We start from the raw sequence: 113,790 nt of genomic DNA on the forward strand, positions 1-113,790 counted from the left end.
GTATAAAAGGTGGCATCGGAAATGGCGTGCTTGCGGCAGAGCTCACGGGCAGAAACCCCGGCTTCAGCTTCGCGGAGGATACTGATGATCTGTTCATCGGAAAAACGCTTCTTCATGTGGACGTCCTCATGTGGCTTATGAAGACATTACTAACATCGCGGTGTATTAATCAACGGGGAGCAGGTCAATTACAGCAGAACCACTCACTGCACAAAAGGCGGCGAAACTCCTGAAGGTCTCACCGAGGACTGTCTATCGGCTCATCGACTCAGGACAGCTAGCCGGAAAGAAGGTCGGTAACAAATACCGCACAACCGATGTCGCCTGTATTGCGTATTTACATGACCCGCGCGATCCTGTTGCCGCGAGCGCGGGTGAACATAAAGGAGAGTATTTATGTCAATCACCCTCAGAGGCGGAGTGTGGCACTGTCATTTCGTTACACCGTCAGGGAAAAGAATTAGACAATCTCTTGGTACGGGGGACAAGAAACAAGCTCAGGAGTTGCACGACAGGCTGAAAGCAGAAGCATGGCGTGTAGATAAAATTGGGGAATTACCAACAAGGACGTTTGAGGAATGCTGCATCAGGTGGATTCGGGAGAAGGAGCACAAGCGGTCACTGGATGACGACAAGACCAAAATAGAATACTTCCTGCAGCATTTCTCAGGTAGGGATGTTTCGACCATCACGGCAGAACACGTCTATGATGCCGTTTCAAAGATGGTAAACCGGAAGCATATTCAGGTGTGGGAGTCGAGAAGGGATGCAGCTTTACGCAGAGGAAAGGAGCCGCCTCCGTATGTTGAAAAGCCAGTAAGTCAGGCTACAAAGAGCCAGCACCTGTCTTTTATGCGTTCTCTGCTGAAGACTGCAGCCAATGACTGGGGATGGATTAAGACGGCTCCAGTCATTAAAACCAAAAAGCCAATCAGCAAACGTATTCGCTGGCTGACCAGAGACGAGGCTGAACGGCTTATCGCCTGTATGCCGGAGTCGATAAAGCCAGTGGTGATATTTGCACTGGCAACCGGCCTGCGCCGCTCCAACATCATTGATCTGGAGTGGCAACAGGTCGATATGCAGAGAAAGGTTGCATGGGTAAATCCGGAGAACGCGAAGGCGGGCAAGGCTATCGGCGTGGCTCTGAATGATACCGCATGCAGGGTATTAAGGGATCAGATTGGGAAGAGTTCGAGGTGGGTATTCGTTCACACCAAGCCGTCTACTCGACCGGATAAAACGGTAACTCCGGCTGTACGGAAAATGCGTGTGGACGACAACAGCGCCTGGCGAATTGGCCTGGAAAAAACGGGTATTGAAGACTTCCGTTTTCACGACCTCAGACATACCTGGGCGAGCTGGTTAATTCAGTCCGGAGTACCGCTGTCAGTTCAGCAGGAAATGGGAGGCTGGGAATCGATCGAAATGGTCCGTCGTTATGCTCACCTGGCACCGAACCATTTAAGCGAGCACGCACGGAAAATAGATGCCATTTTTGGCAACCATGACACAAATACGACACAAGGAGAAAATCAGGCTGGTTTGAAACTGGCGTAAGTGCCTGTTTCTAAATGGCACGCCCTGTAGGATTCGAACCTACGACCTACGGCTTAGAAGGCCGTTGCTCTATCCAACTGAGCTAAGGGCGCACTGAGAAGAGTGAACTTCGCGGTGTGAAACGCGAGGAATTATACGGTCAATGGCAGGTGAGTCAATGCCTTTTCCGTTTTCAGGGGTAATTACCGCTAGCCGATTGTAAACAAGGCTATTTTCTCAACATTTCCTCCTGTTTCACCATAAGATTTAGCGCTGCGAAAAGGCTTAGTTGCATTTAAGTAACGCCTGCTGTTTTCCTGAACGTCCGCTCGTCACACTAGAGCCAGGTATCCCAGCCGCCTGGAGGCTGACAGAAAACAGGATAATGGAGTGACTGCGCATAACCCGATCGATACGCCCCCCCGGTTACAGTACATTTCTCAGGACATCGTCGGCATTAAGCTTGAGCCCATCGTCTCCCTCACCTCCTTGCGCCAGGCCGGCGTGGAGGTACTGAGCGTTCTGTCCGACAGGCGGCACAGCGAGGACTTTTTTTGCGATCGGTCCGCCGACTGGTCGATAACGCTGCTTGAAGCACAGCTGGCCGCGCTAAAAAATACGCCGTACGCTCATAATCTTTTTATTAATCTGCCGATAACCGTCCTGACAGAGCCTGCTTCTTATCAGCGACTTATCCGGATGAAAGGCGCGCCGCTCAATATTGAGCTGGTCGACCTCGCCTCTTTTGCGGCGCAGCCCGTCGCGCAGAAGCAGCAGGTCGTTCAGAATCTGCAGCAGCTGAGCAGACAGGGACACGCAATCTGGCTGGATGACGTGGATGACGTCTTAGTGCGGTCGTTTTTATCCTGCCGACTCCCGTTAAGCGGCATCAAGATAGATAAGGAAGCATTCTGGCGTTTACGCGACACCCCTGCCCTGAGGCAACTGGTTTCCCTTTGCTTTCAGCTGGCGGGGAAAGTGCTTATCGAAGGTATTGAGACTGAACGCGATCGTACCTGGGCACTGCAGGCAGGCGCAGACCTCGGCCAGGGATATTACTGGCCGTCCTGGACATGGCCGGAGGATTAAAACGCCATTTCCAGGAGGGAGGCCATGCGAATGACAGTGCGCCGTTACCGGCGGCGGCGTACAGGAAGTGATGCACTGGGATTTACGCGCTCACCTTTTGCTCCCCCCTTTTTCGACCGGCTCGAATTTTTGAGCCAGTCCATCAGCCAGCCCCGCAAAACAGACGCCCCGTTTATCCTTCTTGTGACGGAAGATCACTACCTGCGCACCGGTTTTCTCAACGGGCAGTTTCCCCTGAGCAGCTGCTGCGACTACGCCACGCTGGACGACGCCCTTGTCGCGCAGGCGCAATGGCCCTCCGCCCGTCTGGTTGTGGATATTGAAAGCCGGTCTACGGGGCTTCTCGATAAACTGGATCAGCTGAGAAGGCATAGCCTGTTTCCTCCTTTTCTTACGCCCTGGCTGTTAGTCCGCGCCGATAACTACGACACCCGCCTCTTCTGCAAAGCGGCGGGCCCCTTCCATGTGCTCGAACGCCAGCTGAACGCCGCGGCGCTCCAGCACAGCCTTCTGGATACGCCTCCTCCACAGGGATCCGACAAAGACTGGTTCTCGCGTAATGAATGGCCGATCCTGCAGGAACTCTCCCGGGGCAAGACGTTACGTCAGATTGCCCTAATGCAGAATCGACCCTATAGCCGCATTATCTACCGTCTCAGCTGCATCCTGGTGAAGCTCGGGTTGAGTCATCGGCAGGAATTGCTCCACCTTCTTAACAACCTCTCTGACTGCACATTTTCACTCACGCCCTAACCCCTCATTTCCTAAAGCGCTTTAGGAATTTACTTACCATTCGCGTTTCAAAAATGTTAATTTTTAACAAAAAACTCGAATTTATAACTATTCCTAATTTACGGGCTCGAACCTTGTGAAATGCCACGAATTGAACAAACGGCAGCACTTTCCTCCATCCGTTAAGTGAATGCAGAGAGCGTTAACAAGATGATAATGATGTAAAAACAAGCAGCTTAGCGACATCTCCCGGGAGGAAAAAACGAAGCGGATAGCATCTTCTCCTGTACGGAAGACGCGGACCTCCGGGTCAACTCGTGCGCTTTCAGATGAAGGTATGACGGCCTGCGAGGGCAATTGTTAACCTCATCAGCGTGGGTTTATCCCGCCAAATGATGCGTATTTTTGTTAACAATTGATCAACATACAGAGATATCTGTTATTTTTTGTTATTACATAAAGATGAAAATATGCGGTAAATGAGATAACAGGATATTTCCGCTAAAATTAAAAAAATAGCGATTCAGATCCAGAAGATAATACAAACACATAAGCGGATATTAATTTACAGGGTTTTCGGAAAAAACTTACCCTGTATAATAAGAAGCGTACCAAATCTGAATAAGAAAAATCTTTTTGCCAACACCAGCCAAATGAGATGACCGCGCTGAGGCATAGTTCTTTTCATTACGTAAACAAGGATGCTTTCGCTCTTTCCAGGGAAATACTACGGTATAGGGATCTGCACTTTATATCCTTCCGGCATTTCGAGAGTTTTACAAACTCTGCATAACGCTTTTAACAATCTGAGGCATTAAAAATGAAACCGGCATCCGTTATCATTATGGACGAACATCCTATCGTCAGAATGTCGATAGAAGTCCTGCTACAGAAAAATAAGAATATCACAGTCAAGCTCAAGTCTGGCGATAGCCATGAAGTCCTTGACTGTATCCGCAATCACCCTATCGATCTGGTGATCCTTGACATTGAACTCACGGGCACGGATGCATTCTCTTTACTCAAGAGAATCAGAAACTTAAACAAAGACATTAAGGTTCTGTTCCTCTCGTCTAAATCAGAGTTATTTTACGCGGGTCGCGCCATTCGCGCCGGGGCAAATGGCTTCGTCAGTAAACGAAAAGATTTGGGTGAGATCTACAACGCCGTAGAAATGATCCTGATGGGCTATTCCTTTTTCCCGTCGGAAACGCTGAACTTTATAAACCATTTGGGTTCAGGGAAAGGGATGGCTGTCGATATGCCATTATCGAATCGCGAGGTCACGGTATTACGTTACCTGGCGAATGGATTATCCAATAAGGAAATTGCTGAACAGCTGCTATTAAGCAACAAAACCATTAGCGCGCATAAATCCAATATTTATTCCAAACTGGGTGTGCAAAGCATCGTGGAATTAATTGATTACGCTAAAGCGCACGAACTGCTATAACCTGAATTCACTCCCTGCAGCTTATCTGAGCTGCAGGGAGTGCGGTCAGCGCTAATTATAGTTAATCATGAAGGTGGCATCTGCATCGGCCCGTCCGGGCTGAGGGTTATCGGCAGTGGCAATATAATTGGCATAAAACGACAATGTTGCATTCCCCTGCGCATCCACCGCGACCGCCTGGCTGGCCTGCTGGAGAGCCAGACGCGTTTTATCCGCATCCCTGATCTCAACGGCGACATGCGTTGCCGTACTGGCGTCATTCAGCGCCAGCAACCCGCTATTGCTCCCGTCAGCTTTTCCCGAAAACGTAATGGACGCCGCGCCCGGCGGACAGCCGGTCAGCTTGAGCGTAAACGGCATAGGCTGCGTGCGGCTCCCGGTGGTGCCGAGCTGTTTCGTGGGCCAGGTGCCCAGCGTGACGGTTTTATCGCTGTCGCTGCCCTCGGCAACGCAGGTAAAATCGACAATATTGCCGTAGAGACGAATGTTAATCTCGCCCAACGCGGTGTCCGCCTGAGCCTGGGTGCAAAGCGCAAAGAGCGCCACGGTAATAAAACGGATCCCGTTTCGCATACTGGCTCCTTAGTCGTTATCCACGCGCAGATAACCGCGCGAGGTGAAGCGCCCTTCCGCGGGCTTATTGCCCGTCACGCTCACCGGCCAGACCCGAATGCCCACCTGCGCCTGCGCGCTGTCGTCGAGGCGGAACGGTATTTTGCTCGTCAGATTGTTGGGCGTGAGCGGCGCGCCGCTCTCGTTGGCAATGATGAACCCTACGTCCGGGTTATCCGACACCAGCGCATTACTCGAGACCTTTTCAGCCTCAACGCGCATCGTCAACATGGCGTTCGCCTCTACGTTGGTGCATTTAATCGCGATGGTTTTACTCTGCGATGAAACCCCTTCCGGCTTGTTGCCCGCGCCCGCCTTGCTGAACAGGGAGGCGCCAATGTCTCCGAAATCAAACTCCACCACGTTACCGGCGTTAATAGCGCAGCTTTGCGGCACCTGGATGGTTCCGCTGTAGCTGATGGTGTAGACCGGTGTGGTTAACGGGTCAGAGGCGGTGGTGGTCACGTAAACGCGGAACATCGTGGCGCGCGGGATCACCACCATGTTAATAAAGCGCCGGGTCACCTTAAGGCGGAAGACGAGGCTGGAATCCTGCACGCCAAACGGTTTGTTTTTGGAAACGTTGGGATGGTTCCCCATCTGGATATAGTTTTTGGGCGGGTAAAACACGCCAGCATAGCTGTCCGTGATTTTCATGGCCCCGTCCAGATAGTCGTTAAGCTTCAGATACTGATAGCCGTCGCTCGTTCCCGTCACCGGGTAATCGGTCACATAGCTACGCCTGGTGGTATTCCCGGTCGTGCCCTTCGGGCAGACGGCATTCACCCCTACCCACTGCGACTTCTCGCTGAGCGTCACGACCTGTCCGACCTGGTTATTCGAGCTATTAAATTTATCCGTCAGGTCGTAATGCACCTCGGTCGGCACGCCTTTTTCATTGACGCACACGGTCGCTAATGCGTTTGTCGCGGGCAGGAGCGCCAGAAGCGACAAGGCAAGAATGTGGATTTTATTCACAGCGAATCCCCTTCAGTGTGATTGCCTGCTGCAGGCTCTGTTCAGACAAGCTGTATGGCGCACGGCACTGGGACTGCGCCCCGTCGCCCCACTGGATCAGCAGCTCGCCTTCCAGCGGCAGCCCGCTCAGGTAAATTTGCCCGTCATCCCCCACCATGCTGGTGACGCCGCTTTTGATCTCCCGAACTACCGCGCCGAACGGCACGGGCTGGCTGCCGCGCGTCACCGTCAGCAGGGCACGCACGCCAATGCGGGTATCGAAGCTGGCGCGCACCAGCGCGCCTTTGGTCGGCACCACGCTGCTCACGTTGTTTTCGATATCGGTGTTGTTGCTCATGGTGTTGGTATCCAGCGCCACGCGGTTGTACCGGTAGACGGTGGCATACGGCATCACCGCGTAGCCCCGCCAGTCGGTCTTCACGCCGGTCTGGTTTTCAATGCTGACGCCCGATGCCCCCGGGGCTTTGATCAGCACGTTGGTATCGCCCAGCGGCTGGCTGAAGGTCACGCCGTCAGCGTGGCCAACCACGCCGCCGGAGAGCTGCCAGTTGAGGTCGTGCTGGTCGCGGGAATAGTTGTACCCCACGCCCAGCGTGCCGTAGGTCGCCTGCCAGTTAGCGCTGGCGCTTCCGCTTGAGCCGTTGGTGCTGGCATGCCCCTGGGTCACGCTGTAGTTGAGGTTGCGGTCCTCCAGCAGCGTGCCGCTGACGCCGGTTTGCCAGCTGGTGTCGCCATCGCTGTTTCGGCTGGCGGATGCCGTGGCGTAGGCGCGGTCAATCGCGCTGTCCCGACGATAGCCCTGAGGGGTAAAGATACTGAACGGCACGGAGACGTTAAACGAAGCGATTCGGTCGGTGCCGTCGATCCCGACGGATTTGTTCCACGACCACGAAACGGAGTAGTTAATTCCCTTCACGCCACCCGCGTAGCCCAGCTGGTACCAGAGGTTCGTCTCGTCGGTTCCCCAGTAGGTCTGCTCGCTACCGGAGATGTAGACCGAGCCGTAATCCCCCAGCGACTGCGACACGTTGAGCTGGAAGCGGCCTTTTTTATTCCACGTCAGGTTGTGATAACTCTGCACGTCCGGCACATCGTTATCGTTCTGGCTATCGGCATACTGATAGCCTTCCATTGTGCGCCAGGCCACGTCGTCGAGGGTGTAAAACCCTTTTGTCGAGTAGCGGTAGCCCAGCAGCTGGAAGTTGGTGCCGAAGCCGTTAAGGGACTTGGCGTAGAGGAAGCGCAGCGACTGCCCTTCGTGCTTGCTGTCGTCCGCGAGCTGGCTGCGGGCGTGGGTGATATCAAGCGAGACCGCCCCCCAGTCGCCCAGGTTTTTTCCGGCCCCGACGGCCACCGCGGTATAGCGTGACGCCAGCTGCGTCCCGCCGTAGAGCGTATAACCGTTGGCAAGACCGGTAATCAGGGTGCCCTGGGTGAAGAACGGCGTGTCCTGATCGCTGTTGCCGCTGCGGTAATCCCCCGCGACGAGGTCGTACTTCCAGCGCCCCTCACGCTGCAGGAGCGGCACGGTGGAGTAAGGGACGGTATAGCGCTGCTGGCTGCCGTCCTTCTCTTCCACCGTCACGTCCAGGTCACCGCTTGAGGAAGTTGGGTTGAGATCGGTAATCGCAAAGGCGCCCGGCTGGACATAGCTTTGATAGATAACGTAGCCATTCTGACGCACCACCACTTTGGCGGGGGTCCGGGCGATCCCGCGCACGGTCGGCGCGTAGCCCTGCAGGCTGTCCGGGTACATGCTGTCGGACGAGAAGAGCCGCCCGCCGCGGAACCCCATGCTGTCGAAGACGTCATTCCCGGTATTGCTGTCGCCCAGCACCAGCTCGCTTTTCAGCGGGATAACGGTGCGCTGCGCCCAGGTGCCAATATTCTGCCACTCGCTGCGCCGCTGCCCGTTCGTCTGCGTGTAGCGCCATGCGCCGTTGTTACGCAAGCGCCAGGCGCCATAGTTCAGCCCGCTTTGTAGGTTGAGGTAATAGCTGTCGTCTTCGCTTCCCCGGTTACCGGTGAAGCTGTAGTTCACCAGCGCGGCGGGGATGCCTTCATCCCACTGTTCAGGCGGAATATAGCCCCGGGCGCTGTTTTGCAACGCCACCTGCGGCAGGCTGACGTCCAGACGCTGTGAGGCAAAGTTGAATACCGTTTCGCTGCCGGGTATGGCCGTGGTCAACGGCAAGCAGGTCTCGCCCTGCACCTTAGCCAGCTCGGGAAACGCCGCCACTTTGACGCCAAAGCGATCGAGCATCGCGCGCGTAACGCACGGTGATAGCCCGCCCGCTACCGGCGGCGTGTTTTCGGCCTGCTCAAAACGCACGTCCTGGGTACCGATAAACTCATCGTTACGCCAGATATCCACGCGATAAACGCCGGGCGCCTGCTGGTGTCCTTGTTCAAAACGCGACAAATCCGCCACGCTGGCGGTGTCGTCGGACAAGAAGGCCGGGTTGAAATAACTTTCGCTCCAGCCAGCCTGCGGCCAGAGCGCAGCCATCAGCGCCAGCGCAACCGGGCAGTAACGTCTCTGGTGGTTTTTCATCGCCCTGACTCTGCTCACAGGTTGACGCTACGCGCCGGGGTGATGGCGCCGTAGTCATTCACGCTCTGCCAGGAAAGCGAACCGCCGGCACCGGCTGGCAACACCTGCTGTGCCGAGCTTTTCGGCGCCACCATCAGGTTTTCCAGCTTCTGGCCGCCCAGCGTCAGATTGACGAGAGTGATGTAATACGGCGACGCGTTGCTGACTTTGAGATGATTACCTGCGCGTTCAAACCGCAGCTGGGAAAGCGCCTCTTCTGGCTGCATCGCCAGGTTGTTTGGGCGCACAAACAGCTTGATGCGGGACAGGATCGCCAGCTGCAGCACGTTATTGTTTTCCGTTTTCGCTTTGTTCACCGACGGGATGGCCTTCACGTTCATGTAAAACAGCGATTCGCGATCGGCAGGCAGCGCGGGCCCGGCGTAAATAATACGCAGCGTGTTTTCACTGTTTGGTTCGCTAACAAACAGGGGCGGGGTGACGGCAAAGGTCTTTTCTTTTTGCCCGCTCGCATTTTCAATCCACGCGTTAATTAAATAGCGTTCCTGCTTGTTGCTGTTGGTGATCGCCAGCGACGTTTGCTTTGCCTCTGCGGGATAAATAACGCGCGTGGCTCCCAGCGCAATACCGCCGGATGCATTAGCGCAGGTAGAAACCATCATCAAAATAAACGATAAAAACAATCCTGGTTTAATTAGGGTATTCATCACTACCGTACCTTTAATAATGTGTTCGCAGGTGTTATGGATAAATCAACGTAAACCAGACATCCGACTGAATTTTGCCTGGCTCGAGGTGTTCGGAAATAGCCCGATAGCGGGCGCTAAAATGGAACGCGAGCTCGGGGGTATCGATCGGCAGCCAGCTGACGGCCGTGGCGTTTGGGATAATCTGACGTTGCTGTTCGTCAAAGAGCGCCAGCCCTACGCCGCTGCTGACGGGTGCTTCACCCGGGCGCGATGTCGCCAGAAAAACCTGCGGATCTTCTGCGGGCGTGACGCCCTGAAACTGGATCCCCACGGTGCGCGATACATCAACGCTGCAGTCCAGCAGCCGCACGGTAAAAGGCACATTCACCGTGGAAAAGCTGCCCACGCCGGAAAATGAGTTGGTTCGGTACTGCCCCATGTCGATGCGCATATTCTGGCTGTCGGGCGCCACGGCGCAGCCGCCGTTCACCAGTTCACCTCTGAGATGAACCTTGCCGCCCTCGATCACCACGGTATGCGCCGATGCCGGGCAAGCCATCGCAAGGGTTAACAGCAGTAGTGTTCCAGTCCTTGTCATCCTTCGTTCCTGGCAATAGCGTATGACGGGCCTCGTCCCTGAGGCCTGAACATCCCTGTGCGGAGGAATTATTCGTATTTCATTACGAAGGTGGCGTCAGCGTTCGCCTGGCCTGGCGCGGTAGTGGCAGCCGTTGATTTATAGCGCGCGGTGAACTTCAGGGTGTTTGTCCCTTCGATCAGCGTCTGCGCAGCAGAGAAGGTTGCACCGTCTGGGGTCAGCACGCTGGATTTGCTGTCGAGGATCTCAATGCCCACGCCTTTCGCGGTGTTGTCGTTGTTACCGGAAGTGACGGCCAGCAGGGTTTTGTCCGTTGGGTCGATCTGACCGGTGAACGCAACCGCTGCCGTTTGAGCAACCTGCGGATCGCAGTCATTCAGTTCAATGTTGAATGGAATATTCGAGGTGGTGTCGCCCACTTTGGTAAATTTCGCGGTACGATATTGACCCAGATTAACGGTCTGCTCGGAAGAATCAGTATTTACTGAACAAGCAGCATTAACCAGCTCCCCTTTAAAATGTACGGTACCGCCATTGACGGAAACCGCATCTGCATGAGCGGCACCCGCGACCAGGGCCAAAGTTGCAATAACAGTAGAAGCAATGTTGCTGAGTTTCATGTCTATTCCTTTAAAATGTAAATAACCCTTCCCGCCAATAATCGGGAATAAGAAATACGTTCAATTGAAAAATTGAAAGCTTATTTCGGAGGAGACAAAGTAGCTCAGGAATAAACGTTTAAATATGTCAAAACGCTGCCATTTCGCCAGGTCACATCCTAATACTGCCTAAGAAATTGACCATCCCCTAAGAAGGGTTTTTGCGCCTCGCTGATAAAAACGCGTAAAGGGTGACTGACAGCGACGCTCGCTTCTGACAAAATACAGGCCATCCCCCCTTTCAAACGTTACAGACGGAATCTTCTCTCTGATGGCAGCAAAGATTATTGACGGTAAAACGATTGCGCAGCAGGTGCGCTCTGAGGTCGCGGAAAAAGTGAAGGCGCGTAAAGCGGCCGGAAAACGCGCCCCCGGGCTCGCCGTTGTGCTGGTTGGCAGCAACCCGGCATCGCAGATTTATGTCGGCAGCAAGCGCAAAGCGTGTGAAGAGGTCGGCTTCGTCTCCCGCTCTTACGATTTGCCGGAAACCACCAGCGAAGCAGAACTGCTGGAACTGATTGACACCCTGAATGCCGATAAAGAGATCGACGGTATTCTGGTTCAGCTGCCGCTGCCAGCCGGTATCGACAACGTGAAGGTGCTGGAGCGTATTGCGCCGGATAAAGACGTGGACGGTTTCCACCCGTACAACGTTGGCCGCCTGTGCCAGCGCGCGCCGCGCCTGCGTCCGTGCACGCCGCGCGGTATCGTGACGCTGCTGGAGCGCTATAACATCGACACCTACGGCCTGAACGCCGTGGTTATCGGCGCGTCCAACATCGTGGGCCGCCCGATGAGCATGGAGCTGCTGCTGGCCGGCTGCACCACCACCGTCACCCACCGCTTCACCAAAAACCTGCGCCACCACGTCGAGAACGCCGATCTGCTGATCGTCGCGGTCGGCAAGCCGGGCTTTATCCCAGGCGAGTGGATCAAAGAAGGTGCAATTGTCGTGGACGTCGGGATTAACCGTCTGGAAAGCGGCAAAGTGGTCGGCGACGTGGTGTATGAAGACGCCGCCGCGCGCGCGTCTTACATTACCCCAGTACCGGGCGGCGTAGGCCCGATGACCGTAGCCACGCTGATTCAGAATACCCTGCAGGCGTGCGAAGAATATCACGACGTAGAGGACGCGTAAGATGGCGACTTTTTCATTAGGAAAATACCCGCACGTTGAGCTGTGCGATCTGCTCAAGCTGGAAGGCTGGAGCGAAAGCGGCGCGCAGGCGAAAATCGCCATTGCCGACGGGCTTGTCAAAGTGGACGGTGCGGTGGAAACCCGCAAGCGCTGCAAGATTGTCGCGGGCCAGACCGTGAGCTTTGAAGGTCAGAGCGTGACGGTTACGGCCTGAGCCGTTTGATGCCCGGTGGCGCTGCGCTTACCGGGCCTACGTACTCTCTCCGCCACCCGGCAATTTCTCTCCCCCTCCCCTCACACCCATTAAGCTTATTTATCGATCCACTTCAAATAATCACTATTTCGTCTGTTGAAACGTGAAAATTCAGTTGCGCGTTTTTCACTCTTTGCCCACGATAAGTAGAACGTTCTACTAAAACGTTCTACTTACAATAACAGCGCCTAAAAAAGCGCTACTCGGGGGAAATCAGCATGAGTCTGATATCAGGGTTTGTTAAATCGCTGTCTAAGTTATCGATGATTGGTCGCGCCTTAATGCTGCCAATTTCACTGCTTCCCGCTGCGGGCCTGCTGCTGGCCTTCGGCGATAAGTTCCATCTGCCGCTGATGATGAACGCGGGCGGGGTGATCTTTGATAACCTGCCGATGCTGTTTGCCATTGGCTCTGCCGTAGGCCTGGCGTCGGAATCCGGCATTGCTGCGCTCTCTGCAGCGGTCTCGGTGTTTGTCACCAATATCACCATCAGCACCGTGCTGAGCATCACGCCGGAAATGGCCTCCCAGGGCGGGAAATACGCCTTGGTGGTCGGCATTCCGACGCTGCAGATGGGCGTCTTTGGCGGCCTGATCTGCGGTATTCTCGCGGCATGGTGCTATAACCGTTTCCACACCATGCAGCTGCCGGAGTTCCTCGGCTTCTTCTCCGGAAAGCGCTTCGTGGCGATTGCAACGGCGTTTCTGTCGTTCCTGATGGGGCTGCTGCTGCCGTACGTCTGGCAGCATATTCAGGCCGGTATCGACGCGCTCTCCGTGGTGGTTAACGGCGATAATCAGGCGGCGTCGACCTTTATCTTTGGCCTGGTGGAGCGCGCGCTGATCCCGCTCGGTCTGCACCATATCTGGTATCCGTCGTTCTGGTATTCGTTCGGGGATTACACCACCCAGGCGGGCCAGGTGATCCACGGCGACCAGACCATCTGGTTCAAGATGCTGGAAGAAGGGGTGAAATCCTTCAGCAGCGATACCTACCAAAACGCCGGTAAGTTCATGCAGGGTGAATTCCCGCTGATGCTGTTCGCGCTGCCCGCAGCATGCCTGGCGATGTACCACGAAGCCCACACGAAGAATAAGAAAATCGCGGCCGGTATTCTGTTCTCCGCGGCGCTCACCTGCTTCCTGACGGGGATCACCGAACCGGTCGAGTTCACTTTTATCTTCGTGGCGCCGATTCTGTACGTCTTTAACGCCATCATGGCGGGCCTGGCCTACATGACCATGTACCTGCTGCATGCGCATATCGCCAAGTCGTTCTCGGCGGGCTTTATCGACTACCTCTCGTTCGGGATCCTGCCGTCGTTTAACGGTTATCAGACCCACTTCCTGAGCGCCATTATCATCGGCATTCCAATGGGCCTGATCTACTACTTCACGTTCCGCTTCGTGATCCGTCGCTTCGACGTGAAGACGCCGGGCCGCACGGAAGTGACCGCCAACGCGGATGAGAAATCGGACTCCGAACTCGCGACCGAGATCATCACCCTGCTGGGCGGGGCGCATAACATCGACTCCGTTGGTGCCTGCATCACCCGCCTTCGCCTGGAAGTGTCAAAAAGCGAGGCGGTCGATAAAGACGGTCTGAACGGGCTCGGCGCGCGCGGCGTGGTCTTCGTCGGCGACAACGGTATTCAGGTGATTTTCGGTGCCAGAGCACAGTTTATCGCCCAGACCATGTCCACCATGATCGGCAAATAATAAGATGCCTGAACGACACGTCTCCTGTACGCTGGGAGACGTGTTTTATCTGGCTGATAATCGGCAAATTTCAGGGAGCGGTTTTGAAGAAAGTCAGCATTATTGATGTCGCAAAGCACGCGGGCGTGTCGGTTTCCACCGTCTCGCTGGTGCTGCGCCAGAAAGGGAAAATCTCAGAGGCAACGATCGGGAAGGTCAATGCTGCCATCAATACGCTGGGCTATGTTCATAACGTCGCCGCTGCCAACCTTCGCGCCAACACCTCTAATTTAATCGGCCTGATCCTGCGGGACTTCAGCGACAGCTTCTCTATTAAAGTGATGGCGAGCATTGTTCAGGAGCTGGAGAAGCAGGGTTATATGGTGTTTCTCGGTCAGCCCCTGAACGACCGTGACCATCTCGAACGCACCCTGCTCTCGTTTAAGCAGCAGGGCGTGGCGGGGGTCATCTATCTGGCGTCAGACACCCGCACCTCAACGCTGCCGGAGCACATTCGCCGCTGCCCGCTGCCGCTGGTGGTGGTTTCCCAGTCGCTGCTGGATGAAAAATGTAATCTGGTGATGCGCGATAACCGCCAGGCCGCTAACCTGGCCGCGCGCTATCTTATTGAGCGCGGACACCGCAATATCGCCTATATTGGCGGGCGCGACGGCTGTCTTATCCGCGAGCAACGCCTGCTCGGTTTTCGCAGCGCCATGACGCAAAGCGGGCTGGTCTGGCGTGACGAATCGTCTCCCGCCTGCACCGACGATACGCAGGCGGCGGCGATGGCAACGCGTCAGCTGCTTGAGAAAAACAACACCATCACCGCCCTGCTCTGCCACTCGCCGGATGCCATGATCGGTTCGATCTCCGGTATTCACCAGGTGGGGCGTACGGTGGGAAAGGATGTGTTTCTGACCCAGCAGGTCGCGCTGGTCGGTTTTGAAGATATGCTCCACGTTAACCTCACCTCCCCGTCGTTTACCTACGTCTCTTCAGCGAGCGACGAAACCGGGCGTCAGGCGGCGGGGCTGATTATCCGCAAGCTGAAAGAGCCGGATCTGCAAACCCAGCGCATTACCCTTTCCGGGCAGCTTATCGCACGCGAGTCGGCGTAAAATCAGAATTTAGCACAGGTCTGCTGGCGCGGGATTACTGCTATATTTCCATGATTTGCCATGGATAATGACAATGCCTACCGTAATTACGCACGCTGCCGTTCCGCTTTGCCTGGGCTTAGGCCTGGGAACCAAAGTCATTCCTCCCCGCCTGCTGTTTGCCGGGATTGTCCTCGCCATGCTGCCGGACGCCGACGTGCTGGCCTTTAAGTTCGGCGTGGCCTACGGCAACGTTTTCGGCCATCGCGGGTTTACCCACTCCCTGCTGTTTGCCTTTGTGGTGCCGATACTGTGCGTGCTGATTGGCCGACGATGGTTCAGGGCCAGCCTGACGCGCTGCTGGCTGTTTTTAACCGTGTCACTGCTCTCGCACAGCCTGCTGGATTCCGTGACGACCGGCGGGAAAGGCGTCGGCTGGCTGTGGCCGTGGTCTGATGAGCGCTTCTTTGCGCCGTGGCAGGTGATTAAGGTCGCGCCGTTTGCGCTGTCGCGCTATACCACGCCGTACGGGCATGAGGTCATTATCTCGGAACTGCTGTGGGTGTGGCTGCCGGGAGTCGTGCTGATGGGCTTGCTGTGGTGGAAAAGAAGGTAAAAAAAGCCGGGTGGCGGCTACGCCTTACCCGGCCTACTTTCACCTTTAGGCCCGGTAAGCGTCAGCGCCACCGGGCTTTACGAACTTACTTACGACGCCAGGTGGTGCCCTGCGGGCCGTCTTCCAGAATAATACCCATCTCGGTCAGACGGTTACGCGCCGCGTCTGCCGCCGCCCAGTCTTTCGCCTGACGCGCTTCCAGACGCGCCTTGATCAACGCTTCAATCTCCGCCACTTCGCCGTCGTCCGCCTGCGCACCGCTTTGCAGGAACACGTCCGGCTCCTGCTCCAGCAGGCCGAGCACGGAGGAGAGCTTACGCAGATGGGACGCCAGCGCATTCGCCGCGGCCATATCTTCTGACTTCAGGCGGTTCACTTCGCGCGCCATGTCAAACAGCACGGAGTACGCTTCCGGGGTGTTGAAGTCGTCGTTCATCACCTCAATAAAGCGCGCTTCGAACGCCTCGCCGCCTGCCGCAGGAACAGATTTGTCGGTACCGCGCAGCGCGGTGTACAGACGCTCCAGCGCCGAGCGGGCCTGCTTCAGGTTCTCTTCGCTGTAGTTCAGCTGGCTGCGATAGTGGCCGGACATCAGGAAGTAGCGCACGGTTTCCGCGTCGTAATATTTCAGCACGTCGCGCACGGTGAAGAAGTTACCCAGCGATTTCGACATCTTCTCGCGGTCAACCATCACCATTCCGGAGTGCATCCAGTAGTTCACGTACTCGCCGCCGTGGGCGCAGGTGGACTGGGCGATTTCGTTTTCGTGGTGCGGGAACATCAGGTCTGAACCGCCGCCGTGAATGTCGAAGTGTTTGCCCAGCTGTTTGCAGTTCATGGCGGAACATTCAATGTGCCAGCCCGGACGGCCTTCGCCCCACGGGGATGGCCAGCTTGGTTCACCCTCTTTCGACATTTTCCACAGGACGAAGTCCATCGGGTTACGCTTCACGTCAACCACGTCAACGCGCGCGCCGGCCTGGAGCTGGTCCAGATCCTGGCGAGAAAGCGCGCCGTAGGTTGGGTCCGTCGGCACCGAGAACATCACGTCACCGTTGTCCGCAACGTAGGCGTGACCGCGTGCGATCAGCTTTTCGGTGATCTCAATAATTTCGTGAATATGGTGGGTTGCGCGCGGCTCGCTGTCCGGACGCTGAATATTCAGGGCGTCAAAATCTTTGTGCATTTCGACGATCATACGATCCACCAGCGCAACGAAGCTTTCGCCGTTTTCATTCGCGCGCTTGATGATTTTATCGTCGATGTCGGTGATATTACGCACGTATTTCAGGGTATAGCCCAAAAAACGCAGGTAGCGTGACACCACGTCGAAGGCGACAAAGGTACGGCCATGGCCAATGTGACAGAGATCGTAAACCGTAATACCACACACGTACATGCCGACTTCCCCGGCATGGATAGGTTTAAATTCCTCTTTTTGGCGCGTCATTGTATTAAAGATTTTTAACATCGAAGATTCCATGTAAACACGTGTGTGGTTGAAAACCGGCTATTCTACCCGTAATTCAAACCCGAAGCAGCACACAATGCAAGGTGATCGCATCCTGTGGTTATGCTATAACAGGCCCCTATAGATGACCCGAACGCGGGTCGACGTACCACAATAACGGAACAGGATGCAAAAATGGTTACTTTCCACACTAATCATGGCGATATCGTAATCAAAACCTTTGATGACAAAGCGCCTGAAACAGTTAAAAACTTCCTGGACTACTGCCGCGAAGGTTTCTACAACAACACCATTTTCCACCGCGTGATCAACGGTTTTATGATCCAGGGCGGCGGTTTCGAACCTGGCATGAACCAGAAAGCGACTAAAGAGCCGATCAAGAACGAAGCGAACAACGGCCTGAAAAACACCCGTGGCACGCTGGCGATGGCCCGTACTCAGGCGCCTCACTCTGCTACTGCACAGTTCTTCATTAACGTGGCGGACAACGATTTCCTGAACTTCTCCGGCGAAAGCCTGCAGGGTTGGGGCTACTGCGTATTCGCAGAAGTGGTTGAAGGTATGGACGTGGTCGACAAGATCAAAGCCGTCTCTACCGGCCGCAGCGGTATGCATCAGGACGTTCCTAAAGAAGACGTTGTGATTACAAGCGTGACCGTCAGCGAGTAATTCGTGGCGACACTCTTTATTGCGGATCTGCATCTGCAAACAGAAGAACCGGCGATTACCGCCGGTTTTCTGCGTTTTTTACGCGGTGAAGCGAAAAGCGCCGACGCGCTGTACATCCTCGGCGACCTCTTTGAAGCCTGGATTGGTGATGACGACCCTGACCCGCTGCACCGTGAAATGGCCTCGGCCATTCGAGCGCTGGCCGAGTCCGGCGTTCCCTGCTTCTTCATTCACGGCAACCGCGATTTCCTGATCGGCAGGCACTACGCCCGCGAAAGCGGCATGACGCTGCTGCCGGAAGAGCAGGTGCTCGACCTCTATGGCCGCAAGGTGCTGATCATGCACGGCGACACGCTCTGCACTGACGATACCGGCTACCAGGCGTTTCGCGCCAAAGTCCACACCCCGTGGATCCAGAAGGTGTTCCTTGCCCTGCCGCTGTTTATTCGCAACCGTATCGCCGCCAGAATGCGCGCGGGCAGTAAAGCCGCCAACAGCAGCAAATCCATGACCATCATGGACGTGAACCCGCAGGCCGTGGTGGACATCATGGAAAAGCATGGCGTTCAGTGGCTGATCCACGGCCATACCCATCGTCCTGACGTACATACCCTTATCGCCAACGGCCAGCCCGCACACCGAGTGGTATTAGGCGCGTGGCACAGCGAAGGATCGATGGTGAAAGTCACGCCCGACGGCGTCGAACTTATCGCTTTTCCGTTCTGATTATCCGCGCGATTTTGCGGCGTCTTTACCCGCGCAACCGTTTTCCTTGCCGATATTCCATGCTATTCTCTGTGCCCTCGAAAGCAGTGTGTTTCGCACCACAGGAGTTTTAAGACGCATGTCTTCCCGCAATAATCCGGCGCGTGTCGCCATCGTAATGGGGTCCAAAAGCGACTGGGCCACCATGCAGTTCGCCGCCGAAATCTTTGAAATCCTGAATGTTCCGCACCACGTAGAAGTGGTCTCCGCGCACCGTACCCCGGACAAACTGTTCAGCTTCGCCGAAAGCGCCGAAGAGAACGGCTATGAGGTGATCGTTGCCGGTGCGGGCGGCGCAGCACATCTGCCCGGCATGATTGCCGCAAAAACCCTGGTGCCGGTTCTCGGCGTCCCGGTCCAAAGCGCCGCGTTAAGCGGTGTGGATAGCCTCTACTCCATCGTCCAGATGCCGCGCGGTATTCCCGTCGGCACGCTGGCGATTGGTAAAGCGGGTGCGGCAAACGCAGCCCTGCTGGCGGCGCAGATTCTGGCGACGCACGATAAAGCGTTACATCAGCGTCTGGCGGACTGGCGCAAAGCCCAGACCGACGAGGTGCTTGACAACCCGGACCCGCGAGGTGCGGCATGAAGCAGGTTTGCGTCCTCGGTAACGGCCAGCTAGGCCGCATGCTGCGCCAGGCCGGCGAGCCGCTGGGTATTGCCGTCTGGCCCGTCGGGCTGGATGCCGAGCCTGAAGCCGTACCGTTCCACCAGAGCGTGATCACCGCCGAGATCGAACGCTGGCCGGAAACCGCCCTGACGCGCGAGCTGGCGCGTCATAACGCCTTCGTTAACCGCGACGTGTTCCCGATTATTGCCGACCGTCTGACGCAGAAGCAGCTGTTTGACAAGCTCGGCCTGCCGACCGCGCCGTGGCAGCTCCTGGCCGACAAGCGCGAGTGGGACGACGTCTTCGCCATGCTGGGCGAGCTGGCAATCGTGAAGCGCCGCGTAGGCGGTTACGATGGCCGCGGCCAGTGGCGTCTGCGCGCAAACGACACTGCCGAACTGCCGGACGACTGCTACGGCGAGTGCATCGTTGAGCAGGGCATTAACTTTAGCGGTGAAGTGTCGCTGGTTGGCGCGCGCGGGCACGACGGGCACACCGTCTTTTATCCGCTGACGCATAACCTGCACCAGGACGGCATTCTGCGCACCAGCGTCGCCTTCCCGCACGCCAATGCTGACCAGCAGGCGCAGGCGGAAGATATGCTCTCGGCCATCATGCACGAGCTGGGCTACGTGGGCGTGATGGCGATGGAGTGTTTCGTTACGCCGTCCGGCCTGCTGATTAACGAGCTGGCGCCGCGCGTGCACAACAGCGGCCACTGGACGCAAAACGGCGCGTCCATCAGCCAGTTCGAACTGCATCTGCGCGCCATTACGGACCTGCCGCTGCCGCAGCCGGTGGTGAACAGCCCGTCGGTGATGATCAACCTGATCGGGACCGATCTGAACTACGACTGGCTGAAGCTGCCGCTGGTGCATCTGCACTGGTATGACAAAGAGGTGCGCGCGGGTCGTAAGGTCGGCCACCTGAACCTGAACGACAGCGACACCGGCCGCCTGAGCGCCACGCTGGAAGCGATGGTCCCGCTCCTGCCGCCGGAATACGCGAGCGGCATCGTCTGGGCACAGTCAAAGCTTAAGTAAGACATCTGCGCCGGGGAGTTGACCTTCCCCTTCCCCGGCGTACAATCCCCGCCCATTGCTGCTGAGTTTTCTTCTGGAATAACCATGAACGATGGAACGGACTATCGCGCTATCCTCGCGTCTGATACCCCTTTAATCGACGTTCGCGCGCCGATCGAATTTGCCCAGGGCGCGATGCCCGCCGCCCTTAACCTGCCGTTAATGAACGACGACGAACGCGCCGCCGTCGGCACCTGCTATAAACGTCAGGGCCCCGAGGCCGCGCTGGCGCTCGGCCACCGTCTGGTGAGCGGCGAGACGCGCGAGGCACGCATCAACGCCTGGCGGGACGCCAGCCTGGCCCATCCTGAGGGCTTTCTCTGCTGCGCGCGCGGCGGTCAGCGCTCGCATATCTCGCAGGCCTGGCTAAAAGCGGCGGGTGTCGACTACCCGCTCATCCGCGGCGGCTATAAGGCCCTGCGCCAGACGGCGATTCAGGTGACGATTGAGCAGTCGCAAAAGCCGATGGTGCTTATCGGCGGCTGTACCGGAAACGGGAAAACCCTGCTGGTGAAGCAGCACGCGCAGGGTATCGATCTGGAAGGGCTGGCGCACCACCGCGGTTCGTCGTTTGGCCGCACGCTCACCCCGCAGCTCTCCCAGGCCAGCTTTGAAAATCACCTTGCCGTCGGGCTGCTGAAAAAAGATGCCGCGCGCTGGGTGCTGGAAGACGAGGGCCGGATGATTGGCTCCAACCACCTGCCGGAGTGCCTGCGCGACCGCATGACTGAAGCCCCTATCGTTGTCGTCGAAGATCCGTTTGACGTCCGTCTTGAGCGCCTGCGCGAAGAGTATTTCGACCATATGTGGGCGGACTTTTCTGCGGCCTACGGGGAAGAGGCGGGCTGGAAGGAGTACAGCGCGTATCTGCACCACGGCCTGTTCGCCATTCGCCGCCGTCTGGGGCTGCAGCGCTTTGCGGAATTTACTGCTTTATTGGATTTCGCGCTGCTGGAACAACAGCGTTCCGGAAGCACTGAGGCGCACTTTAGCTGGCTTGTGCCGCTGCTGAACGACTATTACGACCCGATGTACGGCTATCAGCTGGAGAAAAAGGCGGAGAAGATTGTGTATCGCGGGACGTACGGCGAGGTTGCTGACTGGCTTAATAACTAAAAGAAAGCCGGGTGGCGGCTGTGCCTTACCCGGCCTACGCGTGCTTTTGTAGCCCCGGTAAGCGCAGCGCCACCGGGGAACAGACGGCTTAGAAGTCGTAACGCAGACGCACCAGGTTCATGTCGCCCAGGTTGTCGGTGCTGGAGGTGAACACGTGTTCGTAATCCACGCGGAAACCGTAATCCAGCTGGAAGCTGATACCCACGCCGTTATCGATGCGCTGGTAGTTACGGCCATTTACGTACTCAATGCGGTCACCCATGAAGTAAGGCTGGATGGATTTCACCGCGTACTGACCGATTGGGAATTTGTACCCTGCGAAGTACTCAATGCCCCACGCGTCGCCCGCGAAGTAGTCGTTAACAGACACTTTTTTGGTGGTCAGGAAGTTCTGGTACCAGCCGCCGCCTGCGGAGAAGGTCCAGTTGTCCGGCGTCCAGCTCAGCGCGGTACCGAGGATGTTCTGGTCGTAGGTTTTGCTGTCGCCGTTGTCCGGGTTACGCATGTCGGCGCGGGTGTAGTTCCACGCGGCGCCCCAGGTCAGATCGGTGGTCAGGTGGTAGTCCAGACCCAGCGAGCCGCCGCCTTTACGCTTGTAGCGCAGGCCGTTGCCCGGCAGGTATTCGCTGTCTTCAAACAGGTAGGATGCATAGATGTCGGCATCGCCCACGGTTTTCTTGTATTTCAGCATCTGGCGTGAACGGTAAGAACCGTCGTAGTCGCCGTTGATCCCGTTACCCGGTGCCTGAGCGATCATGTCGTAGTCCCAGATATCGGTTTTCGCGCCCACCACATCATAGTACACGCTGTTCTGTTGACCGAAGGTCAGCGTACCCCAGGTGTCGCTCTTCAGACCGGTGTAGAGCATACGACGCGTGGTGTCGTGAGCGCCGTTGGCATAGTGGTTATCCCAGTTGAACACCGCAGGGATGTTCACACCCAGCTCGTAGTAGCTTATCCAGCTGATGTCATCAAACAGGTAGTAATCGGCTGCGAAACGGAAGCGGGTGCCGCCGTCAAAGCCGTTACGCTTGTAGCTGTTTTTACCGTCGTTGCCGGTCATGTTCTGGAACTGAGGACGAATACTGCCGCCAACGGTGAAGTTCAGGCGGCTCAGCGGGTTACCCGCCTGCGGATCCTGCTTAAGAACGGTAATTTCCGCCTGAGAAGCGAAGGTAGTCAATGCCACTGCCGCGCCGATCGTTGCCGCCAGCGCTGATTTTTTTATAGTCATTATTTTTCCTTAATAGACACGCTGCTAAATATTTAGCGGGTGAATATTAACTGGAAATAATCGGGCTGTGTGGTCGGGTTTTTAATGTTTTGTGCTACTAAATGAGTGGGTATTATCACTTTGTGCCATTTAAACATGACGCACCGGCAGGTCTATCCGGTGCGTCATTATCACTACATCGAATCAATTCACAAACTGACGGAACAGGGCTTTGCCCTTCAGCAGCCGCGTACCGAGCCAGCCGCCGCAGAGAGAAAGCAGCCCCGCGCCGCACAGAGGCAGGGTCAGCCAGAGACGCCAGTCAGGCTCCCACGGGAAGTCGAAGACCTTTGTCTGCAGCACCCCCAGCGCCGTCTCGGCACCAATGGCCGCCACTAAACCCGCCACCAGCCCCAGCAGGGCGAACTCGCTCCAGAGCGTCATTCGCAGCAGCCGCTTACCGGCCCCCAGCGTGCGGTAAACTATCAGCTCCTGATGGCGCTGGCGCATGCCTACCTGCACCTGGGCCAGCAGCAACAGCACGCCGCAGATCGTCACCAGCACCACCATCACCTCCAGCGCCCGGCTCACCTGCTCCAGCACCTGCCCCACCTGCTTCAGGATCGCGCCGATATCCAGCAGGCTGACCGTGGGGAATTCCCGGTTTAGCTGGGTCAGCATGCCGTTGCCGTTTTCCCAGCGGAAGCTGGTCAGCCAGCTCTGCGGCTGTCCGTCCAGCGCGCCCGGCGGGAAGATAAAGAAGAAGTTGGGCCGCAGGCTTTCCCAGTCGACTTTACGCAGGCTGGTGACTTTGGCGGTAAAATCCTGGGTATCGCCGGTAAAGGTGACGCTGTCTCCCAGCTTCACGTTCAGGCGCGTCGCCAGCCCCTCTTCCATCGACACTTCCCCCGCTTTCGGCGGCCAGGTGCCGGCGGCGATCGGGTTGTGGTCAGGGCGTTTCTCCTGCCAGGTCAGGTTAAGCTCGCGGTTAAGCGACTCGTCCTTGTTCCCCTCCGTTGGCTGACCGTCGATCTGCGTCAGACGCGCGCGAACGATGGGATAGAACGACTCAGGGATGATGTGATGCTCAGAGAGGAAAGCCTTTAGCGGCGCAACCTGCTCAGGCGCGATATTGATCAGGAAATAGTTCGGGCTTTCCGGCGGCAGCTGCTGCTGCCAGCGGTCGAGCAGATCGCCGCGCAACACCAGCAGCAGCGCCAGCAGCATAAACGACAGCGAAAAGGCCGACAGCTGGCTGAGCGTAGACCAGGGCTGGTGCAGCAGGCGGTTGATCGCCAGGCGCACGGGCAGGGATTTCACGGCCAGGCGTTTCAGGACGTTGAGCAGTATCCAGCCCAGCACGCCGCACAGCAGCGCCAGCACAACCGCCCCAGCCAGCACCGCCCACAGCAGCGTGCTGCCGCCCATCAGCCAGGCCAGCAGCCCTACCGCCACCGCGATAATCACCGGCAGGTAGAACCTCAGCGGCCAGACGTTCGCCACCACGTCGTTGCGAAGCACGCGCAGCGGCTGCGTGGCAAGCAGCAGGCGGTAAGGCCGTAGCCCCACCAGCAGCGAAATCACCGTCATCGCGCCCATCGCCCACAGCCACGGCCAGAGGCTGGCGGGGGGCAACGCGGCCGGGAGCACCGGCTTCAGCATTACCATCAGCAGTTTTTCGAACAGCAGCCCCATTATTCCGCCGGTCAGCGCCGACAGGGCCAGCAGCATCAGCCACTGGCCAACAATCAGCTTGCGCAGCTGCGCCCTGCCCGCGCCCAGGGTTTTGAGGATCGCCACCAGGTCGTAACGGCTGCGGCAGTAGTGCCCCATCGCCACGGCCACCGCCGCCACCGCCAGCAGCAGGGTTAAGAGTGCCGACAGCAGCAGGAACTGCTGAGAACGTTCGAGAGATTTACCCAGCGCCCCTTCGTCCTGCTCCAGCCCGTACCAGCGGTGCTCCGGTTTTAGCTGCGGCAGCAGCCATTTCTCATACGCGTCCAGCTGGGCAGGCGTGCCGCCAAACTTATAGCGCCAGGTGACGCGGCTGCCCGGCTGTACGGCGTGGGTAGCCGCAACGTCCGCCGTGTTCATCAGCAGACGCGGCGCGAGCTGGAACGGGTTAAACCCGGAGTCAGGCTCCTGCACCACTTCCCCGGCGATTTTCAGCGTGGCATCGCCGACGTCAATACTGTCACCGGGTTTCAGGTTCAGCAGCGCCATCAGACGCGATGCCAGCAGCACCGTGCCGGGCGCGGGTTTTAGCCCCGGCGGGCTGGTTTGCAGTTCGCCGTACATCGGGTAGACGTCATCCACGGCCTTGACGCTCGCCAGCTGCGGCGTGTCGCCCGCAAACGTCATGGTCTGGAAGGTAATCTGCTCCCCCACCTTGAGCCCTTCTTTACGCGCTTCTTCAATCCAGCCCGGCGGCACGGGACGGGAGCTTTGCAGGGTCCGATCCCCGGCCATAAACTCGCGACTCTGCTGGCTGAGCCCTTTTTCCATGCGGTCGCTGACGCTGCCGAGCGCCAGCACGCAGGCCACCGCCAGGCTTAGCGCCAGCCAGACAATCAGCAGCGAGGGGGAGCGCCACTCGCGCCAGAACCAGCGGGTAATCATGCCTCCTCCTGAAGCGTACCGTTGACCAGCCGCAGTCGGCGGTCGCAGCGTGCGGCCAGCTGCGGATCGTGGGTCACGAGGATAAGCGTGGTGCCGTGCTCGCGGTTGAGCGAAAACAGCAGGTCGGCAATTCGGTCTCCGGTTTTACGGTCAAGGTTGCCGGTGGGCTCATCGGCAAACAGCACTTCCGGGCGGCCGTTAAAGGCCCGCGCCAGCGCCACGCGCTGCTGCTCCCCGCCGGAGAGCTGGGCGGGAAGATGGTCAAGACGTTTACCCAGTCCGAGCTGTTCCAGCAGCGCCTTCGCGTGAGCGCGGCTTTCACGGCTGCTTTCACCGCGTAGCAGCGCCGGAAGCTCGACGTTTTCCAGCGCGTTCAGGGTCGGGATCAGCATAAAGGACTGAAAGACAAAACCAACGTGACGCGCGCGCAGCGCGGCCCGCGCCTCTTCATCAAGCTGGTGCAGCGGCTGCCCGACAAGGTGGACCTCGCCGCTGCTGCCGTCGTCCAGACCGGCAAGAATCGCCAGCAGCGTGGACTTGCCGGAACCGGACTCGCCAATCAGCGCGAGGGTTTCAGCGCGTTTGACAACGAGTTCAACTCCGGTAAGGATGGAAAGCTCGTGTTCCCCCTGACCGACGGACTTCTTAAGATGATGAACTTCAACACTGTTTTCCGCTGGCATTTGCCCTTCCTGTTTTTGATTCTGATGACTTTCCGCGCGGCGGCAGCGGACACGTTACTGGTTCTGGGCGATAGCCTGAGCGCGGGCTATCGCATGGCGGCCAGCGCGGCCTGGCCCGCTCTGCTCAACGACAAATGGCAGAGCAAAACGACGGTAGTCAACGCCAGCATCAGCGGCGATACCTCGCAGCAGGGCCTGTCGCGCCTGCCTGCACTGCTCAAACAGCATCAGCCGCGCTGGGTGCTGGTGGAGCTTGGCGGCAATGATGGATTGCGCGGTTTCCAGCCTCAGCAGACGGAACAGACGCTGCGCACCATTTTGCAGGACATCAAGGCGGCAAACGCCCAGCCGCTGCTGATGCAAATTCGCCTGCCCGCCAACTACGGTCGTCGGTATAATGAAGCCTTTAGCGCGATCTACCCTAAGCTTGCCAAAGAGTTTGATATTCCGCTGCTGCCATTTTTCATGGAAGAGGTCTATCTCAAACCCCAGTGGATGCAAGACGACGGGATCCACCCCAATCGCGATGCTCAGCCGTTTATTGCCGACTGGATGGCAACGCGGCTGGCTCCTTTAGTTAAACATGACTCCTGATTAAGCGGAGATCCTGACAGGTAAAGTTATGCAAAAATCGGTCTTAATTACAGGATGTTCCAGCGGAATCGGCCTGGAAAGCGCGCTCGAACTGAAGCGTCAGGGGTTTCGGGTGCTGGCGGCCTGCCGCAAACCCGACGATGTCGAACGCATGAACGGGCTGGGCTTTACCGGCGTGTTGCTGGATATGGACTCGCCGGAGAGCGTTGAGCGCGCCGCCGATGAGGTGATCGCCCTGACCGGCAACCGTCTGTACGGGCTTTTTAATAACGCCGGCTACGGCGTGTATGGCCCGCTGGATACCCTCTCCCGCGACACGCTGGAGAAGCAGTTTTCGACCAACTTCTTCGGCGTCCATCAGCTCACCATGCGCCTGCTCCCCGCGATGCTGCCCCACGGTGAAGGGCGTATCGTAATGACGTCGTCGGTGATGGGGCTGATTTCCACCCCGGGCCGCGGCGCCTATGCCGCCAGCAAATATGCGCTGGAGGCCTGGTCCGACGCCCTGCGCATGGAGCTACGCCACAGCGGCATTAAGGTCAGCCTGATTGAACCCGGCCCGATCCGCACCCGCTTTACCGAAAACGTGAACCAGACGCAGGCGGACAAACCGGTCGAGAACCCCGGCATTGCCGCACGCTTTACCCTCGGGCCCGAAGCGGTGGTGGCCAAAGTGCGCCATGCTTTTGAGAGTGAACATCCTAAAATGCGCTATCCGGTGACGCTGGTCACCCATGCCGTAGGCTGGTTAAAACGCCTGCTGCCGGGCCGGATAATGGACAAAATTTTACACGGCTGAGTTGAAGCGACGACGCGCATCCCCATGTAAAGAACAAACCGACAAAAGAGAAAGCCGCATGTCCGTACAGAATATCGTCAATATCACTGAAGCAAACCTGCAACAGACCCTTGAACAGTCGATGACCAAACCGGTTCTGTTCTACTTCTGGTCAGAACGCAGCCAGCACTGTCTGCAGCTGACGCCGGTGCTGGAAAGCCTTGCTGCCCAGTACAACGGTCAGTTCATTCTCGCGAAGCTGGACTGCGACGCCGAGCCGATGGTGGCGTCTCAGTTTGGTCTGCGCGCCATCCCAACCGTCTATCTGTTCCAGAACGGTCAGCCTGTTGACGGCTTCCAGGGGCCGCAGCCGGAAGAGGCTATCCGCGCCCTGCTGGATAAAGTGCTGCCGCGCGAAGAGGAGCTGAAAGCGCAGGAAGGCATGGCGCTGATGCAGGAAGGCAAATACGGCGAGGCGCTGCCGCTGCTGAAAGAGGCGTGGCAGCTGTCGAATCAGAACAGCCAGATTGGCCTGCTGCTGGCGGAGACGCAGATCGCCCTGCACCGTTCAGAAGACGCCGAGGCGGTGCTCAGAACGGTTCCGCTGCAGGATCAGGACACCCGCTATCAGGGTCTGGTTGCCCAGATTGAGCTGCTGAAGCAGGCGGCGGACACCCCGGAAATTCAGCAGCTGCAGCAGCAGGTTGCCGACAACCCGGCGGACGCCGCGCTGGCAAGCCAGCTGGCGCTGCAGCTCCACCAGGTGGGGCGTAACGAAGAGGCGCTTGAGCTGCTGTTCAGCCATCTGCAAAAAGATTTAGCCGCCGCAGACGGCCAGGCGCGCAAAATGTTCCAGGAGATTCTGGCCGCGCTGGGCACCGGGGACGCGCTGGCGTCGAAGTATCGGCGTCAGCTGTACGCGCTGTTATATTGATGCACTTTGCCCGGTGGCGGCTTCGCCTTACCGGGCCTACAAAAGCACGAATCGTAGGCCGGGCAAACGCAGTGCCGCCCGGCACAATCAGCGCGCGTTTTTCAACTGCGTCACCACCAGCTGGTGGCGCGCGTTGTAGAACTTCCGATAGGTCAGGTAGCAGGCAATGATGGTGGAGAGGCTTGCCGTAGAAAGCAGCATAAACGTCACCATGATCTGATACTTGATCGCTTTTACCGGATCGATACCGGCAAAAATCAGCCCCGACATCATGCCCGGCAGGCTCACCAGCCCCACCGTTTTGGCGGAATCGACCGTCGGGATCAGCGATGAGCGAATGCTCTCACGGATCAGCCGCGCGGAAGCCACTTTCGGGGTCGCCCCCAGGCTGAGTTTCTCCTGCAGCTGCTGCTGTTCGCTGCTGAAGCGCTGTCCGAGGTTGTTATAGCACAGCCCAACGGCCACCATGGCGTTGCCCGCAATCATCCCGGAGATAGGGATAACCTGCATCGGCGTAAACGCAATCGAGCCTGAGAACACCAGCACCGCCAGCGTGAGCGCCGTCCCGGTGGTAATGGCGATTAACGACGAGATAAACGCCTTATCAATGTATTTACTGCGTTTTTGCGCGTTCCACGCCGCGTTAAAGCAGATAAAGAGCACCATCAGCAGCGTCAGCACCGCGTGGTTGACGTTGAAAATATACTTAAGCACATAGCCGACGATGATGAGCTGAATCACCGCCCGGCAGATGCTCCACACGATATCTTTTTCCAGCCCCAGCTTTTCCCGGTAGCTGACCACAATCGCGATCAGCACCAGCACCATCGAAAACGCCAGAGATTCGTTCGTAATATTATGCTCACCCACGGTTGGCCTCCTGCATTTTTCCGCCGTGCGGCTGGAGCGCGATCGCGTCATCCGCATGGGTTATTTCGCTAGCGTCGTGCGTCACCCACAGCACGGCAATGTTCTGCTCCCGGGCGTAGCGATGGATTATCTCGTTGACGTTGCGCTTGTTAGCATCGTCGAGCGCGCTGGTAATTTCGTCCAGCAGTAACACCTTCGGCAAAAACTGCAGGTTGCGGATCAGCGAGACCCGCTGCTTTTCACCGCCCGACAGTTCGGAAACGGACTTGGTCAGGGTGTCCGGCGGCAGATTAAAGCGCGCCAGATCGGCGGAAAACCGTTCAGGATCGGGCGTTTTGTGCCGGATTTGCCACGGGAAAATCAGGTTGTCATACACCGTGCTGTCGAACAGGCTCGGCGTTTGCACCGAATAAGAGACCTGCTGGCGGTAGGTCTCCGGTGAGAGCGTTGCAATATCCTTCCCTTCAAAGACGATTTTTCCCGACGTTGGCGTGAGCAGCGACGCAATGATTTTAAGCAGCGTACTTTTCCCGCAGCCCGAAGGGCCGGTAATCAGTCGAAACTCGCCCGGCAAGAGGCTAAAACTGACATTGTTCAAAATGGTGGTGCCGCCTGTGCGGTAGCCCACGTCCTCGAGGGTTAACACCGCGCTGTTATCCTTCATGTTATTTTCTGCCTTTATCCCAATAATGAGCAGTAGTTTACGGCGAGGAGTGATAGTAAAGCGACTTTCCTCGTATACTTAGGATCAACAAAAAGTGATTTCATTTCTGTCACAGCATGCAAAACAGGAGGTTTTTATGCTTATCGTTGTTCCCGTTCTTATTTTCGTCGCGCTGGTCATTGTCGGCGCAGGGGTCAAAATTGTCCCGCAGGGCTATCAGTGGACCGTTGAGCGCTTCGGTCGCTACACCAACACGCTCCAGCCGGGCTTAAGCCTGATTGTTCCGTTCATGGACCGCATTGGTCGCAAGATCAACATGATGGAACAGGTGCTGGACATTCCTTCCCAAGAGGTGATCTCCAAGGATAACGCCAACGTCACCATCGATGCGGTCTGCTTTATTCAGGTGATTGACGCGCCGAAAGCGGCCTATGAGGTCAGCAACCTGGAGCTGGCGATCGTTAACCTGACGATGACCAACATCCGAACCGTGCTCGGCTCGATGGAGCTGGACGAGATGCTTTCCCAGCGCGACAGCATCAACACCCGCCTGCTGCACATTGTCGATGAGGCCACCAACCCGTGGGGGATCAAAGTTACCCGTATTGAGATCCGCGACGTGCGCCCGCCTGCGGAGCTGATCGCCTCCATGAACGCCCAGATGAAGGCCGAGCGAACCAAGCGCGCCTATATTCTGGAGGCCGAGGGGGTGCGTCAGGCTGAAATCCTCAAAGCCGAGGGGGAAAAACAGTCGCAGATCCTCAAAGCGGAAGGCGATCGTCAGTCCGCCTTCCTGCAGGCAGAAGCGCGTGAACGTTCCGCAGAGGCGGAAGCCCGCGCCACCCAGATGGTTTCAGAAGCCATTGCCGCCGGTGATATTCAGGCCGTGAACTACTTCGTCGCGCAAAAATATACCGACGCGCTGAAGCAGATTGGCTCCGCGAACAACAGCAAAGTGGTGATGATGCCGCTGGATGCCAGCAGCCTGATGGGCTCTATCGCCGGTATTGCCGAACTGATTAAAGACAGCGGAAACGAGCGTAAAAAATGATTGAGCTGATTGTTGCACATCCCCATGCCTTCTGGCTAAGCCTCGGTGGCTTACTGCTGGCGGCGGAGATGCTGGGCGGCAATGGCTACCTGCTCTGGAGCGGTGTCGCCGCGGTCATTACGGGTATTCTGGTCTGGATCCTTCCGCTGGACTGGGCGTGGCAGGGCGCGCTGTTTGCCGTGCTGACGCTGGTGGCCGCGTGGCTGTGGTGGCGATGGCTTAACCGACGGGTAAACGAGCAGAAACCGGTCGATGCCCATCTCAACCAGCGCGGGCAGCAGATTGTCGGCAAGCGTTTTACGCTCGACAGCGCGCTGGTGAACGGGCGCGGTCACATGCGCGTGGGCGACAGCTCGTGGCCGGTGGTGGCCGACGACGACCTCAGCGCCGGCACGCGGGTTGAGGTCATTGCGGTGGAAGGCATTACCCTGCGGGTGAAAGCCTGCTAGGCGAGGGTTTTGCGGTGGCAGCAGCCGGCAAGATTGTCGATAATCGGGCAGTCGGCGCTGTCATCCCCCGGACAGGACTCCGCGAGCTGCAGCAGCTGTTCGCGCATCGCCTGCAGCTCGGTAATGTGGCGTTCAATCTCTGCCACCTTTTCCAGCGTGCGTTTTTTGACGTCGGCGCTGTGGCGCTTTGGATCGTTAAACAGGTTAACCAGCTCGCCGCACTCTTCCAGATTAAACCCGACCTGCCTGGCCTGGCGCAGCAGCGTCAGCTCATCAATGTGCAGTTTCGTATAGCTGCGGTAGCCGTTTTCGCTGCGCAGCGGCGGCGTAACCAGCCCCTTCTCTTCATAAAAGCGAATCGCCTTGCTGGTTAAGCCGGTTTTTTTTGCCACGTCACTGATATTCACAATTCCCCCTTGACCTTCCCCTTGATGGAAGGTTTAACCTTCATAACAGTTAGCGAAAAGCGTTACTCCGGTCAACTACTGACCAGTTCATTATACGGGAGTTTTGTTATGTCTCACACTATTGACCTGACGCTGGACGGCCTCTCCTGCGGCCACTGCGTCAAACGCGTTAAAGAAAGCCTGGAACAGCGTCCTGATGTTGAAAGCGCTGACGTGACGATCGACCATGCCGCCGTCACCGGCAGCGCCAGCGCGGATGCGCTGATCGATACCATTAAACAAGCGGGTTATGGGGCGGAGCTAAGCCACCCAAAGGCTAAACCGCTGGCAGAGTCATCGTCCCCGTCGGAAGCACTGACAGCGGCCACTCCTGAGCTTCCGGCAGCGGATGATATTGATGACAGCCAACAGCTGCTGATCAACGGCATGAGCTGCGCCAGCTGCGTCTCCCGGGTACAAAACGCCTTGCAGGCCGTACCGGGCGTCGCGCAGGCACGGGTCAATCTTGCGGAGCGTACTGCGCTGGTGATGGGCAGCGCCTCCGCCGCAGAATTAGTCCAGGCCGTTGAGAAAGCGGGCTACGGCGCGGAGGCCATCGAAGATGATGCCGAACGCCGCGAGCGCCAGCAGGAAACGGCTATCGCCACCATGAAGCGCTTCCGCTGGCAGGCGATTTTCGCCCTGCTGGTGGGGATTCCGGTGATGGTGTGGGGCATGCTCGGCGACAACATGATGGTCACCGACGACAACCGCACGCTGTGGCTGGTGATTGGCCTGATAACCCTCGCGGTGATGGTGTTCGCGGGCGGACATTTCTATACCAGCGCCTGGAAGAGCCTGAAAAACCGCACCGCGACGATGGATACCCTGGTCGCCCTCGGTACCGGCGCGGCGTGGCTCTATTCGATGAGCGTCAACGTCTGGCCCCAGTGGTTCCCGATGGAGGCGCGCCATCTCTATTATGAAGCGAGCGCGATGATTATCGGCCTGATAAACCTGGGCCATATGCTGGAAGCCCGCGCCCGCCAGCGCTCCTCGAAGGCGCTGGAACGGTTACTGGATTTGACCCCGCCGACGGCCCGCGTGGTCACGGACGAGGGGGAAAAAAGCGTTCCGCTGGCGGAGGTTCAGCCCGGCATGACGCTGCGTCTGACCACCGGCGACCGCGTGCCCGTTGACGGAAAAATAACCCAGGGCGAGGCCTGGCTGGATGAAGCGATGCTGACCGGCGAGCCTATCCCCCAGCAGAAATCCGACGGCGACGCCGTCCATGCCGGTACGGTGGTACAGGACGGCAGCGTGCTGTTTACCGCCAGCGCCGTCGGCAGCCACACGACGCTGTCGCGTATTATCCGCATGGTGCGCCAGGCGCAGAGCAGCAAGCCGGAGATTGGCCAGCTTGCTGACAGGATCTCGGCCATTTTTGTGCCGGTGGTCGTCGGCATTGCCCTGCTGAGCGCGGCGATCTGGTACTTCTTCGGCCCCGCGCCGCAGATTGTTTACACCCTGGTGATCGCCACCACCGTATTGATCATCGCCTGTCCCTGCGCTCTTGGCCTGGCGACCCCGATGTCGATTATCTCCGGCGTCGGCCGCGCGGCTGAATTTGGCGTGCTGGTGCGGGATGCGGACGCGCTGCAGCGGGCCAGCACCCTCGACACGCTGGTGTTCGATAAAACCGGCACGCTGACCGAAGGCAAACCGCAGGTGGTGGCCGTTACGACCGTCGGTATTGCGGAAGCGGACGCGCTGCGCCTCGCCGCCGCGCTGGAGCAAGGCTCCAGCCACCCGCTGGCGCGCGCCATCCTCGATAAAGCGCATGCGTCTGCCCTGCCGCCGGTGAGCAATTTCCGCACCCTGCGCGGGCTCGGCGTCAGCGGTGAAGCCGAAGGCCACGCGCTGCTGCTGGGCAACCAGGCATTGCTCCATGAAAACGGCATTGATACCGCCGCGCTGGCGAGCGAGCTGAAGGCGCAGGCGTCTCAGGGGGCCACCCCGGTTCTGCTGGCGGTAGATGGCAAAGCCGCCGCGCTGCTGGCCGTGCGCGATCCGCTTCGTCAGGACAGCGTGGACGCCCTGCGGCGCCTGCACCGTGCGGGCTACAGTCTGGTGATGCTGACCGGCGATAACCCGACGACGGCTAACGCCATTGCGAAAGAAGCCGGTATTGATGAGGTCATTGCGGGCGTCCTGCCGGACGGTAAGGCGGACGCCATCAAGACGCTGCAAAGCCAGGGCCGTCAGGTGGCGATGGTCGGCGACGGCATCAACGACGCCCCGGCGCTGGCCCAGGCGGACGTGGGGGTTGCGATGGGGGGCGGGAGCGATGTCGCCATTGAAACCGCGGCCATCACGCTGATGCGCCACAGCCTGATGGGCGTCGCCGACGCGCTGGCCATTTCGAAAGCCACGTTGCGCAACATGAAGCAGAACCTGCTCGGGGCGTTTATCTATAACTCGCTCGGCATCCCGATTGCGGCCGGTATTTTGTGGCCGCTCACCGGCACGCTGCTTAATCCGGTGGTCGCGGGTGCGGCGATGGCGCTCTCCTCCATCACCGTGGTCAGCAACGCCAACCGGCTGCTGCGGTTTACACCGAAGGATTGAACCTTGTACCCGTACGCGCTAGCATGAACCTTTCCGTTCATGGAGCGCGTATGGGCCTGTTTAATCGTATAAAAACCTCGTTTCGCGCCCTCTTTCCTCGCCGTTACGCCTGGCCCGGCCTGGATATCTCGCTTCCCGGCGGGCAGCACCTGCACCTGGTCGGCAGCATTCATATGGGTACGCAGGATATGTCTCCCCTGCCGCCCGGCCTGATTAAACTGCTGAAACACGCCGACGCGCTGGTCGTTGAGGCGGACATTTCGGGCCACGAGTCGCCGTTTGCCGGGCTTGAGAGCGATCTCCCGCTGGCGGAACGTCTGGACGAAGCCCGTCTGGCGGAACTGACGCGCGTCGCCGACGAAACCGGCGTCTCGCTCTCCATGATTGACGCCCTGCCGCTCTGGCAAATTGCGATGGTGCTGCAGGCCACGCAGGCGCAGCGTCTGGGCCTGCGCGGTGACTACGGCATTGATTATCAGCTGCTGAACGTGGCAAGGGCGCGCAGCCTGCCGATCGTCGAGCTGGAAGGAACGGACAGCCAGATTGCGCTCCTGCGGCAGCTTCCCGACGACGGTCTGATGCTGCTGGATGACACCCTAACCCACTGGCACACCAACGCGCGGCTGCTGCAGACCATGATTGGCTGGTGGCTCGATACGCCGCCTGAAGACGGCAAGCTGGCGTTACCGTCGACGTTCAGCGAATCGCTGTATGATGTGCTGATGAACGCGCGCAACAAAGCCTGGCGGGAGACGCTGCACGCGTTACCTGCGGGGCATTACGTGGTGGCGGTCGGGGCGCTACATTTGTACGGAGAAGGGAATTTGCCGTCGCTGCTGAAATAAAAAAAATGGCCAATATTTCTATTGGCCCGTCAAAGAGGAATTTCATCGTTTTTATTATGCCGAAGGAGACCTTCGGTTGAGCCGATTGTCGCTCAAAGTGACCATCACTGCCAATACTATTGCGCAAGATGGTGCTATTTTTTAGACAAACGTCAGGCGTATGCTGTTGGCATGATTGGTCTGTCGTAAGAAGGATAGCTATGACTCCCGCCGTTAAATTACTCGAAAAAAACAATATTTCTTTCCGGATCCACACCTACGATCACGATCCGAATGAAACCAACTTTGGTGATGAAGTGGTGCGCAAGCTGGGGCTGAACGCTGACCAGGTTTATAAAACGCTGCTGGTTGCGGTGAATGGCGACATGAAACATCTCGCCGTGGCGGTGACCCCGGTGGCGGGACAGCTGGATCTGAAGAAAGTCGCCAAAGCGCTGGGGGCGAAGAAGGTGGATATGGCGGATCCGATGGTGGCGCAACGCACCACGGGATACCTGGTGGGCGGGATCAGCCCGCTCGGGCAGAAAAAACGCCTGCCGACGCTGATCGATGCCCCTTCCCAGGAATTTGACACCATCTTTATATCCGGCGGCAAACGCGGGCTGGATATTGAGCTGGCCGCGGGCGATCTGGCAAAAATGCTGGACGCGAAGTTTGCGGATATTGCGCGCCGGGATTGAGAAAATTGCCCGGTGGCGCTGCGCTTACCGGGCCTACGATTCGAATGTAGGCCGGGTAAGGCGTAGCCGCCACCCGGCAACAGCCCCCCACTACTGCCAGCTCACCTCACCCTTCGGCTCATACGCGTTCACGTCAATTGGCGAATTTTGCTCGATAAACTGCTTCAGCACTTCCGCGTCGATAAAGCCGGTATTCACGTAGCCCGGTTTGTTATCAATATGAGGATAGCCGTCGCCGCCGGTGGCGTTAAAGCTTAAGGTCGCCAGACGATAGGTTTTGGCCGGATCGACCGGTTCGCCTTTGATCTTAAGATCGTTAAGCTTGCCGTCTTTCGCCACGAAGCTGACGTTGGCAAACTGCGGATAGGCCCCGGAATCCGGCTTCATCTGCGCCACTGCGGTCAGGTAGTCAATGGCCTCTTTCCCGCTCATGTCGGCATAGACCACCAGGTTACCAAACGGCTGCACCTTCAGGACGTCCTTATAGGTAATGTTTCCGCCTTCGATGGAGTCACGAATGCCGCCCCCGCTCATTACGCCAAAATCCGCGCCGGTGCGCGCCATCTGCGCTGCCAGCACCAGATGACCCATGTTGGTCTGCACGAAGCGAACCTTACTGCGGTCCCCCTCCAGACGACCGTTCAGCGTGCCGATTTTCACGTCCAGCTGCGCCTTGCCTTTGTTCTGGAACGGCGTTAGCAGGGAGAGCATCTGCTGGTTTTCAGCGATCTCTGGCGTGTAAAGTACGCGCTCACTTTTCCCGTCCGGATAGGTCACTTTCTTCTTCAGGTTGACCGGAATGAGCTGATAGCGCACCAGCTTCATCTCGCCGTTACGGAACTCAAAGTCCGCCCGGCCCACGTATTTGCCCCACTCGTGCGCCTGCACAATCCAGATACCGTTCTGACGGTCCGGCGCGCAAGGCGTGCCCGGCACGTAGTCCACCTGCTTTTTGTTCTCCGAGGCCATGCAGACCGGATCCTGTGAGTGACCACCCACAATCATCGCCAGCGAGCCCGCAGGCAGGCTGCGCGCCATCTCCACGTCGCCGGGCGCGTTAGAGCCGTGCTCGCCGTTGTCGTAGTGCCCCATGTGCGTGGTGGCGATAATCACGTCCGGCTTCTCATTCTGCTGCAATTCCTGAATCACCAGCTTCGCTTCGTCTGCTGGCTTGCGGAATTCGATATCGGTGAAGAACTCAGGGTTGCCGATTTTCGCCGTATCGTCGGTGGTTAAGCCAATCACCGCGATCTTCAGATCCTGACGCTTAAACAGCGCCCACGGCTTAAACAGGCGTTCACCGGTACTTTTCTGGTAAATATTGGCGGAAAGGAACGGGAATTTAGCCCATTTCTCCTGCTGACGCAGCACGGTCAGCGGGTTATCAAACTCGTGGTTACCCACGGCCATCGCGTCGTAGCCAATCAGGTTCATGCCGCGAAAGTCCGGCTCCGCGTCCTGCAGGTCAGATTCCGGCACGCCGGTATTGATATCGCCCCCCGACAGCAGCAGCACGCTGCCGCCCTGGGCAGCCACCTCTTTGCGAATGCCGTCCACCAGCGTTTTTTGCGCCGACAGGCCGTATTCGCCGTATTCGCTGCGCCAGAAATGGCCGTGGTGGTCGTTGGTATGCAGAATGGTAATTTTATAGGTTTTGTCTTTTTCATACGCCTGCGCGGGCAGGCTTACCAGCCCCCACGCCGCAATGAGCGCCAGCGCGACGCCCCGCTTCATTAACTTCATCTTCTCTCTCCCTGACCCATAGACAAAGGCAGAAATTACAGTGACTCACAATAATAGACAAATAAGTTTTCATAATTGCGACTTTCTTCAAATGTCGCAGGCGGGTATGTTAGTCGGATAATAATTACACCCTGCATCGCTAATAACTACAGACGTGGTACTTCTCTCTATGGCAATCAGTGAATCAACCCAGCCCGTTCCGGGCGCACCGGCGTCGCGCACCTCCTTTAAAGTATTAGGCGCAATCAGCCTTTCGCACCTGCTCAACGACATGATCCAGTCGTTGATTCTGGCTATTTATCCGCTGCTGCAATCCGAGTTTTCGTTAACCTTTGTGCAGATCGGGATGATCACCCTGACCTTCCAGCTGGCTTCCTCGCTGCTGCAGCCGGTGGTGGGCTACTGGACGGATAAATACCCGATGCCGTGGTCATTGCCAATCGGCATGTGCTTTACCCTAAGCGGGCTGGTGCTGCTGTCCATGGCCGGAAGTTTTGAAGCCGTGCTGATCGCCGCCGCGCTGGTGGGCACCGGCTCGTCCGTCTTCCACCCTGAGTCCTCTCGCGTGGCGCGCATGGCCTCCGGTGGCCGTCACGGGTTGGCGCAGTCGCTTTTCCAGGTGGGCGGTAACTTCGGCAGCTCCCTCGGCCCGCTGCTGGCGGCGGTGATTATCGCCCCGTACGGCAAAGGCAACGTGGCGTGGTTTGTGCTGGCCGCGCTGCTGGCGATTATCGTGCTGGCGCAGATCAGCCGCTGGTACGCCGCGCAGCATCGGGTAAATAAAGGGAAACCTAAAGCGAAGGTTATCAATCCCCTCCCGCGCAATAAGGTTATTCTGGCCGTTTCCGTGCTGCTGGTGCTGATTTTCTCGAAATACTTCTATATGGCGAGCATCAGCAGCTATTACACCTTTTATCTGATGCAAAAATTCGGATTATCGGTACAAAACGCGCAGATCCACCTGTTTGCCTTCCTGTTCGCCGTCGCCGCCGGTACGGTCATTGGCGGGCCTGTGGGGGATAAGATTGGGCGTAAATATGTTATTTGGGGCTCTATCCTCGGCGTGGCGCCCTTTACCCTCATTTTGCCGTACGCCAGCCTTGAATGGACGGGAATTTTAACCGTTATTATTGGTTTTATCCTCGCCTCCGCGTTTTCCGCCATTCTGGTCTATGCCCAGGAGCTGCTGCCGGGCCGTATCGGTATGGTTTCCGGGCTGTTTTTCGGTTTCGCCTTCGGCATGGGCGGGCTGGGTGCAGCGGTGTTAGGTATGGTTGCGGATCACACCAGCATCTTCCTGGTTTATAAAATCTGCGCTTTCCTGCCACTTCTTGGGATGTTGACCATATTCCTGCCTGATAACCGCCACAAAGCGTAAATTACGGGCAGCCAAAGTGTGACTTTGGCTGCCTGACACCCTTATGCCATAAGGGTTTCTTCTTTCCCCTCTCGCTGAATTTATCAAAATGCGCTTTTTTAGGCGCATATTGCCGTTTTATTCAAACTTCAACAATTATTCATAAACATAAGGGGAAAAATTGTCATAAACTATTACTCGGTTTTTTGGTTTTTCACCAAAAAGGAACACCCACAACGAAAGGAGACGGAATGCACCACGCCACACCGCTTATCACCACCATTGTTGGTGGACTTGTGCTCGCTTTTATCCTCGGCATGATTGCCAATAAACTGCGTATTTCTCCTCTTGTCGGCTATCTGCTGGCAGGTGTGCTGGCGGGACCGTTCACGCCAGGCTTCGTCGCGGATACCAAACTGGCCCCTGAACTGGCGGAATTGGGCGTGATTCTGCTGATGTTTGGCGTCGGCCTGCATTTTTCCCTGAAGGATTTGATGGCGGTAAAGTCGATTGCCATACCGGGAGCGATCGCCCAGATTGGGGTGGCGACGCTGCTGGGAATGGCGCTTTCGGCGGTGCTGGGCTGGTCGCTAATGACCGGTATCGTATTTGGGCTGTGTCTCTCAACCGCCAGTACCGTGGTGCTGCTGCGCGCGCTTGAGGAGAGACAGCTGATAGACAGCCAGCGCGGGCAAATTGCGATTGGCTGGCTGATTGTTGAAGACCTGGTCATGGTCCTGACGCTGGTGCTGCTGCCGGCCGTCGCCGGGATGATGGAAAAAGACAACGTCGGCTTCGCCTCGCTGGCGCTGGATATGAGCATCACCATCGGTAAGGTGGTGGCGTTTATCGCCATCATGATGCTGGTAGGACGCCGCCTGGTGCCGTGGATCATGTCCCGCAGCGCGGCGACCGGCTCCCGCGAGCTGTTTACCCTCTCCGTGCTGGCGCTGGCGCTGGGCATCGCGTTTGGTGCCGTTGAGCTGTTTGACGTTTCCTTTGCCCTGGGCGCCTTCTTTGCCGGGATGGTGCTGAACGAATCCGAGCTGAGCCACCGCGCGGCGCACGACACGCTGCCGCTGCGCGATGCGTTTGCCGTGCTGTTCTTCGTCTCCGTCGGGATGCTGTTCGATCCGCTGGTGCTGATCCAGCAGCCGCTGGCCGTGATGGGCACGCTGGCGATCATCATTTTTGGTAAGTCGCTCGCTGCCTTCTTCCTGGTACGCATGTTTGGCCACTCCCCGCGTACGGCGCTGACCATCGCTGCCAGCCTGGCGCAGATTGGCGAATTCGCCTTTATTCTGGCCGGTCTGGGTATGGCCCTGAACCTGCTGCCTCAGGCGGGGCAAAACCTGGTGCTGGCGGGGGCGATCCTGTCGATTATGCTGAACCCGGTGCTGTTTGCCCTGCTGGAAAAATACCTCGATAAAACCGAAACGCTGGAAGAACAGACCCTCGAAGAGGCCATCGAAGAAGAGAAGCAGATCCCGGTCGATATTTGCAACCACGCCCTGCTGGTGGGCTTTGGGCGCGTCGGTAGCCTCCTCGGCGAGAAGCTGATGGCGCAGGGGATTCCGCTGGTGGTGATTGAGACCTCACGCACCCGCGTCGACGAGCTGCGCGAGCGCGGTATCCGCGCGGTGCTGGGCAACGCGGCGAACGAAGAGATCATGAACCTGGCGCATCTGGACTGCGCCCGCTGGCTGCTGCTGACCATACCGAACGGCTATGAGGCGGGTGAGATTGTGGCTTCCGCGCGCGCGAAGTGCCCAACGATTGAGATTATCGCCCGGGCGCACTATGACGACGAGGTGGAGTACATTACCGAGCGCGGCGCGGATAAGGTGGTGATGGGCGAACGCGAGATTGCGAATACGATGCTGACGCTGCTGGAGAAACCGCCGGTTGAAGAGGCGGTGACGGGGTAAAAAAAGCCTGCTGGCGCTACGCTTAGCAGGCCTACAGGTAGCCCCGGTAAGCGTAGCGCCACCGGGGTTTTCTTTTAGCAATCAACGATCCCAGTACGCCTCTTCGAGGCTGTCTTCCCGTTCCGGCAGACCACGCGTTAAGCGCGGGGAGTGCTGGTTCAGCACCTGATAGCTCACGCGGTTCGCGTACTTACACACCTGCGCCAGCGACGAATAGGTCAGCCAGCTGAACTTGTGCTTGCTGGAGTTCGGCACGTTGGTTTTGTGGTAGGCGTTCGCGGTGATGTCGTGCAGCAGCGCGGCCAGCGCGCCGTCGCCCGCGCCGTTGGTGTTCATGATCTTCTCCGGGCCACCCATGTATGGCGCAATGTGAGAGTAGATCCGCAGCGGATTCACGCAGTCTTTGTAACGCATGCCGCGGCTGAACTCGTACTGGTTGAACTCGGCGATCGCGCCCGGCAGCAGCGGGTGCTGGGTTTTGCGTTTACTCTCTTCTTCCGTGAAGCCTGCCATATACAGCCCAACCGGACCCGCGGTGCAGAGCACCAGATCTACCCGGTCCAGCGCTTTGTCAGACGCCAGCAGCGGATCGCTTTCGCCGGTCAGCGCTTCGGCCTCTTCTTCGTTCATCGCCAGAATCGAGACGTGCTCTTTCAGGAAGGCCTGCCACCATTCTGGGTTATCGGCAATCACGAATTTGGTGCCCAGCGTGAGTACCACCGGCACATCGTACTTTTTGGCGTACTCAATCGCCTTCATGGTCGCTTCCGGCATCGGCTCGCCGGGCTTGCAGCGCACAAGGTAGGAGGTCAATACCAGCGCCGAGGCGCCCGCGATGACCTCTTCCGGAATACTCTCGGCGCGCAGCTTGTTCATGTGACCCGGGCTGATGGCAAAGGTACGCTCGCCGGATTCTCCGATCAGCGTAAAGCAGCGTCCAATCGGCCCGTCAACGCCCTGAAGGTAGTTAAGATCGGTACGGCTGGAGGTGTTGCAGAGATAGCGGTAGGCATAGCCGCCGATTTCAATGTTGCTGCACATCACGCCGAGCAGCACCGAGCGGTCGTCTGCCAGCACGGAGTAGTTATGCATGGTATTGCCGATGGTTCCCCCGGCAAACTGATGGGTAATCAGGTTTTCACGCACCAGCTCCTGGTACAGGGCTTCGGCAACGTCATCCTCAATCACCAGCGAGTGCCCGGCGCTCAGACCGTAGCGGGCGACAAACGCGTCATCCACTTTCGCTTCAATGTCCACCAGCGTCTGGTCGATACCGACGACCCAGGCCGCGCTGGTTTCATTTTCTGGCTGGATTTGCTGCAGGAGCGGATCGCGGGCATCGACGGGGAAGTAGTGTTTGGATTTGCGTTTACCGGGAAATTTCATGGCCTGAACTGTGCGAAGAATATGGGCCGGGAATGGTAGCACAAACCCGGCCCGGAGTGCGATCAGCGGCTGTTCGTGACCAGCGAAACCATCATATCGATATGTTCGGGCGAGTCGTTAAGCGCCGGAATGTACTCGTACTTTTCGCCGCCAGCCTCAAGGAAAAATTCCCGGTTTTGCACCGCGATCTCCTCCAGCGTTTCCAGACAGTCTGCCGAGAAGCCCGGCGACATCACCTGAATGTGCTTCACGCCCTTCTCACCCAGCATTTTGAGGGTTTCATCGGTGTACGGCGTCAGCCACGGCTCGCGGCCGAAGCGCGACTGGAAGGTCATCATTACCTTCTCCGGCGGCAGGCCAAGGGCGGAAACCAGCTCGCGCGTGGTATCGCGGCAGCGCTGCGGATAATCATCCCCTTCATTGGCGAAACGCTGCGGGATCCCATGATAGGAGAGCAGCAGCAGATCCGGCTCGCCGTGCTTTTCAAACGACGCGCGCGCGCTGTTGGCAAGCGCCTGGATGTAAAGATCGTTATCGGCGTAATCACGAATAAAGGTCACGCCCGGAATGCGGCGACGGGTCGCCAGAATGCGCGCCAGCTCGTCCCAGACGGCGGCCACCGTGGAGCAGGAGTACTGCGGGTAGAGCGCCAGCACGACGATATGGTCCACGCCCTGCGCCAGCAAGGATTCTACCGCGCTTTCCAGGGACGGTTTGCCGTAGCTCATGCCCAGTGCGACGGGCATATCCGGCAGGCGGGCGGCCAGCGCTTTTTCCTGGCGACGGCTGTAGACCATCAGCGGCGAGCCCTCCTCCATCCAGACGGACTGATAGAGTTTGGCGACGCGCGGCGAACGAATCGGCAGAATGACGCCACGCAGCAGCGGCCACCACAGCAGCCGTGGAAAATCCACCACGCGCGTGTCGCTTAAAAATTGTCGCAGGTAGCGTTTTACCGCGTCTGATGTAGGTGCTTCTGGAGTGCCCAGATTGGCAAGCAGGATGCCGGTTTTCGCCTGACTCATTCACGCCTCTTAACCATTTGATAGGTTGTCAATTGTAGCGGAAATGCGTTTAAACGAAACCCATTGCTGTAATAGGTAAGATGAGAATATTTCTCACCCGGGGACCCGGGTGAGAGGCGCGCAATTAGCCGAGGATTTTTTCCAGCTCTGCACGTACGTCAGCCACGGCTTTGGTACCGTCGACTTTGGCGTATTTGGTGTTACCCGCCTGCGCTTCTTTGGTGTAGTAGCCGATCAGCGGTGCGGTCATCTGATGGTATTCCACCAGGCGCTTGCGCACGGTCTCTTCCTGATCGTCTTTACGGGTGGTCAGCTCTTCGCCAGTCACGTCGTCTTTGCCTTCAACCTTAGGCGGGTTGAATTTGATGTGGTAAACGCGGCCAGAAGCAGCGTGTACGCGACGGCCAACGATGCGGTCAACGATCAGCTCGTCCGGTACGTCGAACTCCAGAACGTAATCCACGTTGATGCCCGCTTCCTTCATGGCGTCAGCCTGAGGAATGGTGCGTGGGAAGCCGTCCAGCAGGAAACCGTTACGGCAGTCTTCCTGAGCAATGCGCTCTTTGACCAGAGCAATCACCAGCTCGTCGGTTACCAGCTTGCCTGCGTCCATGATGTCTTTCGCCTGTTTACCCAGCTCGGAGCCAGATTTCACAGCGGCGCGCAGCATATCACCGGTGGAGATTTGCGGAATACCGTATTTCTCCATGATGAACTGAGCCTGAGTTCCTTTACCCGCGCCCGGAGCGCCAAGCAGAATAATACGCATTGCGAAAATCCCCTCAAATGTCGTTTCAATTTTTCAAAAGCGCTAAACAATACCACCAGAACGGGCATCGCTCAAGGAAGGCAGGAAGGCTGAAACGGTTAACGGGGGGAGATAATTTGAGGAAGTGCGGTTGATTCCCCCTCACCCTAACCCTCTCCCCAAAGGGGAGAGGGAACGATTATACCCTCTCCCCTTTGGGGAGAGGGCAGGGTGAGGGGCAGGTGTTTAGTTACGCCAGCAGCAGCGCATTCACACGTTTAATGAACAGGTTAGGATCTTCCAGCGTGCCGCGTTCGGCCAGCAGGGACTGATCCAGCAGCAGTTCGACCCACTCGGCAAAGCGGGCGTCGTCCTGGGTATCCGCCGCGCGTTTCACCAGCGGATGATCCGGATTAAGCTCAAAGATATATTTCACTTCCGGCATCGCCTGGCCCGCGGCGGCGAACAGCTTCGCCATCTGGGTGCTCATTTCGTCAGCATCGGTGGTGACAATCGCCGGGGTATCCGTCAGGCGGTGCGTGAAGCGCACCTCTTTCACGCGATCGCCCAGCAGGGTTTTCACGCGCTCAACGAACGGCTCCAGCGCCTTCTCGGCTTCTTTCGCGCTTTCGTCCACTTCATCCGCCAGCTTGTCGATGGACTCGTCCGCTTTGGCTACGGACTGGAACGCCTTACCGTCGAACTCGGTCAGGTAGTTCATCATCCACTCGTCGATGCGGTCAGACAGCAGCAGCACTTCGATGCCTTTCTTGCGCAACAGCTCCAGGTGCGGACTGCTCTTCGCCGCGGCGTAGCTGTCGGCGGTGATGTAGTAGATCTTCTCCTGCCCTTCCTTCATGCGGGAGACGTACTCTTCCAGCGACACGGTCTGCGCGGAGGAGTCGGCGTGCGTAGAGGCGAAGCGCAGCAGTTTGGCGATGGTTTCCACGTTCGCGGTGTCTTCCGCCGGACCTTCCTTCAGCACCAGGCCGAACTGTTTCCAGAAGGTCTGATATTTTTCCGCATCGTCCTTCGCCAGTTTTTCCAGCATCTGCAGCGCACGTTTGGTCAGGGCGTTGCGCAGGTTACGGGTGACGGTGCTGTCCTGCAGAATTTCACGCGAGACGTTCAGCGGCAGATCGTTGGAGTCTATCAGACCGCGCACGAAGCGCAGGTAGTTCGGCATGAACTGCTCGGCGTCGTCCATGATGAAGACGCGCTGCACGTACAGCTTCAGGCCGTGCTTGTGATCGCGGTTCCACATGTCCCACGGCGCCTGTGCCGGGATGTACAGCAGGCTGGTGTACTCCTGCTTCCCTTCCACACGGTTGTGGCTCCAGGTCAGCGGGTCGGTAAAGTCGTGGGCGATGTGCTTGTAGAACTCGCTGTATTCGTCGTCTTTAATTTCAGACTTGTTGCGCGTCCACAGCGCCTGCGCCTTGTTGATTTTTTCCCAGGAAACGACGGTTTCACCGTCTTTCTCTTCCTGTTTTTCAATCTCAACCGGCAGGGCGATGTGGTCGGAGTACTTGCTGATGATGGAGCGCACGCGCCAGTCGTTCAGGAAATCGTCTTCGCCTTCACGCAGGTGGAGAGTGATCTCGGTGCCGCGATCCGCCTTGGTGATGTCGTCAACGGTGTATTCGCCTTCCCCTTTGGATTCCCACAGCACGCCGTTTTCGGCGCTGTCGCCCGCCGCGCGGGTGCGCACGGTGACTTTATCCGCCACGATGAACGCCGAGTAGAAGCCGACACCGAACTGGCCGATGAGCTGGCTGTCTTTCGCCTGGTCAGAGCCCATGGACTCGAGGAACGCCTTGGTGCCGGATTTGGCGATGGTCCCGAGGTGGTCGATCACCTCGTCGCGGTTCATCCCGATGCCGTTATCGGCGATGGTCAGAGTGCGGTTCTCTTTGTTGAACGAGACGCGCACGCGCAGCTCGCCGTCGCCTTCGTACAGATCCGGGTTAGACAGCGCGCGGAAGCGCAGCTTGTCCGCCGCATCCGAGGCGTTGGAAATCAGCTCACGCAGGAAAATTTCTTTGTTGGAATACAGGGAATGGATCATCAGGTGCAGAAGCTGTTTTACTTCTGACTGGAAACCACGGGTTTCTTGTCCTTTCATCTAAGTCGACCTCAACAATGCCATTTAATGGGGTTGTAAAACGTTGAGTGAGAGATGGGGTTAAGGGGGGAAATTTTCAAGCGGAGGCCGCGCGCGCAGCCTCCGTTTGGTCAGAAAATAATCTTGTGACGCCCGGCCAGAGAGTGTGACAGCGTGGTGCCGTCTACCATCTCCAGCTCGCCGCCGACCGGCACGCCGTGAGCGATGCGGCTGGCGTCAACGCCATACTGCGCGCACAGCTCGGCGATGTAGTTGGCGGTTGCCTCCCCTTCCACCGTCGGATTGGTGGCGAGGATCACCTCCTTGATGGTTTCGGACTCAAGACGCTGTTCAAGGCGGTCAAGACCGATATCATCCGGGCCAATACCGTCGAGCGGAGAGAGATGCCCCATCAGCACGAAGTAGCGACCGGAAAACTGCCCGGTTTGTTCGATGGCGTAGATATCCGCAGGACTCTCCACCACGCAAATCTGGCCGTTTTCCTGACGACGCGGGTTCGTACAGATGTTGCACACGTCCTGCTCGGTAAAGGTGCGGCAATCCGCACAGTGACCAATTTCCGACATGGCGCGGGTCAAAGCCTGCGCCAGGCGCATCCCGCCGCTGCGGTCGCGCTGCAATAGCGTAAACGCCATGCGCTGCGCCGACTTCGGGCCAACGCCCGGCAGGCAGCGCAGTGCTTCCATTAACTGCGTGAGCAGCGGACTGGTTTGCATCAGAACGGCATCTTGAAGCCAGGCGGCAGCTGCATGCCGCTGGAAACGGAGGCCATTTTCTCTTTCTGGGTTTCGTCGATACGGCGAGCGGCATCGTTAAACGCGGCAGCAACCAGATCTTCCAGCATCTCTTTGTCGTCTTCGAGCAGGCTCGGGTCGATTTCCACGCGACGGCAGTTGTGCGCACCGTTGATGGTCACCTTGACCAGACCGGCACCGGACTCACCCGTGACTTCCAGCTGAGCGATCTCTTCCTGCATCTTCTGCATTTTTTCCTGCATCTGCTGAGCCTGCTTCATCAGGCCACCCAGACCGCCTTTTCCACCAAACATAGGCTTCTCTCTTCTTTCACGTTTAAGGATTACAACCGTAAGTCAGACTCACGATCAAATGGGGCGGATACTCTCTTCATCCAGATCGGCGTCGAAGAACCGGCGCAGGGTCTGAATGTTGTTATCCGCAATAATCGCCTCGCGCGCCTGCGCGAGCTTCTCTTCATAAATGGCCTGGCGCCACTCGAGCGGCGTTTTCACTGCCGGATTATCATCTTCAATGATAGTCAATTCAACCGGCGCACCCTGCAATGTGGCGAGCGCCTCGGCCAGCGCCTTTTGCGCGCCAGGGGAATTGAGGTGACGCTGGCCCGGACGCAGGTGCAGACGCACCTGATTGCCGTCCTGCTCTTTCCAGGCGTTCAGCGCAACCTGCTCGACCAGCTTCGGCAGCTGGAGTTTGCTGACCTCGGCGGCCCAGGCGTCGCGCGCAATGGACTCTTCGGCAAGCTTCGCGGAAAGCTCCGGCGTTTTTTCATGCTCCAGCGCCTTTTTCAGCGCTTTTGGCGTGGCGACCTCTTCCTTCACCGTTTCAACAATGGTGGTCGCCTTCCAGCGGTAAGCCTCTTCTTTCACCGGGGCTTTCTGCTCGAGCGCGGACGGTGCCGGACGCGACTGCACGCGCTCCGTTACCGAGGCCAGTCGTTCAAGCGCGGCGTTGTTCACCGGCCGCGCTCTTCCTGGCGCTGCCGGTTCACTCTTTTTTGGTTTGGTTACTCCCTGCGCACGCTGCAGCTGGCTGCGCGCGGCAAGCACCGAACTGGTGGCATCCGACAGCGGCACGTTCTGCTGCGGTGGCGGCGTCGGCTGCTGAGGCACCTGCTGCGGCGACATCACCGCCGTCGGGGCGACCGGGGCAAATGACTGGCGCGGCACGTCCGGCTCCGGGAGCGGCATGCGCGGGTGGAACGCCAGCGCGCGCAGCAGCGTCATTTCTACGCCCATACGCGGATCCGGCGCAAACGGCAGCTCTTTGCGGCCAATCAGCAGCGTCTGGTAATAAAGCTGCACGTCGGCAGGCGGCACGGTGCGGGCAAGTTCACGCATCCGCTGTTCAATGGCGGCCATATCCGCGCCAATCGCCGACGGAGAAAGCTGGAGCATCGCCACGCGGTGCAGCAGGCTGAGCATCTCAACCAGCAGCCCTTCCCACTCAATACCCCGGGCAGCGGCCGCGTTCACCTGCGACATCACGCGTTCGCCGTTGGCGGCAATCATGGCTTCGATAAGCGACAGCGCATGATCGTCATCCAGCGTGCCGAGCATGGTGCTGACCGCCTCGGTGGAGAGCTTGCCGTCACCGCTGGCAATCGCCTGATCGGTCAGGCTGAGCGCATCACGCAGGCTGCCGTCCGCCGCGCGGGCCAGCAGCTGCAGGGCGCGGGGTTCGTGGACAATCTTCTCTTCATCAAGAATGTGCTCAAGCTGCGCGCGGATCTGTTCGACATCCAGCGCCTTCAGATGAAACTGCAGGCAGCGTGACAGAATGGTGACCGGCAGCTTTTGCGGATCGGTGGTCGCCAGCAGGAACTTCACGTGCGCGGGCGGCTCTTCCAGCGTTTTCAGCAGGGCGTTGAAGCTGTGGCGCGACAGCATGTGCACTTCATCGATCAGGTAGACCTTGAAGCGGCCGCGCGCCGGGGCGTACTGCACGTTATCGAGCAGATCGCGGGTATCTTCCACTTTGGTGCGCGAAGCGGCGTCGATCTCGATCAGATCGACAAAACGCCCCTGCTCGATTTCCCGGCAGTTATCGCACACGCCGCACGGCGTGGCGGTGATCCCGGTTTCGCAGTTGAGACCTTTTGCCAGCAGGCGGGCAATAGAGGTCTTACCGACGCCGCGGGTACCGGAGAAAAGATAGGCGTGATGGATGCGACCTAGCGACAAGCCGTTCGCCAGGGCCGTCAGCACATGTTCCTGACCGACAACGTCAGCAAAGGTTTGTGGTCGCCATTTACGGGCTAACACCTGATAACTCATGGGCAGGCTCTGCAACGCTGGAAGGTGAATTTATGGAGGGGAATGCTATCACAACCTCACCCATTGAGCGAGGTTGTGAAAACCGGGATTAGTGACCCGGGAAAGGCACCAGGCTGTAGCTGGTAATACCTTGTTTTTCCAGACGCTGTTCACCGCCGAGATCGAACAGGTTGATGATGAAGGCCGCGTCGGTCACTTCCCCACCCAGACGGCGGATCAGCTTCACGGTCGCTTCAATGGTGCCGCCGGTTGCCAGCAGATCGTCCACCACCAGCACTTTGTCGCCAGGCTTGATCGCGTCAACGTGGATCTCCAGCTGATCGGTGCCGTACTCCAGCTCGTAGCTTTCTGCGATGGTTTCGCGCGGCAGCTTGCGCGGCTTACGCACCGGCACAAAACCCACGCCCATCGCCAGCGCAACCGGTGCGCCGAACAGGAAGCCACGGGCTTCGGTACCTACTACTTTGGTGATCCCGGCGTTTTTATAACGCTCGACCAGCAGTTCAATGCTGAGCGCGTACGCTTTCGGGTCTTCCAGCAAGCTGGTGACATCACGGAAAAGAATGCCAGGCTTTGGATAGTCCTGGATGCTTTTGATGCTGTTTTTCAGATATTCAAGCTGCTGTGCAGTTGCGGTCATCGGTTTGTGCCTAAATGAAACAGTGTTACTCACGGCGCGCAACGCGTGGGCAAAGGTAACAATCGTTTAACCTTTAACCAGGCACGCCTGTGCTCGAAAACGGTCGAATTTACTGGCTGTACGCAATAATTGCAACAGCCATTATGAGGCTTCAGTGCTTTTGTTGCTTTTCATCAACCACGGGGATCCGCCACATGAAGATAAGCAGGCAGGTCAGGATGACCAGCAGCAGGATCCGCACCCACATCATTTTCACCAGCCATAGCGAAATGGCGAAGGTGATAAGGATCACCGCGATCGCGCGCGGCTTCGCCCCGGGCGGCATAGCCCGGTGTTTTTGCCAGTGCCGCAGATAGCCGCCAAACCATGAGCGATAGAGCAGCCAGTGGTGAAAGCGCGGTGACGATCGGGCGAAGCACCAGGCCGCCAGCAGGATAAACGGCGTGGTCGGCAGCAGGGGTAAAACCACGCCCAGCGTGCCAAGCACTACCGCGAGCCAGCCAATGATGATTAAAATAGTACGCTGCATAATGCGAATCGTTATCAAACTGAACGGCTACTTTACCACTGGAGAGCGTCTTGAAAACAGCACTGCTTCTTGAGAAGCTGCAAAATCAGCTGATTGCACTGCGGGAGCAGGCCACGCCGCTGATGGGGCACGCCACGCTGAAACCGCGCTTTGACCGGCAGCTTTTTCGCACCCGCAGCACCGTATTTCAGGATTACCTTGCCGAAGCGCAGACCAACCTCGACGAGCTTCGCCATGCGGTTGAGAATAAACAGCAGGAACAGGTGGCGTGGCTTGCCGAGCATCTCACCGAGCAGATCATCGCGCTGCATCGCGAAATCGCCGCCTGGCCGCTGCGCGCCTGGGACAGCGCCTCCCCCGGGCTCGGCAAATGGCAGCGCAAGCGGCTGGAGAACCAGGAGTTCGAGCGCCGCCTGTTTGAGATGAAGCGCGAGCGCGAAGTGCGGCTGAACAACAGCGAAACGCTGGAAGAACAGCAATTACTGATGCGCGAGATCAGCGCGCTGGAAGGACGCATTGTGCGCTGCCGTCAGGCGCTGGACGAGATTGAACGCGTCATTGAACGTTTGACCCGCTAACAGGAGCCACACCCATGTCACTGGAAAATGCACCCGATGAGGTCAAGCTGGCCGTCGATTTAATTATGCTGCTGGAGAATCATGATATTCCCGCCGAAACGGTGCTGAAAGCGCTGGAGATTGTGCAGCGGGATTTTGAAGGAAAGGTGAAGGCCAGTAGCCCTCACCCTAACCCTCTCCCACAGAGAGAGGGAAAATAGATTAAGCCGGAGTGGGATCGTCACCCTTAATCTGGCGCTTCACTTCCGTATGCTCGTCACCTTTCTCATTGTGCAGGTGAACCTCAAGCTGGTTGAAGGCGATATTAATGTCGTTTTCACGGCACAGGCGATCGATAGCGCGATTAAGCTCATCAACGGTGTAGCTGCGATCGCGGAGCTCGCGAACGTATAAGCGCAGCTCGTGATCCAGCGTGCTTGCACCAAAGGTGGTGAAGAACACCGACGGCGCCGGATCGTGCATCACTTTCGGATGGTCGTTCGCCGCTTTTAGCAGAACCTCTTTCACCTTGTCCAGATCGGAACCGTAGGCCACGCCGAGGCGGATCACCACGCGCGTCGTGGTATCAGAGAGTGACCAGTTGATCAGACGCTCGGTCACGAACGCTTTGTTCGGGATGATCACCTCTTTGCGATCGAAGTCGGTAATGGTGGTGGCGCGAATACGGATCTTGCTGACGGTCCCGGAGAATGTGCCGATGGTGACGGTATCGCCGATACGTACCGGACGTTCAAACAGAATGATCAGGCCAGAAACGAAGTTACCGAAGATCTCCTGCAGGCCAAAACCGAGGCCGACCGACAGCGCGGCAGCAAGCCACTGCAGTTTATCCCACGATACGCCCAGCGAGCCAAAGACCGTCATCGCGCCGACGATAATGATCACGTAGTTGAGGATCGTGGTAATCGCATATGACGCCCCCTGCCGCAGATTCAGGCGGGACAGCACCAGCACTTCCAGCAGGCCGGGAAGGTTGCGGATCAGCGCCCAGGCCACCACCGACGACACCAGCGCAAACAGCAGGCTGCCCATGGTCACGCTTTTCATGACCGCCGCGCCCGCTTCGGTTCCGTTGTATTGCCAGAGGGTAATACTGTCGAGATAGGCGAAAACGGTAATAAGATCGGACCAGATAGCCCAGAACATCACGGCAAACAGGGCGATCATCACCAGCATGGTGATGCGCAGCGTCTGCTGGTTAACCTGTTCCAGCGCGATGGTCGGCTCTTCCTGCGGCTCCGCGCCTTCGGCTCCCTCTTTCACCTGATGCTGACGACGCGCGATGGCGCGGCGATAGGCAATACGGCGGGCCGCCACGCTCAGGCCGCGCAGCACGGTCTGATAGAGCAGGTTCCAGACGATCACCAGATAGACCGTTTCAATCCAGCGTCCGGACAGGCGGAGCGTGGTATAGAAGTAGCCCGTTGCCGTCAGCACCATCAGCGCCAGCGGAATGATCGCCAGCACCGTCACGGTCGCCAGGCGAATATTGTGGGACTCTTTATCACGCCAGCTGTCGCGGCACATCGGCCACATCAGGATCGCAATCAGCAGCAGGTTCAGCAGGATGACCAGCTGGCCCAGCACGTCATCCATCAGATGCAGCGGGGAAAGCTCAGAGACTACCGACCAGAAGTGCAGCGGCAGCAGCGCCAGGCTGATGCGCACGATCTGGCGACGCCAGTGGCTGGTCAGCTGCGCCGGCATGTTGAAATGACGCACCGCCACGCCGTCTTTTTCCAGCACCTTCCAGCACAGCCCAAACACCAGCCAGAACAGCGCCAGTTTTTTACTGAACGCCCACAGCAGATCGCTGACGTTGAGCTGCATGGTGAGCAGAATCAGGCCCACGGCCAGAATAATCAGGCACACCGGCAGGGCGCGAATGAGATCGATCAGAATCGCTTTAGGCGTATGGAGCTGGCTGTCGTTGCGCAGCTGCCCCACTTCGGAGGCCAGCTTCGCCTGGTATTTTTTCAGCCATTTCAAACGCCAGCGAATCAGCCCCGCGATGAGAAGCAGCGGTAAACCCGCCAGCAAGGCAATCGTCACCGCAGGCCAGGCTTTCTCCCAGTTCACGGTAATCTTCATGCTCTTGATCTGCGTTTTCAGCGTCTCAGGGAAGGATTTAATCCAGTCCCAGTCCATCGGCTTGTTGCTGTTTACCCAGAAAATCTGCTGGGTCAGGATCTCCTGCAGGCTTTTCGAGACGCTCACCAGCTGCTGCTGGTTGATCTGCAGGTTGATGGCCATCATCAGCTGGTTACCCAGCTGTTTGTTGAGCTGGTCCAGCAGTTCGCGACGCATATCGACAACCTGGAGCAGCGCGTCGTGCACTTCCGGGTTCACGTCGCTGGAATGCCCTTCTTCAATTTTGGCGACAAAGGTATCGCTCTGGAAAAGAGCATCGCGCTGCTGGTTGACGTCAAACTGTTCCAGACGTAAATCCGCAATGCGGTTGGTCATGTCTTCCAGCTCATCGGCGGACGGGAGCGTCTGCTGCTGCTGGTAGAGAATACGCGACAGCAGGAGGCTGCCCTTCAGGACCGCGATCTGCTCTTTGATGTTGCGTTCCGCCTGCAGCGCGCGATCCAGCCAGTTCTTCACTTTAATATTTTGCTGAACCAGCGAGTTGCCGTTTTCCGTCGCCAGTATCAGGCGCTGGCTAAGCTGGTGGTTGGCCTCAAGCTCCTGCTTCACCAGCGGGTTGGCCTGAATGCGGGCGGTTTCGTCAGGCGATACGGCCTCCTGGGCCGTTTTTTCCGTTAGCGTCAGGCGCTTGCTGTTGACCGCTTCCTGCAGCAGCTGAAGCTGGTGTTCCAGACGGTTAATGTTCGCGGTGACGTAATCACGCTGCTTCTGCAGCGTGTCCTGCAGCACCGTATTCCCTTCCAGGCTTTTACGCTGCTGATCAATCTGCGCGTTGAGCAATGCCTGCTGAACCAGCAGCAGGGTTTGCTGCGTCGGACGCAGCGTGCCTTCGCCCACCGTGGTTCCGTTGAGGCGGTTGCGAATCTGCTGCAGCTGCTGAGACGCGGCGTACATCGCGTTTTGCACGCGCTCGGGCTGGGTCTGCAGGGAGACAAGCTGGCTGTTATAGGTGGCGAGATCGGACTGCGCCGTTTGCAGGTCATCGAGCAACTGGGCGACGCGCGTCTCAAGCTGACGTAAGGAGAGCGTGGCGAGCGTTTTGCGCGTTTCGTCATCGTTATCAACGTCACTCAGGGCATTTAGCGATTCCGTCGCTTTACGCATGTTCTCAGGCGCCTGCGCCACCTTCTGGCGCAGCTGGGCGGTTTCAGCTTTGACGCGTTCAATTTTATCCAGCGTTTCCAGCGTTTCCGTCAGGTCCTGCTGGGTGAGTTTCTCCTGCGGAGAGAGCTCTTTTTGCTTGTTCAGCGTGTCGAGCTGAGACTGAACATCAGCGCGCGAGGGAATATCATTGCTGTTATCGGCGCGGGCCCAGGTCAGCGGCGCCGTGGCAAAGAAAAACAGCATCGCAAGGAGCAATGCAAAAACAGGATGTTGCGAGCGATTGATGGGCAGCATAGTTGTGAATGATGTCAGAAGATGACCGAAAATAGTCCGGCGTGAAGAATATCACGCTCGCCGAAAGCAGAATAGCGCGAACGTTATCCTCTGAGATAAATCCTGGAAAGGATCAGGCCGTTAGCGAAGGCGCGTCGTTGCGCAGCGTCGGGCAGAGCTGAAGCATTTCCAGTAAAATCGAGACGTAGCTGCGGGCTTCCTCTTTGAGATCAAAGGATTGTGGCGAAAAAAGCCAGTTTTCCATCAGGCCCGAGATGTAGCTGCGCATCAGGATGGCCGCCCGACGGGTCAGGAGGTTGGCCGGCAGCAGTTTGGCCTGCATGCACTGGTTGAGGTTCTGTTCGATGCGGTCATAGCTTTCCAGGCTGAGGCTGCGTTGCGCCTGCTGCACCACCGCCATTTCTCCCACGAACTCGCATTTATGATAAATAATTTCCATCATTAATCTGCGACGTTCTTCAACTACCGTTGCTTCAAGGATATATACTAATATTTCTCTTAATACTGAGAGTGGATCGTCAGGGAATTTTGCCCGATACTCACTCTCGAGATCGCTAATGCTGGACTCTGAAAGCTCCCAGATTTCACTGAACAGATCTGACTTGTCCTTAAAATGCCAGTAAATCGCTCCCCGCGTCACACCGGCAGCCTGAGCAATTTGTGCCAGCGAGGTAGAAGAAACACCCTGCTGCGAGAACAAACGTATTGCCACATCAAGGATGTGTTGTCGGGTTTCAAGCGCTTGTTGTTTAGTTTTTCGTGCCATAGGTGGGTGAATTTACAGGAGTCAGATTTACATACATTTGTGAATGTATGTACCATAGCATGACGATAATATAAACGCAGCAATGGGTTTTAGACTCAGGACCCTTGATCAATTTGAAATCGGACACTCGAGGTTTACATATGAACAAAAACAGAGGGTTAACGCCTCTGGCGGTCGTTCTGATGCTTTCAGGCAGCTTAGCGCTAACAGGATGTGACGACAAACCGGCTCAACAAGGAGCTCAGCAGGCGCCAGAAGTAGGCGTCGTGACGCTCAAATCTGAACCTCTACAAATCACCACCGAATTACCAGGCCGGACAAGTGCTTACCGTATTGCGGAAGTGCGTCCTCAGGTGAGCGGCATTATTCTGAAGCGTAACTTCACCGAAGGCGGTGATGTGAAAGCCGGTGAGTCTCTGTATCAGATTGATCCAGCAACCTATCAGGCATCGTATGAAAGCGCGAAAGGCGACCTGGCAAAAGCGCAAGCCGCAGCCAAAATCGCCCAGGTGACGCTGAACCGCTATCAAAAACTGCTCGGCACTAAGTACATTAGCCAACAGGATTACGATACCGCCCTGGCAGATGCACAGCAGGCTAACGCAGCCGTTGTGGCAGCGAAAGCAGCCGTCGAAACCGCGCGCATTAACCTGGCCTATACCAAAGTGACCTCACCTATTAGCGGTCGCATTGGTAAGTCTTCCGTCACGGAAGGTGCTCTGGTGCAGAACGGCCAGACCACTGCCCTGGCGACCGTGCAGCAGCTCGATCCGATTTACGTTGACGTGACGCAGTCCAGCAATGATTTCCTGCGCCTGAAACAGGAGCTGGCAAACGGCACCCTGAAACAGGAAAACGGCAAAGCCAAAGTGGAGCTGGTGACAAACGACGGCATCAAGTTCCCGCAGGAAGGTACGCTGGAATTCTCTGACGTGACGGTTGACCAGACCACCGGTTCCATCACCTTACGCGCGATTTTCCCGAACCCTGACAAAAATCTGCTGCCGGGTATGTTTGTTCGCGCGCGTCTGGAAGAAGGTACTAACCCAACCGCACTTCTGGTTCCACAGCAGGGTGTGACCCGTACGCCACGCGGCGATGCGAGCGCGCTGGTTGTGGGCGCTGATGACAAAGTCGAAACGCGCAATATCACCGCTACCCAGGCGATTGGCGATAAGTGGCTGGTGACGGAAGGTCTGAAAGATGGCGATCGCGTGATTGTTTCTGGTTTGCAAAAAGTTCGTCCTGGCGCGCAGGTTAAAGCACAGGAAGTGAAGTCTGACGATAAACAACAGGCTTCGGCCGCTGGCCAGTCAGAACAAACCAAGTCTTAACTTAAACAGGAGCCGTTAAGACATGCCTAATTTCTTTATCGATCGCCCCATATTTGCGTGGGTGATCGCCATTATTATCATGCTGGCCGGGGGACTTGCGATCCTGAAGCTGCCTGTCGCGCAATATCCAACGATTGCGCCACCGGCGGTGACCATCTCCGCAACCTACCCGGGGGCTGATGCGAAAACGGTGCAGGACACCGTCACCCAGGTTATCGAACAGAACATGAACGGTATCGATAACCTGATGTACATGTCCTCAAACAGTGACTCCACCGGTACAGTGCAGATCACCCTGACCTTCCAGTCAGGTACGGATGCTGACATTGCGCAGGTTCAGGTGCAGAACAAACTGCAGCTGGCGATGCCTTTACTGCCGCAGGAAGTACAACAGCAGGGCGTGAGCGTCGAGAAATCGTCCAGCAGCTTCCTGATGGTTGTCGGCGTTATCAACACCAACGGCACCATGACGCAGGAGGATATTTCCGACTACGTGGGTGCCAACATGAAGGACGCCATCAGCCGTACTGCCGGTGTGGGTGACGTGCAGCTGTTCGGTTCCCAGTACGCGATGCGCATCTGGATGGATCCGAACAAGCTGAACAACTTCCAGCTGACGCCGGTTGACGTAATCAGCGCGATTAAAGCGCAGAACGCCCAGGTAGCAGCCGGTCAGTTAGGCGGTACACCGCCGGTGAAGGGCCAGCAGCTTAACGCCTCGATCATCGCGCAGACCCGTCTGACCTCGGCCGACGAGTTCAGCAAAATTCTGCTGAAAGTGAACCAGGACGGGTCGCAGGTTCGCCTGCGCGACGTGGCGAAAGTAGAACTGGGCGGTGAAAACTACGACATTATCGCGAAGTTCAACGGTAAACCGGCTTCCGGTCTGGGTATCAAACTGGCGACAGGCGCTAACGCCCTGGACACCGCCACGGCGATCCGCGCAGAGCTGAAGAAGATGGAACCGTTCTTCCCGTCAGGTCTGAAAATCGTTTACCCGTACGACACCACGCCGTTCGTTAAAATTTCGATTCATGAAGTGGTGAAGACGCTGGTTGAGGCGATCATCCTGGTATTCCTGGTGATGTACCTGTTCCTGCAAAACTTCCGCGCGACGCTTATCCCAACGATTGCCGTGCCGGTTGTTCTGCTCGGGACCTTTGCGATCCTGTCGATATTTGGCTACTCGATAAACACCCTGACGATGTTCGGGATGGTGCTCGCCATCGGCCTGCTGGTGGATGACGCCATCGTTGTGGTAGAGAACGTCGAGCGCGTCATGGCGGAAGAAGGTCTGCCGCCGAAGGAAGCGACCCGTAAGTCAATGGGTCAGATCCAGGGCGCGCTGGTCGGTATCGCGATGGTGCTGTCGGCGGTATTTATTCCGATGGCCTTCTTCGGCGGCTCTACCGGTGCAATTTACCGTCAGTTCTCGATTACCATCGTTTCCGCGATGGCGCTGTCGGTGCTGGTCGCGTTGATCCTGACGCCTGCGCTGTGCGCCACCATGCTGAAGCCAATTCAGAAAGGCGGTCACGGCGAGCATAAAGGGTTCTTCGGCTGGTTTAACCGCATGTTTGATAAGAGCACGCACCACTACACCGACAGCGTAGGTAACATCCTGCGCAGCACCGGTCGTTACCTGCTGCTCTATATCATCATCGTGGTGGGCATGGCTTTCCTGTTCGTTCGTCTGCCAAGCTCGTTCCTGCCGGATGAAGACCAGGGCGTGTTCCTGACGATGGCACAGCTTCCGGCGGGGGCCTCGCAAGAGCGTACCCAGAAAGTGCTGGATGAAGTGACGGACTACTATCTCACCAAAGAGAAAGACAACGTTGAATCCGTGTTTGCGGTTAACGGCTTTGGCTTTGCGGGTCGTGGTCAGAACACCGGTATTGCCTTCGTTTCTCTGAAAGACTGGTCTGAACGTCCGGGCAAAGAGAACAAAGTTGAGGCGATTACCGGCCGTGCAATGGGTACCTTCTCGCAGATTAAAGATGCGATGGTCTTCGCCTTCAACCTGCCAGCGATTGTTGAGCTGGGTACCGCGACCGGCTTCGACTTCCAGCTGATTGACCAGGCTGGTCTGGGTCACGAAAAGCTGACGCAGGCGCGTAACCAGCTGTTTGGCGAAGTGGCTAAGCACCCTGACCTGCTGGTCGGCGTGCGTCCAAACGGCCTGGAAGATACCCCGCAGTTCAAAATCGACATCGACCAGGAGAAAGCTCAGGCACTGGGCGTCTCCATCAGTGACATCAATACCACGCTGGGCGCTGCCTGGGGCGGTAGCTACGTTAACGACTTTATCGATCGCGGTCGCGTGAAGAAAGTGTACGTGATGTCAGAGGCGCAGTACCGTATGTTGCCAAACGATATCAATAACTGGTTCGTGCGCGGCAGCAATGGTCAGATGGTACCGTTCTCGGCGTTCTCAACGTCACGCTGGGAATACGGTTCGCCGCGTCTGGAACGCTATAACGGCCTGCCATCCATGGAGATCCTCGGTCAGGCCGCGCCGGGCCGAAGCACCGGCGAAGCCATGAACCTGATGGAAGAACTGGCAAGCAAGCTGCCTGCAGGTATCGGCTACGACTGGACCGGCATGTCCTATCAGGAACGTCTGTCCGGTAACCAGGCCCCTGCTCTGTACGCCATTTCGCTGATTGTGGTGTTCCTGTGTCTGGCGGCACTGTACGAGAGCTGGTCAATTCCGTTCTCCGTTATGCTGGTGGTACCACTTGGGGTAATTGGTGCGCTGCTTGCGGCAACGTTCCGTGGACTGACCAACGACGTCTACTTCCAGGTAGGCCTGCTGACAACCATTGGCCTGTCGGCGAAGAACGCGATACTTATCGTTGAATTCGCCAAAGATCTGATGGAGAAAGAAGGCAAAGGCCTGATTGAGGCGACGCTTGAGGCCGTTCGTATGCGTCTGCGCCCCATCCTGATGACGTCACTGGCGTTTATCCTCGGCGTACTGCCGCTGGTTATCAGCTCCGGTGCGGGCTCCGGCGCGCAGAACGCGGTAGGTACAGGCGTGATGGGCGGTATGGTTACCGCGACCGTACTGGCTATCTTCTTCGTACCGGTGTTCTTCGTGGTGGTTCGCCGCCGCTTTAGCCGAAAGAATGAAGATATTGAACACCGTCATTCGGTAGAACCTCACTGATACCGGTTTCACATGATAAAAAGGCCGCATTCGCGGCCTTTTTCATTTTCAGAAAAAATCATAAATTACGCTTATTGTGGTTTTATTTATTTTCTGCCATCTTAATTAGACATATCATAATTAACTGATAACTTAATCGGTGAATTCAGGATTTTTTTAATTTCATTTCTCTGCGTAAACTATTAGGAATATTCCTAATAAAAAGTTCTTACAAAGAAAAGACCGAATCCGAACTTTTCTCATCATTTTTGCTAAGCCAATGAAACGTAAGGAAGCGATAAAACATGCTCATTAATTGGGTTAAAAATGTTGAGTTCCGGATGCCCCTTTGCGTACCTGCTCGCAGTCTGCGGTTTTATTTGTAATTTTTCGTAATAGCGCGATGAAATCCAGGAGGGAGTGGCTTATAGTTAGGTTATCAGGAACACAGCGCTCATGTAGCTAAGTCAGTTATATCCATCCCGACAATGATGTTCGGTGAGTAAGAAATCACTCAGAAGGGGATGCGCTATGGACGAGTACTCGCCAAAAAGACATGATATCGCACAGTTGAAATTTCTCTGCGAATCCTTGTACCATGACTGCCTTGCCAATCTTGATGAAAGCAACCATGGCTGGGTAAACGACCCAACGTCTGCCATCAATTTACAGTTGAATGAGCTGATAGAGCATATCGCAACCTTCGCACTTAATTATAAAATTAAGTACAATGAAGATAATAAGCTCATTGAGCAAATTGATGAATACCTGGACGACACCTTTATGTTGTTCAGCAGTTACGGCATTAACGCCCAGGATTTGCAAAAATGGCGTAAATCGGGAAACCGGCTATTCCGCTGTTTTGTCAACGTGAGCAGAGCTAACCCGGTTAGTCTTTCCTGTTAAAATTATTACAATTACTAAGGTGAATTTATGTCTGATAAACCACTCACAAAGATCGATTATTTGATGCGCTTACGACGTTGTCAGTCAATCGACACGCTTGAGCGCGTCATTGAAAAGAATAAATACGAGCTCTCGGATAATGAACTGGCGGTATTTTATTCAGCCGCTGACCATCGTCTTGCTGAACTGACCATGAATAAGCTATATGACAAAATTCCTACTTCTGTATGGAAATTTGTCCGTTAATCTTTGAAGGGTGTCTGTAGAGTTCTACGCCACGTTCTGAGTTTTTTACCTATCCCGTTATGCTCCCTGTGCCCAGGCCAGGTATCCGTGTAAAACGCGTTCAGCAGCAGCAATGTTGTGACTCCAGTCACATCGGCTTTTCGGGAACGTTCCCCTCCTGGCCTGTTCCGATTACCCTGCGGTAACCACATCCAGCGAGGTATCCAATGAGCTTAGAAAAACAGAAAATGATTGCCGGTGAACATTACCGCCCCGGCGATGAGACGTTACGGGCCGACCGACTGCGGGCCCGCCATCTGGTTTACCGTTTTAACCACACCGCGCCTGATGAAAAAACAGAACGCCAGAACATTCTGGCGGAACTTCTGGGCACCAGCGAAGGGGCGTATATCGAGCCGAGCTTCCGCTGCGATTATGGATATAACATTTATCTGGGTAAAAACTTTTACGCTAACTTCGACTGCGTAATGCTGGACGTCTGCCCTGTTCATATTGGCGATAACTGTATGCTCGCGCCGGGTGTTCATATTTATACGGCAACCCACCCGCTGGACGCGGAGGAACGAAACAGCGGCGTGGAGTTTGGAAAACCGGTCAGCATTGGCAATAACGTCTGGATTGGTGGCCGGGCGGTCATTAACCCTGGCGTCACTATTGGTGATAATGTGGTGGTGGCCTCCGGCGCCGTGGTGACGAAAGACGTCCCGGCTAACGTCGTCGTAGGGGGCAACCCGGCAAAAATCATCAAAACGCTGTGAGGTTTCGGGGAGTCAACTGTTATGGACTTTTAGGGCCAGACTGTTACTTTTTTCAGCCTGTTGGCTCCCCTAAAATTGGCAGACACCCTGTATTGTCAACTCTTATGAAGGCAAAAAATGACCGAGATACAGCGCCTGCTTACCGCCACCATCGACGATCTTAACCTCCGCGAAAAGCGCGACAATCGCCCGCGCTTTAGCATTAGCTTTATTCGCAAACATCCTGGACTGTTTGTCGCCATGTATGCCGCCTGGCTGGCGACGCTGATTGTGATGCTAAAGTCCGAAACGCTGGTAGATTCCGTCTGGCTGCTGGTTGTTCTGTTTGTCGTCTTTAACGCCTTTTTCTTTTTCGACGTGAATCCGCGCTACCGCTACGAAGATATCGACGTGCTCGATTTCCGTGTCTGCTACAACGGGGAATGGTATAACACGCGCTACGTGCCAGCGGAGCTGATCGACAGCATCATGCGCTCTCCGGCCGTTGAAACCGTACAAAAAGAGAAGCTGCAGAAGATGGTCTCCACTAAAGGTCAGCTCTCCTTCTATGACGTCTTTACCCTTTCCCGCCCTGCTGCTGCGTAATTAACGCCTGCAGGCGGCGGATCCCCGGCGCAAACTGAGAAGCAGAGGTATTGCCGTAGCCTAAAACCAGACCGGTTTGCCCCTGCTTCGCCTCCAGGTAATACCCGCTCAGTGCCGCGGGGGCCAGCTGAAACGCCCTCGCCTGCGCCACCAGCCTCTTGTCGTCAATACCGTCTATGGCCAGCGTCAGGTGCATCCCGCCTTCCCCGGCCAGAATGCGGTGCGGAGAGTGCAGCTCTGCGCTCAGTACCTCCCGCAGCTGGCGGTAGCGTTTACGGTAAAGCCGACGCATGGCGGCAAGATGGCGGGCATAGTGGCCTTCCTCAATGAACAGCGCCAGCGTGCGCTGTTCCGCACGATGGCCGCCGCGCAGCAGCGAGCCGATAGCCGGGCGAGCCGCTTTCGCCAGCGCAGGAGGCAATACCATGAACCCCATCCTGAGCGACGGAAACAGCGTTTTGCTGAACGTCCCCAGATACACAACGGGCGCATTGTTGACCATTCCCAGCATCGCCGGTACGGGCTCACCGGCATATCGGAACTCGCTGTCGTAGTCGTCTTCAATGATCCACGCGTTGTGCTGCCGGGCCAGCGCCAGCAGCGCCAGCCGCCGTCGCGCGCTGAGCACGCTGCCGTAAGGGAACTGATGCGAAGGTGAGGTAAAAATCAGTGAGGGAGCAGGCGCATCCCACCCTTCCCAGCACATTCCCTCGTCATCCACCGGGATCCCCGTCATGGTCAGGCCGGTTTTAACAAATGCGCTTTTCGCCCCGCCATAGCCGGGGTTTTCTACCCAGGCAACGTCCCCCGGCTCGCTCAGCAGCAGGGTGCAGAGATTCACACCCTCCAGCGCCCCTTCCGTGATGACAATCTGGCTGGCGTCGCAGTCGATACCGCGGGAGAGGGCAAGGTGGCGGGCAATCGCGGCCCGCAGCGACGGCTCTCCGGCCGGGTCGCCATACCCTAACAGGGCATTTCCCTCCTCCCGCATCACGCGATCGTACAACCGCCGCCACAGCGGCAGGGGAAAATAGTTAATGGCCGGGGTGCCTGGGGTAAACGCCAGAACCGGCGTGTCGCGGGGCACCGGCGCAGGCAGCAGTCCAACCCGTTTTGCGAGCGTGATGGCAGGGTCCGGCAATGTCCGGGTGGCAGAACGGTGGGCGAGCTGTGCCACACGCGTTCCCTGGCGATTACGCTGCAAATACCCTTCGAGCGAGAGCTGGTCCAGCGCCGCATTGACGGTATTGCGGGAAAGGGAGAGCCGCTGAGCCAGGGTCCGCGAACCGGGAAGCTGGCTGCCCGACCGTAGCCTTCCGCACAGAATCGCCTCCCGCAGCGCGAGATAGAGCCCGCGCTGGAGCGTCTCTTCTCCACGTTTTTTCAGGGCTGCGTTGAGCAAGGCATAAAATTCATCACCCGGTATATTCATCTTCACTCCTCGTGGCACCATCAAAACATAGCGCAGTGGTTCTTTTTAAGGAACCAGTAATTCACTAGTCTGAAGTTCTTTCAACGTCACGGAAATTAAGATGAAGACATTCAATCAGTTCGGACAGCCTGTAGGCGCCCCCCTTCAGGACTGGCAACCTCGCCCGCATCCGTCCCGGGTGGTCCTTGAAGGCCGCCACTGTCGGCTCGAGCCGCTGCGCGTGGCGCATGCCCACGCGCTGTTCTCTGCGTATGCCCAGGCCGACGATACGCGCAGCTGGACGTGGCTGCTGCGTGAACCCGATGCTACCGCAGAGGCGTTTGCCGAATGGGTGGCAAGCGTAAGTGAGTTATCTGACCCGATGCACTTTGCCGTGATTGATAATCAGACCCAGGCGCCGGTCGGAACGCTGGCTCTGATGCGGATCGATCCTAAAAACGGGGTCATAGAGGTGGGGCACGTTCACTTTTCTCCTCTCTTAAGCCGCACGCCAATGTCGACGGAAGCGCAATATCTGCTGATGCGGTATGTTTTCGATACCCTGGGGTACCGGCGCTATGAGTGGAAGTGCAATAGCCTGAACGAACCTTCCCGCAAAGCGGCACTGCGGCTGGGCTTTCAGTTTGAGGGGCGCTTTCGCCAGGCGCTGGTGATAAAAGGCCACAACCGGGATACCGACTGGTTTTCGATTCTCGATAAAGAGTGGCCAACGCTGGCGAGCGCGTTTGAAAGCTGGCTTGCCATCGACAATTTTACTGCCGATGGCAAACAGAAAAGAACCCTGGAAAGCTGGCGAGAAGCGCGCGTCTAGCGTCTTTTTTTACGTCCCTGAACCGCCTTAAAGCGCGGATTGGATTTGCAAATCACGTATAAGCGTCCCTTGCGTTTGACTATCTGGCAATCCGGGTGACGCTGCTTTGCACTGCGCAATGAGTTAAGTACCTGCATGGCTAACCCCGCTTCGCATTAAGAAACCCGCCGAAACGCTTGCGGAAGCGCGCTGCGCTGCCGTCCGTGGAGAACGTTTTCTGTTTACCGGTATAAAACGGGTGCGATTTTGATGAAACCTCGATGGTGATGTAGGGATAGGTTTCACCGTCGAGTTCAATTTCGCGGTCGGTCTTAATGGTTGAACCAACCTTGAAGTATTCATTCGCGCTGGTGTCGTGGAAAACCACGGTGCGATAGGCTGGGTGGATATTAGGTTTCATCGTAAATCCTTTATGTTTTGTTATAACATAACAAAATAATATCCAGGCCAGGTTGAAAAAACAACCCCTCTCGTCTGACGGATATTTTCTGGTTTGTCGGAGATAAAATGAAAACCCTGCCGCCCGCGTGCTATAACTATATCATTTCGCGGTAAAATCTTTCTCTTCAGGCAGGGAACTCAGTGCTCAGGATCGGGTATACGAGGAAGGACACGACAGCATGAAAACTCGACATCTGGTCAGTCTGGTGACTGGCGTACTTATCTTTTCCGTGCTGGTTCCCATTTGCCTGAGCATCTGGCTGGCCCATCGCCAGGCGGAAGATGATTTTGTCGATGCGCTGGAAAACTATGCCTCGCGCGTGCAGATTCGAACCGACAAGGTCGTGGCCCAGGCAAAAGAAGCGCTCAATCATCTGCAGGGCTTTCAGGGCGCACCGTGCAGCCCGTTGCAGTTAAGGGAGATGCGCCGGGCGGCTTTCTCATGGCGCTATGTGCAGGAGGTGATCTATATCGATAACCTTCAACCGCTCTGCTCCTCCCTGGAGCAAACCAGCCATGCCGCCCCTTTTCCTCCGCCGATGCGCATGACCGAAGACGGCTACAGCGCGTGGTTAACCGCGCAAAACGATCTTGGGTTTCATCGCTACATGGCCGCGCTGGGTAAAGGTCATTATCTTGTCATGGTCGATCCGGCCTCGCTGGTCGATGTGATCCCCTTCGGCGATATCGCGGTTGATGCCGCCCTGGTAAGCAGCAAAACGCACCTCATCTTTGCCAGCAGTAAAAATCTCGATCCGCACGTTCGCGATGCGATCCGGGGCACGGAAATGACCAGCGTAGAGTACAAGGGTTCAATGTACGTCATGAAGCCCATCCCCGAGCTGGGCTTTACCATCGTCGCCTGGGCAGCGCTCAAACCTCTGGCTCAAACCTGGCACCGGCAGCTTCTCTTCTGGTTACCGTTCGGCATGTTGATAAGCCTGCTCGCCGCGCTCTTCGTGCTGCGAATACTGCGCCGTATCCAGTCCCCCCGCAATCGCCTGCTGGACGCCATTAACAGCCGCGATTTTGTGGTTCACTATCAGCCCATCGTGGCGCTCTGTAGCGGCAAAATCGTGGGTGCTGAGGCGCTGACGCGCTGGCCCCAGCCGGACGGAAGCAGCCTCTCACCGGATATCTTTGTCCCTCTTGCTGAACAAACCGGGCTCATCTCCCAGCTGACGCAGCTCGTCATCGAAAAGGTGTTCGAGGACATGGGCGCCTGGCTGCACCTTCACGCCGATCAGCACATCTCCATCAACCTTGCACCCGCCGATTTGACCTCCGGCACGCTGCCGCCGCTGCTGAGTAAATTGCTGAATAAGTGGAAGGTCCATCCAAAACAAATCGCCCTTGAGCTCACCGAGCGCGGCTTTGCCGATCCAAAAATCAGCGCGCCGGCTATCGCCGCATTCCGCCGTTCGGGGCACCCAGTCTATATTGATGATTTTGGCACGGGCTATTCCAGCCTGAGCTATCTGCAGGATCTCGACGTCGACACGCTCAAGATTGATAAGTCGTTCGTGGATGCGCTTGAGTATAAAAACGTGACGCCGCACATCATTGAAATGGCGAAGTCACTGAAGCTGGCGATGGTGGCCGAGGGCGTCGAGACGGAAGGACAGCTCGCCTGGCTGCACAGACACGGCGTGCAGTACGGCCAGGGCTGGTACTACAGTAAAGCGCTGCCAAAAACGGAATTTATTCTTTGGGCAGAAAATAACCTCAGCGTACACGCTACTTGAGGTAGGATTTGATCACCTGCAACACTACGCCGAGATCGGCTTCACGCTGCGCCTCTTCAGGCTCTTTCACTACATGATCGGTTAAATGCCCTTCGATCACCTGCATCATCATCCCATTGACCGCCCCACGGATTGCCGCCAGCTGCTGTAACACCTCGGCACATTCGTGATCGCTGTTAAGCATTTTTTCCAGCGCCGTACTCTGCCCCTGAATTTTCTTCAGGCGAGTCAATAACATTTTCTTGTCGCGAACGGTATGTGACATCTCATGATCCTTTATTTTTGGCTTTTAAAGCATATCACGCTCTACTCCCCCTGAGTATTTTTCTACTGGGGGGTAGTATTATGCTACTGGGGGGGAGTAGTATTTGCGCACGCATCCCTACCGGATTTTCCCATGACCGATTTTGCTTCACTCCTTCAGCAGGGCAATGCCTGGCTGTTTGTTCCCAGCGCTATCCTGCTCGGTGCGCTACATGGCCTTGAGCCTGGACATTCAAAAACCATGATGGCCGCCTTTATTGTGGCCATTCGCGGCACGCTGAAACAGGCGGTTCTGCTCGGCCTGGCGGCAACGCTCTCCCATACCGCGGTGGTCTGGTTGGTTGCGATGGCGGGATTGTGGTTTGGTCGGGGCTGGGATGCGCATACGTCCGAACCCTGGTTCCAGCTGATCTCCGGTGTATTGATCGTGGCGATCGCCCTGTGGATGGCGTGGCGAACCTGGAAAGAGAGCCAGCCGCACGATCGTCATCATCACGACCATGATCACCACCACAATGACCATGACCATGACCATGACCACCATCATGATCATCATCATCACCACGAGCACACGCTGATTGAAGAAGAGTGGCAGGACACCCACCAGCGCGCGCACGCGCAGGATATTAACCGGCGCTTCAGCGGTCAAAACGTCACCACCGGGCAGATCGTGATGTTTGGCCTGACCGGCGGGCTTATCCCCTGCCCGGCCTCCATCACCGTACTGCTCATCTGCCTACAGCTGAAGCACTTTGCCCTCGGCGCGACGCTGGTATTCAGCTTCAGTATTGGCCTGGCGTTGACCCTTGTCGCATCCGGCGCGATTGCCGCCTTAAGCCTCAAACACGCGACAAAACGCTGGCCCGGATTTAGCGAGTTCTCCCGCAAAGCCCCGTGGATCTCTGCCGCGCTGATTACCGTGGTAGGGATCTACATGAGCCTGCACGGCCTGAGCGGCATTCTGGCATAAGACTGCGGCCACGCCCGGTGGCCGCCTCTCCCGGTCAGTTAAGGGTTCTGCTGCCAGCTGAAGGTATAGCGAAGCTGGCGTGCCTGCAGGATGAATTCTGGCGAGACGCTGGGGCTCCAGGAATCGTCGCCGCCCACGCCCATATGGAACGCATCGAGGTTGAGCCAACATCCCCGCTCTTCGCGCAGCAGATGATGATGGGTGGTCTCTCGTAGCTGCTGCTGGCTATAGCGGCTGACCGAGAAATGGAAATGACCGTTCAGCTGATGCGTTCCCAGTACCAGTTTACGGGTATCGCAGCGCAAACCGTTTTCCGTCGGGAAAATATACGGCGTGTGCATGGCCTCAAGAGGCAGCGTCCAGCGCCCCTGCTGCGCCGCGAGCTTTCTGTCCGGGTAGTTTTCATGCGGTCCCAGCCCCAGCCAGGAAACGGCTTCAGGCGTTTCGGCGAGATGAACGCTCAGGCCAATCCGCGCGGGCTCGGGGATATCAGACGCCACATCGACCTGAATATCGCCATGCAGTATGCCCTGCTCGTCCACCCGCCAGGTTTTACGGCTCAGGAACAACGCTTTACCCTGGTACTCCCAGGCATGCAGGGTGTTGACCACCACCTCGCGAGCAAGCTGCTCTGCATCGCAAGACAGTACGCGGGAGGTGAGATCGTACATGCCCACCGCTTTCCAGCGTTCAACCCACGCGTTCGGATCGATTTTCGTCGCTTCGCTCACGCCGATGTCATTATCCAGCGGTGCGCGGCTGAAGCTATCCGTCAGCGGTGAAATCAGCAGTTCCACGCCATTTCGCCACCACTGGCTCAGGTTTCCGGATGCGCGATCGAACCGCCAGCGCTGTTGACGATGGGCGATCTCCAGGATGCGGTCAGTTTTCGTTAACACCGGCGGCTCGCCCGCCTGGACTGGCGGAGCAATAAAGAGTGGGGCCGGAAGCGGCCACTGCTCCCACGCGCAGCGATGGTTTGCCGGTGACCACGGCGTTGCCCGCGGCTGGCGTACTTCGACGTTCAGCCAGACTTCCTCCGGTTCGGCTTTTATTTCTGGCAGCACGATCTCCAGACGCTGCGCGCCTTCAGGCGCCATCGCCAGCGTCACCTCACCCGAAGCCAGCACCTCCCCGTCACGGGCAACCGTCCAGCTCAGCACCTCGTTATCGGTGTGGCGGAACAGGTAGCCGCTTTGCACCTCAATCACCAGCGGAGAGGTGCTGACCCGCGTAAAGGTGAAGAACTGCTGGGCGCGCTGCGCCTCGTAAAGCGCCGGGTGCGGCGTGCGGTCGGGGAACACCAGGCCATTGAGGCAAAACTGCCGATCGTTCGGCTTATCGCCAAAGTCACCGCCATATGCCCAGAACGGATTGCCCGCTTCATCTTGCTTCGTCAAAGCCTGATCGACCCAGTCCCAGACAAATCCTCCCTGCAGGCGAGGATGGCTGCGAAACGCCTGCCAGTATTTCGCAAACCCGCCGAAGCTATTCCCCATCGCGTGGGCGTATTCACAGAGGATCAGCGGACGCGTTTCGTCCGGCATGCCGATCCATTTCTTGATTGACCATTTAGGCACTGCCGGGAAGGGCTGATCCCAGTCGACCCGGGCGTACATCGGACAAACAATGTCGGTCGCCGCCGTGTTCGCGCCGCCGCCTTCATACTGCACCGGGCGCGTCGGATCCGTGGACTTCACCCAGCGGTACAATGCATCGTGGTTTGCGCCGTGGCCCGACTCGTTGCCCAGCGACCAGATGATAATTGAGGGATGATTACGATCCCGCTGCACCATGCGGGTCACGCGCTCGCTCATTGCGGGCAGCCAGCGCGGATCGTCAGCCAGGCGGCTCATTGGCACCATGCCGTGCGTTTCGATATTCGCTTCGTCCACGACGTACAGCCCGTAGCGATCGCAAAGCCGGTACCACAGCGGATGGTTCGGGTAGTGCGAGCAGCGCACGGCGTTGAAGTTGTGCTGCTTCATGATTTCAATATCGCGACGCATGGTCGCTTCGTCCATCACCTGGCCGTTTTCGGGATGATGCTCGTGCCGGTTCACCCCGCGGATCAGCAGCGGTTTACCGTTGAGCTTCAGCAGGCCGTTGCTGATTTCAACGCGGCGGAAGCCAACGTCGCACGCCTCAACCTCGAGCACCTCTCCCTGCGGATTGAGTAGCGTAATCGTCAGGCGATACAGTTCCGGGGTTTCAGCACTCCACAGCGCGGGACGCTCGACGGGGATCGCCACCGCTAGCCGCTCGGCCCAGCTGCCGCGTTCGTCCACGATGGCAGAGCCTGGCCGTTGGGTAGCGCTGGCACAGCGTTCGCCGTTGCGCCACAGCGTTATCGCCACGTCGCACTCCGCGTAGCCAGCGCCTGCCAGCGCGACCTCCACGTTCAGCACCGCGCGGTCCAGTTCCGCATTCAGATCGGTGACCACATGATAATCCGCAATTTGGGTAGGCGGTTTATGCAGCAACGTCACATCGCGGAAGATGCCGCTCATGCGCCACATGTCCTGATCTTCCAGATAGCTGCCGTCGCACCAGCGCAGTACCATGACCGCCAGGCGGTTCTGCCCGGGGCGTAACGCCGTCGAGAGGTCAAATTCGGCGGGTAGCCGGCTGTCCTGGGAGTAGCCGATCCACCGTCCGTTGCACCACAGATGAAACGCCGAGTTCACGCCGTCAAAGATGATGCGGGTCTGCCCGTCCTGCAGCCAGACCTCATCCACTTCAAATGTGAGCGAGTAACAACCGGTCGGGTTTTCCTGCGGCACATAAGGCGGGTTAACGGGGATTGGATAGGTGACATTGGTATAGATGGGCGTGTCGAACCCCTGCATCTGCCAGTTAGACGGCACGGGCATCGCAACGGCATCTGCACAATCTTCGCTTACCCATGCCTGAGGAACCTGCTCCGGCGCGGTAAAGTAGCTAAACCGCCAAAGCCCGTTAAGAGAGTGTCGGCTGACGGATCCAGTATCCTCTCTGGCGGCGGGCTCATTGCGCCAGCTGTTTAGCGGCGCGTGTGCGGGCAGACGGTTCCACTGGGTGACGACGGGGTTTTCCCAGTCCCGACGGGCCAGGAGGGCGCTGAGGGTCAGCGTAGGGATGTTGGACATATCAACCTCTTTGCGAAGCGCTCACAATTTTGAGTTAACATGCCCTGGCACCCTGCGGCGGTAAAGCGTTCCATCGCAGGGTAGCGAGTCAGATCACAAAAGTCTTATTGTCGGGCAAGCTGCTCGGCGAGCAGCGCCAGGCTTCTGAGCTGCTGCGCCAGCTCCTCGCGTTCGGCCTGCTGCGGCACGCGGCGCGCGCTGGAATGACGGGTCACCAGCGTCACCGGCAGCTGAACCTGCCAGCAGGTCTCATCTTCGGTGGGGGCCAGCAGCCACTCGACGCTGCGTTCACCCGCCTCGCGAAACGCCTGGCGAACGGTCGTCAGCGGCGGAGAAAACCAGGCGCTGTCGGCCGTATCATCGAACCCGACCACCGATATTTGGCCCGGAATCGCTACCCCTTTTTCCGCGCAGGCGCGCATCACCCCGAGCGCCATTTGATCGTTTGCCACCAGAATCGCGTCCGGTAACGTCGCCGCAGACAACAACAAATGTCCCTTCTCATAACCGCTGGCCGCGCTCCAGTCACCGCAGGCCACCGCAGCAGCCCCCTGCCCCGCGCGTTCCAGAGCAGCTTTCCATCCCGCCAGGCGCGCCCGGGCAGAGACCGAGCTTTCCGGCCCGCTCAGCAGGGCAATGCGCTGATGCCCCAGCGAAAGCAGATGCTCCACGCCCAGACGCGCCCCCTGCTCCGCGTTAAACACGAGGCTGTTTACCTGCGCTGAGGGCGATACATCGAGAAACAGCACCGGAACCGGCAATGCCAGCGCCCTGAGCGCTTCGGCATGGGGATCGTCAAGCGGCACATTCACCAGCAGCGCGTCCACCCGCTGTGCCAGCAGCGCCTGAAGCGCGGTCTGACACTGCTGGGGCTGCTCCACCATGGAGATAAGGACGCTCGCCCCCCGTTCCGCCGCACGGGATTTTACCGCCGACACGATTTGCGAAGGCGCGTGCAGGGCCAGATCGGTCGTGATGAAGCCCAGCGTGCGGGTGCGTTTACCCGCCAGCTGCTGTGCCCGAAGGTTAGGCACGTAGTGCAGCTCGGCCATCGCCTGCTGCACCTTTTCTCGCGTGCGGGCAGAGACATGCTCCGCGTCGTTGATGACGCGGGAAACGGTCTGGTAAGAGACCCCCGCAAGGAGGGCAACATCATAAAGAGTGATAGCTTTCATGCATTCTGGCATCGCGTTTTATCATGCCCTTATTCTGGCACAGCGACGCGGTTAAAACATGTGAGCGCTTCGTAAAATTAAACAACCCGCTCCGGCCGGGCGATTTCAGCAGTGCGCGGCTTCTGGCGGAACCAGGGCAGACAGAGCTGGATAAGCGGGCCAATGGTCAGGGCATACAGCACCGTTCCCACCCCAAACGTGCCGCCAAGCACGCACCCAATCAGCAGGACGGCCACCTCAATTGAGGTGCGCACGCTGCGAATGGACCATCCCAGACGGGCATGAATGCCGGTCATCAGGCCGTCGCGCGGGCCAGGCCCGAAACCGGCGCCGATGTACATACTGGTCGCAATCGCGTTCAGTACAATGCCCGATACCAGGAAAGCAATGCGAACGGGCAACGAACCCAGTTCCGGAATAAGCGCCATGCTGGCGTCCGCCGCCAGACCGATGCAAATCACGTTGCTGATCGTGCCCAGACCCGGCATCTGACGCAGGGGGATCCACAGCAGCAGCACCGCTGCGCCGGTCACAATGATCACCGTCCCGATAGTCATCCCCAGCTGTATCCCTACCCCAAGGTGAAACACATCCCAGGGATCGACACCCAAATCGGAACGAATGAACATTGCGGTGGAAAGGCCATACAGTCCTAAACCGACATAGAGTTGTAGCAGACGACGTACCATTTTTATCTTCTCCCGTGAACCAGGCTTTCATCCTGGCCTAAAATGGCACTATGATTAATGTCCAGTTTTCAAATAGTGGACTGTATATGTCATCACGTCGCTTTGGAAGCCAGTCTCTGGTACGCCTTTTAGGCCACTGGCAGCAGGCCTCCTCCCGCACCCCGCTCTGGCGACAGCTGGCCGACGCGCTGCGCCTGCTCATTCTTGATGGACGTCTGGCTTTAAATACGCGGCTTCCGGGCGAGCGCGAGCTCGCCTCTGCGCTGGACGTGAGCCGGACCACCGTCAGCAGCGCCCTCGCCCATCTGCGCGAGGAGGGTTACCTGGAAAGCCGCCACGGCAGCGGGTCACGCGTGCTCCTCCCGGATGCCCGCGCCGTCCCCACGCTTTCCGCGGCGAGTGCGGCGCTGGATCTCTCCACTGCCGCCCTCCATGCCGGGCCGGAGATCCACCAGGCTTATGCCCATGCGCTTACGGCCATTACCCAGCATCTCTCGCTGACGGGCTACGATCAGCTTGGGCTGCCGACGCTGAGGGAGGCCATCGCGGCGCGCTACACCGCGCGGGGTCTTCCCACTCGCGCAGACGAAGTGATGGTGGTCAATGGTGCCGTCAGCGGCTTTGCGCTGGTCCTGCGGATGATGACCGGGCCGGGGGACCGCGTCGTGGTCGATCATCCCACCTATCCGCTGGCGATTGCTGCCATTCAGGGCGCGCAGTGTCGGCCCGTGGGGGTGTCGCTGCCGGAAACCGGCTGGGATACGGACGGCTTCGCGGCGACGCTTGCCCAGACGGCACCGCGCCTGGCGTATCTGATGCCTGATTTTCACAACCCTACCGGGCGCTGTATGGATATCGCCACCCGTCAGGCCATTACCGATATTGCCGCCCAAACCCGCACGGCGCTGGTGGTGGATGAAACGATGGTGGATCTCTGGTTTGATGCCCCTCCCCCGCCACCGCTGGCCGCCTTTAACCCGCAGGCCACCGTGATTACGTTAGGCTCTGGCGGCAAAAGCTTCTGGGGCGGGCTGCGTCTCGGCTGGATCCGCGCCTCATCGCGCACGATCGCCACGCTTGCCCAGACGCGAGATACGCTCGACTTAGGCTCGCCGCTGCTGGAACAGCTGGCGATGGAGTGGCTGATTAACAACAGCGAGACGTTTTTGCCCGCACGCAGGAAGATGCTGGCGGAACGACGGGAGCGATGCGGTGACCTGCTGCGCGAACATTTCCCGGACTGGCGATTCCATGAAGCGGAAGGCGGGCTCTCTTACTGGATTGAACTCCCGGGCATGCTGGCGACGCAGCTTGCCGCACGGGCTGAGATTCTGGGGATCAATCTGGGGACCGGCACGCGGTTTGGTTTATCCGGCGCGTTTGACCGCTATCTGCGGATGCCCTTCTCGCTCGAATCGGCAGAGCTGGAGGAGGCGTTGCTGAGGATCAAACCGTTATGGCTGGCCCTGAATAAAAACGTGCCATCATTGAAACGCAGCGTGATCTAATATTCAAATTTTTGAAGCAGATCATAATAAATAAAAACTGCTGACTGTCACGAATACAGTCAGCAGTTTTCACCCGTCGGGATTTAATGCTGAGCAGGAATAGGAAAACCTTTCAGTGAAATAACGAAGTTTTCACCGTCTTTCTTTATTTTTGCGCCGGTATCACACCAGTCAGACGCAATACGAAAGAACTCATCACTTCCGACATTCCAGCCAAGACGTACGTGCTTCACGTAGCCTGAACGCAACAGATCGCAGGCCTCTTTGTAGTCATTGGCAGTTGACAGTTGTTGTTTCATTTTCTCTTCTTCAGAAGTTTACGTAGAGCTTTGATTTCTTTAGGAGTAAAAGGAGAAACACTCTCTTCTTCCGTATGCTGATTATCAATATCCTCTTCCGATACTCCCGCCTCTTCTACTGCTTCGAACGCCAGCAGCAGCAGTTTCTCTGTCGTCACGCTTAAATTCTCGTTATTCACTTCCGCATAGTGGCGAAGCCTTTCTTTTAGCGCGTCATCAATCTTAACGTTTAACACCGCTGTAGCCATGTTTGTCACTTCCCTTCGGAATAAGTACTTTATTTAATACACGAAGTTAACAATGTTATCCAGATATATATTTTTTTGAATTATGCTACAAATGGACATCCAATTATAAAATGCCAGTCTATTATTACAGGTTTATGACAACAATATTTCAGTGCCATGAAATATATATTACAGGATATAGGCACAATATTATTATGGGTATAGCGATTTAGGATAAAGGCGAAGCTGAAGAAACTGATGAGGGCAGAAATGGGTGGGGGCCCTGCCAGCTACATCCCGGCACACACGTCGTCTGCCCTGGCTGCTTCCTTCCGGACCTGACCTGGTGAACAGAGTAGCGTTGCGGGAGAACCAACAGAGCCCCCATTGAGAGCGTTGATAACCAACGCGCTGGCGCATTATCCCTGTGCGAAGCCCCAATTGCAAGCCGCCAGGAACCGGATGCTGGTTTCTTGCGCAAACTGGCGCAGCAATCATGACAATCTTCGTTTACCATAGCTTTCCAGAAACTCCCCACAGGTGAAGGTATGGACGAACACGACTCCTTTCCACAGCGCGTATGGCAAATCGTGGCCTCAATCCCGGAAGGCTATGTCACCACCTATGGCGATGTCGCGCGTCTGGCCGGTTCCCCGCGCGCGGCGCGACAGGTGGGAGGCGTTCTGAAACGGCTGCCGGAAGGCAGTACGTTGCCCTGGCATCGGGTGGTGAATCGTCATGGCGTGATTTCGCTTACCGGACCGGATCTCCAGCGTCAGCGTCAGGCGTTACTTTCAGAAGGGGTGCAGGTGTCAGGGTCAGGACAGATCGATTTGCAGAAGTTTCGCTGGGTTTACTGACCCCTCTCCCAAAGGAGAGGGGCAGGGCATACGTTACATCTGAGTCGGCGGGGTTGGCAGAGACGGCTGATTGGTCTGCTGCGCGACCGGTACTTCGGTCTGCTGCACGGGCACCAGGTTCAGGTCGATTTTTGTCCCACCGTGGTTAATCGCTTCCTGGACCGTATCGGTGATAAAGACCAGCTTACCGTTGATGGTGACCGCCGCGCTCAGCAGGATACGCGCGTTAGGCTGCACATCCGACGGGTTAAACGGCAACACGAAGCTAAACGGCGCCTGCTTGCCTTCGGTACGGACGGCACGCTGAGCCAGAACCTTCGACGGCGCGTCGGCCAGAGAAGCATCAGACAAGGTCACCGTTAATACCGCATCCGGCGGCAACGCAACTTTCTGTTTAATCCAGATGGTACCTGAAACGTTAGGCTGCTGAATGGATTGCTGCGAAAGGGTATTAATCCCATTCGGGTTTGCTGTTGGTACTGGCACCTGAGCGCTCTTACCGGCACAGGCGGACAACGCCACCGCAATCGCTACACCACTTAGCATAGGCACGAGTTTCATTGAAGTCTCCTTATCATCAATGCACCAGCGGGATCGATCCCATCCGATGTCGTTTCAATCACATAACGTATCCAAGTGTGGCACAGATCACCGATTTCTGCCTGAAAACGTACCGATATTCAGATTAATCTACCCATCGGACCACTTTCGTTTCTGCGTTATACTCTGCCTATCTTTCGCTACGGCGTTTATTGAGGAAAACTATGAGTCAGGCACTGAACAATCTGCTGACATTATTGAATCTGGAAAAAATTGAGGAAGGACTCTTTCGCGGACAGAGCGAAGATTTAGGCTTACGCCAGGTCTTCGGTGGGCAAGTCGTAGGACAAGCGCTGTACGCGGCAAAGGAGACTGTCCCGGCAGACCGTCTGGTGCATTCGTTCCACAGCTACTTCTTGCGCCCCGGCGATAGCGCAAAACCCATCGTGTATGACGTTGAAGTGCTGCGAGACGGCAACAGCTTCAGCGCGCGCCGCGTCGCGGCCATTCAGAGCGGCAAGCCGATCTTTTACATGACCGCCTCTTTCCAGGCGCCGGAACAGGGCTATGAGCATCAGAAAACCATGCCCCCGGCCCCCTCGCCGGACGATCTCAAATCGGAAACGGATATCGCTCGCGCGCTGGCGCATCTGCTGCCGCCGCAGGTCAAAGAGAAGTTTCTCTGCGATAAGCCCCTTGAGATCCGCCCGGTGGAGTTCCACAACCCGATGAAAGGCCACACCGCCGAGCCAAAGCGCCAGGTCTGGATCCGCGCCAACGGCACGGTGCCGGAAGATTTCCGCGTCCATCAGCATCTGCTGGGCTATGCGTCTGACTTCAACTTCCTGCCGGTGGCGCTCCAGCCGCACGGCGTTGGCTTCCTCGAAAAAGGGATGCAGGTCGCGACGATCGATCACTCTATGTGGTTCCACCGCCCGTTCAACATGAACGAGTGGCTGCTCTACAGCGTGGAAAGTACGTCGGCGTCGAGCGCGCGCGGGTTTGTGCGCGGTGAGTTTTATACCCAGGACGGCGTCCTGGTCGCCTCGACGGTGCAGGAAGGGGTGATGCGTAATCGCGGTTGACGTTAAAAAGCCGGGTGGCGGCTTCGCCTTACCCGGCCTACAAAAGCACGATCCGTAGGCCCGGTAAGCGCAGCGCCACCGGGCAATGGACGCTACTCAAGCATTATACGCATTCTCGCCGTGGCTGTTCACATCCAGACCTTCGCGTTCCTGCTCTTCCGGTACGCGCAGACCCACCGTCATGTCCGCCAGCTTGTAGCCAATGAACGCGACAACGGCTGACCACACCACGGTGATAGCGATACTTTCCAACTGCACCAGCACCTGGTGCACCATGGTGACGCCTTCCGCGTAGCCCACGCCGCCCAGCGATTTCGCAGCGAAGATGCCGGTCATAATACAGCCGACGATGCCGCACACGCCGTGCACGCCAAACACATCGCAAGGGTCATCCACGCGCAGCAGACGTTTCAGCGCGGTCACGCCCCACAGACCCGCCAGACCGGACACCAGGCCGACCAGCAGCGCACCGCCCACGCCGACATAACCACACGCAGGCGTGATGCCAACCAGACCGGCAATCGCACCGGAACAGGCACCCAGCAGTGACGGTTTACCGCGAACGGCCCACTCGCCAAACACCCAGGAGAGGATCGCACCCGCCGTGGCCACAACGGTGTTCACAAAGGCCAGCGCGGCGATTTCGTTTGCTGCGCTTGCGGAACCGGCGTTGAAGCCAAACCAGCCAAAGTAGAGGATCGCGGTACCGGTAAAGACCATCGGCAGGTTGTGCGGTTTGAACGCTTCTTTACCGAAGCCCACGCGCTTGCCAATCAGGTAGGCGCCCACCAGACCCGCGACCGCGGCGTTGATGTGAACAACGGTACCGCCCGCAAAGTCCAGCGCGCCGTGCGTCGCCAGCAGACCGCCGCCCCAGACCATATGCGCAATCGGCACGTAGGAGAGCGTCAGCCAGACCACCACGAAGATCAGGACCGCAGAGAACCGAATACGCTCCGCCAGCGCGCCCACGATCAGCCCGACGGTAATGCAGGCAAACGAGCCCTGGAACGCCACGTGAATGTACTGATAGAAACTGCCCATCAGCGCGGTCAGCTCAATATTCTTCAGCATCACCCAGTCGAAGTTACCAAAGAAGGCGTTGCCCGTGCCGAACGCCAGCGAGTAGCCGTAAACCACCCACAGCACGCAGACCAGTGCAAACGTCACGGCAACCTGCGTCAGCATGGAGAGAACGTTTTTGCCACGGATCAGGCCGCCGTAAAAGAGGGCAATACCCGGAATAGACATGAACAGCACCAGCGCGGTGCTGATCATCATAAAGGCGTTATCGGCTTTGTCGACCACCGCAGGGGTAGCCGCCAGCGCCAGGCCCGGCAGCAGTGCCAGCGAACCCAGACCCGTTTTGAGTGTTGCTATCTTCATTTTCTCGATCCCTATCACTGTGTGCCAGGAGTTACTTACAGAGCCGCTTCGTCAGATTCGCCGGTACGGATGCGAATGACGCGCTGCAGTTCGGCAACGAAAATTTTGCCGTCGCCAATTTTGCCGGTGTAGGCCGCTTTGCTAATGACATCAATCACTTCATCAAGCTGGTCATCCGCAATCGCAACGTCAATTTTTACTTTTGGCAGAAAGTTAACGCTGTATTCCGCCCCGCGATAAAGCTCGGCATGCCCCTTCTGACGACCAAAGCCTTTCACTTCGGTGACAGTCAGTCCCTGAATACCCATTGAAGACAACGCTTCACGCACGTCTTCGAGTTTGAATGGTTTGATTACAACCGTAACCAGCTTCATAGATCCCCTCCAGTCAGAATTCGGTAATGGCCGCAGCTAACGCAGAAGGTACTGCAAGGGGTGTGCCAGAAATGAAAACGGGAAGGAACAGCGATGCGATGAGCGTTATACGCTCTTGATAGATGAAGAGGCGAAAAAAAACGCACCATGCCGGTGCAGGGTGCGTTTCAGTTTTGCACCAACAGGAATGACCGTTAGCGCAGCGCCTCATTTTAGTGCATCAGGCGCTAAGCGACTCTTCATCGCGCACGCTGGCGGCCAGCTCTTCGCCCGCCAGCTGCAGCTGGTACATCTGCCAGTAGCGCCCTTTTGCTTCCAGCAGCTCACGGTGCGTACCGCGCTCCACGGCCTGTCCGCGATGCAGCACCAGAATGGTATCCGCGTCGACGATGGTGGAAAGGCGGTGGGCAATCACCACCAGCGTCGTATGGTCGCGTACCGCGGCCAGCGCCTGCTGAATCGCCTGCTCGGTGCCGGAGTCAATACTGGCCGTGGCTTCGTCCAGAATCAACACCTGCGGCGTTTCAATCAGAACGCGCGCCAGCGCCAGGAGCTGCTTTTGCCCCACGGAGAGATTGTTGCCCTGCTCGCCCAGTTTGGTATTGATCCCCTCGCTGAACCCGCGCGCCAGCTCTGCCAGCTGCACCGTTTCCAGCACCGCCCAAACCTGCGCCTCTGAATAGTCCCGCCCCAGGGTGACGTTGGCGTAGAAGGTATCGGCCAGCACGACCGGATCCTGCTGCACCATCGCAACGCCTTTGCGTAGCACCGTGTGGCTGAGCGACGCGAGCGGGCGTCCGTCGAGGCGGATTTCGCCGTGCGTAACCGGGTAGTAGCCCATCAGCAGGCTGGCGAGCGTGCTCTTACCGCTCCCGGTATGCCCCACCAGCGCGACGAAACCGCGCGACGGAACGTCAAGGGAGATGTCCTGCAACACCAGCCGGTCTTCGCGATAGGCAAACGAGACGTTATCAAACGCAATGGCGCCGCTTTGCAGAGGCCGCTCATCGCTGCCGTAGGCCTGGCGCGGCCTGTCCATCAGTTCAAATACACGCTCACCGGCGACGACCGCCTGCTGCAGCATTGATTGCTGGGTGGTAAGTTCAATCAGCGGCTCGTTAAGGCGACCCAGATAGCTAATAAAGGCATACAGCACGCCCACTTCAATCGTACCGTTTGAGCTCAGGCCAAAGAGCATCAGCAGCCCGCACAGCACCAGCGCCGAGAAAAGGCTCAGCAGCGGCCGCAGCAGGAAACCGTCAAGCCGCAGCGTCTGCATACGCGCCATATAGTGCGAACGGCTGGCTTCGCCCATCCGCTCGCCAAAGCGCGCCTGCTGGCGGAACTGCTGGATGACGCTCATGCCGTTGATCACTTCGTTGAAGCCGTCGTTGATGTCGGCCAGGTAGGCGCGAACCCGACGCACAATCGGCGTGCTGTAGCGCTGGTAAATCACCATGACGATCAGCACCGCCGGGAAGATAGTGATTGCTACCAGCGCCATGCGCCAGTCGAGGCTGAACATCGCGACAAGCATCGCGCCAATCAGCGCCGCGCTGCGCAATACGGTCGCCACTACGGTGACGTAGAGATCGCGGATCACCTCGGTATCGTTGGTCACGCGCGAGATCACCTGCCCGACCGGCTGGATATCAAACTCACTGAGCGGCTGGCGCAGCGCCGCGTCCATGACATCGGTACGCAGCTGCTGAACGACGCCCACGGCGGCACGGTTAAACAGCAGCGACTGGGCATAGTGCAACCCGGCGGCCGTCAGCTGTAAGCCCACGTAGGCCACGCCTAAGCCCGCCACCAGCCCGAGCGGCAGGTAGCTTTTGGCGACCATATTGTCGATGAAGTAGCTGATGAGCAGCGGACCGCTCACCTCTGCAATGGCCGCAATCCAGAGTAAAAGCACGGCAACCGAGAGCGGTTTACGCCACGGCGAGCCGTAGGCCAGCAGACGTTTGAGCGTCGGCCACATCGTTCCTAGCTTACGCATTGGCGGCCTCCTCGTCCTGCTCCGGCGCATCGTCCAGCGCCGCTTCAAGCTGCTGATAGCGGTACATATCGCGATACCAGCCCGGCTGCTCGGCCAGCGCGTCATGCTGCCCGCGCTGGGCAATATGGCCGTGCTGCAATACCAGAATTTCGCTGGCTTCGGTAAGCGCTGACAAACGGTGGGCACTGATGATTATCGTGCGTCCGTCACCCCACTGGCGCAGGTTATGCAGGATCTGATGCTCGGTACGGCCATCCACGGCGGAGAGCGCATCGTCCAGGATCAGGATTTCCGCATTCAGCAGCAGCGCGCGGGCAATGGAGATACGCTGTTTTTGCCCGCCGGACAGCATGACGCCGCGTTCCCCGACTTCGGTGTCGTAGCCCTGCGGCAGGCGCAAAATGTCATCATGCACGCTGGCCAAACGTGCCACATGCTCGATCTCTTCCTGCGTTGCTGCCGGGCAACCAAGCGCGATGTTGTTCGCCACGGTGTCAGAAAAAAGAAACGGCGTCTGGCTGACAACCGCCAGGCGACCACGCCACTCATCCAGCAGCAGGCTGGTGAGCGGAATATCATGGAAGCGGATATCGCCCTCGGTGACGTCAAAGTGGCGCTGAAGCAGGGAGAGTACGGTACTTTTCCCGGATCCTGTCGGGCCACAGATGCCCAGCATCTGGCCAGGCTGCAGCGTAAAGCTGACGTTCTCCAGCACCGGATGCTCCGTATGCGGATAGACAAACTTGCGGACGTCGACATGCATGACGCCGCGCCCTTCCGGTACGGCTTCGCTACCGTCGATGACCACCGGCGCTTCGGCCAGCATGGCGCGAATGCGGCTATAGGCGGCACTGCCGCGCTCCACAATGTTAAACATCCAGGCCAGCGCCAGCATCGGCCAGATCATCAGCCCCAGATACATGGCAAAGCTGGTCAATTGCCCCAGGGTGAGCGTACCCTGTACCACCATCCAGCTGCCGCCGCCAATGGCCAGCAGGTTTGCCATGCCGATTGCGATATAGATCGTTGGGTCAAAGCGGGCATCAATACGCGCGACGCGCATGTTCTTCGCCCCGGTGTCTGCGGCATCGGCCGCAAACAGCGCAGACTGCCGGTCCTCCAGGCCAAACGCTTTGATCATGCGGATGCTGGTCATGCTCTCCTGGGTGCGATCGTTCAGAGACGAAAACGCCGCCTGAGCCAGCTTGAAGCGCTCGTGCAGCTGTTCGCCGTAGCGATTGATCGCCAGCGCCATGATCGGCATCGGCAGCAGGGCGAGCAGGGTCAGCTGCCAGCTGATCTGCGTGGACATCACGATCAGCACCGCACAGCCCATCACCAGCGAGTCCACCAGCGTCAGCACCCCTTCCCCGGCGGCAAAGACCACCCTGTCGACATCGTTAGTGGCGCGGGCGATAAGATCGCCGGTGCGGTGGCGCAGATAAAATTCGGGATGCTGTCGGCTCAGCTGGCGGTAAAAATCTTCACGCAGCTCAACGGCCAGCTGATAGGACGCACCAAACAGCAGCACGCGCCAGACGTAGCGCAGGAGATACACAATGACCGCCGTCAGCACCAGCGTGCCGACCCACATCAACACCCGTGCGGTGGTGTAATGCTGTTCAGTGACGCCATCCACGACGTAGCCCACCACTTTCGGCGGGATCAGCTGCAGAATGGCAATGATAATAAGCAGGGCGACCGCACCGAGGTAGCGTTGCCACTCCCGACGAAAGTACCAGCTTAATTGGGCAAATAATCGCACGCGGTTTGTTCCTGAAGGTATTTTACGAAGTTATTCAATGGGTAATGCTGTGGTGTACTTAATCTGTTCCATGGCGAAGCTTGAGGTGACGTCCGATAAGCCCGGGACGCTGTTCACCAGCCGCTTGTAGAAATCATCATAGCGCTTCATGTCGGCCACCTGAACGCGCATCAGGTAATCGTACTCGCCGGCCATACGCCAGAAACCGAGCACTTCGGGCATCTCAGACACTTGGGTCACGAAGCGGCAATACCACTCGCTGCTGTGATGCTGCGTTTTTATCAGCACAAATGCCGTCAGCCCAAGCCCCAGCTTTTCGGGATCGAGTAACGCGACGCGCCCAAGAAGAATGCCGTCATCTTCAAGCTTCTTGAGGCGCTTCCAGCATGGGGTGGTGGTCAGATTAACGGCATCCGCCAGCGCCTGCAAAGAGAGGGTACAGTCACTTTGCAGCAAGGAAAGGAGCTTGCGGTCAATTTTATCTAGCATACCCACCTCAAAGAGAAAAATTTTCTCCCTTAATTCTATTTTAAAGGCCAGATAGCAACAATTTTTTCTGTGCTTTTCGCTATGCTAGGCACAAAATGACAAACGGATAACGACGATGAATAGCACCTGGGTTAAACATGCGATCAGCGAAATCAATGCCGACTATCAGCGCTCGGCGGATACCCACCTGATTCGCCTTTCCCTGCCGGGATTTGACGGCATTCAGCTCTATCTGAAAGACGAAAGCACCCATCCCACCGGTAGCCTGAAGCATCGCCTGGCACGCTCGCTGTTTTTATACGGCTTATGCAACGGCTGGATTAAAGAAGGCACCACCATTATTGAATCCTCATCCGGCTCTACGGCGGTGTCCGAAGCCTATTTCGCCCGTCTGCTGGGCCTGCCGTTTATCGCGGTGATGCCGTCCTGCACCGCAAAACGCAAAATCGAACAGATCGAATTTTACGGCGGCCGCTGCCACTTCGTGGAAAGCGCCTGCGAAATCTATGCGGCCTCTGAAATGCTGGCCCGTGAACTCAACGGCCACTATATGGACCAGTTCACCTTCGCCGAGCGCGCGACGGACTGGCGCGGCAATAACAACATTGCCGACAGTATTTTCCGCCAGATGACCCACGAACCGCACCCGGTTCCGTCGTACATTGTGATGAGCGCCGGTACCGGCGGCACGTCAGCCACCATTGGACGCTACATCCGCTGTCAGGGCTACGATACTCAGCTGATGGTGGTTGACCCGCAGAACTCCGTGTTCCTCGACTACTGGCAAAACCGCGATGCCGGTCTGCGCAGCCCGGTGGGCAGCAAAATTGAAGGGATTGGCCGCCCGCGCGTGGAGCCCTCTTTCATCCCTGACGTTGTGGATGAGATGCTGCGCGTGCCGGATGCCGCCAGCGTGGCCACCGCACACTGGCTGGAAACGCAGCTGGGGCGCAAAGTGGGGGCATCGACGGGCACCAATATGTGGGGCGCACTGCAGCTTGCCGCACGTATGCGCGAAGCGGGTCGCAATGGCTCCATCGTCACGCTGCTGTGCGACAGCGGAGAGCGTTATCTTGAGACGTACTACAACGCGGAGTGGGTACAGGCCAACATTGGCGATATCTCACCGTGGAAAGCGCAGATTGCGCAGCTGCTGAAATAAAAAAAGCCAGACCGAAGTCTGGCTTGCTGGAAGGATCTCGCTATTCGGGGGAATAAGGGAGGTTGTTGTTGTCCAGCCAATGCGTCAAAAAATGGGACACCGCTTCATTGCGGCAGTGCCCGATAACCGGTAGATGGGGAAGTTCTGCGATGAGCTGCGGCATCGCATTCCCCATGATCAGACCGCGACCCACGCTGCCCAGCATTTCGCGGTCGTTCATGGCGTCGCCAAACGCCATACAATCCTGCATCGTCAGGCCCAGGTGGTCGCTCAGCACCGCCAGCGCGGAGCCTTTGTTACAGCCCACCGGCAGCACCTCCAGACAATCCACCGCCGAGAAGGTTAAATGTGCCCGGTCGCCCAGCGCCTCATTCAGTTGGATCCTCAGGCGACGGAGATCGTCGCGATCGCCGCAGAAGCAGATCTTGGTTACAGCATGGGCGGGGATCCGACGCAGATCGATAAGCTGGTATTTAAAGCCGCTGTAAACATGCGCGTGCAGCAAATCCGGGATTTCATGACCGGTAAACCAGCCCCGATCGTTAAAGACGTGGATGCTGGCCTGCGTGTCCCAGGCGCTGTGCAGCACGATGTCCGCCACTTCCGGGCTGAGATCCTGTCGGTGCAGCACATCGCCTTCTACGGAGTGAATTCGCGTCCCGTTGCCGGTAATCAGAAAAGCGTCGAGGGAAAACGCGCCCAGCAAATGACGCATTTCCAGCACGTGACGCCCGGTGGCAAACGTCAGGGTGACATTACGCTCGTGCAGGCGCTTCAGCGTGTTCAGGGTCTTCTCCCCTAAACGGTGATCCGGCATTAACAGCGTACCGTCCATATCAAATGCAGCGAGCCGAGCCATGATAACTCCCGAAATGTGATGCGGTTAACTTGTGCAACAGTATCGTGTGAGATATACGGAAGTAATAGTGAATAGATGATAATTATTGTTCCGGGTTTCCTATGCGCCAGCTCAATCGACTCAACCAGTATCACCGCCTGTGGCAGCCTTCCCTGGGCGCAACGCAGCAGGTCACCATCAGCGAACTGGCCGCCCGCTGTTTTTGCAGCGAGCGGCATGTCCGCACGCTGCTGCGTCAGGCCCAGGAGGCGGGCTGGCTGAGCTGGCGAGCGCAGTCTGGCCGCGGTAAGCGGGGAGAGCTGACGTTCCACGTCGCGCCGGAGTCATTGCGCAATGCGATGATGGAGGAGGCGCTGAAGCGCGGAGAACAGCACAACGCGCTTGAGCTGGCCCAGCTTGCCCCCGCTGAATTACGGTCATTGCTGCATCCGTTTTTAGGCGGGCAGTGGCAAAACGACACGCCGACGCTGCGCATTCCCTATTACCGCTCGCTGGATCCGCTTCAGCCGGGGTTTTTACCCGGCCGGGCAGAGCAGCATCTGGCAGGACAGGTCTTCTCCGGACTGACGCGATTTAACGGTAACAGCAGCGAACCCACCGGCGATCTGGCGCATCACTGGGAGGTCTCCGCTGACGGGCTGCGCTGGCATTTCTACATTCGTTCCACTCTGCACTGGCATAACGGCGATAAGATCGAAACCGGGCAGCTTCAGCAAAGCCTTAATGCGCTTTTTACCTTGCCTGCCCTGCGCAAACTGTTTCAGAGCGTGTTACGCGTTGACGTTACCCATCCTCAGTGTTTGACCTTTACGCTGCATCAGCCGGATTACTGGCTGGCACACCGCCTGGCAACCTACTGTAGCCGGCTTGCACATCCTGAACAGCCGATGACGGGCAGCGGTCCCTTCAGACTCAGCGTGTATGAGCCGGATCTGGTTCGTCTGGAAAGCCACGAACAGTACCATCTCAGCCATCCGCTGCTTAAGGCTATCGAGTACTGGATCACACCGTCTCTGTTTGACCGGGGGTTAGGGACCAGCTGTCGCCATCCGGTGCAGATCGCCATTGGCGAGCCGGATGAGCTGAAGAGCCTGCGCCCGGTGACGAACAGCACCAGTCTGGGCTTTTGTTACCTCACCCTGAAGCAAAGCCCGCGCCTGAGCGACATGCAGGCTCGTCGGCTCATCAACATCATTCATCTCTCGACGCTTCTGCATACGCTTCCGCTGAATGAAGGGCTGATTACCCCAACAGAGGAGTTGCTTCCCGGCTGGGCGATCCCTCAGTGGCCGGACTTAACTCATGTCCCTCTGCCGAAGAAATTAACCCTGATTTATCATTTACCAGTTGAGTTACACACGATGGCGCGCCAGCTAAAACAGTACCTTGCACAATACGGCTGCGAGCTTACGGCGATCTTCTACGATGCGAAAACCTGGGACGGGTGCCCGCACCTGGCGGATGCGGACATTATGATGGGCGACAGGCTGATTGGCGAAGCGCCGGAATATACGCTTGAGCAGTGGCTGCGCTGTGATGCCCTCTGGCCACACGTGCTTAGCGCACCGCAATATGCTCATCTTCAGGCTACCCTTGATGCGGTGCAGACTCAGGCAGACGAACAGGCCAGACATGCCGGGCTGAAGGCCATCTTTTCCCGACTCATGGAAAAGGCGGCGATCACTCCCCTGTTCAATTATCAATATCAGATCAGCGCCCCGCCGGGCGTCAACGGCATTCGCCTCAACACCCGCGGCTGGTTTGACTTCACCGAAGCCTGGCTGCCCGCGCCCAAATCGTGAAGAAGCTGGTCGCCGTCGTGGTCTGACGGTAACATAACGTTTTTACCGTAACAGTCGAGATGATTTATGAAACGTGCCGTCGTCGTGTTCAGCGGAGGACAAGACTCTACTACCTGCCTGGTTCAGGCTCTTCATCAGTACGATGAAGTTCACTGCGTCACTTTCGATTATGGTCAGCGTCATCGCGCTGAGATCGACGTTGCCCGTGAACTGGCCCTGAAATTGGGCGCACGCGCGCACAAGGTGCTGGACGTTACGCTGCTAAATGAACTGGCCGTGAGCAGCCTCACCCGAGACAGTATTCCCGTCCCGGACTACGAACCTGATGCCAGCGGCATTCCGAATACCTTCGTACCGGGCCGCAATATTCTTTTCCTGACCCTGACGGCGATTTACGCCTATCAGGTAAAAGCCGAAGCGGTGATCACCGGCGTCTGCGAGACCGACTTCTCCGGCTACCCGGACTGTCGTGATGAGTTCGTGAAAGCGCTAAACCACGCCGTCAATCTGGGGATGGCGAAAGAGACGCGCTTTGAAACCCCGCTCATGTGGCTGGATAAAGCCGAAACCTGGGCGCTGGCGGACTACTGGGGCAAACTGGACCTGGTTCGCAGCGAAACGCTCACCTGCTATAACGGCATCAAAGGCGACGGTTGCGGACAGTGCGCGGCCTGCAATCTTCGCGCTAACGGGCTGAATCATTATCTAGCCGATAAGGTCGGCGTGATGGCCGCGATGAAGAAAAAGACCGGGCTTAGATAACGCTACTTAACCGTGCTGTCGAACAGTTTTACGCCGGCAGCACGAGTCACTTTCATTAGCGTCGTCAGCGTTGGGTTGCCGTTATCAGATAAGGTTCGGTATAACTGTTGACGGGACAGACCGGATTTGGCGGAGATTTCTCCTATGCCGCCTCGGGCTTCGATGACCTGACGGAGTGCAATGAGATAGGCAGGGATCCCCTGGTCTTCATAGATCTCCTCCAGGGCTGTTTGCAGATAAAGCTGAGCACAGGAGGGATCCTCCCGCAGCATTTTCACAACAGCATCATGGTGACTAACAGAACTTGAATATTTTCGTTCAGCGGCACTCATCTGATTATCCTTTTGATTGACGATCGTTCCAGAAGTCTATCGCCAGTTGAATATCTGCTTTCTGGCTCTTTTTGTCACCACCCACAAGTAACAATAAAACCTGCCGATTTTCTACCGCAAAATAGATCCTGTAGCCGGGACCACTGTCGATGCGCATCTCCCAGATACCTTCCCTGAGATATCTGTAATCGCCAAAATTACGTTTTATCGCACGGTTAACCCGTACAAGGATCCGGAAAACAACATCCGGATCCTTTCGCTTCATCTTCGCCACCCACTCCTCAAACGGCACTTTTCCGTCACGGGTACGGTAACGTTCAACAACGTAGTCCCTGTCCATTATTCTATCCCTGAAAAATCCTTTTGTCTTTTATAAAAGACAAACTTTTAAGCGATCATCAATTCCAGCTTTTCCCGCAACTCCCCTTCCAGCGGCAGCGCTTTCTGCGTTTTCAAATCGATACAGACAAAGGTGATCAGCGCATCAGCGACCATCTGCCCTTCCGGATCGAGCGTCACTACCTGGCTTAACACCCCGCTTTTGCCATTGATCTGCTGAACCTGGCTGGTCACCGTGAGCACATCGCCCAGCACGGCCGGGCGTCGATAGTTGATGTTGATATTGACGACCACGAACGCGATGTTGTGCGCGGTCAGCCACTGAAAGCTTTCGCTATTTTCCAGCCCGTCCCAGCGCGCTTCTTCAAGAAACTCAAGATAGCGAGCGTTGTTCACATGCTGGTAAACGTCGAGATGAAAACCGCGTACTTTGATTTTTGTCTGCATAGCGCAATAGCCTTTACTGTTATTGTAGGTTGAGAGGTCATAACTGGTATGACCTCTTTATCCTGGCAAAATTTTGCCGCAGTGCAAGAAATTGCTTAATTACAACGTCAGGTGTGAGAGGTTGCGCTCAACCAGCGCGCTGCCCATGCCCGGCACCTGTTTGAGATCGTCGACCGTTTTGAAGGGACCATACTCTTCTCGGTAGCTGACGATGGCCTGCGCTTTTTTCAGGCCGACACCGTTCATCACTCGGGCCAGATCTTCCGCTGAGGCCGAATTGATGCTGACCCGCGTACCGTCATCATCCGCATTTTTACCGGCTTCAGTCGCTTTAGTTTGCCCCTGCACCGGCGCTGCCGCGTCGGACCTGCTCTGCGTAGCCTGTGGTTTGGCGGCGGGCGCCGCCGCCAGCGCGCCCGCGCTTATTCCCGTGGTGGCAATAGCCAGCGTAATTAACAGTGCTTTGATTCCACATTTCATGCTGTTACCTCCTTGTTTGTTGACAGCCAGGTCACGATAGCCGCCAGATAAACTCGGTACAAACAGCAGATTGCAGAAATGGAAAAGGCCGCGAAAGCGGCCTTCAGTTATTGCAGAGCGTTACGAAAATCTGCGAGCAGACGCGTAATTACTGCTGCTGAGTCATGACATCACCCAGCTTGATTTTGGCTTCTTTACGCAGGTTGCTCATCATGGCTTCGAAGGCAATCTGGGCATTGTTCTGGGTAATTCCCTGAACCATCGCTTTCTTCTGCGCGTCTGGCAGGGTGCCGGCTTTCACTTCATCCAGCGCCAGCAGAACGACGTTACCCTGCGCATCGGTGGTGGTACCGAAGCTTGGCTTGTCCTTCGCAGGCAGAGTCAGAGCAAACGCGGCCTGGCTGATTGGATCCTGACCGGTACGGCTCAGCGTTTTCGCTTCACCGAAGCTCAGGCCAGCCGCTTTCAGCGCGTCTTCTTTACCCGCTTTCAGATCGGACAGAATCTTTTCAGCATCCAGTTTCGCCTGCTGTTCCGCCTTGTTGTGCTTAACCTGAGCGACAACCTGATCCTTCACGTCCGCCAGCGGTTTGACCGCTTCTGGCTTGTGCTCGCTGACGCGCAGCACAAACGCACGATCGCCGTCGACGGTAATGATGTCAGAGTTACTGCCCGGCGTGCCGTTCTCGCCCACCAGACCACCGTTGAAGATGGCATCAGAAACCGGTTTGAAGTTCAGCTCTTCCGGCAGGTTGTCACGGCCAAACCAGCCCGTCTCAACCGCCTTCACACCCGCTGCCTGCTCTGCGCCCGCCAGCGATTCGTTATCGTTGCTGGCCGCATCGCTCACCTTCTGCTGCAGCGCGTAGTAGGCATCCAGCGCTTTTTCCTGCTTCACTTTCGCCGCGATATCGTCACGAACCTCAGCCAGCGGCTTGGTTTTTGCCGCGGTGATGTCGTCAAGACGCACGACCAGGAAACCAACGGAAGACTTAATCACGCCTGAAAGCTGGCCTTTCTCTTTCAGACCGGCATTTTTCAGCTCGTCTGGCGTGGTCGCATCTTCCAGCCAGCCCATGTCGCCGCCGTTTTTCGCGGAGATAATGTCGGTGGATTTCGCTTTCGCAACGGTGGCGAAATCAGCACCTTTGTTCAGCTCATCCAGAACCGCTTTGGCATCAGCCTCGGTTTTGGTCTGAATCACGCTGTAGCGGTTACGCTGCGGCTGAGTGAACTGATCCTGGTGCTGGTCGTAGTAAGACTGGATTTCCGCGTCAGACGCGGTTTCCTGCAGCGCGGCCGCATCCAGCTTGATGTAGCTCACGCGGAACTGCTCTGGGGAAACAAAGGAATTCTTGTTTTGCTCGTAGTAAGCGTTCAGTTCAGCGTCGCTTACCTGCTGTTTCGCCGCCAGGGCGTTCACATCAATTGTCGCTTCGCGTACAACGCGCTGCTGCGCCACCAGCGCGGCCAGTTCGTCCGTTTCACCTTTGAGCATGAAATCGGTGCCCACGACGGCATTGATGAGCTGCTGGGTCGTCAGCTGGTTACGCAGCGCCTGCGCGTACTGATCGGCCGTCATCCCCATCTGGTTGACGATACTGTTGTAACGCGCGTTGTCGAATTTCCCGTTAGACTGGAAGGCCTGGGTGGAGAAGATGGCTTTTTTCACCTGCTCATCGCTGATGCCAAGGCCCAGTTTTTTGGCATACTGATCCAGCAGCGCTTCGTCGATAAGACGATTCAGCGTCTGTTGGCGCAGGGTCTTCATATACCCTTCGTTCGCCGCCAGTTCAGAGAATTGGTCGCCCAGCTGTTGCTGCATACGGTTACGTTCACCGGCAAAAGCATTCTCGAACTGACCACGGCTGATCTCCTGGCCATTCACTTTTGCGGCGTAGTTTGCGCCACCGCCAATAAGGTAACTGCTCACGCCGGTCAATATGAACGACACGATAATGATACCGAAAATAATCTTGAGCACGAGACTGTTAGCAGCCGTGCGTAAGCTGTCCATCATGGTGTAACAACACTCCGCTGTAGGTGACTGGTTACCTGACGCTGACGGAAAATCCTGCCCGTCGCGCGTGAAGGCGTATTGTGACAAGAAAACGGGGCGATTGTCAGCCCACAACTCGCATAAACTCGCACAAATCAGGTCTGGACAAATAAAAAAGGCACATCAAATGATGCGCCCTTGTACTTTCCGGCTTCCCTGAAACGGGAAAGCAATCAGTTTACTGCGTCTTTCAGCGCTTTACCTGCACGGAAACCCGGCACTTTAGCAGCAGCAATGGTGATCTCTTTACCGGTCTGAGGGTTGCGGCCAGTACGGGCAGCACGCTCTTTAACAGCAAAAGTACCGAAGCCTACCAGTGCAACGTCGTCTCCAGCCTGCAGAGATTCAGTAACAGAAGCAATTAATGCATCTAACGCACGTCCAGCTGCAGCTTTAGAAATATCAGCACCCGCAGCAATTTTGTCAATCAGTTGAGATTTATTCACTGTTCTCTTCCTCTCTTTATAATTTATATCGCGCCTGAATCCTTCACGACGCGACCGCGCAGCAGTTATATCAGGCCTGCCATGACCTTACAACACCCGTTGTTGATGGCTGACCTAATCAGCAATCTAAATTAGCTATACAAAAAAAGGCTGGCAAGTGCGAAATGACTTACCAGCCTTGTTTTTATTGACGCTCTTTGCGCGAGGTCACTATTTTGCGGTTACAACCTGCATTCCTGACGGTTCATTTTGCAATGCGAGGCTAAGAACTTCCTCAATGCGCTTAACAGGATGGATCTGCAGGTCGGCAATCACGTTGTCCGGAATCTCTTCCAGATCGCGTTTATTTTCATAAGGGATCAATACGGTTTTGATCCCACCGCGGTGTGCCGCCAGCAGTTTTTCTTTTAAGCCACCGATTGGCAGAACCTGACCGCGCAGCGTAATTTCACCGGTCATTGCCACATCGGCACGCACCGGGTTGCCAGTCAGACAGGAAACCAGAGCGGTACACATGGCAATACCCGCGCTTGGGCCATCTTTCGGCGTCGCCCCTTCAGGAACGTGTACGTGGATGTCGCGTTTTTCGTAGAAATCAGGGTTGATACCCAGTTTCTCCGCGCGCGCGCGCACCACGGTCAGCGCCGCCTGGATGGACTCCTGCATCACTTCACCCAGCGAGCCGGTGTAGGTCAGTTTGCCTTTGCCCGGCACACAGGCGGTTTCGATGGTCAGCAGCTCGCCGCCCACTTCCGTCCATGCCAGACCGGTCACCTGGCCAACGCGGTTTTCGTTGTCCGCACGACCATAGTCGAAGCGCTGAACGCCCAGGTAGGCATGCAGATTGTCGCCGTTAATCACAATGTGTTTCAGGCTCTTATCCAGCAGGAGCTGTTTCACCGCTTTACGACACAGCTTAGAGATTTCACGCTCAAGGCTACGCACGCCCGCTTCACGGGTGTAGTAGCGAATGATGCCGATAATCGCGCTGTCCTCGACGGTCAGCTCGTTGGCTTTCAGCGCGTTACGCTCAATCTGCTTCGGCAGCAGGTGCTGCTTAGCGATGTTCAGCTTCTCGTCTTCGGTATAGCCAGAGAGACGGATCACTTCCATACGGTCCAGCAGCGGAGCCGGAATGTTCATGGAGTTGGAGGTTGCCACGAACATCACGTCGCTCAGGTCGTAGTCCACTTCCAGGTAGTGATCGCTGAACGCCACGTTCTGTTCTGGATCAAGCACTTCCAGCAGGGCAGATGCCGGATCGCCGCGCATGTCCGACGACATCTTGTCGATCTCATCGAGCAGGAACAGCGGGTTTTTAACGCCCACTTTCGCCATCTTCTGGATCAGTTTACCCGGCATAGAGCCGATGTAGGTACGGCGGTGACCGCGGATTTCCGCTTCATCGCGTACGCCACCCAGCGCCATACGGATATACTTACGTCCGGTCGCTTTGGCGATGGACTGACCCAGAGAGGTTTTACCCACCCCCGGCGGTCCGACCAGGCACAGAATCGGGCCTTTAATTTTGTTCACACGGCTTTGTACCGCGAGGTACTCAAGAATGCGGTCTTTGACGCGTTCCAGGCCGTAGTGGTCGGTGTCCAGGATCTCCTGCGCCTGACGCAGGTCTTTTTTGACCTTGCTGCGGGCGTTCCACGGAACCTGCACCATCCATTCAATGTAGCCGCGAACGACGGTCGCTTCAGCCGACATTGGAGACATCATTTTCAGCTTCTGCAGTTCTGCTTCAGCTTTCTCTTTTGCCTCTTTCGGCATTTTCGCCGCGTCGATCTTACGCTTCAGCGCTTCGTTTTCGTCCGGCGCGTCGTCCATCTCGCCCAGTTCTTTCTGAATGGCCTTCATCTGCTCATTCAGATAGTACTCACGCTGAGATTTCTCCATCTGCTTTTTCACGCGGTTGCGAATACGCTTCTCAACCTGCAGCAGATCGATTTCAGACTCCATCATCGCCATCAGGTATTCCAGACGTTCGTTAACGTCGGACATTTCCAGCACGGACTGTTTGTCAGCCAGCTTCAGCGGCATGTGTGCAGCGATGGTGTCCGCCAGACGCGCAGGATCGTCGATGCTGTTCAGCGACGTCAGCACTTCTGGTGGGATTTTCTTGTTCAGCTTGATATAGCCTTCAAACTGGCTAATCGCGGTGCGCACCAGCACTTCCTGCTCGCGCTCATCAAGTTCAGGCGAATCAAGGTACTCTGCCTTCGCAGAGAAGTGCTCGCCGTCGTCTGACAGAGTGGTAATACGCGCACGCTGCAGCCCTTCTACCAGCACCTTCACGGTGCCGTCAGGCAGCTTCAGCATCTGCAAAATAGAGGCCACGGTCCCGACGGTGAAAAGATCGTTTACACCCGGCTCATCCGTTGATGCTTCTTTCTGCGCCACCAGCATGATTTTTTTATCATGATCCATAGCGGCTTCGAGGCAACGGATAGATTTTTCCCGCCCTACAAATAAGGGTATGACCATGTGCGGATAAACCACCACATCGCGCAACGGCAATACGGGGATTTCAATGCGTTCAGAACGCTCAGGATTCATAGAGCTCTCTCTTAGTTAGTGTCCGCCAGGTAAGCTGGTCATGTCACTGTGCTTCACATAACCATTAACATGTATCCAGTATATGGGGATGTTTCCCACACATTCAACGCTATGAATACGGAAAAAGTAAAGGGGAGATAAAATCCCCCCTTTTTGATTAACTGCTTGTATGATTTGGTGAATTATTCGCCAGATGCCTGCTGTGCTTCCGGCTTGCCGTAAATCAGCAGCGGCTTGGTTTGACCGCTGATGACCGACTCGTCAATCACCACTTTCTCAACGTCTTCCATCGACGGCAGATCGTACATGGTGTCGAGCAGTGCCGCTTCAACGATAGAACGCAGACCACGGGCACCGGTTTTACGAACCATCGCTTTCTTGGCAATGGCATCCAGCGCTTCGTCGCGGAATTCCAGGTCAACGCCTTCCAGATTGAACAGCGCCTGATACTGCTTGGTCAGCGCATTTTTTGGCTCTTTCAGGATCTGGATCAGCGCCTCTTCACTCAGCTCATTCAGCGTTGCCACAACCGGCAGACGACCGATGAACTCAGGGATCAGACCGAATTTGATCAGATCTTCCGGTTCAACCTGAGACAGCAGCTCGCCTTCGTTCGGTTTTTCAGCCGTCGATTTCACCGTTGCGCCAAAACCAATGCCGGAGCCGGTTTCAACACGGTGGGAGATGACTTTGTCCAGACCGGCAAACGCGCCGCCACAGATAAACAGGATCTTGGAGGTATCAACCTGCAGGAACTCCTGCTGCGGATGTTTACGTCCACCCTGCGGTGGAACGGCGGCAACCGTACCCTCGATCAGCTTCAGCAGCGCCTGCTGCACGCCTTCACCGGACACATCACGGGTGATGGACGGGTTGTCTGATTTACGGGAGATCTTGTCGATCTCATCGATATAAACAATCCCGCGCTGGGCTTTCTGTACGTCGTAATCACACTTCTGCAGCAGTTTCTGGATGATGTTTTCGACATCCTCACCCACATAACCGGCCTCGGTCAGGGTGGTGGCATCCGCCATAGTGAACGGAACATCAAGCAGACGCGCCAGGGTTTCAGCCAGCAGCGTTTTACCGGAACCGGTTGGGCCAATCAGCAGAATGTTACTTTTACCCAGTTCTACGCCGTTGCTGGTATCGCCGTTACGTAGACGTTTGTAGTGGTTATAGACCGCTACCGCCAGCACTTTCTTGGCCTGCTCCTGGCCGATGACGTAGTCGTCAAGGTGATGACGAATTTCATGCGGCGTTGGCAGCGCGCTGCGCTCACGGTGCGGTGCGACTTCTTTAATCTCTTCGCGAATGATGTCGTTACATAAATCGACGCATTCGTCGCAGATATACACGGACGGCCCGGCAATCAGTTTACGCACTTCATGCTGGCTTTTGCCGCAAAAAGAGCAGTACAGCAGTTTGCCCGAACCATCTTTGCGTTTATCTGTCATGAGTCCAAACCTCTTTTTAAGTTCTTTGTGCCGCACATGACGACGCAAATGCCATTCTAAGACGCAAGCTGCATTCAGCAGCGTGCCGCCCTACCTTAGTATAGCGGCACACTCGCGTCGCGGGCATCAATTACGATGGGTCAACACGGAGTCGACTAAGCCGTACTCAACTGCCTCTGAAGCAGAGAGGAAGCGATCGCGCTCGGTATCGCGCTCGATCTGCTCGAGGGGTTGACCCGTATGCTGCGCCATAAGTTCATTCATGCGCGCTTTTACTTTCAGAATTTCGCGGGCGTGGATTTCAATATCCGTCGCCTGCCCCTGGTAACCGCCCAGCGGCTGGTGAATCATCACGCGGGAATTCGGCAAGCAGAAACGCTTGCCCTTCGCCCCTGCCGTTAACAGGAACGCGCCCATAGATGCAGCCTGACCCATACAGATGGTGCTGACATCCGGTTTGATGAATTGCATGGTGTCATAAATGGACATCCCTGCTGTAATCACGCCACCCGGGGAGTTAATGTACAGATAAATGTCTTTTTCCGGGTTTTCCGCTTCCAGAAACAGCATCTGCGCCACGATCAGGTTAGCCATGTGGTCTTCTACCTGGCCGGTCAGAAAGATAACGCGTTCCTTGAGCAGACGGGAATAGATATCAAAAGAACGCTCACCACGTGAGGTCTGTTCAATAACCATTGGCACCAGCGCCATATGGGGTGCAAAGTTATCTCGTTCGCCACTGTATGACATTTCCGTCTCCTGGATCAAAATTGAAAACACCTGCTGTACTGATTGTAACCTTACGGACGGATTATCAGCCAGTCTCATTCATCATGATTACGTACTTATGGGGTTCGCAGTGCCCTATTTCAAGCATAACAACCTTTTGTTGTTACGCTAACACCGAAAGGGCGTTTTAGCACTCTTCCTGGGCTCAGGCTGCGATAAAAAAAACCCGCTGCCGCAAGGCAACGGGTTTTCTGTTCAAACTTTAAACCGTTGGGGCGAAATTACGCCTGCTGGTTCATCAGTTCGTTGAAAGAGGTCGCTTTTTCGGTCACTTTCGCTTTCGCCAGTACCGCTTCAACAGCCTGCTCTTCCAGGGCAACGTTGCGCATGTTGTCCATCAGCTCTTTGTTCTTACCGTAGAACTCGATCACTTCTGATGGATCTTCGTATGCAGACGCCATCTCTTCTATCAGGCCTTTCACACGCTCTTCGTCAGCTTTCAGCTCGTGGGTACGAATCACTTCGCCCAGCAGCAGGCCAACCACAACGCGACGTTTGGCTTGCTCTTCGAACAGCTCGCGCGGCAGTTCCATCGCTTGCTGCTGGTTGCCACCGAAACGCTGTGCAGCCTGACGGCGCAGAACGTCGATTTCGCTGTCGATCAGGGCAGCTGGAACGTCGATTTCGTTGGCTTTCACCAGACCTTCGATCGCCTGAGATTTCACACGGTTACGCACCGCGCCGTTCAGCTCGCGTTCCATGTTTTTACGCACTTCGGTACGCAGACCCGCTACGGAACCATCTTCAACGCCGAAACGCTTGATGAACTCTTCAGTCAGTTCTGGCAGTTCGCGCTCTTCCACTTTCTTCAGGTTGATCACGAACTTCGCTGCTTTACCTTTCAGGTTTTCAGCGTGGTACTCTTCCGGGAAGGTCACGTCGATGGTGAACTCTTCGCCAGCCTTGTGGCCTTTGATACCGTCTTCGAAGCCTGGGATCATACGACCCTGGCCCATTGCCAGTACGAAGTCAGACGCTTTGCCGCCTTCGAACTCTTCGCCGTCTACAGAACCGGTGAAGTCGATGGTGACACGGTCTTCCGCGTCAACAGCGCCGTCTTTCTCTTTCCAGTTAGCCTGCTGCTTGCGCAGGGTATCCAGCATGCCGTCAACGTCTTCGTCAGTCACGGAGACAATCGGCTTTTCAACTTCGATAGATTCCAGACCTTTCAGCTCAACTTCCGGGTACACTTCGAACTCTACGGAGTAGGTGAAGTCTTCGCCCAGTTTGTATTCGCCTGGAACGTAGTTTGGCGCACCGGCCGGATTGATTTTTTCTTTGATGATCGCATCAATAAAGTTACGGCTCATCAGTTCACCCAGCACATCCTGACGCACGGAAGCGCCATAACGCTGAGCAACAACATTCATTGGTACTTTGCCCTTGCGGAAGCCGTCAATACGTACTTTTTTTGCTACGTTGACCAGCTCGCTTTTCACAGCAGTTTCGATGCTGTCAGCAGCGATAGTAATCGTTACACGGCGGCCAAGGCCTTGAGTGGTTTCAACTGAAACTTGCATCTTGTTACCTCAAAAAAATCACAGTGCTCGGTCAACTCTGAATCTGTCTGTTATACCGGGATGCTCTCTTAGTGCAGATTCACATTCCCTGTCGCCAGAATCATCCCGAAGACATTCAATAAGACGCGGCATTATAGCGGCATCACTTAGGTGAGTCGAGAACGGTTGGAGCATGTTGCTGCGGCTTTTTTCACACTTTAAGGCTATTTTTAGCCTTAAAATCGCACCATCCGCTCAAAACTCAGACAAAACAAAACGGCCCGGAGGCCGTTTTGAGGAAATCTGTAAGCAACATACTGGAAAAGCTCCAGCCGTTGCAAATCCGATTTATCAGGCGATAGTGCCTGCACCGCGACAGGGCGGCGATGCGAAGACCGTATCCTGCAAACCTTCCCATTCCTTAATGGTGTAAGTATGCAGTGCCAGCGCATGCACGGTCGTGGAGAGTTCTTCCGTCAAGGTGCTGTAGATCAAGCGGTGTCGATTCAGGAAACGTTCTCCCGTGAAGCGATCGCTGACCAGAACCACTTTAAAGTGGCTTTCAGAACCTGCCGGCACGTTATGACGATAGCTTTCGTCGACGACTTCGAGGAACACAGGGTTGAACGCTGCCCTTAATTTATCTTCTATATGCTCACGTATCATCATGAAATTACTCCTCCGACAACGCCAGGATGTCACCCATCCCTTTAAATGTTAGCCGCTTTTACCGTTTCCATTACATCTTGACAACAAATATTTAGCTTTCGTCTGATTTTCTCATTCAAACGAATGAAGTTCACTGTGAAACTCATACCTTTTGTCATACACGGATTGGGAAAATCGGGGAACTGGTCAGATTTCGGACAAGGCGATGAATTTACATGCGTTGACCACTTCCCCTCGCCGTTGGCGATGTTATGATGGCGACAATTTTTCTCTTTATATGCTTACGATTCGTTGAGAACCCGAAAATGTTAAAAAAACTCTTCTTTCCGTTGGTAGCCCTTTTTATGCTGGCAGGCTGCGCTACCCCGCCGACCACCATTGATGTCTCACCAAAAATCACGCTGCCTCAGCAGGACCCAAGCCTGATGGGCGTTACCGTGAGCATTAACGGTGCCGATCAGCGTCAGGATCAGGCCCTGGCAAAAGTGACCCGCGATAACCAGCAGGTGACCCTGACCGCGTCCCGCGACCTGCGCTTCCTGCTGCAGGAAGTGCTGGAGAAACAGATGACCTCCCGTGGCTATATGGTTGGCCCAAGCGGCGCGGTAGATCTGCAGATCATCGTGAACAACCTGTACGCTGACGTCTCTCAGGGTAACGTACGCTACAACATCGCCACTAAAGCGGATATCGCCATCATCGCAACCGCGAAGAACGGCAATAAGATGACCAAGAACTACCGTGCGAGCTACTCTGTCGAAGGCGCGTTCCAGGCGTCGAATAAAAATATTGCTGATGCGGTTAACAGCGTGCTGACGGATACCATTTCCGATATGGCGCAGGACACCAGCATTCACGACTTCATCAAGCAGAACGCGCGTTAATCCTGCCAACTGACCCGGTAAATCGCCGGGTCAGTTTTATAAAACATGTCCAGTCATTACTTACGCATTTTCCAGCAACCGAAATCAGCGATTCTGCTGATCCTCGGCTTTGCCTCGGGTTTACCCCTCGCGCTCACCTCCGGCACGCTTCAGGCGTGGATGACGGTTGAGAATATCGATCTTAAAACCATCGGCTTCTTCTCGCTTGTGGGCCAGGCCTATGTCTTTAAGTTCCTGTGGTCCCCGGTCATGGATCGCTACACGCCGCCTTTCCTCGGGCGTCGACGCGGCTGGCTGGTGATGACGCAGATCCTCCTACTGCTGGCCATCGCGGGAATGGGTTTTCTTGAACCCACCACGCAGCTTCGCTGGATGGCCGCGCTTGCGGTGGTGATTGCCTTCTGTTCTGCCTCTCAGGATATCGTGTTCGACGCCTGGAAGACGGACGTATTACCTGCGGAAGAGCGCGGCGCAGGTGCCGCCATTAGCGTGCTGGGCTATCGCCTTGGGATGCTGGTCTCCGGCGGGCTGGCGCTGTGGCTGGCCGACCGTTACCTCGGCTGGCAGGGCATGTACTGGCTGATGGCCGCCCTGCTGATCCCCTGCATTATCGCAACGCTCTTCGCGCCCGAACCGAGCGATGTTATCCCGGTTCCCCGCTCGCTGGAGCAGGCCGTTGCCGAACCGCTGCGAGACTTCTTTGGCCGCAACAACGCCTGGCTGATCCTGCTACTTATCGTCCTTTACAAGCTTGGCGATGCCTTTGCCATGAGCCTGACCACCACCTTCCTGATCCGCGGTGTTGGTTTTGACGCCGGGGAAGTGGGCGTGGTGAATAAAACGCTGGGGCTGTTTGCGACCATTGTCGGGGCGCTGTATGGCGGCGTGCTGATGCAGCGCCTGACGCTGTTCCGCGCGCTGTTGATTTTCGGCATCCTTCAGGGCGCCTCTAACGCTGGCTACTGGCTGCTGTCGATCACCGACAAACATACGATCAGCATGGCCGCGGCGGTGTTCTTCGAAAACCTCTGCGGCGGCATGGGCACAGCGGCATTTGTCGCCCTGCTGATGACCCTGTGCAACAAGTCGTTTTCCGCTACCCAGTTCGCGCTGCTCTCGGCGCTCTCCGCCGTTGGCCGCGTGTACGTTGGCCCGATTGCCGGCTGGTTCGTAGAAGCCCACGGTTGGCCAACCTTTTATCTCTTTTCGGTCGTGGCTGCCGTGCCGGGAATTTTATTGCTGCTGGTCTGCCGTCAGACGCTGGAATATACCCAGCGGACAGAGCACTTTATGCCGCGCACGGAATATCACCGCGCCTACCGTTTTGCGTTATGTCTGTTAATGGCGGGCTGCGTTGCGCTGGCACTCTGGCTTGTGGTGCTGATTATTCACGCCAGCACGTCGCTGGCACTGCCGTTCGAAGCCCTGCTGCTGGACGCTGGCGCGCTGCTGGCTATCGCCGGGATCCTGACCGGGGGACTACTCGATTTCATGGCGTTGCGTAAAACGCAGATGACCTGAAGAAAAAGGCGAAAGGTTATTTCCCGTTGTAATCACTAAGCGAAATTATAACGGCGAAATAGCCAACACCAGTAAAAAAATATTTGTTGTTTTGTGCGGGATAGGATTTGGAAATTATTGGCTACGGTTCCAAAACGCTATTTTTCATTAAACGATTCAGCATTCGATAGTTTGATTTTTCGTTTTTTAGATGTCTTTTTATTGATAATTAATTGTTAATTTTTTGTTTATTTTTAACAATGGTTATACCAATTGCCCCTTTTAAGGTATGCTTGGGGGTCCTTTCGTTATAAAGCCCACGCCATGCGGCTTCGGTCATAAAATTCGACATAATTTGCAACACTTGTGACACGTGCGGCAGAACCCAGTAACACCTTCCTGACACAGGCCTAATGATGTTTACAGTAATGTAACCTTCCCGTAAAATGCCCGCACACTTTAAACGCCACCAGACTCCGTGGAATTGAGGTCGTTAAATGAGACTCGGGAAATACAATAAAAGTTTGGGATGGTTGTCATTATTCGCGGGCACTGTATTACTCAGTGGCTGCGATTCTGCACTACTAGACCCCAAAGGACAGATTGGACTGGAACAACGTTCACTGATACTGACGGCTTTTGGCCTGATGTTGATTGTGGTTATTCCTGCCATTTTGATGGCTGTTGGTTTCGCCTGGAAGTATCGTGCGAGCAATAAAGATGCGAAGTATAGCCCTAACTGGTCACACTCCAATAAAGTGGAAGCTGTGGTCTGGACGGTACCTATCCTGATCATCCTGTTCCTTGCCGTACTGACCTGGAAAACCACTCACGCACTTGAGCCAAGCAAACCGCTGGTTCACGATGAGAAACCTATTACCATTGAAGTGGTCTCCATGGACTGGAAATGGTTCTTCATCTATCCAGAGCAGGGTATTGCTACCGTGAATGAAATCGCCTTCCCGGCGAACACTCCGGTTCAGTTCAAAGTGACCTCCAACTCCGTAATGAACTCCTTCTTCATCCCACGTCTGGGTAGCCAGATTTACGCGATGGCCGGTATGCAGACCAACCTGCACCTGATCGCGAATGAAGCAGGCACCTATGATGGTATCTCCGCCAGCTATAGCGGCCCGGGCTTCTCAGGTATGAAGTTCAAAGCTATTGCAACGCCAGACCGTGCCGCTTTCGACCAGTGGGTTGAAAAAGCGAAGCAGTCTCCAAACACCATGTCTGACATGGCGGCGTTCGAAAAAGTGGCTGCACCTAGCGAATACAACAAGGTGGAGTACTTCTCTAATGTGAAACCTGATTTGTTCAAAGACGTTATTGGCAAATTTATGGATCACGGCAAGAGCATGGACATGACTCAGCCTGAAGGCGAGCACAGCGCGCACGAAGGTATGGAAGGCATGAACATGAGCCACGCGGAAACCGCTCACTAAGGGGCCGAGGAAGAAAATGTTCGGAAAATTGACACTGGATGCAGTGCCCTACCATGAACCGATTATCGTGGTTACGGTGGCTGCAATTATCATTGGTGGCGCGGCCTTACTGGCCCTGATCACTTACTTCGGTAAGTGGAGCTACCTGTGGAACGAGTGGCTGACTTCGGTTGACCACAAAAAACTCGGTATCATGTACTGCATCGTCGGTATCGTCATGTTAATTCGTGGCTTTGCGGATGCGATCATGATGCGTAGCCAGCAGGCACTCGCTTCTGCGGGTGAAGCCGGCTTCCTGCCGCCGCACCACTACGATCAGATCTTTACCGCCCACGGCGTTATCATGATCTTCTTCGTGGCGATGCCGCTGGTTATCGGTCTGATGAACGTAGTCGTTCCGCTGCAGATTGGCGCGCGCGACGTGGCGTTCCCGTTCCTGAACAACCTGAGCTTCTGGTTCACGGTTGTCGGCGTTATCCTGGTTAACCTGTCACTGGGCGTGGGCGAATTCGCGCAGACCGGCTGGCTGGCTTATCCGCCGCTGTCAGGAATTGAGTACAGTCCGGGCGTTGGCGTCGACTACTGGATTTGGGCGCTTCAGCTCTCCGGTGTCGGTACTACCCTGACCGGTATTAACTTCTTCGTGACCATTATCAAGATGCGTGCCCCTGGCATGACCATGTTCAAGATGCCGGTATTTACCTGGGCATCTCTGTGCGCCAACATCCTGATTATCGCGTCATTCCCAATTCTGACCGTCACCATTGCGCTGCTGACCCTGGACCGCTACCTGGGCACCCATTTCTTCACGAACGATATGGGTGGCAACATGATGATGTACATCAACCTGATTTGGGCCTGGGGTCACCCGGAAGTGTACATTCTGGTTCTGCCTGTGTTCGGTGTGTTCTCCGAAATCGCGGCAACCTTCTCGCGTAAACGTCTGTTTGGTTACACCTCTCTGGTGTGGGCAACCGTGTGTATTACCGTTCTGTCGTTCATCGTTTGGCTGCACCACTTCTTCACCATGGGTGCGGGCGCGAACGTAAACGCCTTCTTCGGTATCACCACCATGATTATCGCCATCCCGACCGGGGTGAAGATCTTCAACTGGCTGTTCACCATGTACCAGGGCCGTATCGTGTTCCACTCAGCGATGCTGTGGACCATCGGCTTCATCGTCACCTTCTCCGTAGGTGGGATGACCGGCGTACTGCTGGCGGTACCGGGCGCTGACTTCGTTCTGCACAACAGCCTGTTCCTGATTGCGCACTTCCATAACGTTATCATCGGTGGCGTGGTCTTCGGCTGCTTCGCTGGCGTAACCTACTGGTGGCCAAAAGCGTTCGGCTTCACGCTGAACGAAAAATGGGGTAAACGCGCCTTCTGGTTCTGGATCATCGGCTTCTTCGTGGCATTTATGCCGCTGTACGTGCTGGGCTTCATGGGTATGACCCGTCGTCTGAGCCAGCAGATCGATCCACAGTTCCACCCAATGCTGATGGTTGCAGCGGGAGGCGCCGTGCTGATTGCCTGCGGTATCGCGTCTCAGCTGATTCAGTTCTACGTGTCTATTCGCGACCGCGACCAGAACCGTGACCTGACCGGTGACCCATGGGGTGGCCGTACGCTGGAGTGGGCAACCTCTTCTCCACCGCCTTTCTATAACTTTGCCATCGTGCCGCAGGTTCATGAACGCGACGCATTCTGGGAAATGAAAGAAAAAGGTGAAGCGTACAAGCAACCTGCTCATTACGAAGAGATCCACATGCCGAAAAACAGCGGTGCGGGCATTGTTATTGCCGCCTTCGCAACGGTATTTGGTTTCGCAATGATCTGGCACATCTGGTGGATGGCGATTGTTGGCTTCGCCGGCATCGTAATCAGCTGGATTGTGAAGAGCTTTGACGAGGACGTGGACTACTACGTACCAGTCCGTGAAGTCGAGAAGCTGGAAAATCAGCATTTCGACGAGATTTCTAAAGCGGGGCTGAAAAATGGCAACTGATACTCTGGCGCACTCAACTGCCCACGCGCATGAACATGCGCACCACGATACAGGACCGACCAAAGTCTTCGGTTTCTGGATCTACCTGATGAGCGACTGCATTCTGTTCTGCTGTCTGTTCGCGACCTATGCCGTTCTGGTGAACGGCACGGCGGGCGGCCCGACCGGCAAGGACATCTTTGAACTGCCGTTCGTTCTGGTTGAAACCGCACTGCTGTTATTCAGCTCCATCACCTACGGCATGGCGGCTATCGCCATGTACAAAAACAACAAGAGCCAGGTTGTCTCCTGGCTGGCGTTGACCTGGCTGTTTGGTGCTGGATTTATCGGGATGGAAATCTATGAATTCCATCACCTGATTATGGAAGGTTTTGGTCCGGATCGCAGTGGCTTCCTGTCAGCGTTCTTCGCGCTGGTCGGCACCCACGGTCTGCACGTGACCTCGGGTCTGATCTGGATGGCGGTACTGATGTTCCAGATCTCCCGTCGCGGCCTGACCAGCACTAACCGTACCCGTATCCTGTGCCTGAGCCTGTTCTGGCACTTCCTGGACGTGGTGTGGATCTGTGTGTTCTCTGTTGTTTATCTGATGGGGGCGATGTAATGAGTCATTCTAACGATCATGGCGCTTCCCACGGCAGCGTAAAAACCTACATGACAGGTTTCATCCTGTCGATCATTCTGACGGTGATCCCGTTCTGGATGGTGATGAGCGGTTCTGCGTCTAAACCGGTTATCCTGGGTGCAATCCTGGTGACCGCGGTGATTCAGATTCTGGTGCATCTGGTTTGCTTCCTGCACATGAACACCAAGTCCGATGAAGGCTGGAATATGACCGCCTTTATCTTTACCGTGATTATCATCGCTATCCTGGTAGTCGGTTCCATCTGGATTATGTGGAACCTCAACTACAACATGATGGTTCACTAAGAGCGGCGAGTATGTTTAAGCAATACCTGCAAGTTACGAAACCAGGCATCATCTTTGGCAACCTGATCTCCGTGATCGGAGGGTTCCTGCTGGCCTCTAAGGGCAGCATTGATTACACCCTCTTTATCTACACGCTGGTCGGTGTGTCACTGGTTGTTGCGTCCGGTTGTGTATTTAACAACTACATCGACATGGATATCGACAAGAAGATGGAAAGGACCAAAAATCGGGTGCTGGTGAAAGGCCTGATCGCCCCTTCCGTCTCGCTGGTGTACGCCACCTTGCTGGGTATTGCTGGCTTTATGCTGCTGTGGTTTGGTGCTAACCCGCTGGCCTGCTGGCTGGGGGTGATGGGGTTCGTGGTGTATGTGGGCGTCTACAGCCTGTATATGAAACGTCACTCCGTCTACGGCACGCTGATTGGTTCTCTCTCCGGCGCTGCGCCGCCGGTGATTGGCTACTGCGCGGTCACGAACGAGTTCGACAGCGGTGCGCTGATCCTGCTGGCTATCTTTAGCCTGTGGCAGATGCCGCACTCCTATGCCATCGCGATTTTCCGCTTTAAGGATTATCAGGCAGCGAACATCCCGGTTCTGCCGGTCGTGAAGGGCATCTCCGTTGCCAAGAACCACATCACGCTGTACATCATCGCCTTTGCCGTGGCAACGCTGATGCTCTCTCTGGGCGGTTACGCCGGGTATAAATATCTGGCGGTAGCGGCAGCGGTGAGCGTCTGGTGGCTCGGTATGGCGCTGCGCGGCTACAAAGTGGAAGATGACAAAGTCTGGGCACGTAAGCTGTTTGTGTTCTCGATTGTTGCCATCACCTCGCTGTCCGTGATGATGTCCGTAGACTTCATGGTGCCGGATTCACATAACCTGCTGACTTACGTCTGGTAAGCGTGCTGAATTGAAAAAGCCAGGTTAATCACCTGGCTTTTTTTTTGCCCGGCGGCTCTACGCTTGCACGGGCATACGGGATCGGTAGGTCGGGTAAGGCATCGCCGCCACCCGATGCGGTTTTGCACGATGGTAATATCTCTTAAACAAACGCCTATTTACCGCAATTAACACCCCGCCTAAACTAGTGCCTGCTTTTGAACTGAGGTGGTAATGAACGATTATAAAATGACGCCAGGCGAGCTTCGCGCGACCTGGGGCTTAGGGACTGTCTTCTCGCTACGGATGCTCGGCATGTTTATGGTCCTGCCTGTTCTGACCACGTACGGTATGGCGCTGCAGGGGGCCAGCGAGGCGCTGATTGGGCTCGCAATTGGCATTTACGGTCTGGCGCAGGCGGTGTTCCAGATTCCGTTTGGCCTTCTCTCTGACCGGGTGGGCCGCAAGCCGCTGATCGTCGGCGGGCTGCTGGTCTTTGTGCTCGGAAGCGTGATTGCCGCCCTCTCCCACTCCATCTGGGGAATTATTCTCGGCCGCGCCCTGCAGGGTTCCGGCGCGATTGCCGCCGCCGTCATGGCGCTGCTGTCAGACTTAACGCGCGAGCAAAACCGCACCAAAGCGATGGCGTTTATCGGAGTCAGCTTTGGCGTGACGTTTGCGATTGCGATGGTGCTGGGCCCCATCATCACGCACAAGCTGGGCCTGCACGCCCTGTTCTGGATGATTGCCGTGCTGGCCACCATCGGCATTGCCTTAACCCTGTGGGTGGTGCCGGACAGCAAGAACCATGTTCTGAACCGTGAATCGGGGATGGTAAAAGGCTGCTTCAGCAAAGTGATTGTCGAGCCGCGCCTGCTGAAGCTCAATTTTGGCATTATGTGTCTGCACATCCTGCTGATGTCGACCTTTGTCGCCCTGCCCGGCCAGCTTGCCGCTGCGGGTTTCCCGGCGTCTGAGCACTGGAAAATCTATCTGGTCACGATGCTGATTTCCTTTGTCTCCGTCGTGCCGTTCATCATCTACGCCGAAGTGAAGCGCAAAATGAAGCGCGTCTTCGTGGGCTGCGTGGCGGTCCTGCTGGTTGCCGAGATTGTGCTCTGGGGTGCCGGTCCGCACTTCTGGGAGCTAATTGCCGGCGTGCAGCTGTTCTTCCTGGCCTTTAACCTGATGGAAGCCCTGCTCCCGTCGCTGATCAGCAAAGAGTCACCCGCCGGGTATAAAGGCACGGCGATGGGCATCTACTCCACCAGCCAGTTCCTCGGCGTGGCGATCGGCGGCTCGCTCGGCGGCTGGGTGGACGGTCTGTTTGACTCTCAAACCGTGTTTCTCGCCGGTGCGCTGCTGGCGACGATCTGGCTGCTGGTCGCCAGCACCATGAAAGAGCCGCGCTACGTGAGCAGCCTGCGGGTTGAAATTCCGGAGGATGTGGAAATCAGCGACGCGCTGAAGCAGCGTCTGGAAGTCAAAGAGGGCGTGACGGAGGTGTTGATTGTCCCGGAAGAGCGCAGCGCTTACGTCAAAATAGACAGCAAGGTGACCAACCGCTTCGAGGTCGAGCAGGCCCTAAAGGCGTAAAAAAAGCCCGGTGAAGCCGGGCTTTATTGTATTAATCGCGGAAGTTTTTAAACTGGAACGGCTGTCCCAGATCGCCGCCGCGCACCAGCGCCATTACGGACTGGAGGTCGTCGCGGGACTTACCGGTCACGCGAATCTCTTCGCCCTGGATCTGCGCCTGCACCTTCAGCTTGCTGTCTTTGATGAGCTTCACGATCTTCCTCTGCACCGCGCTCTCGATGCCCTGCTTAAGCTTGGCTTCAACAAACCAGTTCTTGCCGCTGTGCACAAACTCTTCCGGCACGTCCAGAGACGTTCCTTCGATGCCGCGCTTTAACAGCTTGGCGCGCAGAATGTCGAGCAGCTGATTCACCTGGAAATCAGATTCGCTCAGCACCTTAATGGTCTTATTTGCGTCGTTCAGCTCAAACGACGCCTCAACGCCACGAAAATCGAAACGTGACTCAACTTCGCGGGTTGCGTTCTCAACGCCGTTGCGAACTTCCTGGATATCAACTTCGGAAACAATATCGAAAGATGGCATCTTTTCTTCTCCCTTCACTTTTGTTGCGTTGCATAATACCCGCTACGAGGCATAACTCAACAGAAGCTTAGCTGTATAATTAAGCTGTAACACCTGGCGCAGTTGCAGGTGAGGAGGAACAATGAAAATTACGGTGCTCGGATGCGGAGCGCTTGGTCAGCTGTGGATGACCGCGCTGTGCAAGCACGGACATGAGGTTCAGGGCTGGCTGCGCGTGCCCCAGCCCTATTGCAGTGTAAACCTGATTAGCGAAGACGGAAGTATCTTTAACGAATCCCTCACCGCGAACGATCCCGATTTCCTGGCAAAAAGCGACCTCCTGCTGGTGACGCTCAAGGCGTGGCAGGTCTCAGACGCGGTAAAGACGCTGGCGGCGCAGCTCCCCTCCACTTCTCCCATACTGCTGTTGCATAACGGCATGGGGACCATTGATGAGTTGAAAAGCGTTGCGCAGCCTCTGCTTATGGCGACAACGACGCACGCCGCGCGTCGCGACGGCAATATTATCGTGCACGTTGCCAGCGGCGTGACGCATATTGGCCCCGCGAGGACGCATGATGGCGACTACAGCTATCTCGCCGACGTGCTGCAGAACGTATTGCCGGATGTCGCCTGGCACAACAACATCCGCCCTCAGCTGTGGCGCAAGCTGGCGGTAAACTGCGTGATCAACCCGCTGACGGCGCTGTGGGACTGTCCAAACGGCGCGCTAAAAAACCATCCGCAGGAAATCGCGGCGCTGTGCGAAGAGGTGGCTTCGGTCGTTGAGCGTGAGGGCTTACACACCTCGGCGGATGATTTACGCTATTATGTCGAGCAGGTGATTGATAGCACTGCAGAAAACATCTCCTCGATGCTGCAGGACGTGCGGGCGTTACGCCACACCGAAATCGACTACATCACCGGCTATCTGCTAAAGCGCGCCCGTGCGCACGGTATCGCGGTGCCGGAAAACGCCCGCCTGTACGATCGGGTAAAACGTAAGGAAAATGAATATGAGCGCGTCAGCACTGGTATGCCTCGCCCCTGGTAGCGAAGAGATGGAAGCGGTCACCGCCATTGATTTGATGGTGCGCGGCGGCATTAAGGTCACCACCGCCAGCGTCGCCAGCGACGGCAATCTGGCAATCACCTGTTCACGCGGGGTAAAAATCCTCGCGGATGCCCCGCTGGTACACGTGGCGGACGGAGATTTCGACATCATCGTGCTGCCCGGCGGCTTAAAAGGCGCGGAATGTTTCCGCGACAGCCCGCTGCTGGTGGAGACCGTGCGTCAGTTTCATCTATCCGGCCGTATCGTCGCAGCCATCTGCGCCGCCGCCGGAACGGTTCTGGTTCCGCACGATATCTTCCCCATCGGCAATATGACCGGCTTCCCGGGGCTTAAGGATACGATCCCGGACGAGCACTGGGTGGATAAACGCGTCGTCTGGGACCCGCGCGTCAACCTGCTGACCAGCCAGGGCCCGGGCACCGCGATTGATTTTGGCTTAAAGATTATTGACCTGCTGGTCGGGCGCGAGAAGGCCTACGAAGTGGCGTCATCGCTGGTGATGCCGGCGGGGATTTATAATTACTATGAGTAAAAAAAGCCGGGTGGCGGCTACGCCTTACCCGGCCTACAAATGCACGGTACCGTAGGCCCGGTAAGCGAAGCGCCACCGGGCGAGAAACTACGGGCGATACACCTTCACATTGGCAAAACCCTGCTCGCGCAGATACAGCGCCTGCAGTCGACTCATCACCCCGCGCTCGCACCACAGCAGATACGTTTTGCTCTGGTCGAGATCGCCAAACTTCGTGCTCAGCTTGTAGAACGGCAGAGAAACCACCTCGACGCCTTCAACCTGCAGCGGCTTGTCGTCCTGCTCGTCAATCGAGCGGATATCCAGAATCGCATCGTTAGGGCCGAAACCGCTCACGGTTTCCACTTCAACCACGTCCTGCTCGGTCTGCTGAGCAATCTCGCGGATATCAATGTTGGACGCTTCCGCCACCACTTTTTCCAGGATGCTGAAATCGAAGTTCTCTTCTTCGGCTTCGATCTTCGCCTTCACCGCCTTCACCGTTGGGCTTTTTGAGATCACGCCGCAGTATTCCGGCATGGTGCGGGCAAAATCTTCGGTACCGATTTCACGCGCCAGATCGATGATGTGCTCTTTATCGTGGGAGATGAGCGGACGCAGGATCAGCGTATCAGACACGTTGTCGATCAGACGCAGGTTGGTCAGCGTCTGGCTGGAGACCTGCCCCAGCGCTTCACCGGTGACCAGCGCCTGCACGCCGTAGCGTTCGGCCACTTTGGACGCCGCGCGCACCATCATTCGCTTCAGGATGACGCCCATCTGGCCGTCGTCCACTTTTTCAAGGATTTCGCCGACCACAGGTTCGAAGTTGATCGCCACGAAACGCACGCGGTGGGAGCTACCGAAGCGGTTCCACAGGTAGTGCGCCACCTGACGCACGCCGATTTCGTGCGCCGCGCCGCCCAGGTTGAAGAAGCAGTAATGCACGCGGCAGCCGCGACGCATCAGCATATAGCTGGAGACGCCGGAGTCGAAGCCGCCGGAGATCAGGGACAATACGTCTTCCTGGGTGCCAATCGGGAAGCCGCCGATACCTTCATAGCGCCCTTTCACCAGCAGCAGGCGATCGTTTTCGATCTCCAGGTTAACCGTCACTTCAGGGTTCGTCAGGCGCACGCGCGCAGACTCAACGTGCTGGTTCAAACCGCCGCCGACGTAACGTTCCACTTCGATGGAGCTGAATTCGTGCTTGCCGCGACGCTTCACGCGCACGCAGAAGGTTTTACCTTCAATCTGGTCGCGGTACTGAACCAGCGCTTTTTCGAAGATGTCGTGCATATCGCTGAACGGAACGTCTTCCACTTCCAGAATATGGTGGATCCCCGGAATGCGGGTCAGCGCATCGCGAATATCCTGACGCTTGTTTTCGTCTTTCGCACGGACCTCAACGTGGTCCCAGTGGCGCACCACGGCGAGGGTTTCGTCGTAGTGCTTTAATACGTTACGAATGTTCCCGGTGAGAATTTTAATAAAGCGCAAACGCACAGATTGGCTTTTGATGGTGATTTCAGGGAACAATTTAATGATAAACTTCATGGCGGCAATGTTTCTTAGGCAAGCTTATTAAGGCTTGTAATGGAAAAGAGTACAGCAGCCCACACCCGTGGCTGCATCCAGGCGCGCAAGTATACCACCATCGCGCCGCTCCTGTGCACATTGCGCGTTATTTGATAATTGCCCTGAGTCCGTTACCATGTCGGGGCTGAGAATATAAGAGTCAATTCACTATGCCGAAGAAGAACGACGCACCGGCCAGTTTCGAAACTGCGCTGAATGAACTGGAGCAAATCGTTACCCGTCTTGAGAGCGGCGATCTCCCGCTGGAAGAGGCGCTCAACGAATTCGAGCGTGGCGTGCAGCTGGCGCGCCAGGGGCAGGTCAAGCTGCAGCAGGCCGAACAGCGCGTGCAGATCCTGCTTTCCGACAGCGAAGACGCGAAAACCACGCCTTTCACACCGGACGCTGAGTAAATGGATTTTGCCAACGAGCTTGAGGCGCGCGTCGTACGCGCCAACGACGCCCTGCGCCGTTTTATTGCCCCACAGCCTTTTCAGAACACTCCACTGGTTGAGGCCATGCACTATGGCGCACTCTTGGGTGGAAAACGCCTGCGTCCGTTCCTGGTGTACGCCACAGGCAATATGTTTGGTATCAGCGATAACACGCTGGATGCCCCGGCAGCCGCCGTTGAGTGCATTCACGCCTACTCGCTGATCCACGACGATCTCCCGTCGATGGACGACGACGATTTGCGTCGGGGTCAGCCCACCTGCCATATCAAGTTTGGCGAAGCGAATGCCATTCTGGCGGGTGATGCCCTGCAAACGCTGGCCTTCTCGATTCTGAGCGATGCGCCGATGGCGGAAGTGGCCGATCGCGACCGCCTGGCGATGATCTCCGAACTGGCCATGGCCAGCGGCGTGGCGGGCATGTGCGGCGGCCAGGCATTGGATCTTGAAGCGGAAGGACGTCAGGTTAATCTGGAACAGCTGGAGCGTATTCATCGCCATAAAACAGGGGCATTGATTCGTTCCGCCGTTCGCCTGGGCGCGCTGAGCGCGGGCGAACGAGGGCGCAAAGCCCTGCCGATTCTGGACAGATACGCAGAAAGTATCGGTCTGGCATTTCAGGTTCAGGATGACATTCTGGATGTGGTGGGCGATACTGCAACATTGGGTAAACGTCAGGGTGCGGACCAGCAGCTTGGCAAAAGTACCTACCCCGCCCTGCTGGGTCTTGAGCAAGCCCAACGTAAAGCCCGGGATCTGATTGACGATGCCCGCCAGTCGCTGAATCAGCTGGCCGCGCAATCGCTGGATACCTCGGCACTGGAAGCGCTAGCGGACTATATCATCCAGCGTAATAAATAAACTATATATCTCGATGAGCCTTTGATGAGTTTTGATATTGCCAAATACCCGACACTGGCGTTAGTTGACTCCACCCAGGAGTTACGTCTGTTGCCGAAAGAGAGCCTGCCGAAGCTGTGCGACGAGCTGCGTCGCTACCTGCTCGACAGCGTAAGCCGCTCCAGCGGCCATTTCGCCTCCGGGCTTGGCACGGTAGAGCTGACCGTGGCGCTGCACTACGTCTATAACACGCCGTTCGATCAGCTCATCTGGGACGTGGGCCACCAGGCCTATCCGCACAAAATTCTGACCGGACGTCGCGATAAAATTGGCACCATTCGTCAGAAAGGCGGCCTACACCCGTTCCCGTGGCGCGGGGAGAGCGAGTACGACGTGCTGAGCGTCGGCCACTCCTCTACCTCCATTTCTGCGGGCATCGGTATCGCCGTTGCCGCCGAAAAAGAGAACAAGCAGCGCCGCACCGTCTGCGTGATTGGCGACGGTGCCATTACTGCCGGCATGGCCTTCGAAGCCATGA

Annotated in this window: 110 protein-coding genes, 1 tRNA gene, 1 other RNA gene and 1 other annotated feature (1 of these 113 only partly in view); of the genes, 55 read left to right on the top strand and 57 right to left on the bottom strand. The window is 56.8% G+C overall.

Going from position 1 to position 113,790, the window contains the following annotated elements; translation table 11 throughout:
• Positions 1-116: transposase (locus ACJBF3_RS08460; RefSeq protein WP_152641195.1), on the bottom strand; the 116-nt coding region annotated here is incomplete at its 3' end.
• 71 nt (positions 117-187) lie between these two features.
• Between ACJBF3_RS08460 and ACJBF3_RS08465 the strand changes: the two genes are divergently transcribed.
• Positions 188-520 carry a helix-turn-helix domain-containing protein gene (locus ACJBF3_RS08465; RefSeq protein WP_072049978.1) on the top strand — a complete coding sequence of 111 codons (333 nt, stop codon included), beginning with the start codon at positions 188-190 and terminating at the stop codon, positions 518-520.
• Positions 403-1,560, top strand: coding sequence for a site-specific integrase (locus ACJBF3_RS08470; RefSeq protein ID WP_145974509.1), 1,158 nt, complete (start codon positions 403-405; stop codon positions 1,558-1,560). The genes ACJBF3_RS08465 and ACJBF3_RS08470 overlap by 118 nt, the downstream gene beginning before the upstream one ends.
• A 15-nt stretch (positions 1,561-1,575) precedes the next feature.
• On the opposite strand, the gene ACJBF3_RS08475 is transcribed toward ACJBF3_RS08470, so the two are convergent.
• Positions 1,576-1,652 (bottom strand) — tRNA-Arg (locus ACJBF3_RS08475).
• A 277-nt stretch (positions 1,653-1,929) separates the two neighbouring features.
• Here ACJBF3_RS08475 and ACJBF3_RS08480 point away from each other — a divergent pair.
• The 3 genes from ACJBF3_RS08480 to fimZ all read left to right on the top strand — a co-directional run bounded on the left by ACJBF3_RS08480 (position 1,930) and on the right by fimZ (position 4,813).
• Entirely contained in the window at positions 1,930-2,628 is a 699-nt protein-coding gene (locus ACJBF3_RS08480; RefSeq protein WP_045328461.1) for an EAL domain-containing protein, read from the top strand.
• Positions 2,629-2,652: 24 nt separating this feature from the next.
• Complete coding sequence (locus ACJBF3_RS08485) at positions 2,653-3,381, top strand: response regulator transcription factor (RefSeq protein WP_047716285.1); 729 nt, start codon at positions 2,653-2,655, stop codon at positions 3,379-3,381.
• Positions 3,382-4,180: 799 nt separating this feature from the next.
• Positions 4,181-4,813 (top strand): fimbria biosynthesis transcriptional regulator FimZ, encoded by a 633-nt coding sequence (gene fimZ / locus ACJBF3_RS08490; protein WP_045328457.1) that lies wholly within the window; start codon positions 4,181-4,183, stop codon positions 4,811-4,813.
• Between the two features lie 51 nt (positions 4,814-4,864).
• On the opposite strand, the gene sfmF is transcribed toward fimZ, so the two are convergent.
• From sfmF to fimA, 6 genes are all read right to left on the bottom strand, one after another.
• Complete coding sequence (gene sfmF, locus ACJBF3_RS08495) at positions 4,865-5,386, bottom strand: fimbria assembly protein (RefSeq protein ID WP_045328456.1); 522 nt, start codon at positions 5,384-5,386, stop codon at positions 4,865-4,867.
• Between the two features lie 9 nt (positions 5,387-5,395).
• Entirely contained in the window at positions 5,396-6,403 is a 1,008-nt protein-coding gene (gene fimH / locus ACJBF3_RS08500) for a type 1 fimbria D-mannose specific adhesin FimH (protein ID WP_406544928.1), read from the bottom strand.
• Complete coding sequence (locus tag ACJBF3_RS08505) at positions 6,396-8,957, bottom strand: fimbrial biogenesis usher protein (RefSeq protein WP_045328452.1); 2,562 nt, start codon at positions 8,955-8,957, stop codon at positions 6,396-6,398. Before ACJBF3_RS08505 ends, fimH begins: the two co-directional genes overlap by 8 nt.
• Positions 8,958-8,971: 14 nt before the next feature.
• Positions 8,972-9,664, bottom strand: coding sequence for a type 1 fimbria chaperone FimC (gene fimC / locus ACJBF3_RS08510; protein ID WP_045328450.1), 693 nt, complete (start codon positions 9,662-9,664; stop codon positions 8,972-8,974).
• Positions 9,665-9,698: 34 nt separating this feature from the next.
• On the bottom strand, positions 9,699-10,244 hold the full coding sequence (gene fimI / locus ACJBF3_RS08515; protein ID WP_045328448.1) for a type 1 fimbrial protein subunit FimI: 546 nt from the start codon (positions 10,242-10,244) through the stop codon (positions 9,699-9,701).
• Between the two features lie 68 nt (positions 10,245-10,312).
• Complete coding sequence (gene fimA, locus ACJBF3_RS08520) at positions 10,313-10,864, bottom strand: type 1 fimbrial major subunit FimA (protein ID WP_045328447.1); 552 nt, start codon at positions 10,862-10,864, stop codon at positions 10,313-10,315.
• A 310-nt stretch (positions 10,865-11,174) separates the two neighbouring features.
• On the opposite strand from fimA, the gene folD reads away from it, so the two are divergent.
• The 5 genes from folD to ACJBF3_RS08545 all read left to right on the top strand — a co-directional run bounded on the left by folD (position 11,175) and on the right by ACJBF3_RS08545 (position 15,707).
• A complete protein-coding gene (gene folD / locus ACJBF3_RS08525; RefSeq protein ID WP_045328445.1) occupies positions 11,175-12,041 on the top strand; it encodes a bifunctional methylenetetrahydrofolate dehydrogenase/methenyltetrahydrofolate cyclohydrolase FolD in 867 nt (288 codons plus the stop codon).
• Position 12,042: 1 nt separating this feature from the next.
• Positions 12,043-12,255, top strand: a complete 213-nt coding sequence (ybcJ, locus tag ACJBF3_RS08530) for a ribosome-associated protein YbcJ (protein ID WP_045328444.1) — start codon at positions 12,043-12,045, stop codon at positions 12,253-12,255.
• Between the two features lie 257 nt (positions 12,256-12,512).
• Positions 12,513-14,012, top strand: a complete 1,500-nt coding sequence (locus tag ACJBF3_RS08535; protein WP_045328443.1) for a PTS transporter subunit EIIC — start codon at positions 12,513-12,515, stop codon at positions 14,010-14,012.
• A gap of 83 nt (positions 14,013-14,095) precedes the next feature.
• Positions 14,096-15,112, top strand: a complete 1,017-nt coding sequence (malI, locus tag ACJBF3_RS08540; protein WP_045328441.1) for a Mal regulon transcriptional regulator MalI — start codon at positions 14,096-14,098, stop codon at positions 15,110-15,112.
• 73 nt (positions 15,113-15,185) lie between these two features.
• Positions 15,186-15,707: a metal-dependent hydrolase gene (locus ACJBF3_RS08545; RefSeq protein ID WP_045328440.1), complete on the top strand. Its 522-nt coding sequence runs from the start codon at positions 15,186-15,188 to the stop codon at positions 15,705-15,707.
• Positions 15,708-15,792: 85 nt separating this feature from the next.
• Here ACJBF3_RS08545 and cysS read toward each other — a convergent pair whose 3' ends face one another.
• Positions 15,793-17,178, bottom strand: a complete 1,386-nt coding sequence (cysS, locus tag ACJBF3_RS08550) for a cysteine--tRNA ligase (RefSeq protein WP_045328439.1) — start codon at positions 17,176-17,178, stop codon at positions 15,793-15,795.
• A gap of 174 nt (positions 17,179-17,352) precedes the next feature.
• Between cysS and ppiB the strand changes: the two genes are divergently transcribed.
• The 5 genes from ppiB (at position 17,353) to mnmH (ending at position 21,420) form a co-directional block, all read left to right on the top strand.
• A complete protein-coding gene (ppiB, locus tag ACJBF3_RS08555; protein WP_008499327.1) occupies positions 17,353-17,847 on the top strand; it encodes a peptidylprolyl isomerase B in 495 nt (164 codons plus the stop codon).
• Positions 17,848-17,850: 3 nt separating this feature from the next.
• Positions 17,851-18,573: a UDP-2,3-diacylglucosamine diphosphatase gene (gene lpxH, locus ACJBF3_RS08560; protein ID WP_045328438.1), complete on the top strand. Its 723-nt coding sequence runs from the start codon at positions 17,851-17,853 to the stop codon at positions 18,571-18,573.
• 118 nt (positions 18,574-18,691) lie between these two features.
• Positions 18,692-19,201 carry a 5-(carboxyamino)imidazole ribonucleotide mutase gene (purE, locus tag ACJBF3_RS08565; protein ID WP_045328437.1) on the top strand — a complete coding sequence of 170 codons (510 nt, stop codon included), beginning with the start codon at positions 18,692-18,694 and terminating at the stop codon, positions 19,199-19,201.
• Complete coding sequence (gene purK / locus ACJBF3_RS08570; RefSeq protein ID WP_045328435.1) at positions 19,198-20,265, top strand: 5-(carboxyamino)imidazole ribonucleotide synthase; 1,068 nt, start codon at positions 19,198-19,200, stop codon at positions 20,263-20,265. The genes purE and purK overlap by 4 nt, the downstream gene beginning before the upstream one ends.
• Before the next feature lie 84 nt (positions 20,266-20,349).
• A complete protein-coding gene (gene mnmH, locus ACJBF3_RS08575) occupies positions 20,350-21,420 on the top strand; it encodes a tRNA 2-selenouridine(34) synthase MnmH (RefSeq protein ID WP_045328433.1) in 1,071 nt (356 codons plus the stop codon).
• Between the two features lie 88 nt (positions 21,421-21,508).
• On the opposite strand, the gene ACJBF3_RS08580 is transcribed toward mnmH, so the two are convergent.
• From ACJBF3_RS08580 to ybbA, 3 genes are all read right to left on the bottom strand, one after another.
• Entirely contained in the window at positions 21,509-22,654 is a 1,146-nt protein-coding gene (locus ACJBF3_RS08580) for a porin (RefSeq protein WP_045328431.1), read from the bottom strand.
• 183 nt (positions 22,655-22,837) lie between these two features.
• Positions 22,838-25,252: a putative ABC transporter permease subunit YbbP gene (gene ybbP, locus ACJBF3_RS08585; RefSeq protein ID WP_045328429.1), complete on the bottom strand. Its 2,415-nt coding sequence runs from the start codon at positions 25,250-25,252 to the stop codon at positions 22,838-22,840.
• A complete protein-coding gene (gene ybbA / locus ACJBF3_RS08590; RefSeq protein ID WP_045328428.1) occupies positions 25,249-25,935 on the bottom strand; it encodes a putative ABC transporter ATP-binding protein YbbA in 687 nt (228 codons plus the stop codon). Before ybbA ends, ybbP begins: the two co-directional genes overlap by 4 nt.
• Here ybbA and tesA point away from each other — a divergent pair.
• Genes tesA through ACJBF3_RS08605 form a run of 3 tightly spaced genes read left to right on the top strand, consistent with a single transcriptional unit; the run spans position 25,906 to position 28,241 of the window.
• Entirely contained in the window at positions 25,906-26,529 is a 624-nt protein-coding gene (gene tesA, locus ACJBF3_RS08595) for a multifunctional acyl-CoA thioesterase I/protease I/lysophospholipase L1 (protein WP_045328426.1), read from the top strand. The two genes, ybbA and tesA, sit on opposite strands and share 30 nt — an antisense overlap.
• A gap of 28 nt (positions 26,530-26,557) precedes the next feature.
• Positions 26,558-27,328, top strand: coding sequence for an SDR family oxidoreductase (locus tag ACJBF3_RS08600; protein ID WP_045328423.1), 771 nt, complete (start codon positions 26,558-26,560; stop codon positions 27,326-27,328).
• A gap of 58 nt (positions 27,329-27,386) precedes the next feature.
• Positions 27,387-28,241, top strand: a complete 855-nt coding sequence (locus tag ACJBF3_RS08605; protein WP_406544932.1) for a co-chaperone YbbN — start codon at positions 27,387-27,389, stop codon at positions 28,239-28,241.
• 87 nt (positions 28,242-28,328) lie between these two features.
• On the opposite strand, the gene fetB is transcribed toward ACJBF3_RS08605, so the two are convergent.
• The gene (gene fetB, locus ACJBF3_RS08610; protein WP_045328420.1) at positions 28,329-29,111 is read right to left on the bottom strand and encodes an iron efflux ABC transporter permease subunit FetB; all 783 of its coding nucleotides are present in this window, start codon (positions 29,109-29,111) and stop codon (positions 28,329-28,331) included.
• Positions 29,104-29,775 (bottom strand): iron efflux ABC transporter ATP-binding subunit FetA, encoded by a 672-nt coding sequence (gene fetA, locus ACJBF3_RS08615; protein WP_045328418.1) that lies wholly within the window; start codon positions 29,773-29,775, stop codon positions 29,104-29,106. Before fetA ends, fetB begins: the two co-directional genes overlap by 8 nt.
• 136 nt (positions 29,776-29,911) lie before the next feature.
• On the opposite strand from fetA, the gene ACJBF3_RS08620 reads away from it, so the two are divergent.
• A complete protein-coding gene (locus ACJBF3_RS08620; protein WP_024906863.1) occupies positions 29,912-30,826 on the top strand; it encodes an SPFH domain-containing protein in 915 nt (304 codons plus the stop codon).
• Complete coding sequence (locus tag ACJBF3_RS08625) at positions 30,823-31,275, top strand: NfeD family protein (RefSeq protein WP_045328416.1); 453 nt, start codon at positions 30,823-30,825, stop codon at positions 31,273-31,275. Before ACJBF3_RS08620 ends, ACJBF3_RS08625 begins: the two co-directional genes overlap by 4 nt.
• Here ACJBF3_RS08625 and cueR read toward each other — a convergent pair.
• Complete coding sequence (gene cueR / locus ACJBF3_RS08630; protein ID WP_045328414.1) at positions 31,272-31,682, bottom strand: Cu(I)-responsive transcriptional regulator; 411 nt, start codon at positions 31,680-31,682, stop codon at positions 31,272-31,274. The two genes, ACJBF3_RS08625 and cueR, sit on opposite strands and share 4 nt — an antisense overlap.
• A gap of 108 nt (positions 31,683-31,790) precedes the next feature.
• On the opposite strand from cueR, the gene copA reads away from it, so the two are divergent.
• From copA to ybaK, 3 genes are all read left to right on the top strand, one after another.
• A complete protein-coding gene (gene copA / locus ACJBF3_RS08635; protein ID WP_045328413.1) occupies positions 31,791-34,289 on the top strand; it encodes a copper-exporting P-type ATPase CopA in 2,499 nt (832 codons plus the stop codon).
• Between the two features lie 50 nt (positions 34,290-34,339).
• Positions 34,340-35,134 (top strand): TraB/GumN family protein, encoded by a 795-nt coding sequence (locus ACJBF3_RS08640; RefSeq protein WP_045328411.1) that lies wholly within the window; start codon positions 34,340-34,342, stop codon positions 35,132-35,134.
• Positions 35,135-35,334: 200 nt separating this feature from the next.
• Positions 35,335-35,814 carry a Cys-tRNA(Pro)/Cys-tRNA(Cys) deacylase YbaK gene (ybaK, locus tag ACJBF3_RS08645; RefSeq protein WP_023343509.1) on the top strand — a complete coding sequence of 160 codons (480 nt, stop codon included), beginning with the start codon at positions 35,335-35,337 and terminating at the stop codon, positions 35,812-35,814.
• A 90-nt stretch (positions 35,815-35,904) separates the two neighbouring features.
• On the opposite strand, the gene ushA is transcribed toward ybaK, so the two are convergent.
• Positions 35,905-37,557, bottom strand: coding sequence for a bifunctional UDP-sugar hydrolase/5'-nucleotidase UshA (gene ushA, locus ACJBF3_RS08650; RefSeq protein ID WP_045328409.1), 1,653 nt, complete (start codon positions 37,555-37,557; stop codon positions 35,905-35,907).
• 169 nt (positions 37,558-37,726) lie between these two features.
• On the opposite strand from ushA, the gene ACJBF3_RS08655 reads away from it, so the two are divergent.
• Both ACJBF3_RS08655 and ybaL read left to right on the top strand, forming a co-directional pair.
• Positions 37,727-38,935, top strand: a complete 1,209-nt coding sequence (locus tag ACJBF3_RS08655; RefSeq protein ID WP_045328407.1) for an MFS transporter — start codon at positions 37,727-37,729, stop codon at positions 38,933-38,935.
• A 230-nt stretch (positions 38,936-39,165) separates the two neighbouring features.
• Positions 39,166-40,842, top strand: a complete 1,677-nt coding sequence (gene ybaL, locus ACJBF3_RS08660) for a YbaL family putative K(+) efflux transporter (RefSeq protein WP_045328405.1) — start codon at positions 39,166-39,168, stop codon at positions 40,840-40,842.
• Between the two features lie 81 nt (positions 40,843-40,923).
• Here ybaL and ACJBF3_RS08665 read toward each other — a convergent pair whose 3' ends face one another.
• The 9 genes from ACJBF3_RS08665 to ACJBF3_RS08705 all read right to left on the bottom strand — a co-directional run bounded on the left by ACJBF3_RS08665 (position 40,924) and on the right by ACJBF3_RS08705 (position 50,326).
• Positions 40,924-42,228: an inosine/guanosine kinase gene (locus tag ACJBF3_RS08665; RefSeq protein ID WP_406544936.1), complete on the bottom strand. Its 1,305-nt coding sequence runs from the start codon at positions 42,226-42,228 to the stop codon at positions 40,924-40,926.
• 62 nt (positions 42,229-42,290) lie between these two features.
• A complete protein-coding gene (hemH, locus tag ACJBF3_RS08670; protein ID WP_032661468.1) occupies positions 42,291-43,253 on the bottom strand; it encodes a ferrochelatase in 963 nt (320 codons plus the stop codon).
• Between the two features lie 124 nt (positions 43,254-43,377).
• On the bottom strand, positions 43,378-44,022 hold the full coding sequence (gene adk, locus ACJBF3_RS08675; protein WP_006809841.1) for an adenylate kinase: 645 nt from the start codon (positions 44,020-44,022) through the stop codon (positions 43,378-43,380).
• 229 nt (positions 44,023-44,251) lie between these two features.
• Positions 44,252-46,126, bottom strand: a complete 1,875-nt coding sequence (gene htpG, locus ACJBF3_RS08680; RefSeq protein WP_045328402.1) for a molecular chaperone HtpG — start codon at positions 46,124-46,126, stop codon at positions 44,252-44,254.
• 110 nt (positions 46,127-46,236) lie between these two features.
• Positions 46,237-46,842, bottom strand: coding sequence for a recombination mediator RecR (gene recR, locus ACJBF3_RS08685; RefSeq protein ID WP_006809843.1), 606 nt, complete (start codon positions 46,840-46,842; stop codon positions 46,237-46,239).
• Complete coding sequence (locus ACJBF3_RS08690; protein WP_003858972.1) at positions 46,842-47,174, bottom strand: YbaB/EbfC family nucleoid-associated protein; 333 nt, start codon at positions 47,172-47,174, stop codon at positions 46,842-46,844. Before ACJBF3_RS08690 ends, recR begins: the two co-directional genes overlap by 1 nt.
• Positions 47,175-47,228: 54 nt before the next feature.
• Positions 47,229-49,157: a DNA polymerase III subunit gamma/tau gene (gene dnaX / locus ACJBF3_RS08695; protein ID WP_045328401.1), complete on the bottom strand. Its 1,929-nt coding sequence runs from the start codon at positions 49,155-49,157 to the stop codon at positions 47,229-47,231.
• Positions 47,835-47,899 (bottom strand) — a sequence feature (DnaX frameshifting element). It overlaps the preceding gene by 65 nt.
• 88 nt (positions 49,158-49,245) lie before the next feature.
• On the bottom strand, positions 49,246-49,797 hold the full coding sequence (gene apt, locus ACJBF3_RS08700) for an adenine phosphoribosyltransferase (RefSeq protein ID WP_000127359.1): 552 nt from the start codon (positions 49,795-49,797) through the stop codon (positions 49,246-49,248).
• Between the two features lie 151 nt (positions 49,798-49,948).
• The gene (locus ACJBF3_RS08705) at positions 49,949-50,326 is read right to left on the bottom strand and encodes a DUF454 family protein (RefSeq protein WP_013095896.1); all 378 of its coding nucleotides are present in this window, start codon (positions 50,324-50,326) and stop codon (positions 49,949-49,951) included.
• 50 nt (positions 50,327-50,376) lie between these two features.
• On the opposite strand from ACJBF3_RS08705, the gene priC reads away from it, so the two are divergent.
• Positions 50,377-50,904 (top strand): primosomal replication protein N'', encoded by a 528-nt coding sequence (gene priC / locus ACJBF3_RS08710; RefSeq protein WP_045328400.1) that lies wholly within the window; start codon positions 50,377-50,379, stop codon positions 50,902-50,904.
• Between the two features lie 14 nt (positions 50,905-50,918).
• The gene (gene rsmS / locus ACJBF3_RS08715; protein ID WP_045328399.1) at positions 50,919-51,104 is read left to right on the top strand and encodes a pleiotropic regulatory protein RsmS; all 186 of its coding nucleotides are present in this window, start codon (positions 50,919-50,921) and stop codon (positions 51,102-51,104) included.
• A gap of 1 nt (position 51,105) precedes the next feature.
• Here rsmS and mscK read toward each other — a convergent pair whose 3' ends face one another.
• Together mscK and acrR are read right to left on the bottom strand one after the other, a co-directional pair.
• The gene (mscK, locus tag ACJBF3_RS08720) at positions 51,106-54,453 is read right to left on the bottom strand and encodes a mechanosensitive channel MscK (RefSeq protein WP_045328398.1); all 3,348 of its coding nucleotides are present in this window, start codon (positions 54,451-54,453) and stop codon (positions 51,106-51,108) included.
• Positions 54,454-54,565: 112 nt separating this feature from the next.
• Positions 54,566-55,219 carry a multidrug efflux transporter transcriptional repressor AcrR gene (acrR, locus tag ACJBF3_RS08725; protein WP_045328397.1) on the bottom strand — a complete coding sequence of 218 codons (654 nt, stop codon included), beginning with the start codon at positions 55,217-55,219 and terminating at the stop codon, positions 54,566-54,568.
• Between the two features lie 140 nt (positions 55,220-55,359).
• Here acrR and acrA point away from each other — a divergent pair, with 140 nt between their 5' ends.
• The 6 genes from acrA to ACJBF3_RS08755 all read left to right on the top strand — a co-directional run bounded on the left by acrA (position 55,360) and on the right by ACJBF3_RS08755 (position 62,196).
• Positions 55,360-56,553 (top strand): multidrug efflux RND transporter periplasmic adaptor subunit AcrA, encoded by a 1,194-nt coding sequence (gene acrA, locus ACJBF3_RS08730; protein ID WP_045328396.1) that lies wholly within the window; start codon positions 55,360-55,362, stop codon positions 56,551-56,553.
• A gap of 22 nt (positions 56,554-56,575) precedes the next feature.
• Entirely contained in the window at positions 56,576-59,722 is a 3,147-nt protein-coding gene (gene acrB, locus ACJBF3_RS08735) for a multidrug efflux RND transporter permease subunit AcrB (protein WP_045328394.1), read from the top strand.
• A gap of 510 nt (positions 59,723-60,232) precedes the next feature.
• The gene (gene tomB / locus ACJBF3_RS08740) at positions 60,233-60,607 is read left to right on the top strand and encodes an Hha toxicity modulator TomB (protein ID WP_008499288.1); all 375 of its coding nucleotides are present in this window, start codon (positions 60,233-60,235) and stop codon (positions 60,605-60,607) included.
• Between the two features lie 27 nt (positions 60,608-60,634).
• The gene (locus ACJBF3_RS08745; RefSeq protein WP_008499287.1) at positions 60,635-60,853 is read left to right on the top strand and encodes an HHA domain-containing protein; all 219 of its coding nucleotides are present in this window, start codon (positions 60,635-60,637) and stop codon (positions 60,851-60,853) included.
• 206 nt (positions 60,854-61,059) lie between these two features.
• Positions 61,060-61,611 carry a maltose O-acetyltransferase gene (maa, locus tag ACJBF3_RS08750; protein ID WP_045328392.1) on the top strand — a complete coding sequence of 184 codons (552 nt, stop codon included), beginning with the start codon at positions 61,060-61,062 and terminating at the stop codon, positions 61,609-61,611.
• Between the two features lie 117 nt (positions 61,612-61,728).
• On the top strand, positions 61,729-62,196 hold the full coding sequence (locus ACJBF3_RS08755; RefSeq protein ID WP_045328391.1) for a YlaC family protein: 468 nt from the start codon (positions 61,729-61,731) through the stop codon (positions 62,194-62,196).
• On the opposite strand, the gene ACJBF3_RS08760 is transcribed toward ACJBF3_RS08755, so the two are convergent.
• The gene (locus tag ACJBF3_RS08760) at positions 62,168-63,628 is read right to left on the bottom strand and encodes a PLP-dependent aminotransferase family protein (RefSeq protein WP_045328390.1); all 1,461 of its coding nucleotides are present in this window, start codon (positions 63,626-63,628) and stop codon (positions 62,168-62,170) included. The two genes, ACJBF3_RS08755 and ACJBF3_RS08760, sit on opposite strands and share 29 nt — an antisense overlap.
• A 100-nt stretch (positions 63,629-63,728) precedes the next feature.
• Between ACJBF3_RS08760 and ACJBF3_RS08765 the strand changes: the two genes are divergently transcribed.
• Positions 63,729-64,439 (top strand): GNAT family N-acetyltransferase, encoded by a 711-nt coding sequence (locus ACJBF3_RS08765; RefSeq protein ID WP_045328389.1) that lies wholly within the window; start codon positions 63,729-63,731, stop codon positions 64,437-64,439.
• On the opposite strand, the gene ykgO is transcribed toward ACJBF3_RS08765, so the two are convergent.
• Complete coding sequence (gene ykgO / locus ACJBF3_RS08770) at positions 64,436-64,576, bottom strand: type B 50S ribosomal protein L36 (protein WP_003859006.1); 141 nt, start codon at positions 64,574-64,576, stop codon at positions 64,436-64,438. The genes ACJBF3_RS08765 and ykgO overlap by 4 nt on opposite strands.
• A gap of 2 nt (positions 64,577-64,578) precedes the next feature.
• Complete coding sequence (locus ACJBF3_RS08775) at positions 64,579-64,839, bottom strand: type B 50S ribosomal protein L31 (RefSeq protein ID WP_006176933.1); 261 nt, start codon at positions 64,837-64,839, stop codon at positions 64,579-64,581.
• A 220-nt stretch (positions 64,840-65,059) separates the two neighbouring features.
• Here ACJBF3_RS08775 and ACJBF3_RS08780 point away from each other — a divergent pair, with 220 nt between their 5' ends.
• Positions 65,060-66,625, top strand: coding sequence for an EAL domain-containing protein (locus tag ACJBF3_RS08780; RefSeq protein WP_045328388.1), 1,566 nt, complete (start codon positions 65,060-65,062; stop codon positions 66,623-66,625).
• Here ACJBF3_RS08780 and ACJBF3_RS08785 read toward each other — a convergent pair.
• Complete coding sequence (locus ACJBF3_RS08785; protein ID WP_028012182.1) at positions 66,618-66,890, bottom strand: metal/formaldehyde-sensitive transcriptional repressor; 273 nt, start codon at positions 66,888-66,890, stop codon at positions 66,618-66,620. The two genes, ACJBF3_RS08780 and ACJBF3_RS08785, sit on opposite strands and share 8 nt — an antisense overlap.
• A gap of 132 nt (positions 66,891-67,022) precedes the next feature.
• Between ACJBF3_RS08785 and ACJBF3_RS08790 the strand changes: the two genes are divergently transcribed.
• On the top strand, positions 67,023-67,859 hold the full coding sequence (locus ACJBF3_RS08790; protein WP_045328387.1) for a nickel/cobalt efflux protein RcnA: 837 nt from the start codon (positions 67,023-67,025) through the stop codon (positions 67,857-67,859).
• Between the two features lie 38 nt (positions 67,860-67,897).
• On the opposite strand, the gene ACJBF3_RS08795 is transcribed toward ACJBF3_RS08790, so the two are convergent.
• From ACJBF3_RS08795 to ACJBF3_RS08805, 3 genes are all read right to left on the bottom strand, one after another.
• Complete coding sequence (locus ACJBF3_RS08795) at positions 67,898-70,987, bottom strand: beta-galactosidase (RefSeq protein WP_045328386.1); 3,090 nt, start codon at positions 70,985-70,987, stop codon at positions 67,898-67,900.
• 104 nt (positions 70,988-71,091) lie between these two features.
• On the bottom strand, positions 71,092-72,162 hold the full coding sequence (locus ACJBF3_RS08800; RefSeq protein WP_045328385.1) for a LacI family DNA-binding transcriptional regulator: 1,071 nt from the start codon (positions 72,160-72,162) through the stop codon (positions 71,092-71,094).
• Between the two features lie 77 nt (positions 72,163-72,239).
• On the bottom strand, positions 72,240-72,851 hold the full coding sequence (locus ACJBF3_RS08805) for a YitT family protein (protein WP_045328384.1): 612 nt from the start codon (positions 72,849-72,851) through the stop codon (positions 72,240-72,242).
• Positions 72,852-72,937: 86 nt separating this feature from the next.
• Here ACJBF3_RS08805 and ACJBF3_RS08810 point away from each other — a divergent pair, with 86 nt between their 5' ends.
• Complete coding sequence (locus ACJBF3_RS08810) at positions 72,938-74,359, top strand: PLP-dependent aminotransferase family protein (RefSeq protein WP_045328383.1); 1,422 nt, start codon at positions 72,938-72,940, stop codon at positions 74,357-74,359.
• A gap of 83 nt (positions 74,360-74,442) precedes the next feature.
• Here ACJBF3_RS08810 and ACJBF3_RS08815 read toward each other — a convergent pair whose 3' ends face one another.
• The 3 genes from ACJBF3_RS08815 to ffs all read right to left on the bottom strand — a co-directional run bounded on the left by ACJBF3_RS08815 (position 74,443) and on the right by ffs (position 75,263).
• Positions 74,443-74,658, bottom strand: a complete 216-nt coding sequence (locus tag ACJBF3_RS08815) for a hypothetical protein (protein ID WP_023293152.1) — start codon at positions 74,656-74,658, stop codon at positions 74,443-74,445.
• Positions 74,655-74,906 (bottom strand): hypothetical protein, encoded by a 252-nt coding sequence (locus tag ACJBF3_RS08820; protein ID WP_023310587.1) that lies wholly within the window; start codon positions 74,904-74,906, stop codon positions 74,655-74,657. The genes ACJBF3_RS08815 and ACJBF3_RS08820 overlap by 4 nt, the downstream gene beginning before the upstream one ends.
• Before the next feature lie 260 nt (positions 74,907-75,166).
• Positions 75,167-75,263, bottom strand: an RNA gene (gene ffs / locus ACJBF3_RS08825) — signal recognition particle sRNA small type.
• Between the two features lie 170 nt (positions 75,264-75,433).
• Here ffs and ACJBF3_RS08830 point away from each other — a divergent pair.
• Entirely contained in the window at positions 75,434-75,745 is a 312-nt protein-coding gene (locus ACJBF3_RS08830; protein ID WP_045328379.1) for an MGMT family protein, read from the top strand.
• A 33-nt stretch (positions 75,746-75,778) separates the two neighbouring features.
• Here the strand turns inward: ACJBF3_RS08830 and ACJBF3_RS08835 are convergent, their stop codons facing one another.
• A complete protein-coding gene (locus ACJBF3_RS08835) occupies positions 75,779-76,306 on the bottom strand; it encodes a YbaY family lipoprotein (RefSeq protein WP_045328377.1) in 528 nt (175 codons plus the stop codon).
• A gap of 203 nt (positions 76,307-76,509) precedes the next feature.
• Between ACJBF3_RS08835 and tesB the strand changes: the two genes are divergently transcribed.
• Positions 76,510-77,370 (top strand): acyl-CoA thioesterase II, encoded by an 861-nt coding sequence (tesB, locus tag ACJBF3_RS08840; RefSeq protein ID WP_045328375.1) that lies wholly within the window; start codon positions 76,510-76,512, stop codon positions 77,368-77,370.
• 96 nt (positions 77,371-77,466) lie between these two features.
• Here tesB and amtB read toward each other — a convergent pair whose 3' ends face one another.
• From amtB to ACJBF3_RS08865, 5 genes are all read right to left on the bottom strand, one after another.
• Positions 77,467-78,756, bottom strand: coding sequence for an ammonium transporter AmtB (gene amtB / locus ACJBF3_RS08845; protein WP_024906831.1), 1,290 nt, complete (start codon positions 78,754-78,756; stop codon positions 77,467-77,469).
• Positions 78,757-78,791: 35 nt separating this feature from the next.
• The gene (gene glnK, locus ACJBF3_RS08850) at positions 78,792-79,130 is read right to left on the bottom strand and encodes a P-II family nitrogen regulator (RefSeq protein WP_008503304.1); all 339 of its coding nucleotides are present in this window, start codon (positions 79,128-79,130) and stop codon (positions 78,792-78,794) included.
• A 220-nt stretch (positions 79,131-79,350) separates the two neighbouring features.
• On the bottom strand, positions 79,351-81,132 hold the full coding sequence (locus tag ACJBF3_RS08855; RefSeq protein ID WP_045328373.1) for a SmdB family multidrug efflux ABC transporter permease/ATP-binding protein: 1,782 nt from the start codon (positions 81,130-81,132) through the stop codon (positions 79,351-79,353).
• Positions 81,125-82,897: a SmdA family multidrug ABC transporter permease/ATP-binding protein gene (locus ACJBF3_RS08860; protein WP_045328371.1), complete on the bottom strand. Its 1,773-nt coding sequence runs from the start codon at positions 82,895-82,897 to the stop codon at positions 81,125-81,127. Before ACJBF3_RS08860 ends, ACJBF3_RS08855 begins: the two co-directional genes overlap by 8 nt.
• 30 nt (positions 82,898-82,927) lie before the next feature.
• A complete protein-coding gene (locus ACJBF3_RS08865; RefSeq protein WP_008503307.1) occupies positions 82,928-83,386 on the bottom strand; it encodes an Lrp/AsnC family transcriptional regulator in 459 nt (152 codons plus the stop codon).
• Between the two features lie 115 nt (positions 83,387-83,501).
• Between ACJBF3_RS08865 and ACJBF3_RS08870 the strand changes: the two genes are divergently transcribed.
• The gene (locus tag ACJBF3_RS08870) at positions 83,502-84,548 is read left to right on the top strand and encodes a PLP-dependent cysteine synthase family protein (RefSeq protein ID WP_045328370.1); all 1,047 of its coding nucleotides are present in this window, start codon (positions 83,502-83,504) and stop codon (positions 84,546-84,548) included.
• A 40-nt stretch (positions 84,549-84,588) separates the two neighbouring features.
• On the opposite strand, the gene cof is transcribed toward ACJBF3_RS08870, so the two are convergent.
• Entirely contained in the window at positions 84,589-85,407 is an 819-nt protein-coding gene (gene cof, locus ACJBF3_RS08875) for an HMP-PP phosphatase (RefSeq protein WP_045328368.1), read from the bottom strand.
• A 101-nt stretch (positions 85,408-85,508) separates the two neighbouring features.
• Here cof and ACJBF3_RS08880 point away from each other — a divergent pair, with 101 nt between their 5' ends.
• Both ACJBF3_RS08880 and queC read left to right on the top strand, forming a co-directional pair.
• Entirely contained in the window at positions 85,509-87,209 is a 1,701-nt protein-coding gene (locus ACJBF3_RS08880) for an SgrR family transcriptional regulator (RefSeq protein WP_045328367.1), read from the top strand.
• A gap of 66 nt (positions 87,210-87,275) precedes the next feature.
• Complete coding sequence (gene queC / locus ACJBF3_RS08885) at positions 87,276-87,971, top strand: 7-cyano-7-deazaguanine synthase QueC (protein ID WP_045328365.1); 696 nt, start codon at positions 87,276-87,278, stop codon at positions 87,969-87,971.
• 2 nt (positions 87,972-87,973) lie between these two features.
• Here queC and ACJBF3_RS08890 read toward each other — a convergent pair whose 3' ends face one another.
• The 11 genes from ACJBF3_RS08890 to bolA form a co-directional block, all read right to left on the bottom strand.
• On the bottom strand, positions 87,974-88,303 hold the full coding sequence (locus ACJBF3_RS08890; RefSeq protein ID WP_023332237.1) for an addiction module antidote protein: 330 nt from the start codon (positions 88,301-88,303) through the stop codon (positions 87,974-87,976).
• A 4-nt stretch (positions 88,304-88,307) separates the two neighbouring features.
• Positions 88,308-88,643, bottom strand: a complete 336-nt coding sequence (locus ACJBF3_RS08895) for a type II toxin-antitoxin system RelE/ParE family toxin (RefSeq protein WP_045328363.1) — start codon at positions 88,641-88,643, stop codon at positions 88,308-88,310.
• Between the two features lie 47 nt (positions 88,644-88,690).
• The gene (locus tag ACJBF3_RS08900) at positions 88,691-89,089 is read right to left on the bottom strand and encodes a YbgC/FadM family acyl-CoA thioesterase (RefSeq protein WP_023310574.1); all 399 of its coding nucleotides are present in this window, start codon (positions 89,087-89,089) and stop codon (positions 88,691-88,693) included.
• A 99-nt stretch (positions 89,090-89,188) separates the two neighbouring features.
• Positions 89,189-89,569: a helix-hairpin-helix domain-containing protein gene (locus tag ACJBF3_RS08905; RefSeq protein ID WP_045328361.1), complete on the bottom strand. Its 381-nt coding sequence runs from the start codon at positions 89,567-89,569 to the stop codon at positions 89,189-89,191.
• Between the two features lie 148 nt (positions 89,570-89,717).
• Complete coding sequence (gene ppiD / locus ACJBF3_RS08910) at positions 89,718-91,589, bottom strand: peptidylprolyl isomerase (protein ID WP_045328359.1); 1,872 nt, start codon at positions 91,587-91,589, stop codon at positions 89,718-89,720.
• Positions 91,590-91,801: 212 nt separating this feature from the next.
• A complete protein-coding gene (gene hupB / locus ACJBF3_RS08915) occupies positions 91,802-92,074 on the bottom strand; it encodes a nucleoid-associated protein HU-beta (RefSeq protein ID WP_002444653.1) in 273 nt (90 codons plus the stop codon).
• Positions 92,075-92,284: 210 nt separating this feature from the next.
• Entirely contained in the window at positions 92,285-94,639 is a 2,355-nt protein-coding gene (gene lon, locus ACJBF3_RS08920; protein WP_406544945.1) for an endopeptidase La, read from the bottom strand.
• Positions 94,640-94,821: 182 nt separating this feature from the next.
• Positions 94,822-96,096: an ATP-dependent protease ATP-binding subunit ClpX gene (gene clpX, locus ACJBF3_RS08925; RefSeq protein ID WP_045328356.1), complete on the bottom strand. Its 1,275-nt coding sequence runs from the start codon at positions 96,094-96,096 to the stop codon at positions 94,822-94,824.
• Between the two features lie 126 nt (positions 96,097-96,222).
• Positions 96,223-96,846, bottom strand: coding sequence for an ATP-dependent Clp endopeptidase proteolytic subunit ClpP (gene clpP / locus ACJBF3_RS08930; RefSeq protein WP_008503317.1), 624 nt, complete (start codon positions 96,844-96,846; stop codon positions 96,223-96,225).
• 260 nt (positions 96,847-97,106) lie between these two features.
• Positions 97,107-98,405: a trigger factor gene (gene tig / locus ACJBF3_RS08935; protein ID WP_045328353.1), complete on the bottom strand. Its 1,299-nt coding sequence runs from the start codon at positions 98,403-98,405 to the stop codon at positions 97,107-97,109.
• 330 nt (positions 98,406-98,735) lie between these two features.
• Positions 98,736-99,053, bottom strand: a complete 318-nt coding sequence (gene bolA, locus ACJBF3_RS08940) for a transcriptional regulator BolA (RefSeq protein ID WP_021241655.1) — start codon at positions 99,051-99,053, stop codon at positions 98,736-98,738.
• 305 nt (positions 99,054-99,358) lie between these two features.
• Here bolA and ACJBF3_RS08945 point away from each other — a divergent pair, with 305 nt between their 5' ends.
• The 8 genes from ACJBF3_RS08945 to ACJBF3_RS08980 all read left to right on the top strand — a co-directional run bounded on the left by ACJBF3_RS08945 (position 99,359) and on the right by ACJBF3_RS08980 (position 108,294).
• Entirely contained in the window at positions 99,359-99,937 is a 579-nt protein-coding gene (locus tag ACJBF3_RS08945) for a lipoprotein (protein ID WP_028017643.1), read from the top strand.
• A gap of 45 nt (positions 99,938-99,982) precedes the next feature.
• Positions 99,983-101,458 (top strand): muropeptide MFS transporter AmpG, encoded by a 1,476-nt coding sequence (gene ampG, locus ACJBF3_RS08950; RefSeq protein WP_045328351.1) that lies wholly within the window; start codon positions 99,983-99,985, stop codon positions 101,456-101,458.
• 476 nt (positions 101,459-101,934) lie between these two features.
• Entirely contained in the window at positions 101,935-102,882 is a 948-nt protein-coding gene (gene cyoA, locus ACJBF3_RS08955) for a cytochrome o ubiquinol oxidase subunit II (protein WP_045328350.1), read from the top strand.
• Between the two features lie 16 nt (positions 102,883-102,898).
• Positions 102,899-104,890: a cytochrome o ubiquinol oxidase subunit I gene (gene cyoB, locus ACJBF3_RS08960; RefSeq protein ID WP_014168864.1), complete on the top strand. Its 1,992-nt coding sequence runs from the start codon at positions 102,899-102,901 to the stop codon at positions 104,888-104,890.
• Complete coding sequence (locus ACJBF3_RS08965; protein WP_008503324.1) at positions 104,880-105,494, top strand: cytochrome o ubiquinol oxidase subunit III; 615 nt, start codon at positions 104,880-104,882, stop codon at positions 105,492-105,494. The genes cyoB and ACJBF3_RS08965 overlap by 11 nt, the downstream gene beginning before the upstream one ends.
• Positions 105,494-105,820, top strand: a complete 327-nt coding sequence (locus ACJBF3_RS08970; RefSeq protein WP_006176899.1) for a cytochrome o ubiquinol oxidase subunit IV — start codon at positions 105,494-105,496, stop codon at positions 105,818-105,820. Before ACJBF3_RS08965 ends, ACJBF3_RS08970 begins: the two co-directional genes overlap by 1 nt.
• Positions 105,821-105,831: 11 nt before the next feature.
• Positions 105,832-106,719, top strand: a complete 888-nt coding sequence (gene cyoE, locus ACJBF3_RS08975) for a heme o synthase (RefSeq protein ID WP_013095848.1) — start codon at positions 105,832-105,834, stop codon at positions 106,717-106,719.
• 213 nt (positions 106,720-106,932) lie between these two features.
• A complete protein-coding gene (locus ACJBF3_RS08980; RefSeq protein ID WP_045328347.1) occupies positions 106,933-108,294 on the top strand; it encodes an MFS transporter in 1,362 nt (453 codons plus the stop codon).
• Positions 108,295-108,325: 31 nt separating this feature from the next.
• On the opposite strand, the gene ACJBF3_RS08985 is transcribed toward ACJBF3_RS08980, so the two are convergent.
• Positions 108,326-108,817, bottom strand: coding sequence for a YajQ family cyclic di-GMP-binding protein (locus ACJBF3_RS08985; RefSeq protein ID WP_045328345.1), 492 nt, complete (start codon positions 108,815-108,817; stop codon positions 108,326-108,328).
• A gap of 121 nt (positions 108,818-108,938) precedes the next feature.
• Here ACJBF3_RS08985 and panE point away from each other — a divergent pair, with 121 nt between their 5' ends.
• A complete protein-coding gene (panE, locus tag ACJBF3_RS08990; RefSeq protein WP_406544948.1) occupies positions 108,939-109,850 on the top strand; it encodes a 2-dehydropantoate 2-reductase in 912 nt (303 codons plus the stop codon).
• Positions 109,813-110,403 carry a protein deglycase YajL gene (yajL, locus tag ACJBF3_RS08995; protein ID WP_045328341.1) on the top strand — a complete coding sequence of 197 codons (591 nt, stop codon included), beginning with the start codon at positions 109,813-109,815 and terminating at the stop codon, positions 110,401-110,403. The genes panE and yajL overlap by 38 nt, the downstream gene beginning before the upstream one ends.
• 87 nt (positions 110,404-110,490) lie before the next feature.
• Here yajL and thiI read toward each other — a convergent pair whose 3' ends face one another.
• Complete coding sequence (thiI, locus tag ACJBF3_RS09000; protein ID WP_045328339.1) at positions 110,491-111,939, bottom strand: tRNA uracil 4-sulfurtransferase ThiI; 1,449 nt, start codon at positions 111,937-111,939, stop codon at positions 110,491-110,493.
• Between the two features lie 191 nt (positions 111,940-112,130).
• Between thiI and xseB the strand changes: the two genes are divergently transcribed.
• The 3 genes in view from xseB to dxs are tightly spaced (at most 24 nt apart) and all read left to right on the top strand, a layout consistent with a single transcriptional unit that may run on beyond the window.
• Entirely contained in the window at positions 112,131-112,373 is a 243-nt protein-coding gene (gene xseB / locus ACJBF3_RS09005) for an exodeoxyribonuclease VII small subunit (RefSeq protein WP_045328337.1), read from the top strand.
• On the top strand, positions 112,374-113,273 hold the full coding sequence (gene ispA / locus ACJBF3_RS09010; protein ID WP_045328335.1) for a (2E,6E)-farnesyl diphosphate synthase: 900 nt from the start codon (positions 112,374-112,376) through the stop codon (positions 113,271-113,273).
• 24 nt (positions 113,274-113,297) lie between these two features.
• On the top strand, positions 113,298-113,790 hold the start of the coding sequence (dxs, locus tag ACJBF3_RS09015) for a 1-deoxy-D-xylulose-5-phosphate synthase (protein ID WP_045328333.1). 1,370 nt of this gene lie beyond the right edge of the window; 493 of the gene's 1,863 nt are visible here — the first part of the coding sequence; it begins with the start codon at positions 113,298-113,300; the stop codon falls past the right edge of the window.

This window comes from Enterobacter sp. PP-008-ECC_S150 (genome assembly GCF_045257065.1).
Taxonomy (GTDB): domain Bacteria; phylum Pseudomonadota; class Gammaproteobacteria; order Enterobacterales; family Enterobacteriaceae; genus Enterobacter; species Enterobacter chengduensis.

Coding starts and splice junctions, on each gene's coding strand:
- ACJBF3_RS08485 (WP_047716285.1), top strand. CDS start 2,653: ATGCGAATGACAGTGCGCCGTTACCGGCGGCGGCGTACAGGAAGTGAT.
- fimZ (WP_045328457.1), top strand. CDS start 4,181: ATGAAACCGGCATCCGTTATCATTATGGACGAACATCCTATCGTCAGA.
- sfmF (WP_045328456.1), bottom strand. CDS start 5,386: ATGCGAAACGGGATCCGTTTTATTACCGTGGCGCTCTTTGCGCTTTGC.
- ACJBF3_RS08505 (WP_045328452.1), bottom strand. CDS start 8,957: ATGAAAAACCACCAGAGACGTTACTGCCCGGTTGCGCTGGCGCTGATG.
- fimC (WP_045328450.1), bottom strand. CDS start 9,664: ATGAATACCCTAATTAAACCAGGATTGTTTTTATCGTTTATTTTGATG.
- fimI (WP_045328448.1), bottom strand. CDS start 10,244: ATGACAAGGACTGGAACACTACTGCTGTTAACCCTTGCGATGGCTTGC.
- fimA (WP_045328447.1), bottom strand. CDS start 10,864: ATGAAACTCAGCAACATTGCTTCTACTGTTATTGCAACTTTGGCCCTG.
- folD (WP_045328445.1), top strand. CDS start 11,175: ATGGCAGCAAAGATTATTGACGGTAAAACGATTGCGCAGCAGGTGCGC.
- ybcJ (WP_045328444.1), top strand. CDS start 12,043: ATGGCGACTTTTTCATTAGGAAAATACCCGCACGTTGAGCTGTGCGAT.
- ACJBF3_RS08535 (WP_045328443.1), top strand. CDS start 12,513: ATGAGTCTGATATCAGGGTTTGTTAAATCGCTGTCTAAGTTATCGATG.
- ACJBF3_RS08545 (WP_045328440.1), top strand. CDS start 15,186: ATGCCTACCGTAATTACGCACGCTGCCGTTCCGCTTTGCCTGGGCTTA.
- cysS (WP_045328439.1), bottom strand. CDS start 17,178: ATGTTAAAAATCTTTAATACAATGACGCGCCAAAAAGAGGAATTTAAA.
- ppiB (WP_008499327.1), top strand. CDS start 17,353: ATGGTTACTTTCCACACTAATCATGGCGATATCGTAATCAAAACCTTT.
- purE (WP_045328437.1), top strand. CDS start 18,692: ATGTCTTCCCGCAATAATCCGGCGCGTGTCGCCATCGTAATGGGGTCC.
- purK (WP_045328435.1), top strand. CDS start 19,198: ATGAAGCAGGTTTGCGTCCTCGGTAACGGCCAGCTAGGCCGCATGCTG.
- mnmH (WP_045328433.1), top strand. CDS start 20,350: ATGAACGATGGAACGGACTATCGCGCTATCCTCGCGTCTGATACCCCT.
- ACJBF3_RS08580 (WP_045328431.1), bottom strand. CDS start 22,654: ATGACTATAAAAAAATCAGCGCTGGCGGCAACGATCGGCGCGGCAGTG.
- ybbP (WP_045328429.1), bottom strand. CDS start 25,252: ATGATTACCCGCTGGTTCTGGCGCGAGTGGCGCTCCCCCTCGCTGCTG.
- tesA (WP_045328426.1), top strand. CDS start 25,906: ATGAACTTCAACACTGTTTTCCGCTGGCATTTGCCCTTCCTGTTTTTG.
- ybbA (WP_045328428.1), bottom strand. CDS start 25,935: ATGCCAGCGGAAAACAGTGTTGAAGTTCATCATCTTAAGAAGTCCGTC.
- ACJBF3_RS08600 (WP_045328423.1), top strand. CDS start 26,558: ATGCAAAAATCGGTCTTAATTACAGGATGTTCCAGCGGAATCGGCCTG.
- ACJBF3_RS08605 (WP_406544932.1), top strand. CDS start 27,387: ATGTCCGTACAGAATATCGTCAATATCACTGAAGCAAACCTGCAACAG.
- fetA (WP_045328418.1), bottom strand. CDS start 29,775: ATGAAGGATAACAGCGCGGTGTTAACCCTCGAGGACGTGGGCTACCGC.
- ACJBF3_RS08620 (WP_024906863.1), top strand. CDS start 29,912: ATGCTTATCGTTGTTCCCGTTCTTATTTTCGTCGCGCTGGTCATTGTC.
- ACJBF3_RS08625 (WP_045328416.1), top strand. CDS start 30,823: ATGATTGAGCTGATTGTTGCACATCCCCATGCCTTCTGGCTAAGCCTC.
- copA (WP_045328413.1), top strand. CDS start 31,791: ATGTCTCACACTATTGACCTGACGCTGGACGGCCTCTCCTGCGGCCAC.
- ACJBF3_RS08640 (WP_045328411.1), top strand. CDS start 34,340: ATGGGCCTGTTTAATCGTATAAAAACCTCGTTTCGCGCCCTCTTTCCT.
- ybaK (WP_023343509.1), top strand. CDS start 35,335: ATGACTCCCGCCGTTAAATTACTCGAAAAAAACAATATTTCTTTCCGG.
- ushA (WP_045328409.1), bottom strand. CDS start 37,557: ATGAAGTTAATGAAGCGGGGCGTCGCGCTGGCGCTCATTGCGGCGTGG.
- ACJBF3_RS08655 (WP_045328407.1), top strand. CDS start 37,727: ATGGCAATCAGTGAATCAACCCAGCCCGTTCCGGGCGCACCGGCGTCG.
- ybaL (WP_045328405.1), top strand. CDS start 39,166: ATGCACCACGCCACACCGCTTATCACCACCATTGTTGGTGGACTTGTG.
- ACJBF3_RS08665 (WP_406544936.1), bottom strand. CDS start 42,228: ATGAAATTTCCCGGTAAACGCAAATCCAAACACTACTTCCCCGTCGAT.
- hemH (WP_032661468.1), bottom strand. CDS start 43,253: ATGAGTCAGGCGAAAACCGGCATCCTGCTTGCCAATCTGGGCACTCCA.
- adk (WP_006809841.1), bottom strand. CDS start 44,022: ATGCGTATTATTCTGCTTGGCGCTCCGGGCGCGGGTAAAGGAACTCAG.
- htpG (WP_045328402.1), bottom strand. CDS start 46,126: ATGAAAGGACAAGAAACCCGTGGTTTCCAGTCAGAAGTAAAACAGCTT.
- recR (WP_006809843.1), bottom strand. CDS start 46,842: ATGCAAACCAGTCCGCTGCTCACGCAGTTAATGGAAGCACTGCGCTGC.
- ACJBF3_RS08690 (WP_003858972.1), bottom strand. CDS start 47,174: ATGTTTGGTGGAAAAGGCGGTCTGGGTGGCCTGATGAAGCAGGCTCAG.
- dnaX (WP_045328401.1), bottom strand. CDS start 49,157: ATGAGTTATCAGGTGTTAGCCCGTAAATGGCGACCACAAACCTTTGCT.
- apt (WP_000127359.1), bottom strand. CDS start 49,797: ATGACCGCAACTGCACAGCAGCTTGAATATCTGAAAAACAGCATCAAA.
- ACJBF3_RS08705 (WP_013095896.1), bottom strand. CDS start 50,326: ATGCAGCGTACTATTTTAATCATCATTGGCTGGCTCGCGGTAGTGCTT.
- rsmS (WP_045328399.1), top strand. CDS start 50,919: ATGTCACTGGAAAATGCACCCGATGAGGTCAAGCTGGCCGTCGATTTA.
- mscK (WP_045328398.1), bottom strand. CDS start 54,453: ATGCTGCCCATCAATCGCTCGCAACATCCTGTTTTTGCATTGCTCCTT.
- acrR (WP_045328397.1), bottom strand. CDS start 55,219: ATGGCACGAAAAACTAAACAACAAGCGCTTGAAACCCGACAACACATC.
- acrA (WP_045328396.1), top strand. CDS start 55,360: ATGAACAAAAACAGAGGGTTAACGCCTCTGGCGGTCGTTCTGATGCTT.
- acrB (WP_045328394.1), top strand. CDS start 56,576: ATGCCTAATTTCTTTATCGATCGCCCCATATTTGCGTGGGTGATCGCC.
- tomB (WP_008499288.1), top strand. CDS start 60,233: ATGGACGAGTACTCGCCAAAAAGACATGATATCGCACAGTTGAAATTT.
- ACJBF3_RS08745 (WP_008499287.1), top strand. CDS start 60,635: ATGTCTGATAAACCACTCACAAAGATCGATTATTTGATGCGCTTACGA.
- maa (WP_045328392.1), top strand. CDS start 61,060: ATGAGCTTAGAAAAACAGAAAATGATTGCCGGTGAACATTACCGCCCC.
- ACJBF3_RS08755 (WP_045328391.1), top strand. CDS start 61,729: ATGACCGAGATACAGCGCCTGCTTACCGCCACCATCGACGATCTTAAC.
- ACJBF3_RS08760 (WP_045328390.1), bottom strand. CDS start 63,628: ATGAATATACCGGGTGATGAATTTTATGCCTTGCTCAACGCAGCCCTG.
- ACJBF3_RS08765 (WP_045328389.1), top strand. CDS start 63,729: ATGAAGACATTCAATCAGTTCGGACAGCCTGTAGGCGCCCCCCTTCAG.
- ykgO (WP_003859006.1), bottom strand. CDS start 64,576: ATGCAGGTACTTAACTCATTGCGCAGTGCAAAGCAGCGTCACCCGGAT.
- ACJBF3_RS08775 (WP_006176933.1), bottom strand. CDS start 64,839: ATGAAACCTAATATCCACCCAGCCTATCGCACCGTGGTTTTCCACGAC.
- ACJBF3_RS08780 (WP_045328388.1), top strand. CDS start 65,060: ATGAAAACTCGACATCTGGTCAGTCTGGTGACTGGCGTACTTATCTTT.
- ACJBF3_RS08785 (WP_028012182.1), bottom strand. CDS start 66,890: ATGTCACATACCGTTCGCGACAAGAAAATGTTATTGACTCGCCTGAAG.
- ACJBF3_RS08790 (WP_045328387.1), top strand. CDS start 67,023: ATGACCGATTTTGCTTCACTCCTTCAGCAGGGCAATGCCTGGCTGTTT.
- ACJBF3_RS08795 (WP_045328386.1), bottom strand. CDS start 70,987: ATGTCCAACATCCCTACGCTGACCCTCAGCGCCCTCCTGGCCCGTCGG.
- ACJBF3_RS08800 (WP_045328385.1), bottom strand. CDS start 72,162: ATGAAAGCTATCACTCTTTATGATGTTGCCCTCCTTGCGGGGGTCTCT.
- ACJBF3_RS08805 (WP_045328384.1), bottom strand. CDS start 72,851: ATGGTACGTCGTCTGCTACAACTCTATGTCGGTTTAGGACTGTATGGC.
- ACJBF3_RS08810 (WP_045328383.1), top strand. CDS start 72,938: ATGTCATCACGTCGCTTTGGAAGCCAGTCTCTGGTACGCCTTTTAGGC.
- ACJBF3_RS08815 (WP_023293152.1), bottom strand. CDS start 74,658: ATGAAACAACAACTGTCAACTGCCAATGACTACAAAGAGGCCTGCGAT.
- ACJBF3_RS08820 (WP_023310587.1), bottom strand. CDS start 74,906: ATGGCTACAGCGGTGTTAAACGTTAAGATTGATGACGCGCTAAAAGAA.
- ACJBF3_RS08830 (WP_045328379.1), top strand. CDS start 75,434: ATGGACGAACACGACTCCTTTCCACAGCGCGTATGGCAAATCGTGGCC.
- ACJBF3_RS08835 (WP_045328377.1), bottom strand. CDS start 76,306: ATGAAACTCGTGCCTATGCTAAGTGGTGTAGCGATTGCGGTGGCGTTG.
- tesB (WP_045328375.1), top strand. CDS start 76,510: ATGAGTCAGGCACTGAACAATCTGCTGACATTATTGAATCTGGAAAAA.
- amtB (WP_024906831.1), bottom strand. CDS start 78,756: ATGAAGATAGCAACACTCAAAACGGGTCTGGGTTCGCTGGCACTGCTG.
- glnK (WP_008503304.1), bottom strand. CDS start 79,130: ATGAAGCTGGTTACGGTTGTAATCAAACCATTCAAACTCGAAGACGTG.
- ACJBF3_RS08855 (WP_045328373.1), bottom strand. CDS start 81,132: ATGCGTAAGCTAGGAACGATGTGGCCGACGCTCAAACGTCTGCTGGCC.
- ACJBF3_RS08865 (WP_008503307.1), bottom strand. CDS start 83,386: ATGCTAGATAAAATTGACCGCAAGCTCCTTTCCTTGCTGCAAAGTGAC.
- ACJBF3_RS08870 (WP_045328370.1), top strand. CDS start 83,502: ATGAATAGCACCTGGGTTAAACATGCGATCAGCGAAATCAATGCCGAC.
- cof (WP_045328368.1), bottom strand. CDS start 85,407: ATGGCTCGGCTCGCTGCATTTGATATGGACGGTACGCTGTTAATGCCG.
- ACJBF3_RS08880 (WP_045328367.1), top strand. CDS start 85,509: ATGCGCCAGCTCAATCGACTCAACCAGTATCACCGCCTGTGGCAGCCT.
- queC (WP_045328365.1), top strand. CDS start 87,276: ATGAAACGTGCCGTCGTCGTGTTCAGCGGAGGACAAGACTCTACTACC.
- ACJBF3_RS08890 (WP_023332237.1), bottom strand. CDS start 88,303: ATGAGTGCCGCTGAACGAAAATATTCAAGTTCTGTTAGTCACCATGAT.
- ACJBF3_RS08895 (WP_045328363.1), bottom strand. CDS start 88,643: ATGGACAGGGACTACGTTGTTGAACGTTACCGTACCCGTGACGGAAAA.
- ACJBF3_RS08900 (WP_023310574.1), bottom strand. CDS start 89,089: ATGCAGACAAAAATCAAAGTACGCGGTTTTCATCTCGACGTTTACCAG.
- ACJBF3_RS08905 (WP_045328361.1), bottom strand. CDS start 89,569: ATGAAATGTGGAATCAAAGCACTGTTAATTACGCTGGCTATTGCCACC.
- ppiD (WP_045328359.1), bottom strand. CDS start 91,589: ATGATGGACAGCTTACGCACGGCTGCTAACAGTCTCGTGCTCAAGATT.
- lon (WP_406544945.1), bottom strand. CDS start 94,639: ATGAATCCTGAGCGTTCTGAACGCATTGAAATCCCCGTATTGCCGTTG.
- clpX (WP_045328356.1), bottom strand. CDS start 96,096: ATGACAGATAAACGCAAAGATGGTTCGGGCAAACTGCTGTACTGCTCT.
- clpP (WP_008503317.1), bottom strand. CDS start 96,846: ATGTCATACAGTGGCGAACGAGATAACTTTGCACCCCATATGGCGCTG.
- tig (WP_045328353.1), bottom strand. CDS start 98,405: ATGCAAGTTTCAGTTGAAACCACTCAAGGCCTTGGCCGCCGTGTAACG.
- bolA (WP_021241655.1), bottom strand. CDS start 99,053: ATGATGATACGTGAGCATATAGAAGATAAATTAAGGGCAGCGTTCAAC.
- ACJBF3_RS08945 (WP_028017643.1), top strand. CDS start 99,359: ATGTTAAAAAAACTCTTCTTTCCGTTGGTAGCCCTTTTTATGCTGGCA.
- ampG (WP_045328351.1), top strand. CDS start 99,983: ATGTCCAGTCATTACTTACGCATTTTCCAGCAACCGAAATCAGCGATT.
- cyoA (WP_045328350.1), top strand. CDS start 101,935: ATGAGACTCGGGAAATACAATAAAAGTTTGGGATGGTTGTCATTATTC.
- cyoB (WP_014168864.1), top strand. CDS start 102,899: ATGTTCGGAAAATTGACACTGGATGCAGTGCCCTACCATGAACCGATT.
- ACJBF3_RS08965 (WP_008503324.1), top strand. CDS start 104,880: ATGGCAACTGATACTCTGGCGCACTCAACTGCCCACGCGCATGAACAT.
- ACJBF3_RS08970 (WP_006176899.1), top strand. CDS start 105,494: ATGAGTCATTCTAACGATCATGGCGCTTCCCACGGCAGCGTAAAAACC.
- cyoE (WP_013095848.1), top strand. CDS start 105,832: ATGTTTAAGCAATACCTGCAAGTTACGAAACCAGGCATCATCTTTGGC.
- ACJBF3_RS08980 (WP_045328347.1), top strand. CDS start 106,933: ATGAACGATTATAAAATGACGCCAGGCGAGCTTCGCGCGACCTGGGGC.
- ACJBF3_RS08985 (WP_045328345.1), bottom strand. CDS start 108,817: ATGCCATCTTTCGATATTGTTTCCGAAGTTGATATCCAGGAAGTTCGC.
- panE (WP_406544948.1), top strand. CDS start 108,939: ATGAAAATTACGGTGCTCGGATGCGGAGCGCTTGGTCAGCTGTGGATG.
- yajL (WP_045328341.1), top strand. CDS start 109,813: ATGAGCGCGTCAGCACTGGTATGCCTCGCCCCTGGTAGCGAAGAGATG.
- thiI (WP_045328339.1), bottom strand. CDS start 111,939: ATGAAGTTTATCATTAAATTGTTCCCTGAAATCACCATCAAAAGCCAA.
- xseB (WP_045328337.1), top strand. CDS start 112,131: ATGCCGAAGAAGAACGACGCACCGGCCAGTTTCGAAACTGCGCTGAAT.
- ispA (WP_045328335.1), top strand. CDS start 112,374: ATGGATTTTGCCAACGAGCTTGAGGCGCGCGTCGTACGCGCCAACGAC.